96 protein-coding genes and 2 pseudogenes (1 of these 98 running past the window's edge) are annotated in these 115,343 nt (G+C 61.2%); 60 read left to right on the forward strand and 38 right to left on the reverse strand.

Annotated features, from left to right (window positions below):
• Nucleotides 1–312 precede the first annotated feature (312 nt).
• Entirely contained in the window at nucleotides 313–1,377 is a 1,065-nt protein-coding gene (gene fba, locus ABH944_RS33535; protein ID WP_404611718.1) for a class II fructose-bisphosphate aldolase, read from the forward strand.
• A gap of 401 nt (nucleotides 1,378–1,778) precedes the next feature.
• Nucleotides 1,779–2,681, forward strand: coding sequence for a phosphoribosylaminoimidazolesuccinocarboxamide synthase (locus ABH944_RS33540; RefSeq protein ID WP_404611720.1), 903 nt, complete (start codon nucleotides 1,779–1,781; stop codon nucleotides 2,679–2,681).
• A 4-nt stretch (nucleotides 2,682–2,685) separates the two neighbouring features.
• Here ABH944_RS33540 and ABH944_RS33545 read toward each other — a convergent pair whose 3' ends face one another.
• Nucleotides 2,686–2,826, reverse strand: coding sequence for a hypothetical protein (locus ABH944_RS33545; protein WP_404611722.1), 141 nt, complete (start codon nucleotides 2,824–2,826; stop codon nucleotides 2,686–2,688).
• 66 nt (nucleotides 2,827–2,892) lie between these two features.
• Between ABH944_RS33545 and purE the strand changes: the two genes are divergently transcribed.
• From purE to ABH944_RS33560, 3 genes are all read left to right on the forward strand, one after another.
• A complete protein-coding gene (gene purE / locus ABH944_RS33550) occupies nucleotides 2,893–3,420 on the forward strand; it encodes a 5-(carboxyamino)imidazole ribonucleotide mutase (protein WP_404611724.1) in 528 nt (175 codons plus the stop codon).
• A 67-nt stretch (nucleotides 3,421–3,487) separates the two neighbouring features.
• Nucleotides 3,488–4,675: a 5-(carboxyamino)imidazole ribonucleotide synthase gene (locus ABH944_RS33555; protein ID WP_404611726.1), complete on the forward strand. Its 1,188-nt coding sequence runs from the start codon at nucleotides 3,488–3,490 to the stop codon at nucleotides 4,673–4,675.
• A gap of 5 nt (nucleotides 4,676–4,680) precedes the next feature.
• Nucleotides 4,681–5,730, forward strand: a complete 1,050-nt coding sequence (locus ABH944_RS33560) for an L-threonylcarbamoyladenylate synthase (protein ID WP_404611729.1) — start codon at nucleotides 4,681–4,683, stop codon at nucleotides 5,728–5,730.
• A 203-nt stretch (nucleotides 5,731–5,933) separates the two neighbouring features.
• Here ABH944_RS33560 and ABH944_RS33565 read toward each other — a convergent pair whose 3' ends face one another.
• The 3 genes from ABH944_RS33565 to ABH944_RS33575 form a co-directional block, all read right to left on the reverse strand.
• Nucleotides 5,934–7,118 (reverse strand): SGNH/GDSL hydrolase family protein, encoded by a 1,185-nt coding sequence (locus tag ABH944_RS33565; RefSeq protein ID WP_404611731.1) that lies wholly within the window; start codon nucleotides 7,116–7,118, stop codon nucleotides 5,934–5,936.
• Nucleotides 7,119–7,365: 247 nt separating this feature from the next.
• Nucleotides 7,366–8,868 carry a D-alanyl-D-alanine carboxypeptidase/D-alanyl-D-alanine endopeptidase gene (dacB, locus tag ABH944_RS33570; RefSeq protein WP_404611897.1) on the reverse strand — a complete coding sequence of 501 codons (1,503 nt, stop codon included), beginning with the start codon at nucleotides 8,866–8,868 and terminating at the stop codon, nucleotides 7,366–7,368.
• Nucleotides 8,869–9,126: 258 nt separating this feature from the next.
• Nucleotides 9,127–10,095 (reverse strand): LysR family transcriptional regulator, encoded by a 969-nt coding sequence (locus ABH944_RS33575; RefSeq protein WP_404611733.1) that lies wholly within the window; start codon nucleotides 10,093–10,095, stop codon nucleotides 9,127–9,129.
• 145 nt (nucleotides 10,096–10,240) lie between these two features.
• Between ABH944_RS33575 and ABH944_RS33580 the strand changes: the two genes are divergently transcribed.
• Genes ABH944_RS33580 through ABH944_RS33590 form a run of 3 tightly spaced genes read left to right on the forward strand, consistent with a single transcriptional unit; the run spans nucleotide 10,241 to nucleotide 13,851 of the window.
• The gene (locus ABH944_RS33580; RefSeq protein ID WP_404611735.1) at nucleotides 10,241–11,551 is read left to right on the forward strand and encodes an MFS transporter; all 1,311 of its coding nucleotides are present in this window, start codon (nucleotides 10,241–10,243) and stop codon (nucleotides 11,549–11,551) included.
• Nucleotides 11,552–11,570: 19 nt separating this feature from the next.
• Nucleotides 11,571–12,815: a Zn-dependent hydrolase gene (locus ABH944_RS33585; RefSeq protein ID WP_404611737.1), complete on the forward strand. Its 1,245-nt coding sequence runs from the start codon at nucleotides 11,571–11,573 to the stop codon at nucleotides 12,813–12,815.
• 13 nt (nucleotides 12,816–12,828) lie between these two features.
• Nucleotides 12,829–13,851, forward strand: coding sequence for a histone deacetylase family protein (locus tag ABH944_RS33590; protein WP_404611739.1), 1,023 nt, complete (start codon nucleotides 12,829–12,831; stop codon nucleotides 13,849–13,851).
• A gap of 137 nt (nucleotides 13,852–13,988) precedes the next feature.
• Here ABH944_RS33590 and ABH944_RS33595 read toward each other — a convergent pair.
• A pseudogene (locus tag ABH944_RS33595) lies at nucleotides 13,989–14,265 on the reverse strand (response regulator transcription factor); the annotation flags it as partial.
• A 29-nt stretch (nucleotides 14,266–14,294) separates the two neighbouring features.
• Here ABH944_RS33595 and ABH944_RS33600 point away from each other — a divergent pair.
• The 7 genes and pseudogenes from ABH944_RS33600 to ABH944_RS33630 all read left to right on the forward strand — a co-directional run.
• Nucleotides 14,295–14,507 (forward strand): annotated as a pseudogene (locus ABH944_RS33600) (aldehyde dehydrogenase family protein); the annotation flags it as partial.
• A 158-nt stretch (nucleotides 14,508–14,665) separates the two neighbouring features.
• The gene (locus ABH944_RS33605; protein ID WP_165086807.1) at nucleotides 14,666–15,328 is read left to right on the forward strand and encodes a response regulator; all 663 of its coding nucleotides are present in this window, start codon (nucleotides 14,666–14,668) and stop codon (nucleotides 15,326–15,328) included.
• On the forward strand, nucleotides 15,328–16,638 hold the full coding sequence (locus ABH944_RS33610; RefSeq protein ID WP_404611741.1) for a sensor histidine kinase: 1,311 nt from the start codon (nucleotides 15,328–15,330) through the stop codon (nucleotides 16,636–16,638). Before ABH944_RS33605 ends, ABH944_RS33610 begins: the two co-directional genes overlap by 1 nt.
• An 89-nt stretch (nucleotides 16,639–16,727) precedes the next feature.
• Complete coding sequence (locus ABH944_RS33615) at nucleotides 16,728–18,263, forward strand: DegQ family serine endoprotease (protein WP_404611743.1); 1,536 nt, start codon at nucleotides 16,728–16,730, stop codon at nucleotides 18,261–18,263.
• 367 nt (nucleotides 18,264–18,630) lie between these two features.
• Entirely contained in the window at nucleotides 18,631–19,062 is a 432-nt protein-coding gene (locus ABH944_RS33620; RefSeq protein ID WP_404611900.1) for a carboxypeptidase-like regulatory domain-containing protein, read from the forward strand.
• Between the two features lie 249 nt (nucleotides 19,063–19,311).
• Nucleotides 19,312–19,674 (forward strand): DUF427 domain-containing protein, encoded by a 363-nt coding sequence (locus ABH944_RS33625; protein ID WP_404611745.1) that lies wholly within the window; start codon nucleotides 19,312–19,314, stop codon nucleotides 19,672–19,674.
• 49 nt (nucleotides 19,675–19,723) lie between these two features.
• A complete protein-coding gene (locus ABH944_RS33630; protein ID WP_404611747.1) occupies nucleotides 19,724–20,488 on the forward strand; it encodes an SRPBCC family protein in 765 nt (254 codons plus the stop codon).
• Between the two features lie 18 nt (nucleotides 20,489–20,506).
• Here ABH944_RS33630 and ABH944_RS33635 read toward each other — a convergent pair whose 3' ends face one another.
• On the reverse strand, nucleotides 20,507–21,157 hold the full coding sequence (locus ABH944_RS33635; RefSeq protein WP_404611749.1) for a TetR family transcriptional regulator: 651 nt from the start codon (nucleotides 21,155–21,157) through the stop codon (nucleotides 20,507–20,509).
• Nucleotides 21,158–21,609: 452 nt separating this feature from the next.
• Between ABH944_RS33635 and ABH944_RS33640 the strand changes: the two genes are divergently transcribed.
• From ABH944_RS33640 to ABH944_RS33650, 3 genes are read left to right on the forward strand one after another with little or no spacing between them, the layout of a single operon-like run.
• Nucleotides 21,610–22,872, forward strand: coding sequence for an efflux RND transporter periplasmic adaptor subunit (locus ABH944_RS33640; protein ID WP_404611751.1), 1,263 nt, complete (start codon nucleotides 21,610–21,612; stop codon nucleotides 22,870–22,872).
• A 28-nt stretch (nucleotides 22,873–22,900) separates the two neighbouring features.
• Nucleotides 22,901–26,080: an efflux RND transporter permease subunit gene (locus tag ABH944_RS33645; RefSeq protein ID WP_404611753.1), complete on the forward strand. Its 3,180-nt coding sequence runs from the start codon at nucleotides 22,901–22,903 to the stop codon at nucleotides 26,078–26,080.
• A 1-nt stretch (nucleotide 26,081) separates the two neighbouring features.
• A complete protein-coding gene (locus ABH944_RS33650; RefSeq protein WP_404611755.1) occupies nucleotides 26,082–27,725 on the forward strand; it encodes an efflux transporter outer membrane subunit in 1,644 nt (547 codons plus the stop codon).
• Between the two features lie 99 nt (nucleotides 27,726–27,824).
• Here ABH944_RS33650 and ABH944_RS33655 read toward each other — a convergent pair whose 3' ends face one another.
• Nucleotides 27,825–29,198 carry a nucleobase:cation symporter-2 family protein gene (locus ABH944_RS33655; RefSeq protein WP_404611758.1) on the reverse strand — a complete coding sequence of 458 codons (1,374 nt, stop codon included), beginning with the start codon at nucleotides 29,196–29,198 and terminating at the stop codon, nucleotides 27,825–27,827.
• Between the two features lie 389 nt (nucleotides 29,199–29,587).
• On the opposite strand from ABH944_RS33655, the gene ABH944_RS33660 reads away from it, so the two are divergent.
• The 4 genes from ABH944_RS33660 (at nucleotide 29,588) to fghA (ending at nucleotide 34,410) form a co-directional block, all read left to right on the forward strand.
• Nucleotides 29,588–31,009 carry a xylulokinase gene (locus tag ABH944_RS33660; protein ID WP_404611760.1) on the forward strand — a complete coding sequence of 474 codons (1,422 nt, stop codon included), beginning with the start codon at nucleotides 29,588–29,590 and terminating at the stop codon, nucleotides 31,007–31,009.
• Nucleotides 31,010–31,085: 76 nt separating this feature from the next.
• Nucleotides 31,086–32,327, forward strand: coding sequence for an AGE family epimerase/isomerase (locus ABH944_RS33665; protein WP_404611762.1), 1,242 nt, complete (start codon nucleotides 31,086–31,088; stop codon nucleotides 32,325–32,327).
• A gap of 64 nt (nucleotides 32,328–32,391) precedes the next feature.
• Nucleotides 32,392–33,498 (forward strand): S-(hydroxymethyl)glutathione dehydrogenase/class III alcohol dehydrogenase, encoded by a 1,107-nt coding sequence (locus ABH944_RS33670; RefSeq protein ID WP_404611764.1) that lies wholly within the window; start codon nucleotides 32,392–32,394, stop codon nucleotides 33,496–33,498.
• A 66-nt stretch (nucleotides 33,499–33,564) separates the two neighbouring features.
• Nucleotides 33,565–34,410: an S-formylglutathione hydrolase gene (gene fghA / locus ABH944_RS33675; RefSeq protein ID WP_404611766.1), complete on the forward strand. Its 846-nt coding sequence runs from the start codon at nucleotides 33,565–33,567 to the stop codon at nucleotides 34,408–34,410.
• Nucleotides 34,411–34,473: 63 nt separating this feature from the next.
• Here fghA and ABH944_RS33680 read toward each other — a convergent pair whose 3' ends face one another.
• Genes ABH944_RS33680 through ABH944_RS33690 form a run of 3 tightly spaced genes read right to left on the reverse strand, consistent with a single transcriptional unit; the run spans nucleotide 34,474 to nucleotide 37,112 of the window.
• Complete coding sequence (locus ABH944_RS33680) at nucleotides 34,474–35,256, reverse strand: metal ABC transporter permease (RefSeq protein WP_404611768.1); 783 nt, start codon at nucleotides 35,254–35,256, stop codon at nucleotides 34,474–34,476.
• Complete coding sequence (locus tag ABH944_RS33685; RefSeq protein ID WP_404611770.1) at nucleotides 35,249–36,172, reverse strand: ABC transporter ATP-binding protein; 924 nt, start codon at nucleotides 36,170–36,172, stop codon at nucleotides 35,249–35,251. Before ABH944_RS33685 ends, ABH944_RS33680 begins: the two co-directional genes overlap by 8 nt.
• Before the next feature lie 43 nt (nucleotides 36,173–36,215).
• Nucleotides 36,216–37,112, reverse strand: coding sequence for a metal ABC transporter solute-binding protein (locus tag ABH944_RS33690; protein WP_404611772.1), 897 nt, complete (start codon nucleotides 37,110–37,112; stop codon nucleotides 36,216–36,218).
• 385 nt (nucleotides 37,113–37,497) lie between these two features.
• Here ABH944_RS33690 and ABH944_RS33695 point away from each other — a divergent pair, with 385 nt between their 5' ends.
• The 6 genes from ABH944_RS33695 (at nucleotide 37,498) to ABH944_RS33720 (ending at nucleotide 43,637) form a co-directional block, all read left to right on the forward strand.
• The gene (locus tag ABH944_RS33695) at nucleotides 37,498–38,271 is read left to right on the forward strand and encodes an L-iditol 2-dehydrogenase (RefSeq protein ID WP_404611774.1); all 774 of its coding nucleotides are present in this window, start codon (nucleotides 37,498–37,500) and stop codon (nucleotides 38,269–38,271) included.
• A 168-nt stretch (nucleotides 38,272–38,439) separates the two neighbouring features.
• Nucleotides 38,440–39,783: an ABC transporter substrate-binding protein gene (locus ABH944_RS33700; RefSeq protein ID WP_062081166.1), complete on the forward strand. Its 1,344-nt coding sequence runs from the start codon at nucleotides 38,440–38,442 to the stop codon at nucleotides 39,781–39,783.
• A 115-nt stretch (nucleotides 39,784–39,898) separates the two neighbouring features.
• Nucleotides 39,899–40,834 carry a carbohydrate ABC transporter permease gene (locus tag ABH944_RS33705; protein WP_165086862.1) on the forward strand — a complete coding sequence of 312 codons (936 nt, stop codon included), beginning with the start codon at nucleotides 39,899–39,901 and terminating at the stop codon, nucleotides 40,832–40,834.
• On the forward strand, nucleotides 40,831–41,679 hold the full coding sequence (locus ABH944_RS33710; RefSeq protein ID WP_404611777.1) for a carbohydrate ABC transporter permease: 849 nt from the start codon (nucleotides 40,831–40,833) through the stop codon (nucleotides 41,677–41,679). Before ABH944_RS33705 ends, ABH944_RS33710 begins: the two co-directional genes overlap by 4 nt.
• Nucleotides 41,680–41,692: 13 nt before the next feature.
• Nucleotides 41,693–42,466: an HAD family hydrolase gene (locus tag ABH944_RS33715; RefSeq protein WP_404611779.1), complete on the forward strand. Its 774-nt coding sequence runs from the start codon at nucleotides 41,693–41,695 to the stop codon at nucleotides 42,464–42,466.
• 49 nt (nucleotides 42,467–42,515) lie between these two features.
• On the forward strand, nucleotides 42,516–43,637 hold the full coding sequence (locus tag ABH944_RS33720; RefSeq protein WP_404611781.1) for an ABC transporter ATP-binding protein: 1,122 nt from the start codon (nucleotides 42,516–42,518) through the stop codon (nucleotides 43,635–43,637).
• A gap of 977 nt (nucleotides 43,638–44,614) precedes the next feature.
• Here the strand turns inward: ABH944_RS33720 and ABH944_RS33725 are convergent.
• The 3 genes from ABH944_RS33725 to dalD form a co-directional block, all read right to left on the reverse strand.
• The gene (locus ABH944_RS33725; protein ID WP_404611783.1) at nucleotides 44,615–45,562 is read right to left on the reverse strand and encodes a sugar-binding transcriptional regulator; all 948 of its coding nucleotides are present in this window, start codon (nucleotides 45,560–45,562) and stop codon (nucleotides 44,615–44,617) included.
• 129 nt (nucleotides 45,563–45,691) lie between these two features.
• Nucleotides 45,692–47,173 (reverse strand): xylulokinase, encoded by a 1,482-nt coding sequence (gene xylB, locus ABH944_RS33730; protein ID WP_404611785.1) that lies wholly within the window; start codon nucleotides 47,171–47,173, stop codon nucleotides 45,692–45,694.
• Nucleotides 47,174–47,303: 130 nt separating this feature from the next.
• Complete coding sequence (gene dalD / locus ABH944_RS33735; RefSeq protein ID WP_404611787.1) at nucleotides 47,304–48,695, reverse strand: D-arabinitol 4-dehydrogenase; 1,392 nt, start codon at nucleotides 48,693–48,695, stop codon at nucleotides 47,304–47,306.
• A gap of 426 nt (nucleotides 48,696–49,121) precedes the next feature.
• Here dalD and ABH944_RS33740 point away from each other — a divergent pair, with 426 nt between their 5' ends.
• The 7 genes from ABH944_RS33740 to ABH944_RS33770 all read left to right on the forward strand — a co-directional run bounded on the left by ABH944_RS33740 (nucleotide 49,122) and on the right by ABH944_RS33770 (nucleotide 57,301).
• Nucleotides 49,122–50,126 (forward strand): AraC family transcriptional regulator, encoded by a 1,005-nt coding sequence (locus ABH944_RS33740; protein WP_404611789.1) that lies wholly within the window; start codon nucleotides 49,122–49,124, stop codon nucleotides 50,124–50,126.
• Nucleotides 50,127–50,333: 207 nt separating this feature from the next.
• Entirely contained in the window at nucleotides 50,334–51,194 is an 861-nt protein-coding gene (locus ABH944_RS33745) for a substrate-binding domain-containing protein (protein WP_231936947.1), read from the forward strand.
• A gap of 48 nt (nucleotides 51,195–51,242) precedes the next feature.
• A complete protein-coding gene (locus ABH944_RS33750) occupies nucleotides 51,243–52,769 on the forward strand; it encodes a sugar ABC transporter ATP-binding protein (RefSeq protein ID WP_404611791.1) in 1,527 nt (508 codons plus the stop codon).
• Nucleotides 52,770–52,776: 7 nt separating this feature from the next.
• Entirely contained in the window at nucleotides 52,777–53,766 is a 990-nt protein-coding gene (locus ABH944_RS33755) for an ABC transporter permease (protein ID WP_404611902.1), read from the forward strand.
• 96 nt (nucleotides 53,767–53,862) lie between these two features.
• Entirely contained in the window at nucleotides 53,863–54,948 is a 1,086-nt protein-coding gene (locus ABH944_RS33760; protein WP_404611793.1) for an alcohol dehydrogenase catalytic domain-containing protein, read from the forward strand.
• Between the two features lie 67 nt (nucleotides 54,949–55,015).
• The gene (locus tag ABH944_RS33765) at nucleotides 55,016–56,560 is read left to right on the forward strand and encodes an FGGY-family carbohydrate kinase (protein WP_404611795.1); all 1,545 of its coding nucleotides are present in this window, start codon (nucleotides 55,016–55,018) and stop codon (nucleotides 56,558–56,560) included.
• A 3-nt stretch (nucleotides 56,561–56,563) separates the two neighbouring features.
• Nucleotides 56,564–57,301 (forward strand): SDR family oxidoreductase, encoded by a 738-nt coding sequence (locus tag ABH944_RS33770; protein ID WP_404611797.1) that lies wholly within the window; start codon nucleotides 56,564–56,566, stop codon nucleotides 57,299–57,301.
• A 39-nt stretch (nucleotides 57,302–57,340) separates the two neighbouring features.
• Here ABH944_RS33770 and ABH944_RS33775 read toward each other — a convergent pair whose 3' ends face one another.
• Nucleotides 57,341–58,168 (reverse strand): EAL domain-containing protein, encoded by an 828-nt coding sequence (locus ABH944_RS33775; RefSeq protein WP_404611799.1) that lies wholly within the window; start codon nucleotides 58,166–58,168, stop codon nucleotides 57,341–57,343.
• Between the two features lie 187 nt (nucleotides 58,169–58,355).
• On the opposite strand from ABH944_RS33775, the gene ABH944_RS33780 reads away from it, so the two are divergent.
• The 5 genes from ABH944_RS33780 to fahA are packed head-to-tail and all read left to right on the forward strand — an operon-like array spanning nucleotide 58,356 to nucleotide 63,919.
• Entirely contained in the window at nucleotides 58,356–59,312 is a 957-nt protein-coding gene (locus ABH944_RS33780; RefSeq protein ID WP_404611801.1) for an MBL fold metallo-hydrolase, read from the forward strand.
• An 18-nt stretch (nucleotides 59,313–59,330) separates the two neighbouring features.
• Nucleotides 59,331–61,010: an FAD-dependent oxidoreductase gene (locus ABH944_RS33785; RefSeq protein WP_404611803.1), complete on the forward strand. Its 1,680-nt coding sequence runs from the start codon at nucleotides 59,331–59,333 to the stop codon at nucleotides 61,008–61,010.
• A gap of 11 nt (nucleotides 61,011–61,021) precedes the next feature.
• The gene (locus ABH944_RS33790; RefSeq protein ID WP_404611805.1) at nucleotides 61,022–61,231 is read left to right on the forward strand and encodes a DUF2783 domain-containing protein; all 210 of its coding nucleotides are present in this window, start codon (nucleotides 61,022–61,024) and stop codon (nucleotides 61,229–61,231) included.
• A 22-nt stretch (nucleotides 61,232–61,253) separates the two neighbouring features.
• Nucleotides 61,254–62,606, forward strand: coding sequence for a homogentisate 1,2-dioxygenase (gene hmgA / locus ABH944_RS33795; RefSeq protein ID WP_404611807.1), 1,353 nt, complete (start codon nucleotides 61,254–61,256; stop codon nucleotides 62,604–62,606).
• The gene (fahA, locus tag ABH944_RS33800) at nucleotides 62,603–63,919 is read left to right on the forward strand and encodes a fumarylacetoacetase (RefSeq protein WP_404611809.1); all 1,317 of its coding nucleotides are present in this window, start codon (nucleotides 62,603–62,605) and stop codon (nucleotides 63,917–63,919) included. Before hmgA ends, fahA begins: the two co-directional genes overlap by 4 nt.
• A 40-nt stretch (nucleotides 63,920–63,959) precedes the next feature.
• Here the strand turns inward: fahA and ABH944_RS33805 are convergent, their stop codons facing one another.
• Nucleotides 63,960–65,132, reverse strand: a complete 1,173-nt coding sequence (locus ABH944_RS33805; RefSeq protein ID WP_404611811.1) for an MFS transporter — start codon at nucleotides 65,130–65,132, stop codon at nucleotides 63,960–63,962.
• A gap of 241 nt (nucleotides 65,133–65,373) precedes the next feature.
• Here ABH944_RS33805 and ABH944_RS33810 point away from each other — a divergent pair, with 241 nt between their 5' ends.
• The gene (locus ABH944_RS33810) at nucleotides 65,374–65,826 is read left to right on the forward strand and encodes a hypothetical protein (protein WP_404611813.1); all 453 of its coding nucleotides are present in this window, start codon (nucleotides 65,374–65,376) and stop codon (nucleotides 65,824–65,826) included.
• On the opposite strand, the gene pdeM is transcribed toward ABH944_RS33810, so the two are convergent.
• The 7 genes from pdeM to ABH944_RS33845 form a co-directional block, all read right to left on the reverse strand.
• On the reverse strand, nucleotides 65,820–66,485 hold the full coding sequence (gene pdeM, locus ABH944_RS33815; RefSeq protein ID WP_404611815.1) for a ligase-associated DNA damage response endonuclease PdeM: 666 nt from the start codon (nucleotides 66,483–66,485) through the stop codon (nucleotides 65,820–65,822). The genes ABH944_RS33810 and pdeM overlap by 7 nt on opposite strands.
• On the reverse strand, nucleotides 66,482–69,103 hold the full coding sequence (locus tag ABH944_RS33820; protein ID WP_404611817.1) for a ligase-associated DNA damage response DEXH box helicase: 2,622 nt from the start codon (nucleotides 69,101–69,103) through the stop codon (nucleotides 66,482–66,484). The genes pdeM and ABH944_RS33820 overlap by 4 nt, the downstream gene beginning before the upstream one ends.
• Nucleotides 69,100–70,770 carry an ATP-dependent DNA ligase gene (locus ABH944_RS33825; RefSeq protein ID WP_404611819.1) on the reverse strand — a complete coding sequence of 557 codons (1,671 nt, stop codon included), beginning with the start codon at nucleotides 70,768–70,770 and terminating at the stop codon, nucleotides 69,100–69,102. The genes ABH944_RS33820 and ABH944_RS33825 overlap by 4 nt, the downstream gene beginning before the upstream one ends.
• Nucleotides 70,767–71,831, reverse strand: coding sequence for a ligase-associated DNA damage response exonuclease (locus ABH944_RS33830; RefSeq protein ID WP_404611821.1), 1,065 nt, complete (start codon nucleotides 71,829–71,831; stop codon nucleotides 70,767–70,769). Before ABH944_RS33830 ends, ABH944_RS33825 begins: the two co-directional genes overlap by 4 nt.
• 270 nt (nucleotides 71,832–72,101) lie before the next feature.
• On the reverse strand, nucleotides 72,102–73,094 hold the full coding sequence (locus ABH944_RS33835; RefSeq protein ID WP_404611904.1) for a 2-hydroxyacid dehydrogenase: 993 nt from the start codon (nucleotides 73,092–73,094) through the stop codon (nucleotides 72,102–72,104).
• Nucleotides 73,095–73,138: 44 nt separating this feature from the next.
• Nucleotides 73,139–73,726, reverse strand: a complete 588-nt coding sequence (locus tag ABH944_RS33840) for a substrate binding domain-containing protein (RefSeq protein WP_404611823.1) — start codon at nucleotides 73,724–73,726, stop codon at nucleotides 73,139–73,141.
• 103 nt (nucleotides 73,727–73,829) lie between these two features.
• Nucleotides 73,830–74,117: a LysR family transcriptional regulator gene (locus ABH944_RS33845; protein ID WP_404611825.1), complete on the reverse strand. Its 288-nt coding sequence runs from the start codon at nucleotides 74,115–74,117 to the stop codon at nucleotides 73,830–73,832.
• Between the two features lie 583 nt (nucleotides 74,118–74,700).
• Between ABH944_RS33845 and ABH944_RS33850 the strand changes: the two genes are divergently transcribed.
• Together ABH944_RS33850 and ABH944_RS33855 are read left to right on the forward strand one after the other, a co-directional pair.
• Nucleotides 74,701–75,531 carry an aspartate-alanine antiporter-like transporter gene (locus tag ABH944_RS33850; RefSeq protein ID WP_404611827.1) on the forward strand — a complete coding sequence of 277 codons (831 nt, stop codon included), beginning with the start codon at nucleotides 74,701–74,703 and terminating at the stop codon, nucleotides 75,529–75,531.
• Nucleotides 75,532–75,650: 119 nt separating this feature from the next.
• The gene (locus tag ABH944_RS33855; RefSeq protein WP_404611829.1) at nucleotides 75,651–76,514 is read left to right on the forward strand and encodes an aldo/keto reductase; all 864 of its coding nucleotides are present in this window, start codon (nucleotides 75,651–75,653) and stop codon (nucleotides 76,512–76,514) included.
• Between the two features lie 60 nt (nucleotides 76,515–76,574).
• Here the strand turns inward: ABH944_RS33855 and ABH944_RS33860 are convergent, their stop codons facing one another.
• The 9 genes from ABH944_RS33860 to ABH944_RS33900 all read right to left on the reverse strand — a co-directional run bounded on the left by ABH944_RS33860 (nucleotide 76,575) and on the right by ABH944_RS33900 (nucleotide 87,597).
• Nucleotides 76,575–78,647: an ABC transporter ATP-binding protein gene (locus ABH944_RS33860; RefSeq protein WP_404611831.1), complete on the reverse strand. Its 2,073-nt coding sequence runs from the start codon at nucleotides 78,645–78,647 to the stop codon at nucleotides 76,575–76,577.
• Nucleotides 78,644–79,507 carry an ABC transporter permease gene (locus ABH944_RS33865; protein WP_404611833.1) on the reverse strand — a complete coding sequence of 288 codons (864 nt, stop codon included), beginning with the start codon at nucleotides 79,505–79,507 and terminating at the stop codon, nucleotides 78,644–78,646. Before ABH944_RS33865 ends, ABH944_RS33860 begins: the two co-directional genes overlap by 4 nt.
• Nucleotides 79,504–80,538, reverse strand: coding sequence for an ABC transporter permease (locus ABH944_RS33870; RefSeq protein ID WP_404611906.1), 1,035 nt, complete (start codon nucleotides 80,536–80,538; stop codon nucleotides 79,504–79,506). The genes ABH944_RS33865 and ABH944_RS33870 overlap by 4 nt, the downstream gene beginning before the upstream one ends.
• Before the next feature lie 64 nt (nucleotides 80,539–80,602).
• Entirely contained in the window at nucleotides 80,603–82,288 is a 1,686-nt protein-coding gene (locus ABH944_RS33875) for an ABC transporter substrate-binding protein (protein WP_404611835.1), read from the reverse strand.
• 292 nt (nucleotides 82,289–82,580) lie between these two features.
• Complete coding sequence (locus ABH944_RS33880) at nucleotides 82,581–83,081, reverse strand: cupin domain-containing protein (RefSeq protein WP_404611837.1); 501 nt, start codon at nucleotides 83,079–83,081, stop codon at nucleotides 82,581–82,583.
• 146 nt (nucleotides 83,082–83,227) lie between these two features.
• The gene (fusA, locus tag ABH944_RS33885) at nucleotides 83,228–85,333 is read right to left on the reverse strand and encodes an elongation factor G (protein WP_404611839.1); all 2,106 of its coding nucleotides are present in this window, start codon (nucleotides 85,331–85,333) and stop codon (nucleotides 83,228–83,230) included.
• Nucleotides 85,334–85,693: 360 nt separating this feature from the next.
• Nucleotides 85,694–86,248: a DUF192 domain-containing protein gene (locus ABH944_RS33890; RefSeq protein WP_404611840.1), complete on the reverse strand. Its 555-nt coding sequence runs from the start codon at nucleotides 86,246–86,248 to the stop codon at nucleotides 85,694–85,696.
• 242 nt (nucleotides 86,249–86,490) lie between these two features.
• On the reverse strand, nucleotides 86,491–86,688 hold the full coding sequence (locus ABH944_RS33895) for a hypothetical protein (RefSeq protein ID WP_097261289.1): 198 nt from the start codon (nucleotides 86,686–86,688) through the stop codon (nucleotides 86,491–86,493).
• A 330-nt stretch (nucleotides 86,689–87,018) separates the two neighbouring features.
• Nucleotides 87,019–87,597, reverse strand: coding sequence for a pseudouridine synthase (locus tag ABH944_RS33900; protein ID WP_404611843.1), 579 nt, complete (start codon nucleotides 87,595–87,597; stop codon nucleotides 87,019–87,021).
• Nucleotides 87,598–87,998: 401 nt separating this feature from the next.
• Here ABH944_RS33900 and icd point away from each other — a divergent pair, with 401 nt between their 5' ends.
• Nucleotides 87,999–89,252 (forward strand): NADP-dependent isocitrate dehydrogenase, encoded by a 1,254-nt coding sequence (icd, locus tag ABH944_RS33905; RefSeq protein ID WP_062081096.1) that lies wholly within the window; start codon nucleotides 87,999–88,001, stop codon nucleotides 89,250–89,252.
• Nucleotides 89,253–89,813: 561 nt separating this feature from the next.
• On the opposite strand, the gene ABH944_RS33910 is transcribed toward icd, so the two are convergent.
• Nucleotides 89,814–90,020, reverse strand: coding sequence for a cold-shock protein (locus tag ABH944_RS33910; RefSeq protein ID WP_035497884.1), 207 nt, complete (start codon nucleotides 90,018–90,020; stop codon nucleotides 89,814–89,816).
• A 637-nt stretch (nucleotides 90,021–90,657) separates the two neighbouring features.
• On the opposite strand from ABH944_RS33910, the gene clpS reads away from it, so the two are divergent.
• The 6 genes from clpS to ABH944_RS33940 all read left to right on the forward strand — a co-directional run bounded on the left by clpS (nucleotide 90,658) and on the right by ABH944_RS33940 (nucleotide 98,020).
• Nucleotides 90,658–90,972 carry an ATP-dependent Clp protease adapter ClpS gene (gene clpS / locus ABH944_RS33915; RefSeq protein ID WP_031359828.1) on the forward strand — a complete coding sequence of 105 codons (315 nt, stop codon included), beginning with the start codon at nucleotides 90,658–90,660 and terminating at the stop codon, nucleotides 90,970–90,972.
• Nucleotides 90,969–93,269: an ATP-dependent Clp protease ATP-binding subunit ClpA gene (gene clpA, locus ABH944_RS33920; protein WP_062081092.1), complete on the forward strand. Its 2,301-nt coding sequence runs from the start codon at nucleotides 90,969–90,971 to the stop codon at nucleotides 93,267–93,269. Before clpS ends, clpA begins: the two co-directional genes overlap by 4 nt.
• A gap of 219 nt (nucleotides 93,270–93,488) precedes the next feature.
• Nucleotides 93,489–94,784, forward strand: coding sequence for an amino acid permease (locus ABH944_RS33925; RefSeq protein WP_404611908.1), 1,296 nt, complete (start codon nucleotides 93,489–93,491; stop codon nucleotides 94,782–94,784).
• 82 nt (nucleotides 94,785–94,866) lie between these two features.
• Nucleotides 94,867–95,673, forward strand: a complete 807-nt coding sequence (locus tag ABH944_RS33930) for a DeoR/GlpR family DNA-binding transcription regulator (protein WP_404611848.1) — start codon at nucleotides 94,867–94,869, stop codon at nucleotides 95,671–95,673.
• Nucleotides 95,674–95,760: 87 nt separating this feature from the next.
• On the forward strand, nucleotides 95,761–96,732 hold the full coding sequence (locus ABH944_RS33935) for a tagatose kinase (protein ID WP_404611849.1): 972 nt from the start codon (nucleotides 95,761–95,763) through the stop codon (nucleotides 96,730–96,732).
• 4 nt (nucleotides 96,733–96,736) lie between these two features.
• Nucleotides 96,737–98,020, forward strand: coding sequence for a D-tagatose-bisphosphate aldolase, class II, non-catalytic subunit (locus ABH944_RS33940; RefSeq protein ID WP_404611852.1), 1,284 nt, complete (start codon nucleotides 96,737–96,739; stop codon nucleotides 98,018–98,020).
• 21 nt (nucleotides 98,021–98,041) lie between these two features.
• Here the strand turns inward: ABH944_RS33940 and dut are convergent, their stop codons facing one another.
• From dut to ABH944_RS33970, 6 genes are all read right to left on the reverse strand, one after another.
• Entirely contained in the window at nucleotides 98,042–98,488 is a 447-nt protein-coding gene (dut, locus tag ABH944_RS33945) for a dUTP diphosphatase (protein WP_404611854.1), read from the reverse strand.
• Nucleotides 98,485–99,498: an LLM class flavin-dependent oxidoreductase gene (locus tag ABH944_RS33950; RefSeq protein ID WP_404611856.1), complete on the reverse strand. Its 1,014-nt coding sequence runs from the start codon at nucleotides 99,496–99,498 to the stop codon at nucleotides 98,485–98,487. The genes dut and ABH944_RS33950 overlap by 4 nt, the downstream gene beginning before the upstream one ends.
• Before the next feature lie 15 nt (nucleotides 99,499–99,513).
• Complete coding sequence (gene coaBC / locus ABH944_RS33955) at nucleotides 99,514–100,731, reverse strand: bifunctional phosphopantothenoylcysteine decarboxylase/phosphopantothenate--cysteine ligase CoaBC (RefSeq protein WP_404611858.1); 1,218 nt, start codon at nucleotides 100,729–100,731, stop codon at nucleotides 99,514–99,516.
• Nucleotides 100,732–100,777: 46 nt separating this feature from the next.
• Complete coding sequence (gene lspA, locus ABH944_RS33960) at nucleotides 100,778–101,284, reverse strand: signal peptidase II (RefSeq protein WP_097261317.1); 507 nt, start codon at nucleotides 101,282–101,284, stop codon at nucleotides 100,778–100,780.
• Nucleotides 101,284–104,118, reverse strand: coding sequence for an isoleucine--tRNA ligase (gene ileS / locus ABH944_RS33965; protein ID WP_404611861.1), 2,835 nt, complete (start codon nucleotides 104,116–104,118; stop codon nucleotides 101,284–101,286). Before ileS ends, lspA begins: the two co-directional genes overlap by 1 nt.
• 164 nt (nucleotides 104,119–104,282) lie before the next feature.
• On the reverse strand, nucleotides 104,283–105,272 hold the full coding sequence (locus ABH944_RS33970) for a bifunctional riboflavin kinase/FAD synthetase (protein WP_404611863.1): 990 nt from the start codon (nucleotides 105,270–105,272) through the stop codon (nucleotides 104,283–104,285).
• Between the two features lie 189 nt (nucleotides 105,273–105,461).
• Between ABH944_RS33970 and purN the strand changes: the two genes are divergently transcribed.
• The 10 genes from purN to ABH944_RS34020 form a co-directional block, all read left to right on the forward strand.
• A complete protein-coding gene (gene purN, locus ABH944_RS33975) occupies nucleotides 105,462–106,112 on the forward strand; it encodes a phosphoribosylglycinamide formyltransferase (RefSeq protein WP_404611865.1) in 651 nt (216 codons plus the stop codon).
• Nucleotides 106,109–107,410, forward strand: coding sequence for an RsmB/NOP family class I SAM-dependent RNA methyltransferase (locus ABH944_RS33980; RefSeq protein ID WP_404611867.1), 1,302 nt, complete (start codon nucleotides 106,109–106,111; stop codon nucleotides 107,408–107,410). The genes purN and ABH944_RS33980 overlap by 4 nt, the downstream gene beginning before the upstream one ends.
• A gap of 280 nt (nucleotides 107,411–107,690) precedes the next feature.
• Complete coding sequence (locus ABH944_RS33985; RefSeq protein ID WP_097261326.1) at nucleotides 107,691–108,887, forward strand: DesA family fatty acid desaturase; 1,197 nt, start codon at nucleotides 107,691–107,693, stop codon at nucleotides 108,885–108,887.
• A gap of 150 nt (nucleotides 108,888–109,037) precedes the next feature.
• Nucleotides 109,038–110,168, forward strand: coding sequence for a quinolinate synthase NadA (gene nadA, locus ABH944_RS33990; RefSeq protein ID WP_404611910.1), 1,131 nt, complete (start codon nucleotides 109,038–109,040; stop codon nucleotides 110,166–110,168).
• Nucleotides 110,168–111,052: a carboxylating nicotinate-nucleotide diphosphorylase gene (gene nadC / locus ABH944_RS33995; RefSeq protein WP_404611870.1), complete on the forward strand. Its 885-nt coding sequence runs from the start codon at nucleotides 110,168–110,170 to the stop codon at nucleotides 111,050–111,052. The genes nadA and nadC overlap by 1 nt, the downstream gene beginning before the upstream one ends.
• A 373-nt stretch (nucleotides 111,053–111,425) precedes the next feature.
• Nucleotides 111,426–112,280 carry a transporter substrate-binding domain-containing protein gene (locus ABH944_RS34000; protein ID WP_404611872.1) on the forward strand — a complete coding sequence of 285 codons (855 nt, stop codon included), beginning with the start codon at nucleotides 111,426–111,428 and terminating at the stop codon, nucleotides 112,278–112,280.
• Between the two features lie 83 nt (nucleotides 112,281–112,363).
• Nucleotides 112,364–113,086 (forward strand): ABC transporter permease, encoded by a 723-nt coding sequence (locus ABH944_RS34005; protein WP_062081058.1) that lies wholly within the window; start codon nucleotides 112,364–112,366, stop codon nucleotides 113,084–113,086.
• Nucleotides 113,087–113,119: 33 nt separating this feature from the next.
• On the forward strand, nucleotides 113,120–113,890 hold the full coding sequence (locus tag ABH944_RS34010; RefSeq protein WP_404611874.1) for an ABC transporter permease: 771 nt from the start codon (nucleotides 113,120–113,122) through the stop codon (nucleotides 113,888–113,890).
• 19 nt (nucleotides 113,891–113,909) lie between these two features.
• Nucleotides 113,910–114,701: an ABC transporter ATP-binding protein gene (locus tag ABH944_RS34015; RefSeq protein ID WP_404611876.1), complete on the forward strand. Its 792-nt coding sequence runs from the start codon at nucleotides 113,910–113,912 to the stop codon at nucleotides 114,699–114,701.
• Between the two features lie 132 nt (nucleotides 114,702–114,833).
• Nucleotides 114,834–115,343 carry the 5' end (the start) of an HAL/PAL/TAL family ammonia-lyase gene (locus ABH944_RS34020; RefSeq protein ID WP_404611911.1) on the forward strand. Its footprint extends 981 nt past the window's final position, so 510 of the gene's 1,491 nt are visible here — the first part of the coding sequence; its start codon is at nucleotides 114,834–114,836; the stop codon falls past the right edge of the window.

Raw genomic sequence — 115,343 nt, forward strand, 5'->3', positions numbered from 1 at the left:
AAGGCGGCCCTAAACCGCTTCACTATCCAGTTCGAAGACCGGATGTCGCCGCGTTAAACGAAAACCCGTTTACACAAAATCCGGGACACCCTCATTAACGCCGGCTGTTAAGCCCGATACCAGCATCCCAAGCTTTGTCCCTGCTGCATCCTCGCCCTACCCACGTCCCCAAAAAACCGCCACCGGTGCGAACGAGCACATAGGCCGCTTATCGGCCCGGCTAAAATATTACAAACCTGGCGATGCCCAAAAGAGCAAAAACACCGCAAACAGCCAATAAAAGACTTCGTTCCATCTCAAGGAGTTTTACCCATGCCTCTCGTATCAATGCGTCAACTGCTGGACCACGCGGCTGAAAACGGCTATGCGCTCCCAGCATTCAACGTCAACAACCTGGAGCAAGTACAAGCCATCATGTCCGCTGCCGACCAGGTCAATGCACCGGTCATCATGCAGGCCTCCGCCGGCGCGCGGAAATACGCAGGCGAAGCGTTCCTGCGTCACCTGATTGAAGCAGCGGTCGAGTCATATCCCCATATCCCGGTCGTGATGCACCAGGACCACGGACAGTCCCCCGCAGTCTGCATGGCCGCCATCCGCAGCGGTTTCACCAGCGTCATGATGGACGGCTCGCTTGAAGCCGACGGCAAGAGCGTCGCATCGTATGAATACAACGTCGACGTCTCACGCAAGGTGGTCGAAGCAGCCCATTCCATTGGCGTGACGGTGGAAGCCGAACTCGGCGTGCTCGGCTCGCTCGAAACCATGAAGGGCGACAAGGAAGACGGTCACGGCGCCGAAGGCACGATGACCCGCGAGCAGTTGCTCACCGACGTTGAACAAGCCGCCGACTTCGTGAAGAAAACCCAGTGCGACGCGTTAGCTATCGCTATTGGCACGTCGCATGGTGCGTACAAGTTCACCAAGAAGCCAACGGGCGATATCCTCGCCATCCAGCGCATCAAGGAAATCCACCAACGCATCCCGAACACCCATCTGGTGATGCACGGATCGTCGTCGGTGCCGCAAGACCTGCTGGCCGAAATCCGCGAATTCGGCGGCGACATGAAGGAAACCTATGGCGTGCCGGTCGAGGAAATCCAGGAAGGCATCCGTCACGGCGTTCGCAAGGTGAACATCGATACCGACCTGCGTCTGGCAATAACGGGTGCAATTCGGCGCTATTTCGGCGAAAATCCGTCGAAATTCGATCCGCGCGACTATTTGAAACCCGCCCGCGAGGCGGCGAAGAAGATTTGCCTCGAACGCTACATGCAATTCGGCTGCGAGGGCCAGGCGAGCAAGATCAAACCGGTCCCGCTCGATAAAATCGCCGAGAAGTACAAGTCCGGCGAACTGGCTCAAATCGTCCGCTAAGCAAGTCGAGACAAGCGCTTTGGCCCGGTCTGACCGGGCTTGCAGCGCCAGCCTGCCTTGGGTCAAAAGTTGATTGATAAGCCCGGGGCAGGCGTTTGAACGGCCCGCTGGACGGCCTTTTTTGAGATGGCCATCCTCGACGGCGTAGCGGGCGGTTTCGTCTGCGGCCTCGCCGTCGATGAACCAAAATCGAGTCGTCCGCCCGACCCGTTTACAATAGAGGTGAGTCGCGCTTGTCGCCCGGTTTTGCGCCGGGCATCAAACCGCAGAATGAATGCAAAGGCTGACCCCGGGCGCCTGACAGGGCCAGCCGACACGAACCGCCGTTCCCGCAATTCCGGGGAACGGCGTGTTGGTTTTTTCTCTCAGCCTGATTTGCGGCACTTTTCCGGTAGATGACGATGTCCACCCCACATTCCCCGCTGTACGAATCCACGCTGAAATCGTTGCCCCTGCTTGGCCGCGGCAAAGTCCGCGACAACTACGCAGTCGGCAAGGACAAACTCCTGATCGTGACCACCGACCGCCTCTCGGCGTTCGATGTGATCATGGGCGAGCCCATTCCGAACAAGGGCCGCGTCCTGAACCAGATGGCCGATTTCTGGTTCGCGAAGCTTTCGCACATCGTGCCGAACCACAATACGGGCATCGATCCGGCAACCGTCGTTGCCGCCGATGAAGCCGATCAGGTCAAAGGCCGCGCCGTCGTCGTGAAGCGCCTGGAGCCGATCCTCGTGGAAGCGGTCGTGCGCGGTTATCTGGCCGGTAGCGGCTGGAAGGACTATCAGGCCACGGGTTCGGTCTGCGGCGTGGCATTGCCGCCGGGCCTGAAGAACGCGGAAAAGCTGCCCGAGCCGATTTTCACGCCGGCAGCGAAGGCGGAAATGGGCCATCACGACGAAAACATCACCTACGATGAGATGGAACGCCGGATTGGCACGGAACTCTCGGCCACCATCCGCGAAATTTCGATCAAGCTGTACAAGGAAGCGGCCGAGTACGCGGCAACGCGCGGCATCATCATCGCGGATACGAAGTTCGAATTCGGGCTGGACACGCGCGGCGAACTGTTCCTGATGGACGAAGTGCTGACGGCGGATTCATCGCGTTTCTGGCCGGCGGACGGTTATCAGGTGGGCACGAACCCGCCGTCGTTCGACAAGCAATTCGTGCGCGACTGGCTCGAAACGCAAGCGTGGGGCAAGACGCCCCCGGCGCCGAAGCTGCCCGACGATGTGGTCGCGAAAACGGCCGAAAAGTATGAAGAAGCGCTGCAACGGTTGACCGGGCAGTCGCTGGCGTAAGGTTTCAGGCGGCCAGGATGGCGCTCGCTGCGGCGGGCGTTTCCTGTGGCCTGGCCGCCGTAACGGCCGGGAAAAAGCCGCGGGCGCTCAACGCACCCAAGTTTGCATCGCCGAGCCCGGAAAGCCGTTCCACGATGACCGGCAAGCTATCAATCCGCATCACCCGAAAAAGGCCGCCGAAGGCCTGTCCACCCCAAAGGAATGCAGCACGATGAGCGAAGTCCAGACCGCCGCCGCGGCCCACACGCACGACGCACCGTTGATCGGCGTGTTGATGGGTTCCAGTTCCGACTGGGACGTGATGAAAAACGCGGTCGCGATCCTGCAGGAATTCGGCGTGCCTTACGAAGCGAAGGTTGTATCGGCGCACCGCATGCCCGACGAAATGTTCGCCTACGCCGAAAGCGCGCGGGCGCGTGGCCTTGCGGCGATCATCGCGGGGGCGGGCGGCGCGGCGCATTTACCGGGCATGCTCGCCGCCAAGACCACGGTGCCGGTGCTGGGCGTGCCGGTATCGAGTAAATATTTGAAGGGCGTGGATTCGCTGCATTCGATCGTGCAGATGCCCAAGGGCGTGCCCGTGGCGACGTTTGCTATCGGCGAGGCGGGGGCGGCGAACGCGGCGTTGTTCGCGGTCTCCATACTCGCTGTCACCCAAACGGCCTACGCTGACAAGCTCGCGGCATTCCGCGCGCGCCAGAACGACGCAGCGCACGCCATGGTCCTCCCGCCGCTGTAATCGTAGCCGTTTCACGTAACACCTCCGGCAATATTTCCGGCCGAGACTGATTGACCGACCCCACAAGATGAACGCACACACCCAACCCAGTTCTCCCATCCAGCCGGGCGCATGGCTCGGCATGGTCGGCGGCGGCCAGCTTGGCCGCATGTTCTGTTTCGCCGCGCAGTCCATGGGCTATCGCGTGGCGGTCCTCGATCCGGACGAGGCGAGTCCCGCCGGTTCCGTCGCCGATAAACACCTGCGCGCGGCCTACGACGACCCCGCCGCGCTGACCGAACTCGCGCGCTTGTGTGCGGCGGTATCGACGGAATTCGAGAACGTGCCGTCCGCCAGCCTCGATTTCATCGCGAAAACCACCTTCGTGAGCCCCGCCGGCCGGTGTGTCGCCATTGCGCAGGATCGTGTGGCGGAGAAACGGTTTATCGCGAGCGCGGGCGTGCCGGTGGCGCCGCATGTGGTGATCGAGTCGCCCGAGGCGCTGGCCGCCTTGAGCGACGAACAGATCGCCGCCGTATTGCCGGGCATTCTGAAGACGGCGCGCCTGGGCTACGACGGTAAAGGCCAAACAAGCGTGCGCAATGTGGATGAAGTGCGCACGGCTTACGGGTCGCTCGCGGGCGTGCCGTGCGTGCTCGAAAAGCGCATGCCGCTGAAGTTCGAGGTGTCGGTGCTGATCGCGCGCGCGGGCGACGGGAAGTCGGCCGTCTTTCCGCTCGCGCAGAACCAGCACGTTGGCGGAATTCTGGCGAAGACCGTCGTGCCGGCGCCGGATGCGTCGCCTGCTCTCGTGGCCCAGGCGCAGGACGCCGCGCTGACTATCGCCGCGAAGCTGGATTACGTCGGCGTGCTGTGCGTGGAGTTTTTCATCCTCGAAGACGGGACGCTGATCGCGAACGAAATGGCGCCACGCCCGCACAATTCCGGCCACTACACCGTAGATGCCTGCGCGACCAGCCAGTTCGAGCAGCAAGTCCGCGCGATGACCGGCATGCCGCTCGGCGACACACGCCAGCATTCGCCGGCCGCCATGCTGAACATTCTCGGCGACATCTGGTTCGAAGGCGCGAAAGCGCGCACGCCGCCGTGGCATGACGTGATGGCGTTGCCGACTGCGCGCCTGCATCTGTACGGCAAGGAAGAGGCGCGGCCCGGCCGCAAGATGGGCCATGTGAATTTCACTGGGGCCACGCTGGAAGAAGTGCGCACAGCGGCGCGCGATTGCGCCCGCATGCTGCACATTGCGCTGGACTGACCTCGATGACTTTCGACACCCCCACCGTCGCGCAGATCCGGGAGGCGGCCACGTTGCTCGACGCCGGCCAGCTCGTCGCGTTTCCGACGGAAACCGTCTACGGACTGGGCGGCGATGCCGAGAATCCCGAGGCCATCGCGCGGATCTATGCGGCAAAGGGGCGGCCGTCGAATCATCCTGTGATCGTGCATCTCGCGCCCGGCAGCGATCCGGCGTACTGGGTCCAGACGCTTTCAGCCGACGCGCAGAAACTGATCGATGCTTTCTGGCCCGGCCCGCTCACGCTGATCCTCAAGCGCGCGGCGCACGTGCCGGCGGCGGTCAGCGGCGGGCAGGATTCCGTCGCTATCCGCTGCCCGTCACATCCGGTCGCGCAGGCGCTGCTCACCACCTTCAGCACCCTGCGCGATGGTCATGGCGGCGTGGCGGGGCCATCGGCGAACCGGTTCGGGCATGTCAGCCCGACCACGGCGCAGCATGTCCGCGACGAATTCGGCTCAAGCGTGCATGTGCTCGATGGCGGGGTGGCGAATGTGGGCATCGAATCTACAATTCTTGACTTATCACGGGGCTTTCCCGCGTTGCTCCGGCCGGGGCATGTGAGTCCGCTGGAGATTGCGGACGTGCTTGGCGTGATGCCGCGTCTGCCCGATGGCAGCGACGCCAGCGCGCCACGCGCCTCCGGCACGCTGAAGGCGCACTACGCGCCGCGCACGCCGCTCAGTTTGCTGCCGTTCGCGGCGCTGGAACGGATGCTCGCCGCGCATCCGGCGAGTGGCGGCAAGAAGCTGGCGCTGGTCGCGCGGGCATCGAGCGCGGGTAAATGGGCCCACGCGCCAAATGTCCATTTCGTTGCTGCGCCTGATGACCCGCAGAGCTATGCACGCGAACTGTACGGTCTGCTGCGCGCGCTCGATTGCGCGAATGTCGAGCGGATTTTGATCGAGACGCTGCCGGATTCGACGGAATGGAGCGCGGTGAACGACCGGTTGGGACGCGCGGCGGCGGCGTTTGAAGAGCAGGGGTTAGACGGGCGGCCGGCTGGCGCCACGTGAGGCAAGATCACCTAAAAAAGCCTTTCGAATCATGGGTCAAGGCGATTTGAATAGTTAAGATACAAATAAGTTTCTAAACCCGCCTGCGAAAATGCGGGGCAATAAATTCCCAGTCTGACGGCGACGGGAAGCGCCCCCAAAATGCAAAATGCCCGGTCAGAAGAAGACCGGGCATTTTCTATTTCACGCTCCTCCAGCCGGGATTATTTCCCCAGCCCGCTTGCAGCAATCTGCTGCTCCACGAACGTGGAGAACAGTGCGTGCAGATGCGTCGTCGGGTGGACCGTGTCGGCGTACATGTACGACTGGTCCGCGCCGGCCACCGTATAGGTTTGCGGCGAGCAGAACAGCGACGTAGCGAATGCCGACGGATCCGGCTCGCCCAGCTTGGTCGCGGCAGCGGTCATCGCGGCGAGATTGCAGGCCGTGCCCGTATTCGACACCGTGAAGCCGTTCGCCTGAAAGTTCGCCTGGATACCGTCCACCCAGCTGTAGGCGTCGACGTAGACCACCTTCGACAACAGCCCGGCCTGCTGCAGCGCGCCTTTCAACGTGCCGTTGAACAACTGCGTCACTTGCGAGAAGGTCACGCCTTGATCGGCGCTGGCCAAGCCCAGCGGCGCTCCGCCAATATCAGGAACGGTCGATACCACCACGTGCGTTGCACCGGCTTGCAGCACTCGGCCAACCACCGTCGCCAGGTCGATTGCGGCCTGGCTGATGGCGCTCGTCGCGGCAGTCTGCGCAGCGGCGCCCGCTGCCTGCGCTTGCGCCGGCGTGATGGTTCCCGCGGCAAGCTGGGCCTGGATGCCGGCGGCAGTCGCTTGCTCGACGGTCAGGTTGTAGAAGATGTCGTTGGCGCCGCCGTTCACCAGCACGAGCTGGTTGGCGTTGAACGAGCCATGCGACGTGATGAACTGGGTCACCTGGTCGTTGATCGGGATCGTCGTGGCCTGTGAGTAGTCGGCGTTCGGCGTGCCCGGCGTGGCATGGCCAACGCCCGGCTGCAGCGTCACGCGTGCGCCGCCTTGTGCATAACCCAAACCGCTGGCCGCCGAAAGCGGGATGCCGAAGCCGCCGGTATTCGCCGCGGTCAGCGTGCCGCCGTAATACTGCGCGACGTTCTGGGTCCAGACTTGGCCGGGATTGGTCGTGAAGCGGCCGCCGCCGAAGTTCGCTGCTGCGACCGGCGCATACGTGCCCACGTCCGAGAGACTGTCGCCAAACGACACCACTTGCAGCGTCACACCGCCCGGGGGCGTGCTGTTGTTATTGCTGCTGCCGCCGCAAGCGGCCAGCAATGCAAACGCGGCGCATGCCGTGGCCGTCTGGACGGCGAGCAGCCAGCGCGTTTGACGCGCAGCGGGTTTCGTCAGGGCAGGTTTCATTGACTTCATCTCCTCGGTCCTCGTTTATCTGGTCATGTGGTCTGCACGCCGTTTCGAGTTTTCTGTCGGCTGGCTTTCCGCTTGGGCGCTGGCTTCAAACGACACGCACTGCGGACAATGCGTGTCGTCGGCTTGGCGTGGCGATAGCTTACCGAATCTTTAAGAGGATTTGAGATTGTTTCCTACGAGGGTTTGCCTGTGCTTGCAGACTGGGCTTCCTCGGGTTCTAAGCGGGTCAGGAAGCGCCTCATTCAGCCGATGCCGTGCGGCGCGCGCCTTCATAAACCCACTCGAGCAGCGCGTCATGCGCCGCCCGCGCCGCTTCGGCGCGCGGATCGTTGATAAAACTCACGACCACGTAGCTCTCGCCGTTCTCCGCGCCCACATAGCCGGCGATGGCCCGCACGTCGCGCAGCGTGCCCGTCTTGATGTGGGCGTTACCGCCCGCGCCCGCGTTGGTTAGCCGGTTGCGCATGGTGCCGTCCACGCCCGCAATGGGCAACGACTCGATGAAGACCTGTGCCACCGGACTCGAATTCGCTGCCGTGAGCAGGTCGGCGAGCGATTGCGCCGTGATGTGTTCTTCGCGCGACAGGCCCGAGCCGTTATCGAGGTAGAGGCCGGTCATGGGCAGCGCGCTCCGGTGCAGGAACGCCTGGATCGCCGCCGATGACTTCTGGGTTGTTGCGGGCGGTTTGCCCATCGCGGCGCCAATGGTCAGGAACAGGTTGCGCGCCATCACGTTGTTGCTGAACTTGTTGATGTCGCGAACGATATCCGACAACACCGGGCTGCGGTGCGTGCCGACCAGCCTCGCGCTGACCGGCGTCGGGCCTTCGCGCGTGGTGCCGTTGAAGGTCCCGCCCGCCTGTTTCCACAGCGCCAGGAAGCCGCCGGCGAAGAAGGTGGAGTGGTCGAGTGCGGCGACGTTGATGGTGCGTGGGCCGCAGCGCAGCGGATAGTCGCCGATAAACGACGCCTGCACGAAACCGCCCGTGGTTTGCGCCACGCTCGGCGACGCCGCCGGCAGGGAGCCCGCGCAAGCGCCGCGCGTGACGTGCAGTTCGTTGTCGATCTGCAACTGCGCGAGTTGCGGCAGCACGTCGATCGCTACCTGGCCGTCCGGGCTCGGCGTCAGCGTGAACGACAGCGATTTGAACGCATACAGCAGCGGATCCGGGCCGACGTTGTAGGGCGCGCTTTCGTCGGCGTCGAAGGCGGGGAGGTCGCGCGTGGACGTATCGAAGTAGCGTTTGTCCAGCACCAGCGCACCATCAATGCCCGTGATGCCGTTGCGGCGGATCTGGTCCACCAAGTCGATGAGTTCTTCCGGCACGAGTTTCGGATCGCCCGTGCCCTGGATATACAGGTTGCCGTGAAGGACGCCATTTGCATCGACTTCACCGTCGGCGTAGGCGGTGGTTTTCCAGCGGTAATCCGGGCCCAGCAGCGACAAGCCCGAGTACGTGGTGACCAGCTTCATGGTGGAGGCGGGCATCATCGGCTCGTTGGCATTGATCGCGACGAGCGGCACGCCGTTGCCGCCAATCCGCTCGACCACTACGCTCATCGATGAAAGCGGCACGTGGGCGCGTGCCAGCGCCGCCATGACGGTGGCCGGCAGCGGGCCGGCCGGGACGACGACGCGCTTGTTGAACTTCGACTTCTTCGCCGCGGCGCGTTTCGCCGTTTGCTGCTGCGCTTCCGCTTTGGGACCGCCACTGCCGCGGGCCTCGACCGGCGTGTTCATCGCGAAGGTGAAAGTGGCTGCGCTTATGACCAGGGTCGCGGCTGCACGCCAACGTTTGACAAGTGGATTTTTCCTGTTCAAAAAGGGGGCTCTATACATGTGGTCGGATCGTGATGTCGTGCGGTTTTGCGGATTGCAGGGCGAGGGGCACCCGAGCGGTGCGGCTATTGTATGGGGGTTCTGCTTACGGTTTAAGGTTTGCCGGCTTTCATCCGGCGTCGGGTGCGAAGCCCTGGCGCCCCGCAGTCCACCCAGGACTCAGCGCGGGGCCAGCCGCTCGGGTAGTGAATAACGTTGCATCGTGCGCTCCATGCCATCGAGAAACGCCTGCTCCGCCGCGTTCATCTTGCGTCCGCGATGCCACAACAGATCGACGTCGACATCGACCAGACCTTCCTCCGGCGGCAAACGCCAGAGGCGCTGTTGCGTGAGGTCGTCGCGGACAATGTGCTCGGGCAGGCAACCAATGCCGTATCCCGCGAAGATCAGCCGCCGCACTTCGTCCAGGCTGGGCGATGCCGCCACGATCCGTCCCGTGAACCCGCGCTGGTCGCGAAAGACGGTCAGCGGCGACAAGCTGTCGCCAATCTGGTCGCTCGTGAACGACACGAAATTCTCCGCGAGCAGGTCTTCCATGGACAGCCCGTGCCGTCCAAACAGGCGATGGTACCGGCCGCAAAAAATGGCGTATCGCTGGCGCAGGAAACACCGCTGCTCGAGTTTATCGATAGGTGTACGGCACAGGCTGAGCCCCGCCGTCGCGGTCTTTTGCAGCAGCGACGAAATGATGTCCGACGAACGCATCACTTCGATATGCAAGTCGATGCGCGGATAAGTCCGGTGAAATTCGCCGAGAAACTCGTCGTACACGCCGGAGTCGATGCGACTCACCGTCAAGAGCCGGATCGAACCGGTGATGTCCTCGCTGCGGTCATCGAGTTCGGTCTCTAGCCGCGACATGTGGCCATAGATATCGCTTGCGATCCGGTACACCTCGTCGCCCGCGCGCGTGGGTTCAAAGTGCGGACCGCGGCGCTGGATCAGGCTGCGCCCGAGCGTGTCTTCCAGGCGCTTGAGCGCCTGGCTCACCGCCGGCTGGGTGAGATGCAGGCGCGCGGCGGCGCGGCTCACGCTGCGCTCCTGCATGATCACCAGGAAGGTCCGCAGCAGGTTCCAGTCGAGCCGGTCATTCAGGAATCGCGTGATATCCACACGCCGTTGAGTCATGAAGAGGTCCGTTGTACAGGCAGAGGTATTAGCCAAATTTATACGGTGAATAATAAATCGAAATTGGACTAATGTTTTATGGCTGGCGATAAAACAGCCTGACAACATGTTGATGTGTTGTATCCGCAGCGCTTCAGGAGCCACCGTGACCCCAGCACCCATTTCAACCCGCCAGCCCGTGCGCGCGGCGACCGCCGCTTTTATCGGCACGATGATCGAGTGGTACGACTTCTACATCTACGCCACCGCCGCCGCGCTGGTGTTCGGCGAACTGTATTTCCCGTCGCATGATCCGTTCATCAGCACCATGGCGTCGTTCGCCACCTTTGCCGTTGGTTTCTTCGCACGGCCCCTGGGCGGTCTGATCTTCGGGCACCTTGGCGACAAGATCGGCCGCAAGAAAGCGCTGATGACCACGCTGATGATGATGGGCGTGGCGACCGTATGCGTCGGTTTGCTGCCGGCTTATGCGAAGGTCGGTGTGCTCGCGCCGGTCCTGCTCGTGCTGCTGCGTGTGGTGCAGGGCATCGCGGTCGGCGGCGAATGGGGCGGAGCGGTGTTGATGGCAGCCGAACATGCACCCAAGGGGCGGCGGACATTCTTCGCGTCGTTCGCGCAATTGGGCAGCCCGGCCGGACTGATCCTTTCGCTGATCGCGTTCCGCGCGGTGACATCCATGCCGCATGAGGAGTTCATCGCGTGGGGCTGGCGTCTGCCGTTCTTGATAAGCGCGGTGTTGCTCGTGGTCGGCATCATGATTCGAATGGGTGTGAACGAGTCGCCGGAATTCGAGCGCGAGAAGTTGTCCAAGCGCACGGTTGAATTGCCGATAGCCGAAGTGTTCCGCTCATCGGGCGCGCTGGTCGCGTTCTGCATTGGCGCAAATACGATCGGCATTGCGGGCGTGTATTTCACCAACACCTTCATGATTTCGTACACCACGCAGTATGTGGGCGTGACGAAATCGCTGATCCTCGATTGCCTGTTTGCGGTTGCAATCATCCAGTTCCTCACGCAGCCGCTCGCCGCTTGGCTGGCCGAAAAGATCGGCGGTGCGCGCTTTCTCAAGCTCACGGCGCTGTGCGCGATGATCTCGCCGTATCCCATGTTCATCCTCGTACAGAGCGGCAACATGGTGTCGATGATTATCGGCATCGCGATTGCGGTGGTCTGCATGGCGAGCTTCTATTCGGTGATCGCGGGTTTTGTCAGCGGCGTGTTCCCGGTGCGTGTGCGCTACTCGGCAATCTCGATTTCTTATCAGGTCTGCGGCGCGATTGCGGGCGGTTTGACGCCGCTCGTGGGCACCTGGCTTGCACATAAATTCACCGGTCAATGGTGGCCGCTCGCGGTGTTTTATACGTGTCTCGCCGGGATTTCACTGCTCTCTATCGTCGCACTCGATGCGCTGAAACATCGCCGTGCCGACGCTCCGGAAGCACTGGCGACTCGCTGAATCTGGAGGCTACCGAATCATGTTGAAAATCGACGGTCCGCGTTTGTGGGCGACCCTGATGGAGATGGCGAAAATCGGCGCGACCTTGAAAGGCGGAGTGCGTCGCCTTGCATTGACGGAAGAAGACCGGCGCGGGCGCGAGTTGTTCGCCACGTGGTGCAGCGAAGCAGGAATGACGGTGCGTACCGATGAAGTGGGCAACTTGTTCGCGCGTCGCGAAGGCACGGACGCGAACGCGAAACCGGTCTTGATCGGCAGTCACCTGGATACACAACCGGAAGGCGGTCGCTTCGATGGCGTCTACGGTGTTCTGGCCGCGCTCGAGGTGGTGCGCACGTTGAATGATCACGATGTGGTGACCGGGAAGGCCATCGAGATCGTCTCGTGGACAAACGAAGAGGGCGCGCGTTTCACGCCGGCCATGCTCGGCTCGGCAGTGTTTGTCGGCGCGACGCCGCTGGACACTGCGCTGCAGACCAAGGACGCTGAAGGCGTGACGTTGTGCGAGGCGTTAAACGAAATCGGTTGTGCGGGAACACGCGGACTCGGTGTTCAACACGTCGATTCGTATTTCGAAGCGCATATCGAACAAGGGCCGATTCTGGAGAGTCACGGCAATCCTATCGGCGTTGTCACCGGCGGGCAGGCAATCCGCTGGCTCGATGTCGAAGTCACGGGCGTTGCCGCGCACGCCGGCACGATGCCGATGCCGTATCGGAAGGACGCGTTGTTTGCGAGTGCGGCGATGGCGCTTGAACTTGAAGCTATTGCGCAAGGTTTCGCGCCGCTTGGACTGGTCACGATCGGCCAGGTGGACGTGCCGAATTCATCGCGTAACACCATTGCGGGGCGCGTTGTGTTCACCGTCGATTTGCGTCACGCCGACGACACGAAAATCGACGCGATGGAAAACGAAGTGCGTGCGGCTTTCGGCAAAATCGCCGCGGACCGAGGGCTTGAAGCCGACATCGCAACGTACTGGAAAAGCCCCGCGACACCGTTTGATTCCACGTGCGTCGATCTCGTGGAAGACGCCGCGAAAGGCTTCGGCTACGCCTACGAGCGCATTGTCAGCGGCGCGGGTCATGACGCCATCCACCTCGCGCGGCATGTGCCCACGGCCATGGTCTTCATCCCCTGCGTGGATGGGCTGTCGCACAATGAAGCGGAGGACGCGCTTCCCGAAGACGTTACCTGCGGCGCGAACGTTTTGATCAATGCGGTACTGGCGCGTGCGGTAATTGGCGCGACGATCACCGCGTAACAAGGACCCGGCAATGCTGACTTACTTCCATCCTTTGCAACTCAAGCATCATCCGCGCACGTATCTTTCGCGTGGCCAGATGCGCACACCGCAGGAGATTCCGGAGCGCGCGTTGCGGCTGGTCGAGGCGTCGAAGGCGCTGGGTTTCGATGTCCGCGAACCCGCAGACTTTGGCGCGGCGCCGCTCGCCGCAGTGCACGGCATGAACTACTTGCGCTTCCTTGAGGAGGCGCATCGCGAGTGGAAAAAGGTGTCCGCCGAATGGGGCGACGAAGTGATGTCGAATGTGTATATCCGCGAGAACAATCCGCTGCGTGGGGTGCTCGGGCAAGCAGCGCGTTATCTCGCCGACGGCAGTTGCCCGATCGGCACCGATACTTACGAATCCGCGTACTGGTCAGCGCAAAGCGCGCTGGCGGGGGCAAACGCCATTCTTGACGGTGCGCGTGAGGCGTATGCATTGTGCCGGCCGCCGGGGCATCATGCGCGCGCTGAAGCAGCTGGCGGTTTCTGCTACCTGAACAACGCGGCCATCGCGGCGCAGGCGCTGCGTGCAAAGGTTGGCCGCGTAGCCATTCTCGATACCGACATGCACCACGGCCAGGGCGTGCAGGAGATTTTCTACGACCGCAGCGACGTGCTGTATGTCTCCATTCACGGCGACCCGACGAACTTCTATCCGGTCGTTGCCGGCTTTGACGACGAGCACGGCCACGCGGCCGGCGACGGTTACAACGTGAATTTGCCGATGCCGCATGGTTCGCCGGAGGACGTGTTCTTCGATCGTCTCGATACCGCCGCGCGTGTGCTCGAGCGCTTCCAGCCGGACGTACTGGTGCTGGCGCTTGGCTTTGATATCTACAAGGACGATCCTCAGTCGCAGGTCGCGGTAAGCACCGAGGGTTTCGGCAAGCTCGGACGTCAGGTCGGCGCGCTGAACTTGCCGACTCTGATCGTGCAGGAGGGCGGGTATCACATTGATACGCTGGAGGTGAATGCGCGCGCGTTCTTCGACGGGTTTGGCGCCGGGCGTTGACGCAACGCGAAGCCGTGATGGGCGCGGTGCAATCGTCAAGCTGCAGGGGTGAGAAATCGGTGCTCGATTTCGTGCCGCACGCACGCACGCACGCACGCACGCATGCATGCATGCACGGCGCGCGCTCGCGCCCCGACTCAACCATTTCCACTCAATGGACCGTTGCCGCGCATGCCAAGACCAAGCAACCGCTGAATCTGGCTCTTGTTGTGCATTTCCAGCTTTTTATAGGTGCAGCGCAAGTAGTGGCGCACGGTCGTCGGCGCGATTGCCCGAGCGCTGCGCAACCTCCTTGTGTGACAGCCCTTCGCCAAAGAGCCGGATAGCGATCAACTCGCGCTGACTCAGACGATCGAGCGGCGAGCGAGGCTGCGCGTCGAGCTGAAACAACCCGGGTACGGGCATACAACGGATTACTATCGACTTCCCCGCATAGGCACACCGGATTGGCTGCCAGCCTGTGGAGCAATGACCTCAAGGCGGTGATGAACCTGATCCCTCGACTGGAAGCGGGCACGGTATGGGTGAATTGCCACGTTCCGCTGGATCCGGGCATGCCGTTTGGCGGATACAAGCAGTCGGGGATAGGCCGTGAATTCGGCAAATATGCGATTGAGGGTTTCACGGAAACGAAATCGGTATGCATCGCTCATTAGCGCCGGCGGCGGGGTCTCTAAAAATAAGCGAACCCAAGGGCGTGCAGGGTGGCCGGCGACGAAAACCCGTCTTAAGGCCCTTTTAAGCCCGCCTTAACTCGGCCCGGCTAGAATGATCGTCCGGGCTGCAAAGCCAAGACAAGCCGTGACCTGAACCGATGCGAATCCTACTGGTAGAAGACGACAGAATGATTGCGGAAGGCGTCCGCAAGGCGCTGCGCAGCGACGGTTTCGCGGTGGACTGGGTGCAGGACGGTGAAGCCGCCCTGACGGCGGTAGGTGGGGAACCTTACGATCTCATGCTGCTGGACCTGGGCCTGCCGAAACGCGATGGCCTCGACGTCCTCAAAAGCCTGAGAGCAAAAGGGAACGCATTGCCCGTGCTGATCGTCACCGCCCGGGATGCCATTGCCGACCGTGTAAAAGGCCTGGACGCCGGCGCCGACGACTATCTCGTCAAACCCTTTGACCTCGACGAACTGGGCGCGCGCATGCGTGCCCTGATCCGCCGTCATGCGGGCCGCGGCGACTCGCTGATCCGCCACGGCGCACTGACGCTGGACCCGGTGGGCCACCAGGTCACACTGGAAGGCAATCCCATCGCTCTTTCGGCCCGCGAATTCGCGCTGCTCGAAGCCCTGATGGCTCGCCCGGGCGCGGTTTTATCGAAGAGCCAGCTCGAAGAAAAAATCTACGGCTGGGGTGAGGAAATCGGCAGTAACACGGTCGAGGTCTACATCCATTCGCTGCGTAAAAAGCTGGGGCCCGACCTTATCCGCAATGTCCGTGGACTTGGTTATATGGTGTCGAAGGAAGCCTGATGCATTCCATTCGCCGCCAACTGCTGGTCTGGCTGCTGGCGCTGGTGATCGTCGGCGTGGGGTTTGCGGGCTGGCTGATCTACCGTCAGGCGCTGGCCGAAGCGAACGAACTCTTCGATTACCAGTTGGAACAGATCGCGGCCGCGTTGCCGTCGGAGCCGTTTTCGTCCGTGCTGCAATCGCGCAGCGACAGCGACGAAGGCGTTGTCATTCAGATCTGGAACCGCAACGGCGTGCTCATGTATTACTCGCATCCGCGCGTGCCGCTGGCGCCGCATGCGGAACTGGGCTTTTCCACGGAAGCCACGCCCCGTGGTGTATGGCGCGTCTACAGCGCTATTGTTGGCGATAACGTCGTCCAGCTCGCGCAGCCGTTGTCCATCCGCAACCGGCTGGCGGCGGGTGTTGCGTGGCGAACCTTGTGGCCGCTGGTGGTGTTGTTACCGCTGCTCGGCATGGCGATATGGATCATCGTCGGACGGGGTTTGATGCCGTTGCAACGTGTCACGCGTGCGCTCGACACCCGTCATCCTGAAGCGCTGGAGCCTTTACCCGACAACCGCTTGCCCGAAGAAGTCGTCCCCGTCGTGCGCGCGTTGAACGCGTTGCTCGCACGTCTCGCGACCGCGCTGGATACGCAAAAGGCGTTTGTTGCCGATGCCGCGCACGAGCTTCGCACGCCGCTGGCCGCCGTGCAGATCCAGTCGCAACTGGTGGCGCGAGCGAAGGACGACGAGTCACGCAAGGAAGCGCTGGACGACTTGCAAGCGGGTATCACGCGCGCCACGCGGCTGGCCGAGCAACTGCTGGCACTCGCGCGCTCGGAACCCGACGGCAAGAGCGAGACCAAGCCGGTGGACCTGCACGCACTGCTGGACGAATGCGTGGGCGCGTCCGTGCTGGTGGCGCAACAGCGTGGTGTCGACCTGGGCATTGAAGCGAGCGAACCGGCGACCATTACCGGCGACGCCAATGCGTTGCGCGTGATGTTCAACAATCTCATCGATAACGCCACGAAATACACACCGAGCGGCGGTCGCGTGGATGTCTGCCTGCAGCTTGACGACGGCAAGCCCACCGTGGAGATCGCCGATACCGGTCCGGGTATTCCCGCCGATGAGCGCGAGCGGGTGTTCGACCGGTTTTATCGCGTGGGACCGGGCTCCAGCCGGGCGCGCACGGACGTGGCGGGCAGCGGGCTGGGCCTTGCAATCGTGCGCCGGATCGCGATGCAGCACGACGCGAAAGTTTCGCTCGCCGAATCGAAAAACGGCGGTTTGCTGGTCTCGATTCAATTCAGATCGGCTTGAAGCGGCCTAAGTCGCCGGCTTTAAGTGCCCTTTAAGCGGGGCCTCTTACTCTTCGTTTCATCCTGAAGCGCATTCCCGAGGAGCACACGATGAAAGCGAAGATCATTTCCCGCAGCGCCGTTGCGGTTGCAGTTGCCGTTGCCTTGTCGGCGGGTTATGTGGCCGGAAACCGGAACGTCCCGGCACCGCAGGTCATCACGCCGGCACAAGCCGCGATGATGCCGGCCGAAGCCGCCGCGAAGACCGGTATTCCCGATTTCTCCGGGCTGGTCGAAACCTACGGCCCGGCGGTCGTCAACATCAGCGCGAAACACGTGGTGAAGACCGCGTCGCGCCGCAATGGCATGAATGGCGGCATGAATGGGGGCAACCCGCAATTGCCGATCGATCCGAGCGATCCGTTCTACCAGTTCTTCAAGCACTTCTACGGTAATGGCGTCCCGGGCATGGGCGGCAACGACGGCCAGAATGCCGCCGATACCCCCAGCGAAAGCCTGGGTTCGGGTTTCATCGTGAGCAGCGACGGCTACATCCTGACCAATGCCCATGTGGTCGATGGCGCGAACGTGGTCACGGTCAAGACCACCGACAAGCGTGAGTACCGCGCGAAGGTGATCGGTTCGGACAAGCAGTCGGATGTCGCCGTGCTGAAGATCGATGCGAAGAACCTTCCGACCGTCAAGATTGGCGATCCGAACGGCAGCAAGGTCGGCCAGTGGGTGGTTGCGATCGGCTCACCTTACGGTTTCGACAACACCGTGACGTCCGGCATCATCAGCGCGAAATCGCGCTCGTTGCCTAACGAGAATTACACCCCGTTTATCCAGACCGACGTGCCGGTGAATCCGGGTAACTCGGGCGGCCCGCTCTTCAACCTGCAAGGCGAAGTGATCGGCATCAACTCGATGATCTATTCGCAGACCGGCGGCTTCCAGGGACTGTCGTTCGCAATCCCGATCAATGAAGCCATGAAGGTGAAAGATGCGCTGGTGAAGACCGGGCATGTGGATCGCGGCCGTCTTGGCGTGACCGTGCAGGGTATGGACCAGACGCTCGCGAAGTCGTTCGGCCTGCAAAGTCCGAATGGCGCACTGGTGAGTTCGGTTGAAGCGGGTGGTCCGGCGGCGAAGGCGGGTCTCCAGCCCGGCGACGTGATCCTCTCGGTCGATGGCCAGCCGGTTGCGGACTCGAACGCGTTGCCGTCGCAGGTGGCGGCGCTCGCGCCGGGAACCACGGCGAAGGTGCAGGTCTGGCGCGACAAGGCCACGAAGGACCTGACGGTGACCGTGGGCACGTTGTCCGATACCAAGACCGCCAGCACGGGCCAGGGTGCGGACAAGGGCGATTCGGCATCGCAGGATGCCCGCCTGGGCGTCGCCGTTCGGCCGCTGACGCCTGAAGAGAAGCAGAGCGCGTCGCTGTCTCGCGGTTTGCTGGTGCAACAGTCGGGTGGCGCCGCGGAAAGCGCCGGGATCCAGGCCGGCGACGTGATCCTGGCGGTCAACGGCCAGCCCGTCACGACCGTGCAGCAATTGAAGACGATGGTGGCTCACGCTGGCGACAGCATCGCGTTGCTGATCCAGCGCGACGATGCCCAGATCTTCGTGCCGGTGGATCTGGGTTGATTGCCGGGGGATGCATCAGGTCATGTGTCAGATGATGTAAGCGCCGGCTGAACTCCATCCGATGCGGGAACAGGGCGGCACGTGCCGCGTGCCGCCCTGGAAAATGGGGTGGGATGCAGGCACGAAGCGTGCTGATAGCTTCTCTCCCGAACCGCTTGGCCCGATTGCCCAAAATGTTGCGTGCTGGACACGGCGGGGGAAAAGCGGAACGCCGATAAAGGCGTCTGAAGTCCATAAGGAGCAGATCACGATGACCAAGACGACTAAAACAGCGATTGAAGCAAATACCGAAGCAAACGCTGCTGCATTGACTAAACACAACCGGCCCGCCGTGACGAAAGCGTCCATTGCGGTGCTCGCGGCCGTGATGACGTTCGGTATGGCTGGAGGCGCGTTCGCCCAGACCGTGGGCGGGGGAACGAGCGACATGAGCAGCGCCGGCAACACGAATGGCGGTGGCTTGCCGCAGATCCAGACGCAGGGTGATGTGTCGTTCACTTCCGGCGGCGTAGGGCTCGACGAATCGCACGCGCTGATTCGCGCGCAGGCGCATTGGCCGCTGTCGCTGCGCTTCACGGGGCCGACGTCGGACTATCTGGCTGACGTCCACGTGCGTATTGCCGATGCAAAGAATACCGAGGTGCTGAAGGCCGACGCCCAAGGCCCGTACATGCTGGTGAAGTTGCCGCCGGGCCATTACACGGTTTACGCCCGCTACAAGGATTCGGAAAAGAAGCAGGGTGTGACGGTGGCCGGCGATGGCAAGGCGAAGGCCGATTTCCACTGGTCCATGCAGTAAGTCTTCGAGCGCCAACAGAACCAGCATGCGCCGTGATGGACCACCGTACGTAAAACCGCATATGAAACAAAGGATTGCGGCGGAGCGTCAAGTGTGGCGCAGGTACCAAAAGACGTTCGCGGAGCTTGTACAAGCACCCTGAACTTGTCTCATAATGAAAGCCACGGGTCCCGGAAACCCGTGGCTTTTTTATGTCGTTGCTGCAAACCGCGCGGCGGCCGTTTCGTTTCCTGGTACCGGGAGCGTGCCATGAGTACCGACACCCATCACATCGAAATCTCGCTGAATACGCGGCGCCATCGCGTGATTCACCAAGGCGTAACGTTTGCGGACACCCATGCAGCCCTGACGCTGAGCGAAACGGGCCACGATCCGGTGCATTATTTCCCGCGTGCCGATGTCAACATGGCGCGCCTCTCGAAATCCACGCATACCTCATATTGCCCTTTCAAGGGCGATGCTACGTACTACCATCTGCTGACTGAGGACGGCCCGATCGAGAACGCCGTCTGGAGCTACGAGCAGCCGAAAGAAGGCGTCGCACAAATTAAAAGCTATCTGGCGTTTTATCCGTCGCGAGTCGATCGTATCGACGAGACGGCCGGTACCTGAAACGCCGGGTCAATATCATTGCAGTGGGCGCCATGCTTGGGAGAGTCTGATGGAAGTCGCCGATGCCTTACGCATCCCGCTCGAGCCTGCTCAGGTGCGCGAGGCCTTGGGAGATCTTGCGCTGGTGCGCGCGAGTATCGATAACTGCGAATCCCTGGTGCGCCTCGCCGGCGGCGAATACACGTTGAGATTGACGGTGCCGCTCGGCGCGCTGCGGGCGCACTACGCGATCCGGGCGCACGTCGCCGACGCCACCCGTTTGCCACGCCATGACGGCCGGCCCGGCGAGGTCGAGGCGCAAACCCTCAGTTTCAAGGCGCGCGGCGAAGGCGTGGGATCGTTGCGCGGACAAATCGCGGTGGCACTGATTCCGGACGAGGACGGGGCATCCACATGGATCGAATACACGGTCTGGGCAACGCTCACCGGGCCGCTGGCAGGTTTGCCCGCGCGCCAGATCGAAAACTCGCTGCGCGAAGTCGCCGACGATTTTTTTATCGAATTCTGCGAAGTCGTGCGGGCGAAGCATGGCCACCCACCGGCGATCACGCCCGAACCGGGGGTCTCGCGACGCCATGTGTTCTTGCGGCCGATCAGCATGTCGGCGGCGTTCGCCCGTCACGGTGCCCCTGCGACGCAAAAATCCCGCGCGGCGGCGACGGCTGATGCCCTTGGCGGCGTCTTGCGCCACCGGCTGCCCGGTCACGCGCCTCGCCATTCGCATCCGCACAGCCTGCCCGCCTGGGCGTGGGCCGCGATGCTCTGCTGTGTCGCCATCTTCCTGTTTCTCGCGCAGCGCTACGGTCTGCGATAGCACCGCAGGCAGACCCGGCTACAAGGATTCGCCGGGACGCAGCAGCATGCTGGGGCTATAGCGCATGACGTCGAAACAGGAATCGATCATGCGTTCGGCATCATTCTTGAGATCGATGCTCTCGGGCCACATCAGTGAGTCGTAGAGAATGCCAGTGAAGAGCGCGTGCAGGATGGTGGTGGCGTGGCGCGTGTCGAGCAAGGCCGGCAACTGGCCCTTATCAACCGCATTGCGCAGTCCGCGCTCGATCTTCTCCTTCCCCTCGCGCATGTTCGTCTGATGCCGTTCGCGCACCGGCCCCATGTCTTCCACGAACTCACATTTCAGAAACAGGATGTCGAATACGCGGCGGCGCTGCTCGTCGAGCGCGATATTGCGCATGCACCAGATGAAGATGTCGCGGATCCGGCCAAGCGGGTCCGCCTCTTTGGTGTCGAGCGTTGCTTCGACGAGTTCGTCCAGCGGTAACAGGCTGCGGTCGAACATGGCGGTGAACAGGTCGCCCTTGTTCGCAAAGTGCCAATAGATTGCGCCGCGCGTAACACCGGCTTCCAGCGCGATGTCGGCCAGCGTGGTGCGTGAAACGCCTTTCTCGAAAAAAACCCGTTCTGCCGCGTCGAGAATACTATTGCGCGTTTCTGCCGCTTCTTCCTTGGTTCGTCTGACCATTATTTCGTGGGTTCCAGCTTACTTGCCCGGCGCCAAACATTAACACCGCCTTACATTGCATTGCAGCGACGTCATGCATTTGTTTATCGCTCATCAGCCCTTCGAGACGATTCCCCTCGCACTGCTCTTGTTCACATATGATCGTCACTTTTACGTTCATTCGTGAATGTATATACAATACCATCCGTCCAACGATAGCCCAAGTAGCACTGACCGGTTAATATCCGACACAGCTTTCAATCCGCCGTCCATCCGCGTGGCCCATCCCAAGGTCGTTGTCAGCGGCAGCCGTAAACATTGACGGCTTCCGGCGCGGAGGACGACTGCTGGTCGGGGCACTGGTTTTTGCGCCCACTGGCTACTGGTAAGCGTCTCCAGACGCTCGTAGCGGCCCGCCCGTAGAAGGCGGCCGCGCACTTATTTCAATCTCAGTCTTTGACAGAGGTCGCTCCATGCGCGTCGAACGGGTTCCATTCCGCTTAATCAGTGCCGCGACGGCTGCCGTGATTCTTGCAGCCTGCGGACAAAAACCAGCAGCACCGCCGCCCCAGACACCCGAAGTCGGGGTCATTACCGTTCAACCCACCACCGTTCCTGTCGTAAGCGAACTGCCGGGCCGCACGAGCGCATTTCTCGTCGCCCAGGTTCGCGCGCGGGTCGACGGCATCGTGCTGCGTCGTGAATTCACGGAAGGCGCAGACGTGAAGGCAGGCGAGCGGCTTTACAAGATCGATCCGGCACCGTATATCGCGGCCCTGAATACCGCCAAGGCAACGCTCGCCAAGGCGCAGGCCAACGTGGTCACGCAGAACGCCCTGGCGGCACGCTACAAGATCCTCGTCGCGGCAAACGCGGTCAGCAAGCAGGACTACGACAACGCCGTGGCAACCCAGGGCCAGGCTGTGGCCGACGTGGCGTCGGGCAAGGCGGCTGTCGACACCGCGCAGATCAACCTTGGTTATACGGACGTCGTGTCGCCTATCACGGGCCGTACGGGCTTGTCGCAGGTCACGCCGGGCGCTTACGTGCAGGCTAGCGCCGCTACGCTGCTCACCACGGTTCAACAACTCGATCCGGTCTATGTCGACCTGACGCAATCGAGCGTGGACGGCTTGAAGCTTCGCCGCGATATCCAGGAAGGCCGGCTGCAGACCAGCGGCGCCAACGCCGCCAAGGTCACGCTGATCCTGGAAGACGGCCGCCAGTATCAGGAGGCGGGCAAGTTGCAGTTCTCCGACGTGAGCGTGGACCAGGGCACCGGTTCGGTCACGGTGCGCGCGATTTTCCCGAACAAGGACCGCGTGCTGCTGCCGGGCATGTTCGTGCGTGCGCGTATTGACGAAGGTGTGAACGACAAGGCGCTGGTGGTCCCGCAAGTCGGCGTGACGCATGACCAGAAGGGCCAGCCAACGGCTCTGGTGGTCGGTCCGGACAATAAGGTGGCGTTGCGCCAACTGGTGACGTCGGGTACGTACGGCGACCAGTGGGTCGTGGAAAGCGGCCTGAACCCGGGCGATCGCGTGATCGTGCAGGGGACGGAAAAAGCGCGGCCAGGTTCGACCGTGAAGGCTGTCGACGCACAGCTTCCGGCCCAGGCGGCTCAACCGGCATCGGGTGCCGCTCCGGGCGCGGCTCCGGCGGCGGCGGGCGCCGGCGCGAGCGGCGTGGCGGCTTCGAGCAATCCGGCACCCGCATCCGCGGCATCAGGCGCGTAATCAGGCGCAATAAAAGGGAGCCTGTTTCATGGCAAAGTTCTTTATCGATCGCCCGATTTTTGCGTGGGTGATCGCCATTATTCTGATGCTGGCGGGGATCGCTTCGATCTTCACCTTGCCGGTCGCGCAGTATCCGACCATCGCGCCGCCGGCCATTCAGATCAGTGCGACGTATCCGGGTGCGTCCGCCAGCACGGTGGAAAACACGGTAACGCAGGTGATCGAGCAGCAGATGAGCGGTCTCGATCACTTGCTGTACCTGTCTTCCACCAGTGACGACTCCGGTACGGCCACCATTACGCTGACGTTCGCTGCCGGCACGAATCCGGACATCGCGCAGGTGCAGGTGCAGAACAAGCTGCAACTTGCCACGCCGCTCTTGCCGCAAGCCGTTCAGCAGCTTGGCTCCAAGGTGACGAAGTCGAGCAGCAGCTTCTTGATGGTGATGGCGTTCGTCTCCACAGACGGCTCCATGGGCCGTTACGACCTCGCCAACTACGTGGCCTCGAAGGTGGAAGATCCGGTCAGCCGTATCGACGGGGTGGGGACGGTGACGTTGTTCGGCTCGCAATTCGCCATGCGGATCTGGCTTGATGCAACCAAGCTGAACAACTATGCGTTGACGCCGCTCGATGTGACGAACGCCGTCGCTGCGCAGAACGTGCAGGTGGCGGGTGGCGGCCTGGGCGGTACGCCGGCAGTGCCGGGCCAGATGCTGCAGGCAACCATTACGGAAGCCACGTTGCTGCAAACGCCTGAGCAGTTCGGCAACATCCTGCTGAAGGTGAATCAGGATGGTTCGCAAGTGCGGCTGAAGGACGTGTCGCGCATCGAACTGGGCGGTGAGAACTACAACTTCGACACGAAGTACAACGGTCAGCCGACCGCTGGTTTCGGTATCCAGCTTGCCACGGGCGCCAACGCGCTGAATACGGCGAAGGCGGTGCGCGCGAAGATCGACGACCTGTCGAAGTACTTCCCGCCGGGTCTCGTCGTGAAGTATCCGTACGACACCACACCGTTCGTGAAGCTGTCTATTGAAGAAGTGGTCAAGACGCTGATCGAAGGGATCGTGCTGGTGTTCCTGGTGATGTACCTGTTCCTGCAGAACCTGCGGGCCACGCTGATCCCGACCATCGCCGTGCCGGTCGTGCTCTTGGGTACCTTCGCGGTCATGGGGCTGGTGGGTTTCTCCATCAATACGCTCTCCATGTTCGGGCTGGTGCTCGCCATCGGCTTGCTGGTGGACGATGCGATCGTGGTGGTGGAAAACGTCGAGCGGGTGATGGCCGAGGAGGGACTCTCTCCAAGGGATGCCACCCGCAAGGCAATGGACCAGATTACCGGCGCGCTGGTCGGCGTGGCGCTCGTGCTGTCGGCCGTGTTCGTGCCGGTGGCGTTCTCGGGCGGTTCGGTGGGCGCGATCTACCGGCAGTTTTCGCTGACGATTGTCGCGGCCATGATCTTGTCCGTGCTGACTGCGTTGATCTTGACGCCGGCATTGTGTGCGACCCTCCTGAAGCCAATCGAGAAGGGTCATCACGAGGAGAAGAAGGGCTTCTTCGGCTGGTTCAACCGCACTTTCGCCAAGAGCCAGGACAAGTATCACAGCGGTGTGGAGCACGTGATCAAGCGCTCGGGCCGCTGGCTGATCATCTATCTGGTGGTGATCGTCGCGGTGGGCTTCCTGTTTGTCCGCTTGCCGAAGTCGTTCTTGCCTGACGAAGACCAGGGCACGATGTTCGTGCTCGTCCAGGCGCCGGCAGGTTCGACGCAGGAGCGCACGGCCAAGGTGCTTGCCGACGTAACCAACTGGCTGCTGACGGACCAGAAAGACATCGTTGAAGCGGTCTTTACGGTGAACGGCTTCAGCTTCGCGGGCCGCGGCCAGAACTCGGGCCTCGTGTTCGTGCGGATGAAGGACTACGGGCTGCGGCAGCGGGCGGACCAGAAGGTGGGTGCGCTGGTCGGACGCATGTTCGGGCACTTCGCCGGCTATAAGGACGCGATGATCTTCCCGGTCAATCCACCGTCCATTCCGGAACTGGGCACGGCGTCAGGCTTCGACTTCGAGTTGCAGGATCGCTCGGGTCTCGGTCACGCGAAGCTGATGGAAGCGCGCAACATGCTGCTCGGCATGGCCGCGAAGGACCCGACGCTCGCACAGGTTCGTCCTAACGGCCTGAACGACACGCCGCAGTTCAAGGTGAACGTGGATCGCGAGAAGGCGAATGCGCTGGGCCTGTCGCCTGCGACCATCGACCAGGTGTTCTCGATCGCTTGGGCTTCGTCGTACGTGAACAACTTCCTGGACGTCGATAACCGGATCAAGAAGGTCTATGTACAGGGCGACGCGCAGTTCCGCATGAACCCGGAAGACCTGAACAAGTGGTACGTGCGCAATAGCGCCGGCGCGATGGTTCCGTTCGGCGCATTCGGTACTGGCGAATGGATCTACGGTTCGCCGAAGCTGGAACGCTACAACGGTATTTCCGCGGTGGAAATCCAGGGTGCGGCAGCGCCGGGCAAGTCGACGGGGCAGGCCATGCAAGCTATCGAGGCGATCGCGGCGAAGTTGCCGGCGGGTATCGGCTACGAGTGGACGGGCTTGTCGCTGCAGGAACGCCAGTCGGGTTCGCAGGCGCCAATCTTGTACGGCATCTCGATTCTCGTCGTGTTCTTGTGTCTCGCGGCACTGTATGAAAGCTGGTCGATTCCGTTCTCGGTGATCATGGTCGTGCCGCTCGGGATCTTGGGCGCGTTGCTCGCGGCTACTTTGCGCGGCCTCGAAAACGACGTGTTCTTCCAGGTCGGCTTGCTGACCACGGTGGGTCTGTCGGCGAAGAACGCAATTCTGATCGTGGAATTCGCACGCGATCTGCGCACTCAGGGCAGGACTACGGTGGAAGCGGCAATGGAAGCGGCGCGTCAGCGGTTGCGCCCGATCCTGATGACGTCGCTGGCGTTCATTCTTGGCGTGTTGCCGCTCGCAGTCAGTAACGGCGCGGGTTCAGCCAGCCAGCACGCCATTGGTACGGGCGTGATCGGCGGGATGTTGACCGCAACCTTCCTGGCCATTTTCATGATCCCGATGTTCTTCGTCGTGATCAGCAAGATCAGCCACGACAAGGGTACGCCGGTACATAACCACGACGGCGACAATGGTGGCCAAGGCGGCACGTCTGCTCCGGCCAAGGAAGGACATTGAGATGCTAAAACACTCCTTGATAGCAGCAGCGGTCGCGCTTTTTGCGGCTGGCTGCACGATGGCGCCGAAGTATGAGCGCCCGGCGGCGCCCGTCGACCAGACGTTCCCGACGGGCGGCATTTATGACCGGCAGCCGGACGCAGCGTCGCCGGCTTCGGCAGGCGCTTCGGCGCAGGCAAAGCCGGCGGTGGACATCGGCTGGCGCGATTTCTTCGCCGACGCGCGCTTGCAGCAGATCGTTGCAATCGCGCTGAAGAACAACCGCGACCTGCGCGTGTCCATGCTCAACGTGGCAGCGGCGCGTGCGCAGTATCAGATCACGCGTGCCGAGTTGATGCCCACGCTCGACGCGGTCGGGTCGCAGACGAAGCAGCGCACGCCGGCGAATCTGACGTCGACCGGGCAGACCCTCTCGACCACCTATTCGGTCGGGGTGAATGCCTCCTGGGAAATCGACTTCTTCGGGCGGATCCAGAGCTTGAAGGACCAGGCGCTCGAGCAGTATTTCGCGCTCGCGGAAACACGCAAGGCGGCGGAAATCTCGCTGGTGTCGCAGGTCGCGGACCAGTACCTGACCATGCTGTCTGACGACGACCAGCTCACCGTCACGCGCAATACGCTGAAGACCGCGGACGAGTCGTACCGGATCACGAAGCTGCAGTTCGATAACGGCGTGGGCACCGAACTCGACGTGCGTCAGGCGCAGGGCATTCAGCAACAAGCCGCCGCCAACCTGCAGTCGCAATTGCGTCTGCGGGCGCAGGCCGAGAATGCGCTGGTGTTGTTGATTGGTGAGCCGTTGCCGGCAGATTTGCCGACGGGCCTGCCGCTTGACAGCCAGAACCTGCTCACCGATATCCCCGCCGGGCTGCCTTCGGACCTGCTTGCGCGGCGTCCGGATATTGCGTCGGCGGAGCATTCGCTGCTCGCGGCGAACGCGAACATCGGTGCGGCGCGTGCTGCGTTTTTCCCGAAGATTTCGCTGACGGGTAGCTTCGGGACCTTGTCGCCGACGCTTGGCTCGTTGTTCAAGCCGGGTTCGGCAGCGTGGTCGTTCGCACCGCAGATCTCGATTCCGATTTTCGAAGGCGGGACGAATCTGGCCAACCTCGATCTGGCTCAGATCCAGAAGCGCATCGAGATCGCGAACTACGAGAAAGCGATCCAGACGGCGTTCCGCGAAGTGGCGGACGGGCTGGCCGCGCGCGGGACTTACGACGAGCAGATCAAGTCGCTCGAGTTGTATGTGAAGTCACAGGCGCGCAGCCTGGAGCTGTCGGATATGCGGTACCGCAACGGTGTGGACAGCTATCTGGCCGTGCTGACGGCCCAGACGAACCTGTACACCGCGCAGCAGTTGCTGATCACCGCGCGGCTGAACCGGGCGACGAATCTCGTCGATTTGTATCGTGAGCTGGGTGGCGGCTGGATCGAGCATGCTGGCGATCAACAGCGTCCTTCGGATGCCATGCCGAATTATCGCGATATCGGCACGCCGACGGCGGCTGTTGCGCCTGCGGCGTCCGCTACGACGGTCAGCTCGGCTTCAACGGGTCCCGCGAAGCTGGTGCCGGTGCAGCGTCTGGTGCCGGCGGCAAAGCCCCAGGTTGATGCCGAGGGGAAAGCAGCGGGATCGGCTGGATAAAATTACAGGTGGTTCAGATGTTAAAAAACCGCAGCCCTTTGGGGCTGCGGTTTTTTTATAGTCTCTCAGGTCTGCACCAACCGCGTTTTGACGTTCCCCTCAGTGCTTCACTTTCGCCGTCCCGTCAAAATCCCTTCCGGCGCGATGGATCGCACACGTCGCCTCGCGTTCCTTCCTCACCCCGTTGAACACAATGTTCAGCAGCACCGCCGACACCGCCGCCAGCAGGATCCCACTATGCAGAATCGGTTCCAGCGCATGCGGTAACTGCGAGAAGAACTTCGGCGCGACCACCGGCACGAGTCCCAGTCCGATACTCACCGCGACGATAAACAGGTTGTGGTGATTCTTGACGAAATCGACCTTCGACAGCACCTTGATCCCGTTCGCCGCGACCATGCCGAACATGACAATGCCCGCTCCGCCGAGCACGAACGGCGGCACGGAAGCCACCACCTGCGCCATCTTCGGAAACAGCCCGAGCGCCACGAGGATCACGCCGCCCGTCGCGCAGACGAACCGGCTCTTCACGCCCGTGACGCCGATCAACCCGACGTTCTGCGAAAACGATGTATGCGGAAACGAGTTGAAGATGCCGCCAATCAGTGTCCCCAATCCATCAACTCTCAATCCGCGCACCAGCGCATCCTGATCGACGGGACGCTCGACCATGTCGCCGACGGCCAGGAACATGCCCGTCGATTCAATGAACGTGACGAACATGACGATGACCATGGTTGCAATGGACAGCGGGTCGAAGTGCGGCAGGCCGAAGTGAAAAGGCAGCACGATGCCCACCCAAGGCGCGCTCGTCACGCCGTTGAGATCAACACGCCCAAGCGCCGCCGCAATCCCGAACCCCGCCACGATCCCCAGGAGTACCGAAATATTCGCGATAAACCCGCGTGCGAACTTGTTGATCATCAGGATCAGCGTGAGCACGACAAGCGCCAGCAGCAGATAAACCGGATTGCCATACTCGGGGTTCCCGACACCCCCGGCCGCCCAGTTGATGCCCACGCCCATCAGCGACAAACCGATCACCGCGATCACGGTGCCGACCACCACGGGCGGGAAAAAACGCAGCAACTTTCCGATCATTGGCGCGAGGAAAATTCCCACCACGCCCGCCGCGATCGTCGCGCCGAACACATCGAGAAGGCCGAGCCCCGGATTCGTGCCGATGGCAACCATCGGGCCGACGGCGGCAAACGTGCAGCCCATGATGACCGGCAAGCGGATGCCGAAAATCCAAAGGCCTAGCGTCTGGATAAGCGTTGCGACGCCGCACGAGAACAGATCGGCGCTGATGAGGAACGCGATCTGGTCTTTCGGCAGTTTGAGCGCGGCGCCAAGAATCAGCGGGACCGCGACGGCGCCCGCATACATGACGAGTACATGCTGAATGCCTAGCGTAAGCAACTGGGCGGCGGGTAACCGTTCGTCGCACGGATGAACCGGGGTCGATGCCATGTTGTCTCTGTCTCCGTTGTGTCGTGTCGACAGGAGTTGGCGCGTTAGCGCTTACTCCTGTCCCATGAAATTTGTTTGCTCTTCAAGCGTGTCGAATTAGCGGTTCAAGGTAAGCGGCGCAAAAAGCGAGAACAAGTCGACGTTGGCGTATGGCCCCCTTAGCCGGGCTGATATGCCGCGAGTGCCTTAATATCGCGTCTGGCGTAGTGAAGCCACGGCTGGCGGGCGAAGGACGATTTGCGTCGCGCCTGACAGGGCATCCGGATACCAGGCGTGGTTATGATGGTTATCTGCCGCGTCGCATAGTCGGTTTTCCGGAGGCTCGGTGCAGGCAGCGGGTAAACCCGTCGCAACCCGTTTTTACCGCTTATTTTTTTCTACGAATCTCCATGCGATTTCTTGGCATCGATCTGGGCACGGCATCGCTGAAACTCGCTATCGTCGATGAAGACGGTCACGAACGCGCCTTCGCGAGCGTCGCGTACGCAGTCACGACGCCGTTTCCCGGCTGGGCGGAAACGCCCGTGGAATCCTGGTGGAATGCGCTGCGCGATGCAGCCGCGCGTTTGCCCGCGCGTGAGCGCGAGCAGGTGAATGCGATTGGTTTCTCGGGGCAGATGCATGGCGTTGTTGTCACCGATGAGAACAACCACGCGCTGCGTCCCGCGATGTTATGGCCGGATACCCGCGCGCTTGATTTGCTCGACGCGTGGCCGGCACCGCAACCGAATCCCGTCGCACCCGGCATGGCGGGGCCGTTGCTGCGCTGGCTTGCGGTGAACGAGCCCGCAGTGATGAACAAGACACGCTGGGCCTTGCAGCCGAAAGACTGGTTGCGCACGGCGCTGGGCGGCGAAGTCTGCACCGATCCTTCGGACGCTTGCGCCACCGCGCTTGCCGCGCCTTCGGGCGTATGGGACGACGCGTTGATTGCGGAAATCGGGCTGCGACGCGAATGGTTTGCGCCGCTTGCGCCATCGTACGCAGCGGCCGGTACGTTGAATGCTGAAGGCGCGAAATTGCTCGGCCTGCGCGCGGGCATTGCGCTGGCCGTGGGCGCCGGTGACACCGCCTGTGCCGCGCTCGGCAGCGGTCTTTTTGCTGATGGCGATGCGTTGCTGACCACCGGCAGCGGCGGCCAGATCGTGGTGGTGTCTGCCGATGCGCCCGCTTCCGTCGCCGGCCTGCACGCGTATCGCGCGGCGACTGACCAGTGGTATCGAATGGCTGCGATGCAGAACGTGGGTGTGGCGCTCGAAGCGGTGCGGGGCTGGCTCGGCTACACGGACTGGCCGAGCGCTTATGAAGACGCGTTCAGTGCGCCGGCGTCTACGCACCTGACGTTCTTGCCTTATGTCAGCGGTGAGCGTTCGCCGTGGATGAACCCGGCGGCGAGGGGCGGGTGGCTCGGCCTCGGTCTGGGCGACACACGCGCCACGATGATGCGTGCGGCCTTCGAGGGTGTAGCGTTCGCCCTGCGCGCCGGCCTCGATGCCATTCGTCTGAACAGCGGACCTTCTGCCGTGGTACGAACCCTGCGGCTTGCTGGCGGCGGCTCAATCGATTCGCGCTGGCGCCAGCTTCTGGCCGACGCGCTCGACGCCGACCTGCAAGCCGTCGATTGCCCGAATGCGGCCACGCGCGGTGCGGCAATGCTGGGCGGTATCGCGCTCGGGTCCTGGCACGCGGCTGATCTGGCGGTGCTGGCGCCATCGGCGACGCTCGTGGCATCGCCGGGTGACGACGAGGATCTGGCGCTCCGTCATACGCGTTTCATCGATTTATACCAGCGTAACGCGAGCTGGTTTTAACGCATGTTTTCGACCTCCGCTTAAACTAACGCCGGCAGCGAATCCAAGAGACAGTACGACAAGCCCGATACGACATATGTCCGATACAACCACGTCCCCGATTTCAGATCCCGACCACCCCGACCATCCGGACTTTCGCTCGCGGGAGTTCCTGCTTGATCACGCGTTGCGGACGATGACCTTTTATCATCCGCACTGCATGGATCCGGCGGGCGGCTTTTATCATTTCTACCAGGACGACGGCACTATTTATGACCGCAAGTCGCGGCATCTGGTGTCGAGCACGCGCTTCGTCTTCAACTACGCCATGGCGTACAAGCACTTCGGGCTCGATGAGTACCGCGGCGGTGTCCTGCATGGCATTGAGTACTTGCGCGAGTTTCATCGCAATCCGCAGACCGGCGGTTATGCGTGGACGCTCAACGGTCGCGACGTCACCGACGCCACCAATCATTGCTACGGCCTCGCGTTCGTCGTGCTGGCTTATGCGAAGGCGCTGGAAGCGGGCTTCGAAGAAGCGCGCGAGTACCTGGAAGAAACCTGGAACCTGATGGAGACGCACTTCTGGGACGCGGCCCACGGACTGTACAAGGACGAGGCGAGTGCGGACTGGGTGGTGTCGGACTATCGCGGACAAAACGCCAACATGCATGCCTGCGAAGCGATGCTCGCTGCGTTCGAAGCATCGCAGGACATGCGTTATCTGGACCGCGCCGCGCTGCTCGCCGACAACGTGGTGAACCGCCAGGCCGCGCTTGCCGGCGGGCTGGTCTGGGAACACTACAAGCCGGACTGGTCGGTCGACTGGGAATACAACAAGGGCGACAAGAGCAACATCTTCCGGCCGTGGGGATTCCAGCCGGGCCATCAGACCGAATGGGCGAAGCTGCTGCTGATTCTCGACCGGCATCGTCCGGACCCTTGGCACGTCACGCGCGCACGGGAACTGTTTGACCGTGCGCTGGAATTTTCTTGGGACCACGAGCACGGCGGGATGGTGTACGGCTTCGATATCAAGGGTGAGTTCTACGACGAGGACAAGTATTTCTGGGTCCAGGCAGAGTCCCTGGCCGCCGCCGCGTTGCTCGCCGACCAAGCCGCGCAGGTCGGTGACACGGCTACGACGGCGCGTTACTGGAACGATTACGATCGACTGTGGGTCTATAGCTGGGACCACTTCGTCGATCACAAATGGGGCGCGTGGTACCGGATACTCGCTCGCGACAACACGAAATACAGCAACGAAAAAAGCCCGGCCGGCAAGGTCGACTATCACACCATGGGCGCATGCTACGACGTACTAAACGTCGTGTCCTGACACAGCGCGACGTGCTGCCCGCCAGCCCACTCTGAATCAACGATCAAGGAAAGGAGTCGAACACATGAAGACGAAAGCCGCCATTGCGTGGGAAGCCGGAAAACCGCTCACCATCGAGGAGGTGGATCTCGAAGGGCCGCGCGCCGGTGAAGTGCTGATTGAAGTGAAGGCGACGGGCATCTGCCACACCGACTACTACACGCTCTCGGGCGCTGATCCGGAAGGTATCTTCCCGGCAATTCTTGGGCATGAAGGCGCTGGCGTGATCGTCGACGTCGGTCCGGGCGTGGGCACGTTGAGGAAGGGCGATCACGTCATTCCGCTGTACACGCCCGAATGCCGGCAATGCAAGTTCTGCCTGTCGCGCAAGACCAACCTGTGCCAGGCGATTCGTTCGACGCAAGGCCGCGGTCTGATGCCGGATGCCACGTCGCGTTTCTCCATCGACGGAAAGCCGCTGTTTCATTACATGGGCACGTCCACGTTTTCGAACTACATCGTCGTGCCGGAGATCGCGGTCGCGAAGGTTCGTGAAGATGCGCCTTTCGACAAGATCTGCTACATCGGCTGCGGCGTAACCACGGGCGTGGGCGCGGTCGTGTATTCGGCGAAGGTCGAGGCCGGCGCGAACGTGGTGGTGTTTGGGTTGGGCGGTATCGGCTTGAACGTGATTCAAGGCGCGAAGATGGTTGGGGCCGACAAGATCATTGGCGTTGACCTGAACCCGGGTCGTGTCGAGCTTGCGAAGAAATTCGGCATGACTCACTTCATCAACCCGAACGAAGTGCCCAACGTGGTAGATCACATCGTGCAACTGACCGATGGCGGCGCGGACTATTCATTCGAATGTATCGGCAACACGAAGGTGATGCGCCAGGCGCTTGAGTGCACGCATAAGGGCTGGGGCCAGTCGTTCATCATCGGCGTGGCGGCGGCGGGCGAGGAGATCAGCACGCGGCCGTTCCAGTTGGTGACGGGACGTCAGTGGAAGGGTTCCGCGTTCGGCGGTGCACGCGGACGCACCGACGTACCGAAGATCGTCGACTGGTACATGGAAGGCAAGATCAATATCGACGACCTGATCACGCACACGCTGCCGCTCGAGCGTATCAACGAAGGCTTCGACCTGATGAAGAGGGGCGAATCGATCCGCTCGGTGGTGTTGTATTAAGCGCATTAAGCGAAGCACGAGCCGGCGCGGCGCGCTGCCTCGGCAAAATAGCGAAGGGATGAAGCAATGCTAGAACTTGTGGAAGAACATAAGTGCTGCGGCGGCGTGCAGCGAACCTATAAACACGACTCGGAATCTATCGGCTTGCCCATGCGCTTCTCGGTGTTTTTGCCGGACGAGGCATCCAGGGGAAAAGTGCCGGCATTGTTTTATCTGGCAGGTCTCACTTGCACCGAAGAGACCTTTCCGATCAAAGCCGGCGCGCAGCGTTATGCGGCCGAGCATGGCATTGCGTTAATCGCACCGGATACGAGTCCTCGCGGTGCGGGTGTACCGAACGAAAGTGCTGCGTGGGATTTCGGCGTGGGGGCGGGGTTTTACGTCGATGCCACGCAGGAACCGTGGGCGCGCAACTACCGGATGTACTCGTATGTCACGCAGGATCTGCTCGCGACAGCGCTTGCTGAACTGCCGCTGCGTGAGGATCGGCTGGGTATTTTCGGGCACTCGATGGGCGGCCACGGTGCGCTGGTTCTCGCGCTGAAGAATCCGGGCATTTACAAGTCGGTATCGGCATTCGCGCCGATCGCCGCGCCTTCGCAAAGCCCTTGGGGTGTGAAGGCGTTTTCAGGCTATCTCGGCGAGGATCGGGAAACGTGGAAGCAGTATGACGCGAGCGAACTGGTGAAGACGGCGGGGTCGAAATTTGAAGCGGGCATCCTGATAGACCAGGGTCTCGCCGATAACTTCCTCGCGGCGCAGTTGCATCCGGAGCTATTCGAGGCGGCGGCTAAGGCGACAGGGCAGGCGGTGACCGTGCGCAGGCATGAAGGGTATGACCACGGGTACTACTTCATCTCGACGTTTATCGGTGAGCATATTGCGTTTCACGCACGGACGTTGTGTGCTTGAGAGTGGGTCAAGTGGAAGCGCGTGGTGCGCTTTCGCTTTCGATTCCGTCGCCCATGTCTAACTTCATCTTCGTCCCAACAAACTCAACCCATACACCCCCGCCGCCAGGATCGTGATCCAGAAGCTTGTCGGCCAGTCGGTGTAATACGCCAGCGTCAATCCCAACCATGCCTGTGCGAGCGCGAAAACCGCCGCCAGCAGCACGCCGGTGGACAGCCGCGGTGCTACGTTCTGGGCCGCCGCGGCCGGTCCCACCATCAACGCGAAGACCAGCAAGACGCCCACTATCTGCGTCGATGCCGCCACCGCCAGCGCCGTGATCGCCAGGAACAGGATGGACACGAGGCGCAGCGACACCCCTTTGGCTTCGGCCAGTTCCGGTTGCAGCGAAGCGAACAACAACGGCCGCATGATGATCGCGAGCGCGCCAAGGCTGACCACCGCGAGCCCGAGGAGCACCACCAGCGTTTCATGGCTCACACCGAGCACGTTGCCGAACAGCAGCGCGGTCGCCTGGCTGGCGTACGCGGTGAAGAAGTGCAGGAACAGCAAGCCGAAGCCCAGCGACAACGTCAGGATCACGCCGATAGCGACATCGCGTCCGGTCAGTTTCTCGCCGAGCGCGCCCATGCCGATACCCGCCGCGAGCGTGAAGCCGATCATGCCCCAGAGCGGCGACATGCCGACCAGCACCGCGCCGGTAGCACCGGTGAAGCCCACGTGCGATAACGCGTGACCCGCGAAGGTCTGGCCGCGCAACACAAGGAAGTAGCCGACCACGCCCGCCAGCACCGCGACAATCCCCGACGCCACGAAGGCGTTTTGCATGAACTCGTATTCAAACATCGTGGGAATGCGTTCCAGTGTGGTGATGAGCGTGACCGTGCGTGTGGCCGTGGTCGTGATCGTGGGAATGAGAATGGCCTTCGGGACCGTCTTCGTGCGCGTGATCGAGCTTGTCGACTTCCACGTCGCCCGCCATCACGAAGATGCGGCCGTTCACGCGCATCACGTCGATGGGCGATCCATATAGCTGCGATAAAACCGGCTTCGTGATGACTTCATCGATCGTACCGAGCGCCGCACTTCCATTGCCGAGATACAGCACACGGTCGATAGAGTTGAGCAGCGGATTGAGTTCGTGCGCGGAGAACAGCACGGTAATGCCGAGTTCGCGCTGCACGCTGCGCACGAGATCGACTACGCCGGTTTGATGACGCGGATCGAGACTGATCAGGGGTTCGTCGAGGAGCAGGAGCTTTGGGTCACCCAGCAGACATTGTGCAAGCAGCAAACGCTGCCGTTCGCCGCCCGACAACTCGGACAACGGCCGCATGGCGAGCGTCCGGGCGCCGACCAGATCGAGCACACGGTCGACATCAGCCCGTGCCGCGGCGTTCGCAAGCGGCAGGCCCCAGCGGTGCCCATTAGCGGCCATTGCGACAAAGTCGCGGCCGCGCACATGCCGGCCGGCAAGACCGGTGCGTGTTTGCGGCATGTAGCCAATCGACGGATTGCCGCGTACAACCGGCGCTCCGTTCACGCGAATCGCGCCCTTCGATAACGGCAACAGCCCCAGCATTGCGCGCATCAGCGTGGTCTTGCCGGCGCCGTTCGGACCCAGCACGCCGATAAACTCGCCCGCCGCGACGGTAAAGCTGGCGTCCTTCAGGATCGGCCGTCCGCCGAGTTCGAGCGCAACGTGTTCGACTTCCAGCGCGCCCGCCTTACCTCGCACTGAACCCGTGTCCGGAGCCGTCATTGCAACGCGCCCGAAAGCGCGATTCCGTTACTGCCACATCGCGTCATTGTGTTTTTCCCTGCAGCGCAACCGACAACGCGTCGAGCTGCGACGTCATCCATGTCTGGAAGGTCTTGCCGGCGGGCAGCGTCTCGGTGACGCTGATGCTCGGCACGTGTGAATCGTGGGCCACTTTCAACATGCGCTTCGTGAGTGCTTCCGTAGCCTGGCTGTTATAGATCAGCACGTGCACGCGGCGCTCGCGCAGATCTTTTTCGAACGCGGCAATATCCGTCGCGCTCGGTTCCGTGTCGTTCATCGCGGCGAGCTGGAAGCTGTTGTTACGCATGTCGAGGCCGATCGCATCCGACATATAACCGAACACCGGCTCCGTCGCCGTCACGGGTACGCCCTTGTAATGGCTCTTGAGCGCGGCGACCTTGTCGTCGATAGGTTTCACCGACGCCAGGAACGTCGCGAGGCGCGCATCGTAGTCAGCCTTGTGCGCCGGGTCCGCCTGGACCAGATACTGGCTCACTGCTTTCGCCACCGTCGGCATGGTCGCCGGGTCATACCAGAGATGCGGATTATCGCCGGATTTCTTGCCCATCAGTTGTGCCGCGACGATAGTCGTGCGCCCCTTGCCCTTCGATGCCGACAGCAGCTTGTCCATCCACGGATCGTAATCGGCGCCGTTATACACGACAAGCACCGCATTCTGCAACGCGCGAGCGGTCTTCGGGCTGGCTTCGAACAGATGCGGATCTTCGTCGGGGTTGCTCAGGATGCTCGTCACCTGGACATGATTGCCGCCGAGCTGGCGCACGACATCGCCGTAGAAATTCTCGGCCGCGACCACCGGCACCACACCCGCGGTCGCCGTCTGCGCCGTGGCTGTGCCGCAAAAGCTGGCAGATAAGAGGGCGGCACAGGTCAGGATGGCGGCGGCAAGTTTGCTCATTGGTGTTTCCTGGAATGAGGGTGGAAAGAGGCCGACGGATGGGTAGTGTTCGCGTTTCGCGTGCACGGCTACGACCGTCCGAATCGATCGCGATGATATAACGTATCACTTCATTTTGCATCCACAGGCACATGACGAAAGCCTTTCCGGGTCTCGTCCGATAACCCGCAAACCCACGCTGGTTGGGGTTTTCCCGCAGTTTTGAGGTGCTTTGCGCGTCGCAGCATCGAAACATGGCGGCGTGCCTTGACACCGCCTCACGTGTCACCGATCATTCGACCACGCAGAGAGCAATTGATCGCGCAAAGAGCGTTCGCTCACCATGCCGCGTTTCAACCGAGCGTTTTTTTCAGCAAGTCGAATCAGGGACGAACCGGAGACAGCCGTGAGATTGCAGGACAAAGTAGCTATCGTTACGGGTGCGGCCAGCGGGATTGGCGAAGCGGTAACGAAACGATTTCTGGACGAGGGCGCGAAAGTCGTCGTCGTCGATCTGAAAGATGAAACCGAGTTGGCGCAGCGTTTCCCGGAAAGCGCCGGGCGCGTGCTGGCTTTGAAGGCCGACGTCACGAAACGCGAAGACCTGGAGCGCATTGTCTCGATCACCGTCGAGAAGTTTGGCGGCATCGACATCCTGTTCAATAACGCGGCGCTCTTCGACATGCGCCCGATCCTCGACGAATCCTGGGATATCTTCGACCGCCTCTTCTCGGTCAACGTGAAGGGCATGTTCTTCCTGATGCAACTCGTCGCGCAACGCATGGTGGAGCAGGGCCGTGGCGGCAAGATCGTGAACATGTCGTCGCAGGCCGGACGTCGCGGCGAGGCGCTAGTTTCCCACTATTGCGCGACCAAAGCCGCCGTGATCAGCTATACGCAATCAGCTGCACTGGGACTCGCCAAGCATGGCATCAACGTGAACAGCATTGCACCGGGCGTGGTCGACACCCCCATGTGGGAGACGGTCGACGCGCTCTTCGCGAAATACGAAAACCGCCCGCTCGGAGAGAAGAAACGGCTGGTTGGCGAGGCTGTGCCCCTCGGCCGCATGGGCCTGCCGAACGACCTGACGGGCGCGGCACTGTTCCTCGTTTCAGCGGATTCGGACTACATCACGGCACAGACACTGAACGTGGACGGCGGCAACTGGATGAGCTGACGGCTCGCCTTGCATACGTGCAAACGCACGAAAGCATCCCAAGCCGCCGCAGTGAAGATCATTCGCGAAGTTAGTTAAAGCAGCACCTGTATTACCCGAGTATCGACTGCTTCAAGCAACGCAACGCAAGACCAGCGCCCGTGCTAACGATAAAGGAGACGAAACAACATGAAACGCGCCAACTTCACCCTCAAGACCCTGCCGATACGCTCGCTCGCATTCGCTGCATTCGCTCTTGCAGCAATTGCGCCAATCGCCGCCAAGGCCGCGACCGTGACAATTGCCACGCTCAACAACCCGGACATGATCGAGTTGAAGAAGCTGTCGCCGGCATTCGAAAAAGCGAACCCGGACATTCAGCTGAAGTGGGTCATTCTTGAAGAAAACGTGCTGCGTCAGCGTGCCACCACCGACATCACCACGAACAGCGGCCAGTTCGACGTGATGGCAATCGGCACGTATGAAGCGCCGCAGTGGGGCAAGCGCGGCTGGCTCGCACCCATGACCAACCTGCCGGCCAGCTACGATCTCGACGACGTGGTGAAGACGGCGCGCGACGGCCTCTCGTATAACGGCCAGTTGTATGCGTTGCCGTTCTATGTTGAAAGCTCGATGACGTTTTACCGCAAGGACCTGTTCGATGCCGCCGGCCTGAAGATGCCCGATCAGCCGACCTACGACCAGATCAGGCAGTTCGCCGACAAGCTCACCGACAAATCCAAGGAACAGTACGGCATTTGCCTGCGCGGCAAAGCGGGTTGGGGCGAGAACATGGCGTTCTTCTCGACGGTCGTGAATACGTTCGGCGGCCGCTGGTTCGACGAGAAGTGGCAGGCCCAACTCGATACCCCGGAATGGCACAAGGCTCTCACGTTCTACTCGGACCTGCTGAAGAAAGACGGGCCGCCGGGAGCCAGCTCGAATGGCTTCAACGAGAACCTGACGCTGATGTCCTCGGGCAAGTGCGCGATGTGGATCGACGCCACGGTCGCGGCCGGCATGTTGTACAACAAGGCTCAGTCGCAAGTGGCTGACAAGATTGGCTTCGCGGCAGCGCCGGTCGAGGTTACGCCGAAGGGCTCGCACTGGTTGTGGTCGTGGTCGCTCGCGATTCCGAAGACCTCGAAGTCGCAAGATGCTGCGAAGAAGTTCGCAATGTGGGCTACATCGAAGGAGTACATCGAACTGGCTGCCAAGGACGAAGGCTGGGCCTCGGTTCCCCCGGGCACGCGCAAGTCGACCTACGCCAATCCGGAATACAAGAAAGCGGCGCCGTTCGGCGACTTCGTGCTGAGCGCAATCGAATCGGCAAGCCCGACCGATGCAACGCTGAAAAAGGTGCCGTACACCGGTGTCCAGTTCGTCGGGATTCCTGAATTCCAGTCGTTCGGTACCGTGGTTGGCCAGTCGATTGCCGGTGTGGTCGCCGGACAGACGACTGTTGATGCCGCATTGACCGCGGGCAACGCCGCAGCCAATCGTGCCGTGAAGCAGGCCGGGTACCAGAAGTAAGGACCCGAAGCAGCAGTAACTTGTTGCGCCTAATGTAGGACAGCGGGCCGCGCCGCTTCTGTGAAGAAGCCCCAAGCGCGCGGTCTGCGCATCATCATCGAGAGGTGACACGATCATGAGTCAACTTAATCCCCCCCTCACAGACGGTTACGCGGAATCCGCCGCAGCGCGCGACAAGAAACGCGCGAAGTCGGTCCGCTGGCTCATCATGCCGTCGACCGCCGTATTGTTCCTGTGGATGGCCATCCCGCTTGCGATGACCATCTGGTATTCGTTTTCCCGATACAACTTGCTCAACCCCGATGTCAAAGGGTTTGCCGGCATCGATAACTATGAATTCCTGGCCACCGATCCGGCCTTCCTGCCGTCGATTGTTCACACGCTGACCCTGATCGGATCGGTGTTGCTGATTACCGTGATCGGCGGCGTGCTGCTTGCGGTGCTGTTCGACCGCAAGTTCTACGGCCAGGGTATTGCGCGGCTGCTGGTGATCGCGCCGTTCTTCGTCATGCCTACAGTCAGCGCGCTGATCTGGAAGAACATGATCCTGCATCCGGTGTATGGGCTGATAGCGCAGTTGATGCGAGCGTTGGGGCTCCAGCCGATTGACTGGTTCGGCAACTATCCGCTCTTCGCGGTGATCGTGATCGTTGCGTGGCAGTGGCTGCCGTTCGCATTCCTGATTCTCTTCACGGCAATCCAGTCGCTGGACCAGGAGCAGAAGGAAGCGGCGCGTATTGACGGCGCGGGGGCGATTTCCATGTTCTTCTACATCACGCTGCCGCACTTGAAGCGCGCGATTGCCGTGGTGGTGATGATGGAAACGATTTTCCTGCTCTCCATCTTCGCTGAAATCTATACGACAACCGGTGGCGGCCCAGGCACCGCGACCACCATCCTGTCGTACTTGATCTACGCGCTTGGCCTGCAGCAATTCGACGTCGGCCTGGCTTCTGCCGGCGGCATTCTGGCGGTCGTGCTGGCGAACGTCGTTGCGTTCTTCCTGGTGCGCATGCTCGCGAAGAACCTGAAAGGGGAGTACGAATCATGAGCCATCCCGTTACCGCAACAACGTCCGTGCCGATCCTCGACACGCTCAAGCGTGGCGTGCTGGGTGTGATCGCGTGGCTGTTCGCGCTGCTGCTGTTTTTCCCGATCTTCTGGATGACCATCACGGCGTTCAAGACCGAGCAGCAGGCGTATTCGTCGTCACTGATCTTTACACCCACGCTCGACAGTTTCCGCGAGGTGTTCGCGCGCAGTAACTACTTTGCGTTCGCGTGGAACTCCATCCTGATCTCGGTCGGCGTCACGGTGATCTGCTTGTTGTTCGCCGTGCCGTGCGCCTATGCAATGGCGTTCTTCCCGACCAAGAAGACGCAGAAAGTGCTGCTGTGGATGCTCTCGACGAAGATGATGCCGTCGGTGGGTGTGCTCGTGCCTATCTATCTGCTGTGGAAAAACACCGGCATGCTCGACACGGTGTGGGGTTTGATCATTGTCTACACGCTGATCAACTTGCCGATCGCCGTCTGGATGTCCTACACGTACTTCAACGAAATCCCGCGCGACATCCTGGAAGCGGGGCGTATTGACGGCGCGGCGACGTGGCAGGAAATCATCTACCTGCTCATGCCGATGTCGCTGCCCGGACTCGCCTCCACCGCGTTGCTGCTCGTGATCCTGTCGTGGAACGAGGCGTTCTGGAGCATCAACCTCTCGAGTTCGAACGCGGCGCCGCTGACGGTGTTCATTGCGTCGTATTCGAGCCCGGAGGGCCTGTTCTGGGCGAAGCTTTCGGCAGCTTCACTGCTGGCCGTGGCGCCGATCCTGATTGTCGGCTGGTTGTCGCAGAAGCAGCTGGTGCGCGGCCTGACCTTCGGCGCGGTGAAATGAGCTGTAACCCGACATGGAACCCGAGGTGGAACGCGAGGCCGATCCAGTGAACCTGAACTTGTCCCAAGCCGGCGTACCGGACGTGCTTGCTCCAGCCAATGCCTTCGACGGGCGTCTGCTGATCTGCGACTGCGACGGCGTATTGATCGACAGCGAAGCGATCGCGGGACGCGTGCTCGTGCAGGAAATGGAGGCACTTTGGCCTGGCGTGGATGCCGAGCCGATCGTCACGCCGCTGCTCGGGCTGCGGATCGAAACGGTGCTGCAGCGCACGGCTGAAGTGCTCGGCCGGACGCTGGATGCAGCCCAGATCGATGCAATTCGGGTGGTCGTTGAAGCCGCGGCCGTGGAAGGGCCGGCGGTCGACGGAATCGAGGCCGCGCTGGCTGCGATTCCGTTGCGCAAGGCCTGCGCGAGCAACAGCTTTACGTCGTATGTGCAAACCGTGCTGGACCGCACGGGCCTCGTGCGGTTTTTCGGCGAGCGTCTGTTTTGCGCCGATAAAGTGCCGAACCCGAAACCCGCGCCCGACGTGTACCTCGCGGCGGCGCGGACCATGCGGGTTGCACCCGAACGCTGCGTGGTGGTCGAAGACAGCGTGACCGGCGTCACCGCGGCGGCGGCGGCGGGCATGACCGTGCTCGGTTTCCTGGGCGGCGGTCATGCAACTGAAGGACAGATTGATGCGCTGAAACGTGCTGGCGCAAGTGTCGTGTTCGACGAGATGGGGCATCTGCCCACGCTCGTCGGGCAGTGGCTGCAAAACGCAAGCTTCGAACTGCCGTGAGCCTCTTGCTCGCAGAAAACGAAGCCAAGTTAAAGACGGAGACTCCATCATGGCAAGCCTGAATCTGCGCAACATCAACAAGCGCTACGAAGAAACCGAAGTGATTCGCAGCGTGAACCTCGATATCGCCGACGGCGAGTTCGTCGTGTTCGTGGGCCCAAGCGGTTGCGGCAAATCCACGCTGATGCGAATGATCGCCGGTCTGGAAGATATCACCGGCGGCGACCTGACCATTGACGGCGTGCGCGTGAACGACGTGCAGCCGGCCAAGCGCGGGATTGCGATGGTATTCCAGTCGTACGCGTTGTATCCGCACATGACGCTGTACGACAACATGGCTTTTGGCCTGAAGCTGGCCGGTACGAAAAAGCCGGAAATCGATGCAGCCGTCAAGCAGGCTGCGAAGATCCTGCACATCGATCATTTGCTCGACAGGAAACCTAAGCAATTGTCGGGGGGGCAGCGTCAACGCGTGGCGATCGGCCGTGCGATTACGCGCAAGCCGAAGGTGTTCCTCTTCGACGAACCGTTGTCCAACCTCGACGCCGCGTTGCGCGTGAAGATGCGCCTGGAGTTCGCGCGGTTGCACGACGAGCTCAAGACCACGATGATTTACGTGACGCACGATCAGGTGGAGGCCATGACGCTGGCGGACAAGATTGTGGTGTTGTCGGCGGGGAATGTGGAGCAGGTCGGTTCGCCGAATCAGCTTTATCATGCGCCGCAGAACAAGTTCGTGGCGGGTTTTATCGGATCGCCGAAGATGAATTTCCTGAACGGCGAGGTGACGCAGGTTTTGAGCGACGGGATCCTGGTGAAGTACGCGACGGGTGAGACGCAACTCGCCGCTGTCGAACCGGGCAACGCCAAGGTGGGCGATGCGGTAACGGTCGGGATTCGCCCGGAGCATTTGCATGCGGGCACGGCGGCAACGCTTGAGCACGGCGTTTCATCGAAGACGATGGCCGTGGAGTCGCTCGGCGATGCCGCTTATCTGTACGCGGAGTCTTCCGTGGCGCCGGAGGGGATAATTGCGCGCATCCCGCCGCTGGAGCGCCATTCACGCGGCGAAGTGCTGAAGCTCGGCGCGAAACCTGAACATTGCCATTTGTTCAACGCAGACGGGATTGCGTATCAGCGGAAGATTGTCGAGGTGCTGTCGGCAGCCTGAAGGGGATGTTCGCTCGCGCCGGTGGACGGGTTTTCGGCTCTGGCGCGGGTTTCCGGATGGCGATTGGGGTTGAGGCCGGGTTGGGCTTTCCTGGGTTGGCGGGCGAGGTCAGTGGTGGGTTGCCAGGTTCTGGCGTTAGCGGTCGGGGTCTATGCCGGGTTGGTGCTTTCGGCGTTAGTGGTCTGCAAGAGTCGGATTTTCTCTTTATCACTATTAGCCACTGCGCGTGGCGGCACGCGTCATTTCTTTGTTCAAAGCGACAAAGAAACGAAGCAAAGAAAACGCTTTCAAACCGCTCTACCCTAAGTGTCCACAGCGTGCAGTTTCTATTCATAGGTGCCCCAAAAGCACGGTGCTCGCCAGAGCGAAGGATGTTTGAACCCCTCTTTCTCGCGAATCCTGACATGAACACGCTTCGCCACTAGTGCTCTCGGGCAAGCACCAGCACCCCACGGTCAGCACGGCCTCACACGTTTTGGGGACCTTGTTTCTCCGTGGGTTGGCTGCGTGGTTCGACGTGCGTACAAATTCGGTGGAAGGTTGTTCGCGGATAGCGCGGGGTGAACCTTGGGCAGGTTCAATCACTGGTGGCGAAGCGTGTGGGTATCCGTGTTCGGAGAAGGAGGGTTTCACACGTCCTTCGCTCTGGCGAGCACCGTGCTTTTGGGGCACCTATGAATGAAAACTGCACGCTGTGGACACTTAGGGTAGCGTGGTTTGAAAGCGTTTTCTTTGCTTCGTTTTTTTGTCGCTTGGACAAAGAAATGACGTGCCGCCACGCACAGTGGCTAATAGTGATAAAGAGAAAATCCGACTCTTGCAGACCGGTAACGCCGAAAGCAGCAACCCGGCACTGACCCCGACCACTAACCCCAGAACCTGGCGACTCAACCCCAACCCCAACCGCTCACCCCCAGCCCGCCAAAACCCAAAAACCCGTCCACCGGCGCGAGCGAACATCCCCATCCAAAATGCCCTCAGGCGTCCAGCGCCGCCTGCGCGCACAGCTCATCGGTCACCAGCCCCGACAGCCATTTACCCTGCAACGCGGCAATCACCGCTTCACGTTTTCTCAAGCCGCCCGCGAACCCGATAGTCGGCCGTTTCGGCGGCGCATCCAGCCGCAAGCTGGTCACACGCTCACCGGTCGCTGACCGCACCCGCGCGCCTTGCGCGTCAATGGGCAAGCCGAGCAGCTCAGCCACAGCACCGGCCTGCATCATCTCTTCCACTTCGGCAGTCGTGATAAAGCCGTCCTCATGCAGCGGGCAATTGATCCCGATATTTCCGATCCCGATAAACGCGACATCGGCGTTTGCAGACAGCGCATCGACAATCCGGTACAGCCGGTGATTGCACCATTGCTCGCGCTCAGCCCGGCTGTCGGCCATCAACGGCGCAGGCAACATGAAATGCTTGCCGCCGGTCTTCTCGGAGAGGTGCTGTGCGACGTCGTAGCGGTTCGAGGAGCCGTCCTGGGCAATAGCCCCTACCATCGACACCAAGCGGTGCTGCGGACGCTCCAGTTGCCCGATTTGCGCGACCACGGCTTTCAGGGTCCGGCCGGTGCTGATGGAAATCACCAGCGGCTTTTCATCGGTGAGATAGCGTTCCATCACCTGCGCGCCCGCGACCGCCAGCTTGCGGTCCACTTGCTCGGGAGAATCACCGTCGACCGGGACGACTTCGCACATCGACAAGCCGTATCGCTTCGATAACTTCGCAGCCAGTGCGAGGCAATCGGCAATCCGGTGATCCACGCGCACGCGGATCAGGTTCTTTTCGACCGCGAACGCGACCAGCCGCTGCGCGACGGGCCGCGAGATTTGCAGCTTCTCCGCAATTTCATTCTGCGTGTTGCCCGCGACGTAGTACAGCCACGCGGCGCGGGTGGCGAGATCGAGTTTTTCGTTGGACTTGGGCACGGTGGCTCGATGTCTGGGTCGTTCGTGTCGAATACAAAGAGAATCGCGCGCCGTAGAGGCACGCGAAAGATCGACATTGTGCACGCTCGGTGCCTGCGGACAAAAACTCCCCCGGTGTCTTTTAAACCATCACGCGAGCCGTGGACGCGCCGGATCGAACAACGGCCGCACGTGCTGATACAACTCGCGAAAACCCTTCAGCCGTTGCCGCAGGATGGCGTGACGTTCCGCGTCGGGGATGAACTCGTCCTTCACCGGCGGTTTGGCCAGCACCACGGCCGGATCACCGCCCGCAGCCAGCCAGCCGAGCCGTGCCGCGCCAAGCGCCGCGCCGGTCTCGCCGCCGCCATGCGTGCGCGTGCGCGTATTGAGGGCGTCGGCTAATAACTGACCCCAGTATTTGCTGCGCGCACCGCCGCCCAGGAGCGACAGCGCATGCACTTCGGTGCCGGCGGCCTGCAACGCATCGAGGCCATCGGTCAGCGCAAGCGTCACGCCTTCGAGCACCGCGTAACCGAGCAATGCGCGGTCCGTTGCGTGGGTCATGCCGAAGAACACGCCTTGCGCGTACGGGTCGTTATGCGGCGTACGTTCGCCGCTGAGATACGGCAGGAAGAGCGGCGCGATCTCTAGCGCGGCAGGATCAAGCGCGGCGATTTCAGCGAGTAGCGTGGGTTCGTCGGTGGAAGTGAGCTTGCAGACCCAGCGCAGGCAGCTCGCAGCCGATAACACCACGCTCATCTGATGCCAGCGGTCGGGAATGGCGTGACAGAACGCATGCACTGCCGACGATGGATTCGGCCGGAAGCGGTCGCCGACCACGCACAGCACACCCGATGTCCCGAGCGAGAGGAAACCATCGCCCGGTTCCGTTGCGCCGATACCCACCGCACTGGCCGCGTTGTCGCCGCCGCCGGCCGCGACGACCACGCCATCGCGCAATCCGAGTTCGCGGGCGAGCGCGGGCAGCAGCGTGCCCGACGGCTCGCTGCCTTCGGCCAGCGCCGGCATCTGGGCACGTGTCATGTTGCAGGCGGCAAGCAGTTCATCCGACCAGTCGCGGCGCGCGACGTCGAGCCACAAGGTACCGGCGGCGTCCGACGGATCGGATACTTTCGTGCCGGTCAGATGCAGCCGGAGATAGTCCTTCGGCAGCAACACGCACGCGGTCCGGTTGAAAATCTCCGGCTCGTTGTGTTGCACCCATAGCAGCTTCGGTGCGGTGAAACCGGGCATCGCGAGATTGCCGGCGATCTCGTGCAACCCCGACGCGCGCGCGGTCAGCTCGTCACATTCCTTGTCGCTGCGCATGTCGTTCCAGAGGATCGCCGGCCGCAGCACTTGATCCTCGGAATCGAGCAGCACCGCGCCGTGCATCTGTCCCGACAAACCGATACCGCGCACCTGTGCGAATTCCCGCGGGAATTTATCGCGTAAAGCGAACAGCGCGGCGCGTGTGCCGTTCCACCAGTCGAGCGGATTTTGCTCGGACCAGCGGGGTTTGGGACGCGAAACGGTGAAGGGGGTGCCCGCCGTGCCGACGACGCTGCCGTCGCTCGCGAGTAGGAGAACTTTGACTTCGGAGGTGCCGAGATCGATGCCTAAATACATGGACGAACCCTTGATGAAGGCTGAAAGCCGCGAGAAACCGGAGACGCTAATGTAGCGCCGCTGCCGGTGTTACGCCATTGGCAATAACACCGGACGGGCACGAAGAGGGGTGAAACGAAGCGTGAGATGCTCAGGCCCGCTTGGCGAGCCACGCATCGACACGGCCAAGCGCCGCGCGCAGCACACGTTCGAGATCGGCGCTTTGCGCGAGGCTGCCCCAGAGCAGTTTATCGGCGACGAAAGCCTTCACCGGGTCGTCCGCTTCGAAGAAAGCGTGCGCGGTGGCGGGGTCCATCACGCCGTCCTGGTACGCGTACGGCAGCTTGTCTTCATGCCAGCGTTCGAGGAAGCGGAAGAACAGGGCGGGCAACATCGCGGTGGCGTTCGGATCGACGTGGCGCGCAAAACATTCACGCAAAGTCGGCGCGATAAAGCCAGGGATCTTCGAGAAGCCATCGGCGGCCACGCGTTGATTCGTGTCCTGGATATATGGATTGACGAAGCGGTCGAGCACCACGTCACGGTATTTCGCGAGGTCGATCGGACTCGGCGACAGGCACGGAATCACGTCTTCGGTGACGTAGGCCTCGGCGAGCGCGCGGACATCGGCGTCTTGCGTACCTTCGTGAATGTATTGATGGCCGAGGAGCGTCCCCGCCCAGGCAATACAGCTATGCGTCGCGTTGAGAATGCGGATCTTGGCTTCTTCGTAGGGCAGCACCGAGTGGACCATTTCCGCACCGACGTTCTCCCATGCCGGCCGCCCTGCAATGAATTCGTCCTCGATCACCCACTGAATAAACGCTTCGCCCATGACGGGGGCTTTATCGTCGAAACCGGTTGCAGCCAGCACGCGCTCGCGGACATCGGGCGTGGGCCGCGGCGTGATGCGGTCGACCATCGCGTTCGGGCATGACGTATTCGCGATCATCCAGTCACGCAACGCAGTCTCGCCGCGCAATTGCAGGAATTCGAGCATGCCGGCTTTGAAGCGATCGCCATTGCTGCGCAGGTTGTCACAGTTTTGCAGCGTCACCTTGCCCGCGTTCTGCTTCACCCGGGCGTCGAGAATAGCGGCCAGCGCGCCATAGATCGTCGTGCGGGCGCCTTTCAGGTCGGCGGCCAGATCCGGATTCGCCGTATCCAGCTTATGGTGTTCATCGAGGTAATAACCGCCTTCGGTCACCGTGAACGATACGATCTTGCACTCCGGCGCCGACCCCGCCGCGACCAACGCGTTCAGGTCCGCTGCCCACGGCACGACCTTCGTGATTGAGCGAATGGTTTCGTACGCGCGCTCGCCGTGCGGCGTGACGGTTTCCAGCGTATACGTGCCGTTCTGTGCGGCCAGCGCTTCCAGCACCGCATTCATGTCGCCGCGAATATTGCCGACCGTCAGCGACCAGCGCGTGTCGCCGGATTCAATCAGCTTGTGCAGGTACCACGCCTGATGCGCACGATGAAAAGAACCCGCGCCGATGTGCAGGATCACGTCGGCGGCTGCCTGGCTTTCGGTAGTCATGTCGTCCTTCCTCTGATCTGGATGCGCCTCATGCGGTGCGGGCGCTGTGCTGTGTCTCGTTGTCGTCGAACGCAGACTGGGCGCCAAGGCCAAATTCGCGTTGCGTCGATCATTTGCTCGTTCTGTGAGCGAATGATCGTATTCGATTCGATGAAAGTCAAGGCACTGCGCAGCATTTCCGGTTGTGTTTTTGCGTGATTTCCTGGGGCGGCGGTGAGGATGCTTCGCGCGCACTCGCGCGCTATTGCGTTGCACAAAATTTGTCGGTCGAGCCCCTACGGACTAACCCCAATGCAAAAAAGTATCGGCGGGCCGTGTCATTTTCAGTGGTGAATTAATCGTGACAGGGATAATTTTCAGTCATGGCAGGCGCGAACCGTTTTTATCCGCGGCGCCGAAAACAAAAGCGGATCAGGAGGAAGACAGATGCACGCAATACCGAGTGCCCCCTCGTGCCGGTGCGGAACGTGCGGTTATTGCCGCGCAGCGCGCACGGACGCCCGCCGCGCCAACATTTTCCAGCCAGATCTCGAGGTAGTCGCGGTGGCGCGCGACGAATCGTTCAAGGTCTGGTCGCACGGTTATCCGTACCGCACCGTGCGCTGGCATTTCCATCCCGAGTATGAAATCCAGCTCATCACCACGACGAGCGGCAAATACTTTGTGGGCGACTACATCGGCAATTTCGTGCCCGGCAATCTCGTGATGATGGGATCGAACCTGCCGCACAACTGGGTCAGCGACGTGCCGTCGGGCGAGCATGTCGACGAACGCTGCCTGATCCTGCAATTCGATGCGGAATTCGTGGCGCGTGCCATCGACGTATTCCCGGAACTGAAGCGCGTTGAAGCTTTACTCGATGCGTCGTGCTGGGGTCTTCTGTTCACGCCGGAAACGGGCGCGGCAGCCGAGCCGATCATGCGCGAGATGCTTGGCGCGCAGGGTATGCGGCGCATCACGTTGTTCCTCGCGCTGCTCGACTTGCTCGTGCAGAGCGCCGACCTGGTGAAGCTGGCGAGCGCGGCGTATCGTGCGGACCCGGCGAAGTATGCCGAGACGCGCATCAATCATGTGCTGTCTTATATCGGCAAGAACCTCTCGCAGGAACTGCGCGAATCCGAACTCGCGGCGCTCGCGGGACAAAGTGTCAGCGCGTTCTCGCGATATTTCCGCCGTCACACAGGACTGCCTTTCGTGCAGTACGTGAACCGGCTGCGTATTAATCTCGCGTGCCAGTTGCTGATGTCGGGCGAACTCAATATTACCGATATCTGTTATCAGGTCGGCTTTAATAACTTGTCGAATTTCAACCGACAATTCCTGTTGCTCAAAGACATGTCGCCGTCGCGGTGGCGTGCGTACCAGCAGCTCAATGCTGCAAGCGCGACCGAACCGCGCGACGTTGCACAGGCCCTGGAAGCGTCCGTCTAGCGCCTTTTTCCGTAACCGCAGACCGCAATACGCGGTGCTTGCAAAAGCACCGCGCGGGACGAGCTCGTCCTCGCGGTTCCAGCTTTGCCATGAAGTGCATCAAGTCAAACCCAGTCCAATCAATAACAGATGGAGACAGCCATGAACGCTTTCCTTTTCCCGAAGAAACTCGCCTTCGCCACGTTAGGTCTTGCTACGGCGCTTGCAATGTCCGCCGCTCACGCCGCTGAGCCGCTGAAGATCGGCATGACGTTCCAGGAGCTGAATAATCCGTATTTCGTCTCCATGCAAAAAGCGTTGAACGAAGCGGCGGCATCGATCGGCGCGCAAGTGTTCGTGACCGACGCCCATCACGACGTCAGCAAGCAGGTCAGCGATGTTGAAGACATGCTGCAGAAGAAGATCGACATCCTGCTCGTGAACCCAACCGATTCCACCGGCATTGTCTCCGCAGTGAACTCGGCGAAAAAGGCCGGCGTGGTGGTTGTGGCTGTCGATGCGAACGCGAACGGCCCGGTGGACTCGTTCGTGGGATCGAAGAATTACGACGCGGGCGTGATGTCGTGCGAATACCTGGGCAAGGCGATTGGCAGCACGGGAGAGGTGGCCATCCTCGACGGCATTCCGGTCGTGCCTATTCTGGAGCGCGTACGCGGCTGCAAGGCGGCACTCGCCAAGTTCCCGAATATCAAGCTTGTTGATACGCAGAACGGCAAGCAGGAACGCGCGACTGCGCTGAGCGTGACCGAGAACATGATCCAGGCACATCCGAATCTCAAGGGCGTATTCAGCGTGAATGACGGCGGATCGATGGGCGCGCTTGCAGCGATTGACGCATCGGGTAAGGACATCAAGCTGACGAGCGTCGACGGTGCGCCGGAAGCTATCACGGCCATGCAAAAACCCGACTCGAAGTTCATCGAAACGTCGGCGCAGTTTCCGCGCGACCAGGTGCGTATTGCGATTGGGATCGCACTCGCGAAGAAGTGGGGCGCCAACGTGCCGAAGGTGATTCCTATTGACGTGAAGCTGATCGACAAGAGCAATGCCAAGGGCTTCAGCTGGTAAGCGATTTTCATATCACGCTCTTAATGCACGGTCCGGCAGGTGCCCAAGATGAACTCCATTCTCAGACTCGACAACATCACGAAAAGCTTCCCCGGCGTGAAGGCGTTGCAGGGCATTCATCTCGACGTTGCCGCCGGTGAAGTGCACGCGCTGCTCGGTGAAAACGGCGCGGGAAAGTCCACGCTGATGAAAATCCTCAGCGGTATTTATCAGCCGGACGAAGGCACGATCACGCTCAACGGCACCACCCGTACCTTCGCGGATTATCACGATGCGGTGGCGGCCGGCATTGGCATCGTGTTCCAGGAATTCAGCCTGATTCCGTTCCTCAACGCGGTCGAGAATATCTTTCTCGGGCGTGAACTGAGGAAAGGTTTCTTGCTGGATCGAGCGGCCATGCGGCGGTCTGCGGCGGCAATTTTTGCGCGGCTGAAAGTGGATATTGATTTGTCGGTGCCTATCCGGGAGTTGTCGGTCGCGCAGCAGCAGTTCGTCGAGATCGGCAAGGCGTTGTCTCTTGAAGCGCGCATCCTGATCCTCGATGAACCCACCGCCACGCTCACGCCTTCCGAAGCGGAACATCTCTTCGACATCATGCGTGAGCTGAAGACGCAGGGTGTCGCGATGATCTTCATCTCGCATCACCTCGATGAGATTTTTGAGGTTTGCGATCGCATCACGGTGCTGCGCGACGGCCAGTATGTCGGCGACACAGCCGTCGCCGATACCGACGTCAGCCGCCTCGTGGAGATGATGGTCGGCCGCAAGATCGAGAACAGCTTTCCGCCGAAACCCCCGCCACGTGCCAATGCAAAAGCCGTGCTCGAAGTCGAGGCATTGCAGATCGACAAGGACGGGCCCGTCAACGCGTTCGTGTTGCGTGAAGGCGAGATCCTTGGCTTCGCGGGCCTGGTGGGATCGGGTCGTACCGAAACCGCGCTCGCGGTGATCGGCGCCGATCCCGCCCATGTGAAGAAGGTGAAGATCAACGGCCGGGACATGAAGCTGGCGGACCCGGCTGCATCACTTGATGCGGGTATCGGCATCCTGCCGGAAAGCCGCAAGACTGAAGGGCTGATCACCGACTTCTCGATCAAGCAGAACATCTCGATCAACAACTTCGGCAAGTACCGTCAGGCGCGATTTTTCATCGATCAACGCAACGAAGCGCGTACGACCGCCGCGATCATGAAGCGTGTGGGTGTGAAGGCGCCGACCATGAACACGCAGGTGTCCACGCTCTCCGGCGGCAATCAGCAGAAGGTGGTGATTGCGCGCTGGTTGAATCATCACGCGAACATCCTGATCTTCGACGAACCCACGCGCGGAATTGACGTGGGGGCGAAAGCCGAGATCTACTTGTTGATGCGCGAGCTGACCGGGCGGGGCTACGCAATCATCATGATCTCGTCGGAGTTGCCGGAGATCGTGGGCATGAGCGATCGCGTGGCCGTGTTCCGGCAGGGCCGCATAGAAGCCATTCTTGAAGGTGAGCAGATCACATCGAATGCAGTCATGACGCACGCGACGACGGCCAGTGCCGCGTCGCTCGAGCAGGGAGTCAGCCATGAGTAAATTAACGATGGAACCCAAGACCGCCACAGTCGATTCCGCATCGCCCGGCGCACCCGTGCGATTGACGTGGGCCGGTCTTAAACGATCAACCATCTTTTATCCGTTCGTCGGACTGGTGGTCGTGTGCCTGGTGATGGTGTTCGCGAGCAACAGTTTCCTGTCGGCGGCGAATATAGAGAACATCGCGCGGCAGGTGTCCATCAACGCCATCATCGCAGTGGGCATGACGTGCGTGATATTGACCGGAGGCGTTGATCTGTCGGTGGGGTCGGTCATGGCGCTGTCCGGCACGTTGGCGGCCGGCTTGATGGTATCGGGCATGAACGCGGTGGCGGCGCTCGTGGTCGGCATTGCCGTAGGACTTGGCTTTGGTGTGGCGAACGGCATCTTCGTCGCCTTCGCCGGCATGCCGCCGATCATCGTCACGCTGGCGACCATGGGCATCGCTCGCGGGCTGGCGCTGATCTACACCGGCGGTTATCCGATCGATGGCCTGCCTGACTGGGTTGCCTTTTTTGGCAACGGCAAGGTGCTGGGCGTCCAGATGCCCGTGGTCATCATGCTCGTGGTCTACCTGCTTGCGTGGGTGTTGCTCGAGCGCATGCCGTTCGGGCGATACGTCTACGCAATCGGTGGCAATGAAGACGCCACGAGGTTGTCCGGCGTGCGCGTGGCACGCGTAAAGCTGATTGTGTACGGACTGGCGGGGCTGACATCGGCACTGGCGGCCATCGTGCTCACCGCGCGTTTGATGAGCGGGCAGCCGAATGCAGGCGTTGGTTTTGAGCTCGATGCGATCGCGGCCGTGGTAATGGGCGGGACTTCCATTTCGGGTGGCCGCGGATCGATTGTCGGCACGTTGATTGGTGCGTTGCTGCTGGGCGTGCTGAACAACGGTTTGAACATGGTTGGTGTGAACCCTTATGTCCAGAATGTGATCAAGGGCGGAATCATCTTGCTGGCGATCTACATCAGCCGCGACCGACGTCGTAAGTGATTAAAGAAGCGGTCATGACCAGAGACGGAAAACCCCTTGTTCAAAGGTGTTGGCCGGGAAGAACCACGAACCTATGCAGAACGGGACGAGAGCACTATGAGCACATCAAACGAAGCAACCCGGATGACCGCAATTGTTTGCCACGCGCCCAAGGACTACCGGGTCGAGTCGGTACGGCGGCCCACCGCCGGGCGCAATGAACTGGTCATTCGCATTGCCGCTTGCGGGATATGCGCGAGCGATTGCAAATGCCACTCGGGCGCCAAGATGTTCTGGGGCGGCCCCAGCCCCTGGGTCAAGGCGCCGGTCATTCCGGGGCACGAGTTCTTTGGGTACGTCGAAGAACTGGGGGAAGGCGCGGCAGACCATTTCGGCGTGGACCTGGGCGAACGTGTGATCGCCGAGCAGATCGTGCCTTGCGGAAAATGCCGCTATTGCAAGTCGGGGCAGTACTGGATGTGCGAGGTGCACAACATCTTCGGCTTCCAGCGCGAAGTGGCGGATGGCGGCATGGCCGAATACATGCGTATCCCGCCGACTGCCATCGTCCATAAGATTCCGGACGGTATTTCGCTGGAGGACGCCGCGATCATCGAGCCGCTGGCGTGTGCGATCCACACGGTGAATCGTGGTGACATCCAGCTGGATGACGTGGTCGTGATTGCGGGCGCGGGACCGCTCGGGCTGATGATGACGCAGGTCGCCCATCTGAAGACACCGAAGAAACTCGTGGTGATCGACCTGGTGGAGGAACGCCTGGCGCTGGCGCGTGAATACGGCGCGGACATCACGATCAACCCGAAGAATGAAGATGCATTGGCGATCATCAAGTCGATCACGGATCAATACGGTTGCGACGTCTATATAGAAACGACGGGTGCACCCATAGGCGTGTCGCAAGGCCTGGACATGATCCGAAAGCTGGGGCGTTTTGTTGAGTTCTCGGTGTTCGGCAGTGATACGACGGTTGACTGGTCGATCATCGGCGACCGGAAGGAACTGGACGTGCGGGGTGCGCATCTTGGACCGTACTGCTACCCCATCGCGATTGATCTGTTGGCGCGTGGCCTGGTTACATCGAAGGGTATTGTGACGCATGGTTTTTCGCTTGAGGAATGGAACGAAGCGATCAAGGTCGCCGATTCACTGGATTCCATCAAGGTCTTGCTAAAGCCGCGATAATATAAAGAACCAGAAAAGCCCTGCAAACCAAGCGGGGCTGAAAAGATCGAGACATGGAGCAAGCGCAATGGCTTATGTAATAGGCGTTGATATTGGCACTCAGAGCACGAAGGCATTGTTGGTCGACGTGGAAGGAAGGATCGTCGCCCAGCATTCGAGTGCTTACCATCCCGACACGCCGCGACCGTTGTGGGCGGAGCAATGGCCTTCGGTCTGGCTGGATGCGGTCAAGGCGACCATCAAGGCCTGCGCGGAAAAAGCCGCCGCGAAGGGGGTAACCCGCGAAGATATCAAGGCTATCTGCATAAGCAGCTTGTACGGCGGTTCCGGGATTCCTGTCGATCAAGAAAAACGCGCGTTATATCCGTGCCTGATCTGGATGGACCGCCGGGCGACGCAGGAAGTGGAGTGGGTCGGGAAGAACATCGATACCGCACGCCTCAGGCAGATCACGGGCAATGGCATAGACAGTTACTACGGCTATACGAAGATGCTTTGGCTGAAGAACAACCAGCCCGAGGTATGGAGCAAGACCCAATATTTTCTGCCGCCGAACGCGTACATCATTCGTGAGTTAACGGGAGCGTTGGCGGTGGACCATAGCTCGGCGGGGAATATCGGCGGGGTGTACGACATGGAGAAACGCGGGTGGTCGGAAGAAGCACTGACCATGCTCGGCATTCCAGTGGAGATGATGCCGCCGCGGTTAGTGGATTCGTCGGAGATAGTGGGTGGATTGTTACCTCAATGGGCCGCTGAACTTGGATTGAAAGAGGGCACGCCCGTGATTGCGGGCGGAGTGGATGCAGCGGTTGCTACGTTCGCAGCAGGCGTGACGCGGGCAGGGCATCACGTTGCGATGATCGGCACGAGCATGTGCTGGGGGTATATCAATCAGAGCGTCGATGCGAGTCATGGCCTGATCAGCATGCCGCACGTCTACAACTCGCAAAAGGACATATACATTTTTGGCGGCGCTATTACCGCGGGTGCTTCTGTCACGTGGTATCGCGAGCAGTTTTGTCATGCAGAGACAGAAGCCGCGAAAGCGACGCCTCATGGCGATCCGCATCGGCTGCTGGAAGAATCTGCGGCGAACATAAAAGCGGGCTCCGATGGTGTGGTCTTCCTGCCCTACCTGATGGGTGAGCGCAGCCCCGTGTGGGATGCAAAAGCCAGTGGCACATTTGTTGGCTTGAGCCTCTACCACACACGTGCCACGCTGTATCGCGCGGTTCTGGAAGGCGTGGCATTCGCGCTAAGGCACAACATGGAGGCGGGCCGCCGTGGCGCGCAATCGCTTGACGACAAACTTATCGTGGTCGGCGGTGCGGCGCATTCGGACTTGTGGATGCAGATCATCGCGGATGTCACGGGGTTTCCGGTCTGGTCGATCGAAGAGGACGTGGAAGCCGCGATGGGCGCCGCGTTGCTTGCGGCATTAGGCACGAACCTGATCACGCGGGAGACCGCTGAGGGCGGCTGGGTCACGCTGGTCGAACGTGCGAAGCCTGACGCGGAGCGGCAGAAGTTATACGCTGAGCGCTTTGCTGTTTATGTCGATTTATACCCGGCGTTGAAGCCGATCATGCATCGCTTGCAGGCATCCTGAATCATGCAGACACACTTCGATTTCAATGGGCGGTCGGTGCTGGTTACGGGGGCATCGAGTGGTATTGGACGGACGACGGTCGTTCATTTGCGTGCCGCGGGTGCGCGGGTGGTGGCGGCGGCGCGTAACCTGGACGCCCTGCAAACGCTTGCAGATGAAACTGGCTGCGAGCCGTTGGTTCTTGATGTATCCGATCCGGCGCAGATAGCGCTCGCGTTGAAAGACCTCGATGCTTTCGATGGTCTCGTCAATTGTTCGGGCACGACGGCGCTGGACAAGGGCATTGATTTTTCTGCTGCGGATTTCGATCAGATCATGGCGGTGAATGCTCGGGGTGCTGCGCTCGTAGCGCAACAGGTCGCGCGGGGGATGATCGCTGCGGGCAAGCACGGCAGCATTGTGAATGTATCGAGTCAGGCGGCGCTGGTGGGGATTGAAGATCACCTCGCGTATTGCGCATCGAAGTCCGCACTCGATGCTATTACGCGCGTGTTATGTCTAGAGCTCGGGCCGCATGGGATTCGCGTGAACAGCGTCAATCCGACAGTCACGCTTACGCCGATGGCAATCAAGGCGTGGAGCGAACCCGCTAAACGCGATCCCGCGTTGAAGGGGATTCCGCTGGGGCGTTTTGTTGAGCCGGACGAAGTGGCCGCGCCCATTTTGTTTTTGTTGAGTGACGCTGCCGCGATGATCTCAGGCATCGTCATGCCGATTGATGGCGGGTTTACCGCGAGGTGATTTTTTCTTCTCGATGGTGGAGACGGAGGAAGCCCAACCCTACCGTCCCCCCGGCCCAATCGCATGCGCCTCGAACGCGGGCCCTTGTACAAAACTGACATCGAATTGCTGAAGCGCTTCGAACTGCGCTTCGTCGTCGACATGGTTGAATATCAGCGGAATCTTCAGCCGGTGCGCATAGCCCACCAACGGCTTCACCACTGAATCCCGCAATGCCAGACCCGCATCCATCTTGATGAAATCCAGCCGCGCCATGTCCGACACGGACATGATCTGTCCGGCATTGGGCAAATTCCCGGCGACCTTGAACCCATACTTCTGATAACTCTTCACGAGATATCCGAGGAAGGTCTTATGCGCGACCGCGGCCGGCGGCAACTCAATGACGATCCTTGCCGGGTTCAAGCCAAACTCGATCAGCACGGAAGAAAAGTGCTTGCCGTGATCATATTTCACGCTCTTCAGCAGACGCTCGTGCACCCTCAGGAACAACAACCCCGGCCGCTGCGCACCAAAGAAATTGAACGCGTGCAATGCGCGCGAGAGCCGGTCGAGTTCGACGAGCTTCGGGTCGTCGTCGAGTTGCGCGAACGGATCGAACGACGCGCCGTCGCCGGTGAGCGTCATCGCCTGGAAGCCGAGTTCATCGCCGAATCGCTCGGCACTTTCCACCGACGCCGTCAGCGATTGCGGCAGCCCGCGCGTGGTGACATCGAAGATAGGTTCGTAGGCGCTCGCGAGGCAAAACCCTTCGTAGAACGCGATGGCCGTGCCCGCGCTCGCCCCTTCGCCCATGACAATGCGCGCGCCGGGAAACGGATAGTCCGCGGCACGCGAGACGAGTTGCTGGACGGTTGGCGCGATCATGAAGACGAGTATGTAAGGGGTATAGCGTCGATGGTAGCAGTGCCACGGGTGGTGCCTTGCACAAAATCCACATATTGATATGACCCGAAACCAACTCGGCGCATATGACTAGGGTTAACATTAATTTCACTTAACGTAATTAGTTTTACCATGCGTAATTGAAACGGCAAACTATCGGGAGACTCGCATGGCAGTTGAGAAGAAATTTGCGTCACAGGCGGACTTGGCGGAAAAGAAAGTGACGTTCGAACGATTGTCCGAGCACGCCTATGCGTACACGGCGGAGGGCGATCCGAATACGGGCATTGTGATTGGGGACGACGCGGTGCTCGTCGCCGACACGCAAGCCACGCCGGTCATGGCGCAAGACGTGATTCGCCGGATCCGCGAAGTGACCGACAAACCCATCAAATATGTGCTGCTCACGCACTACCACGCGGTGCGGGTGCTCGGCGCGTCGGCGTACGGCGCGCAGGAGATCATCGCGAGCGAGGACACGTACGACCTGATCGTCGAGCGCGGCGAGCAGGACATGAAGAGCGAGATCGAGCGGTTTCCGCGCCTGTTCAACGCGGTGGAATCGGTGCCGGGGCTCACGTGGCCAACGCTCACCTTCCAGGGCGAGATGACGCTGTGGCTCGGTAAGCTGGAAGTGAAGATCATGCAACTCGGCCGGGGTCACACCAAAGGCGACACGGTGCTGTGGCTGCCGCAGGACAAGGTGATGTTGTCGGGCGACCTGGTCGAATACGGTGCGACGCCTTATTGTGGCGATGCCTATTACCAGGACTGGCCCGCAACGCTCGACGCGCTTGCGGCCTTCAATCCCGAGAAGCTTGTACCGGGTCGAGGTGCGGCGCTGAAGACGCCGCAGCAAGTGGCAGAGGGTATTGCGGGAACACGGGCTTTCGTAAGCGAACTGTTCAACCAGGTGAAGCTGGGCGCAGCAGCGGGCAAGGACCTGAACGAGATCTACAAGCTTACGTATGCCGCGCTCAAGCCGAAATTCGGCGACTGGGTCATCTTCGATCACTGCATGCCGTTCGACGTCACGCGCGCTTTCGACGAAGCCACGCAATATCGCGATCCGCGTATCTGGACGGCGCAGCGCGACAAGGAAATGTGGGAAACGCTCGAAAGCTGAGTGGCGACGACAACGATCATGGCTATCGACTTTCAGGCGCTCACATTCGAGTACCGCCGCTCATCCGATCAGGACGGTCTTCAGGACGCCCCCTCGCCGCTGCATCCGGTTGTCGTGATCGGCGCGGGGCCGGTGGGTCTCGCGGCCGCGATCGATCTCGCGCAGCAGGGCACCCCCGTCGTGCTGCTCGACGATGACCACACGTTGTCGTCGGGATCGCGCGCTATTTGCTTTGCGAAACGCACGCTCGAGATCTTCGATCGGCTCGGCTGCGGCGAACCGATGGTCGCGAAGGGCGTGAGCTGGAACGTGGGCAAGGTGTTCCTGCGAAACGAACTGCTCTACGCATTCGATTTGTTGCCCGAAGCGGATCATGCGCGGCCCGCGTTCATCAATCTGCAGCAGTATTACGTCGAAGGGTATCTGGCTGAGCGGGCGCGTGAGTTGCCCTTGCTCGATGCCCGCTGGCACAACAAGGTCACGGGCATCACGCAGTCGGATGACTGTGTCTTGCTGCAGATCGAGACGCCTGACGGTCCGTACACGTTGCGCGCGCGTTATGTAGTCGCCGCTGACGGCGCGCGTAGCCCGGTTCGCGCGCTCATGCATCTCGATACCCACGGCCGCACCTTCAAGGACCGCTTCCTGATCGCCGATGTGCGGATGAAAGCCGACTTCCCGACCGAGCGCTGGTTCTGGTTTGATCCGCCGTTTCATCCGAATCAATCGGTGCTGCTGCATCGGCAGCCGGACAACGTGTGGCGCATCGATTTCCAGCTGGGCTGGGACGCCGACCCCGTCGCGGAGAAAGCGCCCGAGCGCGTGATTCCACGTGTGCGCGCGTTGCTCGGACCTGACGTTGAATTTGAACTGGAATGGGTGAGCGTCTATACGTTCCGATGCCAGCGCATGGACAAGTTTCGTCACGGCCGCGTGCTGTTCGCGGGCGATTCGGCGCACGGTGTGTCGCCATTCGGCGCGCGCGGCGCGAACAGCGGCGTGCAGGACGCGGACAATCTTGGCTGGAAGTTGAAACTCGTGATCGACGGTGATGCGCCCGATGCTTTGCTCGACACCTATGCCAGCGAGCGTGAAGCCGCCGCCGATGAAAACATCCGCCACTCTACGCGTTCAACCGATTTCATCACGCCGAAGAGCGACGTATCGCGCGTGTTCCGCGACGCTGCTTTGCGGCTTGCGAAAGATTGTGCGTTTGCGCGGCGGATTGTGAATAGCGGGCGGTTATCCACGGCTTCGGTGCTGCATGACTCGCCGTTGAACACGCCGGATTGCGATACCTTCAATTGCGCGCTCGTGCCGGGTGCAGTGGCGGCGGATGCGCCTGTGTTTTTTACCGGCCGGAACGGATGGTTCTTGCAGCGCATGGGGTCGTCGTTCGCGGGTGTACTGTTTGGTGAATCTGCCGATGCTTTAGCCGCGCTGCAAGATCTGTGTCCGCACATGAAGCTTGTCTTGATCGTGCCGCCAGGTTCTGACGCCAAAGTGCGCGAAGACATTGAAGTACTGGAAGACGTGAAGGGTCTCCTGGCCCAGCGTTTCGATGCGCATCCCGGCACGTTCTATCTCCTGCGCCCGGACCAGCACATCGCAATGCGCGCCCGTCGCCTCGATCCTCGCGCCGTGCGCGAAGCACTCGCCCGCGCGACTTGCTCCCTGAACGAAACCCAGCCCGCATGATGAGGTCAGCCATGCTCGATACCACCCTGCGTCTCGCCGATCCCGATGCCTTCTATGAAGCGCTGATCGACATGCATCGCGATCTTGGCAACGACGAAAGCCAACTCGTGAACGCGAAATTGATCCTGCTGCTGTCGAACCAGATCGGCGATATGGACGTGCTGCGCGAAGCGATGTCGATGGCGCGAAGCGGCGTTGCGGCCTCAACCGCCGGCGTATGAAATTGTAGAAAAGGACAAGCCCATGAAACCAGAATCGCCTGGCGCATTCACGAGTCACACTGAAACGAGCCGCCACTATCAATCGGGCTTTGCCGCCGACTTCGCGACCGAGGCGTTGCCCGGCGCGCTGCCGCTCGGCCGCAATTCACCGCAGCGCGTGAACTATGGGCTGTATGCCGAGCAGCTTTCGGGCACCGCCTTCACCGCGCCGCGCGGGCACAACCGGCGCTCGTGGTTGTACCGGATACGGCCGGCGGCGGTGCATCAACCGTTCACTCAAATGGAAGGCGATGACCTGCGCGCCAAACTCGTCGCGAACTTCACCGAGGTGCCGCCCACGCCGCCGAATCAACTGCGCTGGGACCCGTTGCCAATGCCCCACGTGCCCACGGATTTCATCGACGGCTGGGTGACAATGGCCGGCAATGGCGCGGCTGAATCCATGTCCGGTTGCGCGATCCATCTCTACGCTGCGAACCGTTCGATGCAGGACCGCTTCTTCTATAGCGCCGACGGCGAACTGCTGATCGTGCCGCAGGAAGGGCGGTTATCCATTGCGACTGAACTCGGCCGGCTCGATATAGAACCCTTCGAAATAGCGGTCATTCCGCGCGGTGTGCGCTTTTCCGTCTCGCTTCCCGATACCACCGCGCGCGGCTACATCTGCGAGAACTTCGGCGCGTTATTGAGGCTGCCTGACCTCGGACCTGTCGGCTCGAATGGTCTTGCGAATCCGCGAGACTTCCTCACGCCGCACGCGGCCTACGAGGACCGCGAAGGCGCGTTCGAACTCGTCGCGAAGATGAACGGCGTGTTGTGGCGCGCGGATATCGGCCATTCGCCGCTCGACGTGGTCGCGTGGCACGGCAACTATGCGCCGTACAAATACGATCTGCGCCTGTTCAACACCATTGGGTCGATCAGCTTCGATCACCCCGATCCGTCGATCTTCCTCGTGCTGCAATCGCAGACGGATACGCCGGGTGTGGATGCCATCGACTTCGTGATTTTCCCGCCGCGCTGGCTCGCGAATGAGGATACCTTCAGGCCGCCCTGGTTTCATCGGAACGTCGCGAGTGAGTTCATGGGCCTGGTGCACGGTGTTTATGACGCGAAAGCCGAAGGGTTCATGCCGGGCGGGTCGAGCCTGCATAACTGCATGTCGGGACACGGGCCGGACGCGCAGACCTTCGAGAAGGCATCGAACGCGGATACATCGACGCCCGTGAAAGTAGGCGACACGATGGCGTTCATGTTCGAAACGCGCACGCTGATCAAGCCGACCCGCTTCGCGCTGGAAACCGCGCAGCTTCAGGCGCATTACTACGAGTGCTGGCAGGGACTGACCAAACATTTCAACCCGGAGCAACGATGAGTTTTTCAGCCGGCCCGGCTCATCAAGCGCTTGAAGCGACACGCGATCCAGCGCTTAAAAGCTGGATAGAATCCGCGAACGATCCGGCAAGCGACTTCCCCGTCCAGAACCTGCCGTTCGGCATTTTCTCCGATGAAATCAATCCGCTGCCGCGCGCAGGCGTGGCGATCGGCGACTGGATTCTCGACCTCGCCGTCGTGCATCGCGCGGGGTTGATCGAAGGTGAACCCGTGTTCGCACAGCCCACGCTGAATGCGTTTATCGCATTGGGACGCGAAGCGTGGCGAAGCGTTCGTGTCCAGGTGAGTGCGCTGCTCGCCACCGATTGCGACACGCTTAAAAACGATCCGGCGTTACGTTCGCGAGCGCTTGTGCCCAGGGCGAGCGCAACGCTGCATCTGCCCATAGACATCCCCGGTTACACGGATTTTTATTCATCAAGGGAACACGCGACCAACGTCGGCTCCATGTTCCGCGATCCGAAGAACGCGCTGCTGCCGAACTGGTCCGAGATGCCGATTGGGTACAACGGGCGCGCTTCATCGGTGATCGTGAGCGGCACACCGGTGCGCCGCCCGAGCGGCCAGATCAAGCTGCCCGATGCGGAGCGGCCCGTGTTCAGCGCGTGCCGCAAGCTGGATATTGAACTGGAGACGGGGTTTGTCATCGGCGCGGGAAATGCGCTGGGTGAACCCATTGGCTGTGAAGAGGCCGAGTCGCATATCTTCGGCATGGTGCTGCTTAACGACTGGAGCGCCCGCGATATCCAGCAATGGGAATACGTGCCGCTCGGGCCGTTCAACTCGAAGGGTTTCGCAACCACCATCTCGCCGTGGATCGTCACGCTCGATGCGCTCGAACCGTTCCGTACCGCCACGCCGAAGCAGGAGCCCGAACCGCTTCCCTATTTGCGCCATACCGGCAATCACGCATTCGATATCGAACTCGAAGTGCATCTTCGACCGGCGTTGGCTGAGTCAGCAACCAAGCTCTCGCGAACCAATTTCAAGCTGATGTACTGGTCGATGGCGCAGCAACTCGCGCATCACACGGTGGCGGGATGCAACACGCGCGTGGGAGACCTGATGGGTTCCGGCACGATCAGCGGTCCGACGCCGGATTCATGCGGAAGCCTGCTTGAAATGACGTGGAACGGTCAGCGCCCGATCACGCTGGAAGAGGGCGGCGAGCGCAGGTTCATTGAAGACGGCGATGAATTGACGCTCACCGGATGGTGTCAGGGCGAAGGGTATCGCGTGGGATTCGGCGAATGCAAAGGTGGGATTTTGCCCGCGCGTAGCGTGGCGGACTAGAGCGCAGAGCCTCGGCGCTGCGCATCTCAGGAGCCTGAACCTAAACCGCCTGGCCGATACTCGCGCGCCGTGCCTTGCGATCCAGCGACGCCGACAGCAGCGTCAATCCGAACGCGCCGCAGGCCATCAGTACGCCTACCCACGGCAGCGCAGTAAGCGCCGCCCCCGCGCCAATTGTCATGCCGCCGAGCCACGCGCCTGTCGCGTTGCCGAGATTGAATGCGCCTTGATTCAACGTAGACGCGAGATTGGGCGCATCGCTCGCGCGGTTCACGATCAACATCTGCAAGGGCGGAACGATCGCGAAAGCGAGCACGCCCCAGACGAAGATGGTGATCATCGCGGGAATGGCCGCGTGCATCGTAACGGCGAAAATGGCCTGGATCACGATGATCGATACAAGGAACGTCAGCAGCGAGCGCAATAGCTTCCAGTCCGCGAGCTTGCCGCCGAGCGTGCTTCCTACCGTCAGCCCAAGCCCGAACAACAGCAGCACCAGCGTGACCGCATGAGGCGAAAAGCCGGTGACGTCTTCGAGGATCGGCGTGATGTAGGTGAACACCGAAAACAGACTCGCCGATGCCAGCACGCTGATGCCCAGCACCATCAGCACTTGCGGATTCTTGAGCACGTTGAATTCGCGCAGGATGCTGGATTCGCGCATCTCGATGTGCTTCGGCAGGCACACGGCGAGCGCGCCGGCCGCGCCCAGCCCGATCAGCGTCACGACCCAGAACGTGGCACGCCAGCCGGCCGCCTGACCGAGTGCCGTGCCAAGCGGCACGCCGAGCACATTCGCCAGCGTAAGGCCCGTGAACATCAGCGCAATGGCCTGCGCGCGGCGGTTGGGCGCGACCAGATCCGCGGCGACCACCGAACCGATGCCGAAGAAGGCGCCATGACAGAACGCGGTCAGAATGCGCGCCACCATCAGCATCCAGTAACCCGGCGCGATCGCGCACAGCAAGTTGCCGACTATGAATACGCCCATCAGGCTCATCAGCGCTTTCTTGCGCGGCATTTTCGCGGTGACGATCGCGAGAATGGGGGCGCCGATGGTCACGCCCAGCGCATAACCCGACACAAGCATGCCGGCCGCGGGGATGGATACCCCGAGATCCCGCGCGACGTTGGGCAGCAAGCCCATGATGACGAATTCGGTCGTGCCGATACCGAACGCGGCAATGGCGAGGGCAAGAAGGGGCAGAGGCATGGAGTAAGCGGTGACTGTGTGCTGGCCGGTCGCGCGTTATCGGGGTGAAGGACGCAGGCTCGGGCGAGCTGAAGGAATCAAATTGTACCGAACGTTGCTGGTTTTCTTAGTGAAAACCCTGAGATTTGTGCAGTTGATTCAAGCAGTTGGGCTTTCGGCCTTACGCCTTTGGCGATCCGTGTTGCTTTTTGTCATCGCGCGGACTAGGTTGCGGATTCCTGCTTTTCCAACAAGGACCTTGATGACTGCGCTCCGGCAATTTTTTCCGTTGATTGTTGCCGCGCTGCTGGCGTTCGCGGTCGCGCCGGGGGCATTGGCTCAGGAAGCCAACGTGAGCGCCGGGCCGATCCGCACCACGGGCGGCAGCGTGATGTTCGTTCAGCAAGGAGACAGTATGGAAGCTCAGATCGATGGCAAACGCTTCGATCGACTGAACGCCCGCCGCATTGCGCATTTCGACGAACCGTCGGGCGCGCGGATGATTGTCGAAGCGTTCGATACCGGGGCACCCGAACTCGTTCTCTACGATTTCAGCAGGCGTCCGCCCACGGTCGAGCGTTTGACAAGACGCATGAAACTCACCGGCGTGTTCTGGCAGCGCGATGAAGTGGTGCTGAAAAGCGCCGATGGCTGGTACAGGTTCCAGCGCGGGACGCTCACGAAACTGACGTCATCGAAGATGATTTATCACTGAGTCCGCACCGCCATTACCCGTTCCCCGGCGACCACGAAGACCCGCTCGCCGCGCGCGCTCTCGTTCACCTCGAAGCCGCCGGTAAACGCGCCGAATGCGGGCAGCACGCCGGCCTCTGCACCGAAACGAAAACACGGCAATCTCGCGCTATCGAGCCGGGTCGCGACCCGGTACACCGGATGTTCGTGCCCCGCCAACGCATACGCGCCCGCCACGCGCTGCGGGTAATGACACAGCGCCCAAGGCCCGAGTCTGTACGGCTCCGCAACCACCTCGGCTGACAGCGCATCCGGCGGGCCGCCCGCGTGCCGATCGTGATTGCCCTCCACAAGGATCAGCCGCAAGCCGGCATGCCGCCCGCGCCATTCGGCCAACGCGCCAAGCGTACTCAACGCATGCGACTCACGTGCGTGCAGCAGGTCGCCGAGGAACACGATCGTCACCGGCCGATGCGTCAGGATCAGGCCGTGCAGGCGCGCAAGCGTTTCCGCCGTCGAGCCCTCCGGGACAGGAATACCGCGAGCGCGAAACACGGCGTCCTTGCCAATATGCGCATCGGCGATGAACAAGGTTTGCCGCACCGGATCGAATGCCGCCCGCTCCGCCGACAACACCAGCGCATGGCCGCCAACATCCACCGTCAACGCCTCGAGCATCATGCGCGTGCCGCCTTTTCCAGATCGGCGAGCATACGCGCGACGCGATCGGACAGCTTCTCGGTGCTCACCTTCTCCCGCAACCGCGCGATGATCAGCGGAAACGCAAAGGGCGTTGGTTTCTTCGGGCGAGTCAGTGCCAGCCGGCTCGCGCTCATGCTCCCGAGCGCCGTGCGAATCCTCTCCACGTCGAGTTCCTGCAACATGACCTCTTCCTCGGCCTGCGCAAGCAGCAGGTTGCCGCTGTCGTGCCGGCGAAAAACTTCATAGAAAAGTCCACTCGATGCCTGCAATTGGCGCGCGCTTTTTTGTTGCCCGGGGTGACCTTGGAAGACCAGCCCGGACACCCGCGCGATCTCGCGAAAACGCCGTGCTGCAAGCTCCGACGAATTGAGGCTCGCGAGGATGTCGTGTTCGAGATTATCGGGCGAAAAAAGTCCGTCCCGTATGAGCGTTTCCCAGTCGAACGGTTGCGCGGACAGCAACTCGAAGCCGTAGTCGTTCATCGATATGGAGAACGTGCTCGGCTGGTCGCGCGCCACGCGCCAGCCGATCAGCGACCCAAGCCCGACATGCGCCATTCGTCCTGCAAACGGATAACAGAACAGGTGATGCCCCTCGCGCGAACGAATCAGCTCGACCAGCAGCACACCCGGCTCGGGCAGCGCCGACCACTTCGCCTGCAGTTCGAGCAGCGGCCGCACAGCCTGCATCTCGGGCTCGTTGTAGACGCCGCTCACGGCGCGGGCCAGCATCATCAGCGTGGCATCGGCGAGTTCGGATGACAGCGGCATCTTGCTGCCGGCCCATTGAGGCATCGCGCCGCGCGAGGACGTTGCGCGTTTCACATACGCGGTCATCTCGCGCACGCGCACGAGCTCCAGTGCGCGGCCGCCGAATGTGAACACGTCGCCTGGCTTCAGGCGCGAGATGAATGACTCTTCCATTGCGCCAATCCGGCCACCTGTCATATACGCGATGTTGATGGTCGCGTTCGCGACAATCGTGCCGACGTTGTTGCGGTGGCGCCTGACCAGATCTTCACGCGGCACGCGATACACACCGTCGGCATCGCGCGTCACGCGATGAAAGTCGGGATACGCCGCCAGCGAAGCGCCACCGCGTTCGACAAACGCCAGCGCCCAGTCGAACTCCTGCTGCGTCAGGTTGCGATACGCGTACGTCGTGCGTACTTCATCGAAGAGATCGGGTGCCTTGAAACCACCGCCTATCGCAATGGTCACCAGATGCTGGACTAGTACATCGAGCGGCTTGTCGGGCATCTCCCGGCCTTCTATGCGGCGTTCCTCGACGGCCCAGCGCGCGGCAGCCGCTTCCACGAGTTCGAGCGCGTGGGTGGGCACGATCGTCACCCGCGACGTTCGCCCTGGCGCGTGGCCCGAGCGTCCCGCGCGCTGCATCAGACGCGCGACGCCTTTCGGCGAGCCGATCTGGAACACGCGGTCGACCGGCAGGAAGTCGACGCCCAGATCAAGGCTCGACGTGCAAACCACCGCTTTCAACTGGCCGTTTTTAAGCCCGAGTTCAACCCACTGGCGGACTTCCTGATCGAGGGAACCGTGATGCAGTGCGATCAGACCCGCCCAGTCGGGACGAGATTCAAGCAGCGCCTGATACCAGACCTCGGCCTGTGAGCGCGTGTTGGTAAAAACAAGCGAGCTGCGTGCATGGTCGATCTCGGCGGCGACCGGTCCAACCTGACGCGTGCCGAGGTGGCCGCCCCACGGAAAACGCTCGATGGTCTCAGGAATCAGCGTATCGACGATCAGCGTTTTCGGCTGCGCGCCCCGCACTACGACGCGCGGCGTTTTCACCGGCGCGAGCAACGCGTCGTGGGCGAGATCAAGATTGCCGAGCGTCGCCGATAACCCCCACACTTGCAGCTTGGGCCGCCAGTGCGCAAGACGAGCGAGGGCGAGCTGCGTTTGCGTGCCGCGCTTATTGCCGAGCAGCTCGTGCCATTCATCGACAACAATCAGCCGCACGTGCTTCATCTCGTCTTTGGCATTTGCGCGCGTGAGCATCAGCGTGAGACTTTCGGGCGTGGTGACCAGCGCACTCGGCATGCGCTTGTTTTGCCGGGCGCGTTCCGCGGAAGGGGTATCGCCGGTGCGCAAACCGATGCTCCACGGCACCGCGAGTTCTGTCACGGCAGTCTGCAATGCGCGGGCGGTATCGGCGGCGAGGGCACGCATGGGTGTGATCCACAACACGGTCAGCGGCGCGGGCAGCGTGGTGCGTCTCGTGTCCTCGGGAATGTATGCCGCCAACGCGCCCAGCCATACCGCCCACGTCTTGCCGGCGCCGGTGGTCGCGTGGAGCAGGCCGCTCGCGCCGCCCGGAATCCCGGTCCACACTTCGCGTTGAAACGGAAACGGTTGCCAACCGCGCCGTTCGAACCATGCGGCCAGACGTGCCTGGAACGGCAGGTTCGCCACGTCCGGGTCGATGGTTATCGGCGCGGGCCGAAACAACTCTGCCACTGCATCGGCCTTCGCCTGTGCAGCGCGTGTTTTCGGTACCCGGCGCGCACGCGGTGCACGGCGCTTTGTTTGGGTATCCTGATCATTGCGTTCATCCTCATCGGCCGGTGCGCTCATGGTCCTGCCCCGTCGAGGAAACCCTTGAGCATGCCGAGCGTATCGGCGTCGTCAATATGTTTGTCCGTGCGCCATCTCAACATGCGCGGAAATCGCACGGCAATCCCGGACTTGTGGCGCGGACTCGCCTGGATCCCTTCGAAGCCGATCTCGAACACGAGCGTCGGCGTGACACTGCGCACCGGTCCGAACTTTTCGATGGTCGTCTTGCGCACGACCGCATCGACCTTGCGCATCTCTTCATCCGTCAAGCCCGAATACGCCTTGGCGAACGGCACGAGGGTGCGCACGCCATCGGCTTCGTCCCACACGGCGAAGGTGAAGTCGGTGTACAAACTCGCGCGCCGGCCATGGCCGCGTTGCGCATAAACCAGGACCGCGTCAATGGCGTAAGGATCGATCTTCCATTTCCACCAGGTCCCCGACGCCTTCGTTCGCCCTACGCCATACATCGACTCGCGTCCCTTCAGCATCAGGCCTTCAACACCCCGGCTACGGCTTTCGTCGCGCAACGCGGCGAGGGTTTCCCAATCGGGCGCATGGACCATGGGCGAGACCCGCAGCAAGTCCACCGCCAATGTTTCGCCCAACGCGGCGGCCAATGCGTCGAGTTGCGCGCGGCGTTCGATCAGCGGCGCGACGCGCAGATCGCGGCCACCGGCTTCCAACAGGTCGTAGGCGAGAAACGTGGCGGGCGAGTCGGCAAGCACTTTCTTCGACAAGGTCTTGCGCGTGATCCGCGGTTGCAGCCGCGCAAACGGCAACGGCGTGTCGCCGCCGGGTTCCCACGCGAGGATTTCACCGTCGATGACGGTGCCGTCGGCCAGCGCTGCACCCAGCGACGCGAGTTCGGGAAAGCGGTCGGTGATGAGATCTTCGCCGCGCGACCACAGCCACACCCGGCCGCCGCGCTTCACGAGTTGCGCGCGAATGCCGTCCCATTTCCATTCGATAACCCAATCCGACGGCATCCCGAGCGTCGCCGGATCGGCTTGCAAGGGATGTGCGAGGAAAAACGGATAGGGCAAACCGAGATCGCTTTCGTGCGGCGTGGCGGTGTTTTCTTCGGCCGTGATTTCCGGTCCGATGAGCCGCAGATAACGCGCCGCGCCCGGCGCTTGCTGCGAGTCGGTCCAGCCGACCATGCGCTGCGCAATGCGCTTGTGATCCACCCCCGCGACTTCGGCGAGCGCGCGCACGACGAGCTGCCGCGCGACGCCCACCCGAAAGCCACCGCCTATCAGCTTGGTCAGCAGGAAACGTTCGCTCCAGTCGAGTTCGTCCCAGTAGCCGAGCAAGCGGGTTCGAAGTTCAGCGGGCTCCAGACCGCGCAAGGTCAGCACGCGTCCCTCGATCCATTGCGCGAGGCCGAGTTCGGATGTGCGCTGTGCGGGTGGCAGGATGTGCGCGATGGTTTCGGCCAGATCGCCGACCGCTTGGTATGACTCGTCGAAGAGCCATTCCGGCAAGCCGGCGCGCTCGCGGGCGAACTCGGTGAGAAGACGGGTTGGTACCGACTGGCGAGGTTTGCCGCCGCTCAGAAAATACGACGCCCATGCGGCGTCCTCGGGTTCAGCCGCCGAAAAATACGCGATCAGCGCCTCGAGCTTTTCTTTCGTCGACGTGGTCGTGTCCAGGGCGGCGTAGAGCGCGGCGAAGCGTTTCATTGTGAGTCGGCCCTAGGCGAAGGAGCGGGGTCGGCGGCGCTCTCCGCTGCGTCGGCTTCTATGGCGTCGTCGCCGAATTCGGTCTTGAACGCGCTCGCCTCCAGGCCCTGTTCGCGCAGCCATCGGACCATCGGCTCGATTTGTCCGTGCGTGACAATCACGCGTTGCGCGTCCGTTGCATCGATCGCGGTTTGCAACCCAGGCCAGTCGGCGTGATCGGAGAGCACGAAACCGCGGTCCACGCCGCGCCGCCGCCGCGTGCCACGCAGCCGCATCCAGCCCGACGCAAACGCGTCGCTATAGTCGCCGAAGCGGCGCATCCATGCGCTGCCCTGCGCCGATGGCGGCGCGATAATCAGCGCGTCCTTGAACGCGGTCTTGTCTTTGGCAGCGATGCCGCTGACGGGCCGCGTGGATGGCAAATGGACGCCTGCTTGCTCGTACGCCCGGTTCAGCGGTTCCACGGCGCCGTGGCAAAAGATCGGGCCAATGGCCGGATCGACTCCGCCAAGAATTCGCTGCGCCTTGCCGAACGCATAGCAGAACAGCACGGACGCCCGGCCTTCGGCTGCGTTATGCCGCCACCACGAATTAATGCCCTCGAAGACCGTGCGGGACGGTTCCCATCGATAAATCGGCAAGCCGAACGTGGATTCCGTGATGAAGGTGTCGCAGCGAACCGGTTCGAACGGCGCGCAAGTGGGATCGGGTTCGACCTTGTAGTCGCCGGAGGCGACCCAGACGCGCCCCGCATGTTCCACGCGCACTTGAGCGGAGCCGAGCACGTGTCCGGCCGGATGCAGAGACACGGCGACCCCGTTGACGACAAGGCGCTCGCCGTACGGAACACCTTGCAATGAAATACCCGGCAGCCGGGACAGCAACACGCCGACCCCCGGTTCAGCCGCCAGATAACTCGCATGCCCGAAGCGGGCGTGATCGGCATGGGCGTGAGTAATGATTGCCCGCTCGACGGGGCGCCACGGGTCGATATGGAAATCGCCCGGCGGGCAATAGAGGCCTTCCGGCCTCGCGACAATCAAGTCTTGCGATGCGTCCAACCGGTCCCCACTCGCGAATAAATCGATAACGCCAGACTAAGACCGGCCCGGAAACGGGGCGACCCTGAACGGCTGACGCAGATACCCCAGCCGTCTAAATGGCACTGAATCACAGCAAATGGCGTGCCGCTTGTGCAATAAAATCGCAATGCTTATGCAAGGACAATAGTATGAAGAATAAGCGGATTATCGGGAGACCTGATTTATCAGACGGAAACCATAAAAATATCCCGTCGATAACGCCGCATTCGAATCACGTAATTGAATTGCTCAGGGAAATACCTGATAGCGCGGGGAGCCGTCGAACCAGGCTTTTACATTCCCAAGCGTGGTATTGGCAATCTCGCCGAGGGCTTCGCGTGTGAAGAAAGCCTGATGCGAGGTAACGATGACATTCGGAAACGACAATAACCGCGCGAGGACGTCGTCCTGCAGCATGTGATTGGAATGGTCTTCGAAAAACAGCCCGCCTTCTTCCTCATAGACATCGAGTCCGAGATGGCCCAACTGCCCACTTTTCAAGGCGCCAATGAGCGCCTGGCTGTCGATCAAACCGCCGCGGCCCGTGTTAATCAGCATTGCACCGTGTTTCATGCGGGCGAGCGCGGCGGCGTCGATCAGATGATAAGTGGAAGGTAAAAGCGGGCAATGCAGGCTGACAATGTCCGACTCCGCCAGCAGCGTATCCAGCGGCACATAATGCGCCCCGGCTTGCAGAAGATCGGCTGCTGGCGCGCCAGGATCAAACGCCAGCAGCTTCATTCCAAACCCTGCCATGATGCGTCCGAATACTCGCCCGATCACGCCGGTGCCAATAATCCCAAGCGTTTTGCCGTGCAGGTCGAAACCCAGCAGGCCGTTAAGCGAAAAATCGCCATCGCGAGTCCGGGCATACGCGCGATGCAGTTTGCGATTCAACGTCAGGATCAGCCCGGCGGCATGCTCGGCCACCGCATGCGGTGAATAGGCCGGCACCCGTACCACGCCAATTCCGAGCCGGATTGCCGCTGCCAGATCGACGTGATTAAAGCCTGCCGAGCGTAGCGCCACGAGTTGCGTGCCGCCTTCGTGAAGCGTTTCCAGGGTGGCTTCGTCCAGGATGTCGTTCACGAACGGGCATACCACTGCGTAACCGTGAGCAAGCACGGCGGTTTGCGCGTCGAGCTGTGATTCCTGGAACTGCAGTGAGTAACCAAACGCCGCATTTGCTGCGGTGAAGACGTCCCGGTCATATTGCCGGCTGCTGAAGACGATCATGTGAATCGGCATCGAACGGCCTCCCCGCCAGCCTGGAAAATCTGCGTCAGTTAATTAACCACCGCGCTTGCCGGCGGCACCATCGAAAGCCGTGAGAGAACGGTTTCAGGCTGCGGCAATCCGACTTCTCCGCCCGGGCCCATGTGTTCGAGCGTGTAGTCAATGAATGCGCGCGTCTTGGCTGGCAGATACTGGCGTCCCGGATAAACGATCGACACCTTCACATCCGGATCATCGATTGCATAATCGCCCAGCACGCGTACCAGCGAACCATCCTCCAGATCTGCCGCGACAATTCCTTCAGGAATGGTGGAAATGCCCATGTGCGCAAGCGTTCCGAGCTGCACCATCAACGCGCTGTTGACAGTATAGACAGGCGCGAGCGTGACTTGATCCGCGCTGCCGTTGTTGCGATGCCGGAAGTGCCAGGTCGCGCTGCGCATTTCGCTGGGCAGTGCGACGAACGAGTGATGCAGCAAGTCGCCGGGGGTGCTGGGTGAGCCGTGTTCTTCAAGATAAGCCGGCGTCGCGACTGGAATCAGCGTGTTGGTGGCGACCGGGCGTTCGACCAATGCCGTGCTCGAGACCATGAATGCCGTGACAATACCAACGTCAAATCCGTCTTCCACCAAATCCACATGACGCTCGGCAAGGTGAGCCGTACGTTCACCTTTGGATAGACCTGCCGGAAACCGTCTATCAGCGGTGTCAACGCCATTAGCGAAAGGGATCCGGAAGCCACTACCCGCAATGTGCCGCTGGGTCGCCCTCGGTATGCGCCACCATCGATTCGAGATGATCGAGTTCTTCGAGCAATGCGCGGCAGCCTTCAAGATAACGCGTGCCGGCTTCTGTCAGTGAGAGGTTACGCGTAGTGCGATTGATTAACCGGGTGCGTAAATGCGCTTCCAGCATTGCAATTGCGCGAGTAACTAGCGCGTTTGATACATCGAGTTGTGGTGCCGCGCGCCGAAAACTCTCGGTTTCCAACACTCGTACGAACACACGCATGGCATGAATTTGATTCATCGTCTCTTACCTCTCAGTGTCCAACTCAGCGTGGGACCGTATTGCGCATGACCGCGCATACGGCATTTTTTGATCGCCGCCAAAAATGCGCATTGACATCTGTGCGGAATCGCAATATTTCCTTCGTTTCTTGTACGCATTCCGCATTAACCGCAAGACTTTCATATTTGTTTATTCATTGCAATAAAAATTTACACTTGCGCGATTTTTGGAATGGATCGTCTGATTTATTCAAATTCTTGTTTCAAGAGCTGTGTTACGTCATTCTGCTTTTTGAGGCACTGATAAAACCTCTTGTCTTATTGAATACAAACAGGCAATCCGCCTTGCCGAACCGGGAGACGCTCTGCAGGGCTTAGTCAAACAGCTGTTTTATTGAGTCAAAGGCACGTTGGCAGCGTGTCAAAAATGAAGGAGGAAGTTAAATTCATATCGCCCCGGCTTGACGGCTGGCAAACTGACATCCAAGAGGTGCACTATTCATCGATTTCAGAATCCGGATCATAATTAATCGAATCCTTAATTTAGTCATTCCAAGCCGCTTGATCGTTACGTTTAAATAATCAATAGAGGCGATAATTTCATGATCTGGAACTTGTTGGCGAGTCAACCGGAAATTGCATTGTTCGCAAGCCTGGCAATCGGTTTTTTTATTGGCTCTTTCAAGTTTGGACCCATACAGCTCGGCGGCGCATGCGGCACCTTGATTGTGGCGCTGATTCTCGGACAAAGCGGTGCGCGCCTTTCACCAGATTTGAAGAATATTGCATTTGCGCTGTTTATTTTCGCGCTGGGTTTCACCGGCGGACCACAATTCTTTGCGAACATCGGCCGGGGCTGGCGTTACGGGCTCCTTTCCGTTGTCGAGCTGGTGGTGGTGCTCGGGCTCGTGCTTGGCGCGGTCGCGCTATTCGAGCTGGATCGCGGCACCGCGGCCGGTCTGCTCGCCGGCGCCGCGACGGAATCCGCTGTGGTCGGCACGGCATCCGAGGCCATTGGCAAGCTCGCGCTTCCTGCTGCCGAGATTGCCCGGCTGCAGGCCAACATTGTCACTGCCTACAGCGTGAGTTACCTGTTCGGGCTCGCGGCGTTCGTCGCGGCGGTTGGCCTGAACTCCGGGTTGGCGGCCGTGGTGACGGTGAAGAACAGCGGCCTCACGATCTTTTTGCTGGGCGCCGTCGTCACTATCTTGCCGCTCGTTCTCACCATGCTGTTCGGCCGATACGTGCTGCGATACACAAACGCAGCGCTTCTGGCAGGTGCCCTGACCGGATCGCGTAGCGCGAATCCCGCGTTTGGCGGTGTGCTGGACAAGGCGGAAAGCGCGGTGCCTACGGTGCCGTTCGCGATCACCTATGCGTTGGCGAATGTATTGCTGACGCTGCTGGGACCGCTGGTGGTGGGTTTAGTCTGATAAAGGGTTGAGTGCATGTGACAGTGCGAACTCATGCACACGCATGTGCACTCAAAAAAATTTGAACCGGGGGCCATGGCGTGAGCCCAACAACATCAAGCATAAAAGGGGAAGTGCCCATGACTTCGCAGCAGAAAATCGTTCTTCTTCCGGCAGCAAGCATGCATGGGACCGGAGAGCAACTTCCGGCGTTGGGCCAGGGGACCTGGGAAATGGGTGATAACGCCAGAACCCGCAACGCGGAAATCGCAGCGCTCAACGCCGGCGTGGACCTGGGGCTGACCGTGATCGATACAGCGGAAATGTACGGCGAAGGCGAGAGCGAAAAACTGATCGCCGAAGCATTGAAAGATCGTCGTGACGCGCTTTTTATCGTCAGCAAGGTCTATCCGCATAACGGTAGCGAAGCCGGTGTGAAGGCCGCGTGCGAACGAAGCCTCAAGCGGCTGCAGACTGACCGCATCGATTTATACCTGCTGCACTGGCGTGGCGGCGAGGATCTTGAAGGGGTGATCGGTGGCTTTGAGACCTTGAAAACGCAGGGCAAGATCCGCCACTGGGGCGTGAGCAATTTCGACACTGAAGACATGGTCGAGCTCTTCGCGCTGGAAAACGGCAACCGGTGCGCGACCAACCAGATCTTGTACAACGTCGCACGGCGCGGTCCCGAATTCGATCTCCTGCCGTGGCTGCGCGAACGCAATATGCCGGCAATGGCCTACAGCCCCGTCGATCACGCACGCTTGCCGAAACAAAGCGTTCTGAATGACATTGCGAAGGCCCGCGGTTTGTCTGCGATGCAAATCGCGCTCGCCTGGGTCCTGCAACAACCGCAGGTCATGGCGATCCCGAAAGCGGGGAGTGTCGCCCACGTGATCGAGAATGCGGCGGCGCGAGAGGTGAATTTGTCGGTGGAAGAACTGAGTCTCATCGACACCCAGTTTAAACCGCCGAAATCAAAACGCCCGCTGGAAACGCTTTAAACCTTCAGGCCGCTGACATGCTGACATGCCGGCGTGATGCGCATGCACGGACCCAAGCGCTCACTCAGGCTTTTGCAAGCGCCTCAGGTCGGCCACGGGAATGTGACATCGAATCCTGTGCTCATCGGTGGCGTGCGCGTACGGTGGTTCCTGGTGCTCGCAAATCGCACCGATCTTGCGCGGACAGCGCGTATGAAACACGCAGCCGGAGGGTGGATTCGCCGCGCTCGGCAGCTCGCCCGAAAGCCGGATGCGTTCGCGCACCTGCGATTCATCGCCGATCGCCGGAATCGATGACAACAACGCCTCGGTATAGGGATGATGCGGTCCGTCGAACACGTCCGTCGCCCGGCCGATCTCCATCAGCCGGCCGAGATACAGCACGGCGATACGATCGGACAAATAACGCACCACATGCAGGTCGTGCGAGATAAACACGTAACTCACACCGCGTTCGCGCTGCAAGTCGACGAGCAGGTTCAGGATGGCCGCTTGCACGGAGACGTCGAGAGCGGACGTGGGCTCGTCGCAGACCACGACTCTCGGATCGCCGGCAAACGCGCGCGCAATCGCCACACGCTGCTTCAACCCACCCGACAATTGCCGCGTTCGCGAACTCAGATAACGTTCGGGCAAACGCACGGCGGCAGTCAGCGATTGCAGCCGCGCTTCCTTCGCCGCGCCGCGCAACGCGCCGAGTTTCGACAACGACCGTGCGATCAGCCGACGCACCGAATGCGCCCGGTTCAACGCGGAATCCGGATTCTGGAACACGATCTGCAGCGACTTGACCTGCTCGTCATTGCGGCTTGTCACGCGCGCGGGCAGGGCGGCGCCATCGAGTTCTATGGACCCGCCCGCGTCCGGCGAGAGCAGGCCCAGCAGCAGCTTCGCGAGGGTCGTCTTGCCGCTGCCGGATTCACCGACAAGCCCAAGCGTTTCGCCCAGCGCGAGTTCAAGCGATACATCGTGCACCGCTCGCAGCGATTCCCCGCCGACATGAAACGTCTTCGATAAATTCTCCGCGCGCAACGCAACCGGTGAATCCGTCCGATCGATAGCGGCGCCAAGGACCTCCGGCGTCGCACGCGGCAAGTCGGCCGCGCGTTCGTGATAGTGGCAGCGCGCCATCTGGTCGCCATGCGCGGCCTTGACCCGGTACGGCGGCGGCGCGTCACGATGACAACGGTCATCGGCGAGCTTGCAGCGCTGCGCATAGATACACCCCTGCGTCACCGATCCCGGCAGCGGCAGCGACCCGGGGATGGTGTCGAGCCGCCCTGTGTCCTTGCTGCGTCCCGTGGTCGGCAGGCAGCGCAGCAGGCCCAACGTGTACGGATGCCGCGGCCGCGCCAATACATCGCGTGTCGTGCCTTCCTCGACCAGTTTGCCGGCATACAACACGCCGATGCGATCACACATCCGTCCGATCACCGCCAGGTTGTGGCTGATAAAAAGCACCGCCGTACTCAGCTCTTTGCGCAGTTGCGCGATCAGGTCTAGCACCTCGGCTTCCACCGTGGCGTCGAGCCCGGTAGTGGGTTCGTCGAGGATCAGCAACTCGGGATTGCACGCGAGCGCCATGGCAATCACCACGCGTTGCTGCATGCCGCCCGATAATTGATGCGGATAACACTCCATCACGCGCTCGGGCGACGCGATCCGCACGCGCCGCAAGATCTCGATGGTGTGTTCCAGCGCTTCATTCGCCGACGCGCCCGCGAGTTCGAACGCTTCAGATACCTGCCGCGCGATGGTCAGCGACGGATTCAACGCGCGGCCCGGGTCCTGATAAACCATCGATACCGCGTTGGCGCGCATGTGCCGCAAGACGTCGGCGTCCATCGCCGCGATGTCGCGGCCGGCGATCGAAATCTTCCCCGACTTCACGCGGCCGCTGCGTGGCAGATAACGCACTATCGCGAGCGCGGCGGTGGACTTGCCACAGCCGGATTCGCCGACCAGCCCGTACGCCTCGCCACGTTTTACCCGCAGCGAGATGTCCTGCAAGACTTCGCGGTCGCGGCCGCGCGAGCGGTACGCAACCGTCAGGCCGACAATGGTCAGTGCGTCGGTTTCGGCGCTCTTCGAGCCATCGAAGATGGGGAAGGCAGAGGGCGGCGGTCCGTTCATCGATCGAGAACTCCCTGGATGCCGTCGGCGACGAGGTTCACGCCGACAACCAGCGAGGCGATCGCCGCGGCGTCGAACACGACCGTCCACCACGCGCCGCCCGCCATCAGCGTGTAGCACTCCGAGAGTGCGAGGCCCCAGTCCGCGGACGGCGGTTGAATGCCGAAGCCGAGAAACGACAGCGTGGCGACCGCGAAAATGGCATAACCCAGCCGCACGGTGGCTTCCACGATGATCGGCTGCAGCACGTTCGGCAGGATCTCCGCGAACATGATGTAGAACGCGTTTTCGCCGCGCAATTGCGCGGCCAGCACGTAGTCGAGATTGCGTTCGGCGAACACGGCAGCACGCACGGTGCGCGCAGTGATTGGCGTGAAGGTGATGCCGATCACCAGGATCACGGTGAGGTTGCTCGCTCCAACGGCCGCGAGGGCGAGCAATGCAACGATCACCAGCGGCAACGCGAGCACCGCGTCTATCAGGCGGCCGGCAACGTTGTCCACCCATCCATCGAAATAACCGACGATCAAGCCAACCGCCGTCCCCGCCACCGTGCCAAGCAGCGTGGCCAATGGCGCGATGGTGAGAATGTCGCGCGCGCCGACGATCACGCGGGCAAACACATCGCGGCCGAGCTGATCCGTGCCGAACCAGTGCGTGGCGTCGGGCGGCGTGAGCGAGTTCAACGGATCGGACGCGTACGGGTCTTGCGGCACGACCCAATGTCCTATCAGGGCGCACGCGACCCAGAACAACAGGATCAGCGCGCCGATCACGAACGTGGGCGAGCGCAGCAGAGCCTTGCTGCGTTCAAAACGCGGTGCCTTGCGCGGCGCGGGGGCGACGGTTGCGGTGCTCATTGTGCGTTCCCCACCCGCAAGCGCGGATTCAACACAACATACAACGCATCCGCGATCAGGTTCGCCGCCGTGTAGATCACGCCCACAGTCAGCACGCCCGCTTCGAGCATGGGGAAGTCCTTGCCCTTGGCTGCGTTATAAATGAGCGAGCCAATGCCCTGGTAGTGAAACAGCGTCTCCACCACCACCAGGCCGCCGATCATGTAGCCGAGTTGTGTGGCTGCGACGGTGACGGTCGGCAGCAGCGCATTGCGCAGCACGTGCCGCATTATCACTACGCGGCGCGGCAGGCCCTTGAGGATCGCGGTGCGGGTGTAGTCGGCATCGAGCGCTTCAACGGTACCTGCACGTGCCATTCGCGCGATGTAGCCGAAGAACACCAGCACCAGCGGCAACACCGGCAGGATCAGATGCTGCAACTGGACGAAACCGTTCGACCCTGGCGGATACGTCGCTTCAATCGGCAGCCATTGCAGCCAGATGCCAAAGATCAGGATCAGCACGATGGACGAGACGAACTCCGGCACCACCGTCGCCGATAACCCCGCAATGCTGATGGTCCGGTCAATCCATCGCCCCTCGTGCAGCGCGGCGTAGACACCGCCGGCAATGCCCAGCGGTACGACCACGATAAACGCCAACGCGCCGAGCTTGGCCGAATTCAGCAGCGCCTGGCCTATGAAGGGGGCCACCGGCGCGCGATACGAATACGACTCGCCCATGTCGCCGCGCAGGAAGTGGGTGATCCAGCCGGCATATTGCGTGAACAAGGGCCGGTCGACACCCAGTTGATGATTGAGTGCGGCGACCGCGCGGGCGTCGGCTAGCGGACCGAGGATGGCGCGGCCGACATCGCCGGGAAGCAACTGGCCGCCGGCGAATACGATCACCGACAACAGCCACAACGTGATGATCGCGAGCAGCAGCCGCACGCCCACGAACCGTGCAATGCGCGTGGCGCTTCCGGCGTTGCTGCGTGAGCTTGCTTTCGACGCGCCCGGCGCGGCGGGAGGAGAGACCGTGTTCATTATCGGAGCGTCCTCGGGTCAGGCTTCATTCAGCAGGCTTCAATGAGCGCGAGACTCAAAGAACCGGCTACGCGCCGATGGTCGCGCGTTGGAAGTACAACTGCGAAATGGCATTGAAGCGCACGCCGCTCACGTTCGCCCGCGTGACGATCAACTGATCGTAGAAATAGGGAATCACAAGCGGCGTTTCATCGAGCAGGAGGGCCTGGATCTGGCCCGACAGTTTCTTCTGCGATGCCACGTCGAGCGCCGCCACGAAATCCGCCACCAGCTTGTCGTATTGCGGATTCTTGAAATGCGCGGCGTTCCAGGTGCCCCCGCTGGTCAATGGTGCGTTGAGAAACACGTTCGGCACGCCACGATGCCCGTAGTCCGTAATGCCAAGCGGCGAGTCGAGCCAGTCCGACTTGCCGTACGTGCCGGCGCCGTAGTACAGCTCCTGGCTTTCCACCTTCAGCGTGATGCGGATGCCGACCGCCTTCGCGGCGTTCTGGATCACGACCGCGAGATCGGGAATCTCCATGTACTTCTCGGTCGTGAGCGTGACGTCGAAACCGTTCGGCACGCCTGCCGCCGCGAGCAGCTGTTTTGCCTTCGCGACATCGAGCTTGCGTTGCGGCACGGACAGGTCGCTGGACGGAAACACCGGGGAGAACGGGCTATCATTGCCCAACGCCGCGCGGCCCTTGAACAGTCCCTTCACCAACACGTCGCGATTCACCGCCAGCGCCAGCGCCTGACGCACGCGCTTGTCCTTGAACGGACCGGTGTCGGTACGCATATGCATTTGCCTGTGCGCGCTCGACTTCACACCCAGCACCTTGAACTCGGGGTTCGTCATCATGCTGAGCCCGCCCTGCACGGTGAAGTCCCCCATCACGTCGGCTTGCCGGCCTTGCAGCGCGAGCAGTTCCGATTGTTCGTCGGCGTAGAACGCGAACGTCACCCGGTCCGGCAGCGCTTTGTCGCCCCAGTAGCCGGGATTGCGCACGAACGCCGCGCCCACTTTGGGCGTGTACGACTCGAACTTGAATGGCCCCGTGCCCGGGAACGACTTCTCGTATGTGCCGCTGAAATTCGCCGGCAGGATCACGGCGTTGTACGTATCCGACGACACGTAGTACGGGAAATTGCCGTTTGGCGCGTCGAGATGGAACTCGACCGTCATGTCGTCGATAACCTTCACCGACCCCTTCGACAACACTCCCTTCAGCACCGACAGCGCGGCTGACCCGCTGGCCGGATCGGCGAGGCGGTTGAAGGTGGCGGCCACGTCCTTGGCGGTCATCGGTTGACCGTCGTGGAACTTGACGTTCGGACGCAGCTTGAAGGTCCAGACATCGCCTTGATCGTTTGGCTTCCAGGAGAGCGCGAGGGAAGGGCGGAGCTTGAGCTCCTGACCGTCGTCGTCGATAAGAAATTCGCCGGTCTGGTTGATCAACGCGAGGCCGGCAGGGTCGGTGACGGTGAGCGGATCGACCTGGCCCGATGGCGTCAGATGCGCGACGCGGATCGTGCCGCCGGGTTTTCCCGCGGGCGTCTGTGCGCGTGCGTGCGGCATGCCGATCAGGCCGCCGGCGGCCAGCGACAAACCCAGCAAGCTTGCGTGCCGCAGCAACTCGCGCCGCGAAAGCCGGCCGGCCTTGAATTCATCGATCGCATGGTTGCCGAGTTCTCCCGCCGATCCCCTCGACTGTTCCAGCTCTGCATGGAAGGGAAAACGTGAAGTCAGATCGGGTACGGTCTTTTTCATCGGGCTGTCCGGTTCAGGAGGCGGTTGTTGTTTTGACTCGACGAGACTGCGTTGGCCGAACCGGGTATTCGGGTATCCGGTCATGGGGGCGGCAGTGACGGAATCGGATGCGCTTTCAGTTTAGCGGAGCAACGACTGTTCCGATTCCCGTCGCGCGCTTCGCGGACCAATTAATTGCGCGGCTGTCGGACGAGCGCGACGTTACGGAAAAGCTTGCTGAAAGTGGGCGGACACGGCGTCAGGAGGGCGGTAGGAAATTCCGCGCCGTGGGGCTTGCGTCACGCTGTTGCTCTCAATGCTGATGCGGATGTTTATGAATCGGATCGACCCAAAACACTTCCTCTGGCTCCTCCACCGCATCGATATTCAGATTCACCACCACCGCCTCGTTGTCGCTGCGCACGAGTACGCATTCCAGCGGTTCGTCGGTGCGCGCGTTGATCTCCTGATGCGGCACATACGGCGGCACGAAGATGAAATCACCCGGTCCGGCTTCAGCGGTAAATTCCAGATGATTGCCCCACTTCATGCGCGCCTGTCCGCGCACGACGTAGATCACGCTTTCCAGCGCGCCGTGATGATGTGCACCGGTCTTTGCGTTCGGATGGATCGTGACCGTGCCTGCCCAGATCTTCTGCGCGCCGACGCGCGCCGCGTTGATCGCCGCTGCGCGATTCATGCCCGGCGTCTGCGCGGTGTTGGTATCGAGTTGATCGCCCTTGATCACCTTGACGCCGTTCTCGCGCCAGTCGGTGTGCTCATGGCCGTGCTCGTGCTGAGGTTCGTCGCTCATTGTCTTTGTCTCCGCCTATTCATGGAAAAGCTGCAGTCAATCTACGCCACAATTGCGCGCGCAAAAAGCAAAAAGTCCGTTGCCGCCGGGAGGCAACAACGGACTTGATTCAATCGTTCAACCTCGCTTGGCGAGCCGGACAGCGTCTACTTGACCTTCGAATTCACGATGGCTTCCGCGACGTTGTTCGGCGTCTCTGCGTAGTGCTTGAACTCCATCGTGTACGTGGCGCGGCCCTGGGTGAGCGAGCGCAACGTGGTCGAGTAGCCGAACATTTCAGCCAGCGGCACCTCGGCGCGCACGATCTTGCCGCCGCCGCCCGCGATGTCCTCCATACCCTGCACGATCCCGCGGCGTGAGGACAAATCGCCCATCACGTTGCCCATGAAATCCTCAGGCGTTTCCACTTCCACGGCCATCATCGGTTCGAGCAGCACCGGCTTGGCTTTCCTCATGCCGTCCTTGAACGCCATGGATCCAGCCATGCGGAACGCGTTTTCGTTCGAGTCCACGTCGTGGTACGAACCGAAGGTCAGCGTCACCTTCACGTCCACCACCGGATACCCTGCCAGCACACCGGCCTTCAGCGTTTCCTGAATACCCTTGTCGACTGCCGGAATGTACTCGCGCGGCACGACACCGCCCTTGATGGCATCGACGAATTCGTAACCGCCGCCCGGCTTCTGCGGTTCCAGTTTCAGCACCACGTGACCGTATTGACCACGCCCGCCCGACTGCTTGACGAACTTGCCTTCAATATCCTCGACCGGAATACGGATCGTCTCGCGATACGCCACCTGCGGTTTGCCGACCGTCGCTTCGACGCCGAATTCACGCCGCATGCGGTCCACCAGAATTTCCAGGTGCAACTCGCCCATGCCGGAAATAATCGTCTGGCCGGATTCCTCGTCGGTCTGCACGCGGAACGACGGGTCCTCCTGCGCCAGCCGGTTCAACGCGATACCCATCTTTTCCTGGTCGGGTTTCGTCTTCGGCTCGACGGCCTGGGAGATCACCGGCTCCGGGAAGATCATGCGTTCGAGGATGATCGGATGAGCCGGATCGCAGAGCGTGTCACCGGTGGTCGCTTCCTTCAGACCCACGGCCGCGGCAATATCGCCGGCGCGCACTTCCTTGATTTCCTGACGCTCGTTCGCGTGCATCTGGAGAATCCGGCCGAGCCGTTCCTTCTTTTCCTTGATCGCGTTGTAGACCGTATCGCCGGAATTGACCACGCCCGAATACACCCGGAAGAAGATCAACTGGCCGACAAACGGGTCCGTCATGATCTTGAAGGCGAGCGCGGAGAACGGGTCTTCGTCGGTCGGATGACGTTCCGCGTGTTTGTCGTACTCGTCCACGCCCATGATCGCGGGCACGTCGGCCGGCGACGGCAGGTAGTCGATCACCGCGTCCAGCATGGCCTGCACGCCCTTGTTCTTGAACGCGCTGCCGCAGAACATGGGGACGATCTCGCTCCTGAGCGTGCGCGCCCGGATGGCTTCCTTGATTTCGTCTTCGCTGATCGTTTCACCGCCGATGTACTTGTCCATCAGCGCTTCGTTCGCGTCCGCTGCCGCCTCGATCATCTTCTCGCGCCATTCTTCGGCAGTGGCGAGCAGGTTCGCGGGGATTTCCTGGTATTCAAACAGCACGCCCTGGCTGGCTTCGTCCCAGATGATTGCTTTCATCTTGACCAGGTCGATCACGCCCTGGAAGTGCTCTTCGGCCCCCACGGGAATCTGCATGGGCACGGCGACGCCCTTCAGGCGCTCGCCAATCTGGCGTTGCACGCGGAAAAAGTCTGCACCCACGCGGTCCATCTTGTTGACGAACGCAATGCGCGGCACCTTGTATTTGTTGGCCTGGCGCCAGACCGTTTCGGATTGCGGCTGAACGCCGCCTACCGAGTCATAGACCATGCAGGCACCGTCGAGCACGCGCATGGAGCGTTCCACTTCGATGGTGAAGTCGACGTGTCCCGGGGTATCGATGATGTTGATCCGGTGTTCCGGGTAATTCCCGGCCATGCCTTTCCAGAAGGCCGTGGTGGCGGCGGAGGTAATCGTGATGCCGCGCTCCTGCTCCTGCTCCATCCAGTCCATCGTGGCCGCGCCGTTGTGAACCTCACCAATTTTGTGATTCACACCGGTGTAGAAAAGAATGCGTTCGGTGGTGGTGGTCTTGCCGGCATCGATATGAGCGCTGATACCAATATTCCGATAGCGGTCGATGGGAGTCTTGCGGGGCACTTGAACCTCCTGTTGATTGGTTGGAGCCTGGTAGCCCGAACCGGGCGCAATGGCCCGGCCGGCAGCTCCGGAGCGAAGCTTTCTCGTGCTTGGTGGCCGCTTCGCTGGTTTATTAGGATAGCGCGTCGACAGGGTCTTTGCAGGATTCTTGCCAGCTCGCCGCAAAAGATGAATCTTTGATGACGCCTGGACCGTATTCAGGGCGCTGTCCCGCGTTGTGTCCTGTGCAGCGTATAAGCGGGAACCAAGCAAAAAGCCGGCGCGCGCAAAAAGCGGGCGGCCGGCTTCGGGCACGAATGGAACGGCTGGCGCCGGTTGAACGGGGGCGTGAGACGCTAACTGCCCCGCTCGGGGCACACGTTATTGCGGTGCAGGCAGCCCCTTGATCTGCATGCCCGGCTGAATCCCTTTCGACGCAAACCAGCCCTTGCTCATTTCCAGCGCGTACACGCCATTGTTGCGCGGGCAGTGGTTGTTTTCCGTCTCAGCCTGCATTTCGTCGATATCCGTGACCGTTCCGTCCGCGCGCATGAACGCGATCGACAGCGGGATCAGGGTGTTTTTCATCCAGAAACAATGCACGGCCGTCTCATTGAAGACGAACAGCATGCCTTCGTTAGGCTCGAGTTTCGTGCGATACATCAGGCCTTGTTCGCGATCGGCGTCGTTCGCTGCAACGGCGGCGTCGATCACATACATGCCCGCGGTGAGTTTGGTGTGCGGGAAGTCGGCGGGTTTTTTTGCACCCGGCGGCATTTGTCCGGGTTCTGCGGCGAGCGGTTGGGCGTGAACTGCAAGCGGCGCGACTGCAATGAACGAGACGAGCGGAACGGCGAGAGCAACAAGTGCGCGGCGCACCAGGCGACCAAGATCAAACGATGAAACCGAACGGCGCGAGAGTCCTGAAAGACGCACGGCGAAACTCCTGATGAGATGAAGCCGGTTAGCTGAAGAATCGGTGAAGAACTGGCGCATGTTACTTGAGCGCGCGCACGCCGACAAAAAGCGCGTGGCGGATGCACCCTGCGCAAATATCCCGACTCATCCAGAGACCCAAAGAAAAAGGCAGAAACCGTTGCGGGTGTCTGCCTTTCAATGCCGCTTTCGCGGCAGCACTGCTTGGTTGTAGCGTCGCGTTACCGCGATCTATTACCAACTTACTCCGACGCGGCCGAAGCGGCAGCAGCCGAAGCTGCCTTCTTGTGCGTAGCCTTCTTATGCGTCGTCGACTTCTTGTGCGACGCCTTGTGAGCGGTCGAAGCAGCTGCAGGAGCCGATGCTTCCGGGGCCGAAGCTTGTGCGAATGCAGCCGTTGCGAACAGGCCAGCGACGAGAGCAGCGATCAGTTTGTTCATGTTGTGAATCCTCAGCTTTAGTTTGATTAACCTTGTGACCCGGTCGATGGAGTCATGTCGGTAAACGAGCCATCCACCTTTTGGTTGACAGGGGGTTCGAACAAAACTTCGATCCCGCTGCGAGCGCTTGAACCTTACATAACGCCTTCGCATGCAAGCAGTGTGCTGAGGTTCTTCGCTAATGCCGGATGGCGGGTTTAAGGCATCTGCTGCGAATAACGCCGCACGCGGGAAGTCCGTTGACGTGTTTTTTCGCGATCGTGCAACGGCGATTGTTTGGAAAACGAAATTAATTTGTAATGTTTGGATGCCAGAGCGAATTGGCGCGTTTCAGACGATGCCGTTCCATGGCGCGCGTGGCGCCAGATTGATCGATGCACCGGGCTCTAATCCGAGCGCGAAGATATCCAGTGCGCCGATACCCACGCGCACCAGTCGCAGCGTTGGGTACCCGACTGCTGCGGTCATTCGACGCACCTGCCGATTACGACCCTCGGTGATCGACAGTTCGATCCAGGTGGTCGGGATAGCGGCGCGGTATCGGATGGGCGGGTTGCGCGGCCACAGTTGCTCGACCTGTTCCATCGGTTCCACCCGTTTGACGCCGCACGGCCGCGTCACGAAATCCCCGAGGTCGACGCCCGCGGCCAGACGCTCGAGAGCGGCCGCATCGGGCGCACCATCCACTTGTGCCCAATACCGTTTGACCAGCTTGTGACACGGCTCGGCTATACGCGCCTGAAGCGCGCCATCGTCAGTGAGGAGCAGCAGGCCTTCGCTGTCCGTGTCCAGGCGGCCGGCCGGATAAACGCCGGGCGTCTTCACCCAAACGCCGAGCGAAGGGTGCTTTTCATGCGGCGAAAATTGACAGATCGTGCCGAACGGTTTGTTGAGGGCAAGCAACGGCATGGTGGGAAATCGATAGGAAAATGAGGTAGCGTCCAGGAGCCGCGCGGGAATCAGGCTATGGCGAATGGCGCGATATTAATGCATAATCCAAAACATCAAACCCCAGGTCTTATATAAGACATAAGACATGAATCCGGCGAGTGCTGATCGCAGCCACGGCGCCAGCAGGCCATGTCCGGACCGCGCCCACAGGCATCGCTTTGCTGCAATGCAACGAAACGGGGCCCGGGCAGGGTCTCCACCCGGTGGGCTAGAATAGCCGTCTGGTTGCCTTGGGCGCCGCGCCGGTATTGGCACTGGCGGCCCCGGCCACCGTTCGCTCGTCCGCCTTTTCGCCGAATTTCCGAACGCATTCTGCGCATTTCTGTAGTTAGCTAGCCCAGCCATCTTTGGAGTCGACCATGCCGTATCAGCACATCAAGGTTCCGACGGGCGGTGACAAGATCACCGTTAATGCGGATTACTCGCTCAACGTTTCCGACCAGCCGATCATCCCTTTTATCGAAGGTGACGGGACAGGTGTGGACATCACGCCGGTGATGATCAAGGTCGTCGACGCAGCGGTGGAAAAAGCCTACGCAGGCAAGAAGAAGATCCACTGGATGGAAATCTTCGCGGGCGAGAAGGCCACCAAGGTCTATGGCCCGGACGTGTGGCTGCCGGATGAAACGCTGGACGTGCTGAAGGAATATGTCGTTTCTATCAAAGGACCGCTCACCACGCCGGTTGGCGGCGGCATCCGTTCGCTGAACGTCGCGCTGCGCCAGCAACTCGACCTCTACGTCTGCCTGCGCCCGGTGCAGTATTTCAAGGGCGTGCCTTCACCGGTGCGCGAGCCGGAAAAGGTCAACATGGTTATCTTCCGCGAGAACTCGGAAGACATCTACGCCGGCATCGAATGGGCGGCCGAGTCGGAAGAGGCGAAGAAGGTCATCAAGTTCCTGCGCGAAGAAATGGGCGTGACGAAGATCCGTTTTCCGGACACGTCGGGTATCGGTATCAAGCCGGTGTCGCGTGAAGGCACGGAGCGCCTGGTTCGCAAGGCGATCCAGTACGCCATCGACCACAATCGCAATACCGTCACGCTCGTGCACAAGGGCAACATCATGAAATACACGGAAGGTGCGTTCCGTGATTTCGGCTATGCGCTGGCGCAGAAGGAGTTCGGGGCGGAACTCATCGACGGCGGCCCGTGGATGAAGATCAAGAGCCCGAAGGGCGGCGACATTGTGCTGAAGGACGTTATCGCAGATGCGTTCCTCCAGCAGATCCTGCTGCGCCCGGCTGAGTACGACGTGATCGCGACGCTGAACCTGAACGGCGACTATGTGTCGGACGCACTCGCGGCTCAGGTTGGCGGTATTGGCATTGCGCCGGGCGCGAACATGTCGGATTCGGTGGCCATGTTCGAAGCCACGCACGGCACCGCGCCGAAATATGCGGGCAAGGACTACGTGAATCCGGGTTCGGAAATCCTGTCGGCGGAAATGATGCTGCGCCACCTCGGCTGGACTGAGGCGGCCGACGTCATCATCAAGGCGATGGAAGCGTCGATTCTGAAAAAGCGCGTGACGTATGACTTCGCGCGTTTGATGGAAGGCGCGACGCAGGTTTCGTGCTCGGGTTTCGGGCAGGTGCTGATCGAAAACATGTAAGTTCGTATCACGCAATATCAGGAAGGCTTTGGAACCCCGGTTGAGTTTGACTTGCCGGGGTTTTTTCTGTGCGTCCTGCTGAAGCAGTTGCCGAGCCGCGCCGGTTCGGTCAAGTCGGACGCGAAGGCCGCGTCGTCCCGGGTGGCCGCCCGCGCAAGGTTCGACCGGAACACGAGCACGTGTAACCGGTCCTCTCGGGGCCACCTTCAATTGTTTTCTGCTTTTGATTTTAGGCAGACGGCATTGGGAGAATTGACGCCTCACCAACAAATGACGCATTCGATCCGCGCAAACGCCGGCAATCACCCACCCTTCAGCCCAGCCCGCTTTCAGCAGACATTTTCTTTCGATAAGTAAGCCGCACTCCTCGGCAGGGTCGCCGATGTGTTTCCCGCGCGGCGCTAAACAGCTTCAGCCGCGCATCAATGAAAAACGGCCCGAGCGCGGTGCGTTCGGACCGTTGAATCCCGCCGTTCCATTCAACCGTCGGATAACCAAAACACTTATCTGAACAGTTTTACGGCACGCGGCCGGGTTCGAGGACAGTGAGCTATCGAACGGTCAGGCAGATTCCTGGATGTTCGATGCCTGTTTGCCCTTAGGTCCCTGGACAATCTCGAAGCTGACCTTCTGGCCTTCCTTGAGTGTCTTGAAACCATTCATCTGTATCGCCGAGAAATGTGCAAACAGATCCTCGCCGCCTTCATCGGGCGTGATGAATCCGTAGCCTTTCGCGTCGTTGAACCATTTGACCGTACCAGTTGACATCACTTCCCCTCTTACTCTCGTCGCTACCACGAGCACGCTCGAAAAGCTTGGCGACCCACAATGTGAAACCGCCCCCTCCTCACAAGCTCACCGCGGCCTTTCTTCACCTGAACCACGTCGGAAAAAAGTGCCAAATTGATTGTTTAATCTCTTAAATCAAGTGTCAAGAAAATTTTGAGATGGTGCTGAAGGCGTTGTAAAGAACTCATTTCAAGGGTTTTTCCCGCTTTGCGCGTATCCCGCCGCACAAGCACTCCATCTTGAAAAGTCGCATAATCGACGCACATGAGCAGTACAGGCAACAGGCGGCTGTCACCCATAGCCGCAGAGGGTTGCAGGAGTAAGTCGCACGAGTGATTCGAACAACCGGGTTAGTCAGCTAGAGAATCAGCCGCAGCGGCAGAGCGCCCGGTTTGGCGCCCAAGGCCGGCCGCGTCCGCATCGAGAATTCGTTTTTTTGAGAGCTGTGCGATACTGGATTCAACGATGTTTCAAGAGGGCTGGCCTGTGTCACAAAGGCTGGCGGAATTCAGCAAGCGACAGGTTGCGCGAAGCGTGCGGCGGCCCCGTTCGGTTCTCACGGCGAACGGAGTTTTGGCGAGATGGCGAGCCTGTCCGAGTTGTTTAGAATGGGCGTATGGCGATCAATCCCAACAAGCAGGATGGCACCGTACTGGAGCGGCAGGAGCAAAAGCTGAAACAGCCGTCCATGTACAAAGTGGTGCTGCTGAATGACGACTTCACGCCGATGGAATTCGTCGTGTTCGTCGTGCAGGAACATTTCAATAAAGATCGTGAGACTGCGACGCAAATCATGCTGAAGGTTCATCGCGAAGGCAGGGGAGTTTGTGGGGTCTATACGCGGGACATCGCGTCGACCAAAGTTGAGCAAGTCGTTAGCCACGCGAGGCAAGCGGGTCATCCGCTGCAGTGTGTGATGGAGGAAGCATGATTGCCCAGGAACTGGAAGTCAGTCTGCACATGGCGTTTATGGAAGCACGTCAGGCGCGGCACGAGTTCATTACGGTCGAGCATCTTTTACTGGCCTTGTTGGACAACCCGACCGCGGCTGAAGTGTTGCGCGCATGCGCAGCAAACATTGAAGATTTGCGGCAAAACCTGCGCAATTTCATTCACGACAACACCCCGACCGTGCCCGGCACGGACGACGTCGATACCCAGCCGACGCTTGGTTTTCAGCGCGTGATTCAGCGCGCGATCATGCACGTGCAATCGACATCGAACGGAAAGAAGGAAGTGACTGGCGCGAACGTGCTTGTCGCTATCTTCGGTGAAAAGGATTCACATGCCGTCTACTACCTGCAACAGCAGGGAGTGACCCGCCTGGACGTGGTCAATTTCATCTCGCATGGCATCGCGAAGACGAATACGGGCGACGCCGCGAAGGCCAGCAGCGACGCGAATCCCGAAGCGGAAGACGCGGCTGCGCAAAAGGAAACGCCGCTTGCGCAGTTCACGCAGAACCTGAACCAGCTCGCGAAGGACGGCAAGATCGATCCGCTGATTGGCCGCGAACTGGAAGTCGAGCGTGTGGTGCAGGTGCTGTGCCGTCGCAGAAAGAATAATCCGCTGCTGGTTGGTGAGGCCGGCGTTGGTAAAACCGCTATCGCGGAAGGGCTCGCTTGGCGCATTACGCGCGGCGAAGTGCCGGATATCCTTGCGGACGCCCAGGTGTATTCGCTGGATATGGGCGCATTGCTGGCCGGTACTAAATACCGTGGCGATTTCGAGCAACGCCTCAAGACGGTGCTGAAGGAGTTGAAGGAACGCCCGCACGCGGTGTTGTTCATCGACGAAATTCACACGCTGATTGGCGCGGGCGCAGCGTCCGGCGGCACGCTGGATGCATCGAATCTGCTGAAGCCGGCGCTGTCGTCGGGTCAGTTGAAGTGCATCGGTGCGACCACGTTCACGGAATATCGCGGGATCTTTGAAAAAGACGCAGCGTTGTCGCGTCGTTTCCAGAAGGTCGACGTTGCCGAGCCGACCGTTGAGCAGACCATCGCGATCCTGCGCGGTCTCAAGTCGCGTTTCGAAGAACACCACGGCGTGAAGTATTCGTCGGGTGCGCTGTCCGCGGCGGCTGAGTTGTCGGCGCGCTTTATCACGGATCGGCATCTGCCCGACAAGGCTATCGACGTGATCGACGAAGCGGGCGCGGCGCAACGCATCCTGCCGAAGTCGAAGCAGAAGAAGACCATTGGCAAGAACGAGATCGAAGAGATCATCTCGAAGATCGCGCGCGTGCCGGCGCAAAGCGTGTCCGTGGACGATCGCAGCAAGCTGCAGACGCTCGATCGCGACCTGAAGAGCGTCGTGTTTGGTCAGGATCAGGCTATTGATGCACTTGCCGCCGCTATCAAGATGGCGCGGGCGGGTCTCGGCAAGACGGACAAGCCAATTGGCGCGTTCCTGTTCTCGGGCCCGACGGGTGTCGGCAAGACGGAAGTGGCCAAGCAACTGGCGTTCACGCTGGGTATCGAATTGCTGCGCTTCGACATGTCCGAGTACATGGAGCGTCACGCGGTCAGCCGGCTGATTGGGGCGCCGCCGGGATATGTTGGATTCGATCAAGGCGGTTTGCTGACAGAAGCCGTCACGAAGAAGCCGCATTGCGTGCTGTTGCTCGACGAAATCGAAAAAGCGCATCCGGATATCTACAACGTGCTGCTGCAGGTGATGGACCACGGCACGCTGACCGACAACAACGGCCGCAAGGCGGATTTCCGCAACGTCATCATTATCATGACGACGAATGCGGGCGCCGAAGCCATGCAGAAGTCGGTGATTGGTTTCACGAATCGTCGGGAAACCGGCGACGAAATGGCCGATATCAAGCGGATGTTCACGCCTGAGTTCCGCAATCGTCTGGACCAGATCATCAGCTTCCGCTCGCTGGACGAAGAAATCATCATGCGGGTGGTCGACAAGTTCCTGATGCAACTGGAAGATCAGTTGCATGAGAAGAAGGTCGACGCGGTCTTCACCGACAGCTTGCGCGCACATCTGGCAAAGCACGGTTTCGACCCGCTCATGGGCGCACGTCCCATGCAGCGCCTGATCCAGGACACGATCCGTCGTGCTCTGGCGGACGAACTGCTGTTCGGCAAGCTGATGTCGGGCGGTCGCGTGACGGTGGACGTGGACGAGAACGACAAGGTGGCGCTCACGTTCGATGAAAGTCCGGTGCCGCGCAATCCGAATCCGGAAGCGGTCGAGGTCGAGTGACAGGGTAGTAGCAACGACTGAAGTCAGGTGACACACGCTTGAGGTGTGTCATCATCGGCGAGGCGGCGCGGGGAAGTTTCCCGCGCCGCCTCGCTTTTTTGCGTCCGCGTTCGGTGCGGATAATGACTTCAAGAGGTTGATTTGAGCTTTAAATGTGGGTCGTTCGAGGCCATCGTCGAACGGGAAAAGGGGCTGCACCGGAGTTTGACCGCCGGACAGATGTCGATGATCGCTATCGGCGGGGCGATTGGAACGGGGCTTTTTTTAGGTAGCGGTTTTGCAATCGGTTTCGCCGGACCGAGCGTGCTCGTGAGTTATGCGATCGGCGCGCTGATCGCGTTGTTGCTGATGGGCGCGCTGGCGGAAATGACCGTCGCGCATCCGACCTCCGGGTCGTTCGGTGCGTACGCGGAGTTTTACATCGGGCCGCTGGCGGGATTCCTCGTCCGCTACGCGTACTGGTCGGCCGTCGTATTCGCGGTCGGTACCGAGGTCAGCGCAGTCGCGGTGTTCATGAAGTACTGGTTCGCGAACGTGCCGGGCTGGTATTGGATCGTTGGTTTTTCCGCCGCGCTGATTGGCGTGAATGCCGCGAGCGTCAAGGTGTATGGCGTGATCGAATACGCGTTTTCGATGCTGAAAATCGTGGCGATCGTTGCGTTTATCCTGCTTGGCGCGGCGTTCGTGTATGGCGCGCCGGTGTCGTCCGGTGTCGGGCTGAACAACTTCACGGCGCACGGCGGGTTCTTTCCCCACGGCGTGAAGGGCATGTGGTTCGCGGTCATTGTTTCCATCTTCAGTTACCTGAACATCGAGACGATCGCAGTCGCGGCCGGCGAAGCGCGTGACCCGCAACGTGCCGTGGCGCGAGCGTTTCGCTCGACCGTGTTCCGGCTGGTGCTCTTCTATCTGCTCACGCTGGCGTTGATGCTCGCAATCGTCCCCTGGACGCAGGCCAGCACCGACGAAAGTCCGTTCGTCAAGGTAATGGCCGCGACGCATGTGCCGTTTGCTGCGGGCGTGATCAACTTCGTGGTGCTGGTCGCGGCGCTTTCCGCGATGAACAGCCAGCTCTACATCACCACGCGCATGATGTTCAGCCTGTCGCGGGCCGGCTACGCGCCGGCGCGCTTCGGACGCCTGAGCGCGAATGGCGTGCCCACCGCCGCGCTGTCCTTGTCGAGCGGCGGCATTGCCTTGGCCACGATCCTCACCGCGTTCTGGCCGGAGATGGCGTTCGGCTTGATGATGTCGATCGCCATCTTCGGTGCGATGTTCGCGTGGCTGATGATCTTCGTCACGCACCTCTTTTTCCGCGCTCGCTATGACGGACCGGCGCCGTCTTTCCGGATGGTGCTGCATCCGTTTGGAAGCCTGGTTGGGGCGGGTTTGATGGCGGCAATCATGATCACCACCGCCTTCACGAACGAATTCCGCATGACGCTGGTCTACGGTCTCGCATTCATGATCGTCCTCGTCTCCGCGTACGCGCTCTGGTATAGAAAGCGCGGGTAAACACCGACCAGAAACTCCTTTGCGTGTCTTTCGCTTCGAAACTAAAATCTTTCGAAACGAAAGTGCAAAGGTGGTACTGCCTGTGTTGGCCAACAAGAACTCGCTTCATCGGCGTTTGCGTATTGTCGAACTTGTCCGCAAGCGCGGGGAGGTGTCGGTCGACGAACTCGCTACGGCGTTCGACGTCTCCAGCGTCACGATCCGCTCGGACCTGAACTACCTGGAGCAGCAGCGCTACCTGATCCGGGCGTTTGGCAAGGCGCGGTACCTCGCCCAGCGGCCCGGCGAGAACCCGCTGGCGGGAGAGCCTTCGGGCGCGATGCGGCAGGCTGCGGACATGGCGATTGCGCGGATGGCCGCGGATTTCATCGATGACCATGCGTCGGCCTTCATTGGCGCGGGCCTGATCACGCATAAGCTGCTGCCGCTGCTTGCCGACCGCGCGAACCTCGCGCTGACGCTCAACGACTTGTCGATGGTGCCCACCGTCCAGCGTTTCATGCGCTGCGAATTGCGTCTCACGGGTGGTTCGCTGGACGATAATTCCACCGTGCTGCTTGGACCGGACGCCGAGCGTTCACTCTCCGCGCTCTCGTTGGACCTGGCAGTGCTGGAGGCCGGCGGGATCGATCGTGAAGGCAATTTGCTGTGCGCCGATCCGCGTCTGGCAGGCGTATACAAAGCCGCATTGAAGAACGCAAAGCGCAGCGTGGTCGTGGCCTACCAGCCCGCGTTGCAAGGCGATGGCGAGGCCTTCTGCCACGTCAGTCGCCTGGGCGGACTGGTGCTCGATGACGCCATTGACCCGCCGACACTCGACCTGATTCTGAAGGCCGGGCTGGACGTGCATCGGCGGGAAGAAGGGATTCTTGAGTTTCGGAGTCAGTGATCTTCATTTCGGTTTTCTATCAACTCATCGTGAAAGGCATCGTGATCCTGGTCGCGGTGTGTATCGATGTTCAAACGAAGAAACGTCATGCCTAATCCAAACGCTGTTACCTCCAGGCCCGGCACCATCGTCGCGATGGGCGAGATCCTGGTCGAGATCATGGCCACGCGCGTAGGCCAGAGCTTTCGCGAACCCGGCACGCTCATTGGCCCGTTTGCGAGTGGCGCGCCGGCCATTTTCATCGATCAGGTGGCCAAGCTCGGCAGCCCCTGCGCGATGATCGGTTGCGTGGGCGATGACGATTTTGGCGTGCTCAACGTCGAGCGCTTGCGTCGCGACGGCGTGGATGTGTCGGGCATTGCGGTGCTGAAAGACGCGACCACGGGCAGCGCGTTCGTCACGTATCGCGAGGATGGTGACCGTGACTTCATCTACAACATTACGAACAGTGCGTCGGCGCAATTGTCGGTGGCGAACCTGCGTGAAGACTTGCTCGCGAAGTGCGGCAACTTCCATGTGATGGGGTCGTCGCTGTTCTCGTTCAGGATCATCGAAGCGATGAAGCAGGCCATTGAAACGGTGAAGACGCACGGCGGCACGGTGAGCTTCGATCCGAACATCCGCAAGGAAATGCTGCGGATTCCGGAGATGCGCGACGCGCTCGACTTTATCCTCGACTACACCGATGTCTTCCTGCCAAGCGGTCACGAAGTGACTTTGCTCGCCAGCGCGAAGTCGGAGCGTGGAGCAATTGACGAACTGCTGAAGCGCGGTGTGAAGGAAGTGATCGTGAAGCGTGGCGCGCAAGGTTGCAGTTACTTCGATGCCAACGGCGAGACGCATCGGCCCGCCTTCAAGGTTCAGGAGCTCGATCCCACTGGCGCGGGCGATTGCTTCGGCGCAACGTATATCAGTTGCCGTGCGCAGGGCAAGGACGTGGAGACGGCGTTGAAATATGCCTGCGCAAGCGGCGCGCGCGCGGTCGGCGTGAAAGGCCCGATGGAAGGCACGGCAACGTTCGCCGAGCTCGATACGTTCCTGCAATCAGCCACGGAGTGACGCCATGAACTCTATCGTCTCGCGTTTGAGCAATGCACACCCGGCGTCTGCATGGCTTGCCGGGATCTATTCGATCTGCTCCGCGCACCCCTGGGTGCTGGAAGCGGCCATGCGGCAGGCGCTGGAAGACCAGACGCCATTGTTGATCGAATCGACGTCGAATCAAGTCGATCAGTACGGCGGTTATACCGGCATGAAGCCCGCTGATTTTGTGGACTTCGTGCGAGGGATTGCTGAACGCGTCGGTTTCCCGCACGAGCATCTGATTCTCGGCGGCGACCACCTCGGGCCAAACGCGTGGCGCCATCTTCCCGCTGATGAAGCCATGCAACGTGCGGACGCGTTGATCGACGCATATGCATCGGCGGGATTCACGAAGATTCACCTCGATACCAGCATGTCATGCGCCGATGATCCCGAGCGTTTGTCGGATGCGGTGGTTGCTGCGAGAGCTGCGCGCTTGTGCGCGGTGGCGGAGGCCGCGGTGAAGCGTGCGGGTCTCGGCGTGAGTCCTGTGTACGTGATCGGCACCGAAGTACCCGTGCCGGGCGGGGCGGCGGAAGAGCTGGATATCGTCGAGCCGACATCGCGTGAAGCGGCGATTGAAACGGCTTTGGTCCACAGACAAGCGTGGCAGGAACATGGCGTACAGGACACGTGGTCGCGTGTGATTGCGCTTGTTGTGCAACCCGGCGTGGAGTTCGATCACACGAAGGTGATCGACTATGCGCCGGCACGCGCCGAGTCGTTGAAGAGCGCACTGGATGACCTGCATGGCATGGTCTTCGAAGCGCATTCCACCGATTACCAGACGCCCGAAGCGCTAAGCGCTTTAGTCCACGATGGCTTTCGCATTCTCAAGGTTGGTCCGGGCGTGACGTTCGCATTGCGCGAGGCGTTGTACGCTTTGGCGGATATCGAAACGCAATTGGCCGGTGCACATACACGATCGAACCTGCGCGATGTAGTCGAACGCGTGATGCTGAGCAAACCCGGCTACTGGGAGAAGTATTATCACGGCGATGCAGAACAGCAACGCGTGTTACGCACCTACAGCTATAGCGACCGCGTGCGTTATTACTGGGCCGATCCGGAGATTGGCGCGGCGGCGCAAACGCTGCTGGACAACCTGAGCGCCTTGAAGATTCCGGAGAACCTGCTCAGCCAGTACTTGCCCGAGCAGTACTGGGCGGTGCGGCGCGGACAGTTGAAAAACGAGCCGCTCGCGCTGGTGCAGGATCGCGTGCGGCAGGTTATTCGAACGTACGCGGCGGCGTGCCGCGCATAAGGCTTTTAGCGGCCCAAACGCTCAGTGCTTGCCCGTGCTGCCGAAACCACCGGCGCCGCGCTCGCTCTGGGCGAAGTCATCGACAATATTGAACGTTGCCTGCACCACCGGCACGATCACCATTTGCGCGAGGCGTTCAAGCGGGTTCAGCGTGAACGCGGTCGCGCCGCGATTCCACGTCGAGATCATCAACTGGCCCTGGTAATCCGAGTCGATCAACCCGACCAGATTCCCCAGCACCACGCCATGCTTATGGCCCAAGCCTGAGCGCGGAAGAATCACCGCTGCATAACCCGGATCTTCGATATGAATCGCCAGGCCCGTGGGCACCAGCACGGTCTGGCCGGGTTCGAGCGTAATCGCTTCGTCCAGGCACGCACGCAGGTCGAGTCCGGCGCTGCCGGGCGTGGCGTAGGCGGGCAGATAGTCGCGCATGCGCGCATCGAGGATCTTGATGTCGAGTTTCATGGGGTCTGTTTGTTGAGTTCGAATGCTTCGGCCAGCAGTTCATACGAGCGCATGCGCGCCGGGTAACTTCCCGCAACGGTCAGCACGATCAGTTCGTCGGCGTCGAAACGTTGCTGGAGTTCATGTAATTGTTCGGTCACGCGTTCCGGCGTGCCAATGATGCTGCGGCTTTTTTCCCGGGCAATAACGCTCAGTTCGCGTTCGCCGAATGCTTGCCCGGCGCCTTGCGCAATCGATGGAATCGGCATGTTCAGCCCGTACGCCATCTGCACGCGACGCAAGTCGACCGCGCGTTCCAGCGCGGCGGCTTCCGCTTCGGTATCGGCACAAATCACGAACACGGCGGCTGCCAGATAGGGCGTCGATCCATTGCGCGACACAAACCGCTCGCGATACGCCTCCGCCACCCGATGCCCGTACTGCGCGTTGATGAAATGCGCGAACGCGAAACGAATCCCGAGCTGCGCGGCGAGCAGGCCGCCGAAGTCGCTGGAACCGAGCATCCACAACTCGGGTCGCGTGGCAATTTCCGGTTGCAGCAACACGCCATGCGCGAGGTGATCCTCGGGGAGCGTGCCGTCGAACAGGCCGACAAGTTCACCCACCTGCTGCGGGAAAATATCGCCGCGATTGTAGTCGCCTGCCGCCACCGCTTGCGCGGTACGCATGTCGCCGCCGGGTGCACGCCCAACGCCCAGATCCACGCGATTCGGAAACAGCGCTTCGAGCATCAGGAACTGTTCCGCAACCTTGAACGAGCTGTAGTAGGGCAGCATGACGCCGCCCGAGCCGATCCGGATTCGCTGCGTCATGCTGCCGATTCGCGCGAGCATGACTTCAGGGCATGGATTCGATACCCCGCGCAAACCGTGATGCTCGGCGCACCAGTAACGCGTGTAGCCGAGGTCATCGGCAAGCCGCGCGAGATCCAGCGTGGCCGCGATTGCGTCGGCGGTGCTGTGACCGTGAATGACCGGTGTTTGATCGAGTACGGAGAGTTTCGTCGTCATGGTCCGGACAATGGGCTAAGACAGCAAGGAGCCGCCACGCGGCGCCCGTTTTGCAATCTCGGCAATCAGCAACTTCGCGAGCAGCTTTTTATCGGCACGTGGCAGGCGCGTGATGCCGGAAGCTTCGAACAGCACGACTTCGTTGTCGTCGAGACCGAAGGTCAGTGGTCCGAGATTGCCGATCAGCAGCGGCACATTCTTGCGTGCGCGCTTCTCCTCGCCATGCACTTCGAGATCGCCGCTTTCCGCCGCGAAACCAACGCAATACGGCGGGTTCGGCAGACGTGCGACGGTCGCGAGGATGTCCGGGTTTTCGACGAACGTGAAGGTGGGCATCGGCTGATTGGCGGTCTTCTTGATCTTGTGTTCGCTCAGGTGATCGACGCGCCAATCCGCGACTGCCGCCACCGCGATAAAGATGTCCGAGTCCGGTGTGGCGTGCAGCACCGCGTCGTGCATTTGCTGCGCGGTCTGCACGTCTTGGCGAACCACCCCCCACGGCGTATCCAGCGCAACCGGGCCGGCTATGAGATGCACGTCGGCACCGGCCTGCGCCGCCGCGCACGCGAGCGCGAAGCCCATCTTGCCGGACGAGCGGTTGGTAATGCCGCGTACCGGATCGAGCGGTTCGAAGGTCGGACCGGCCGTAATCAACACGCGATGCCCTTGCAGGATCTTCGGCTGGAAGAACGCGCAGATGGCTTCGTAGGTTGCGGAAGGTTCCAGCATCCGGCCGTCGCCCACTTCACCGCACGCTTGCGCGCCGGAGTCGGGGCCCAGCACTTGCACGCCATCGGCACGCAGTTGCGCGACGTTGCGTTGCGTTGCCGGGTTCTGCCACATCTGGCGGTTCATTGCGGGGACGACGAGCAGCGGACAATCGCGCGCCACGCATAGCGTGGAAAGCAGGTCGTCGCAATTGCCATGCGCGAGCTTGGCGATGAAGTCGGTGGAAGCGGGCGCGATCACGATTGCATCGGCTTCACGCGACAAATCGATATGCGCCATGTTGTTCGCAATCCGCGCGTCCCATTGCGACGTGTATACGGGACGGCCGGACAACGCCTGCATGGTGACAGGCGTGATGAATTGCGTGGCGGCGTCGGTCATCACGATCTGCACGGTCGCGCCGGCTTTCACCAGCAGACGCGTGAGTTCGGCGATCTTGTAGCACGCGATACCGCCCGACAGCCCAAGTACGAGATGCTTTCCTGCGAGTTCTGCGTTGTCCAAACCTGGCCTCCGTACTCATGACGGCTTACATGCCGAATAACGCCGCCTACTTTGCTCCGCGCACGCGCCGCAACTCATCGAAAACGAGCAGTACCGCGCCGATGGTGATCGCGCTGTCGGCGAGGTTGAACGCCGGCCAGTGCCACGTGTTGACGTGGAAGTCCAAAAAGTCGATCACATGGCCGTACACAATCCGGTCGATCACGTTGCCGATGGCACCGCCCATGATCAGCGCGAGCGCCGTGCAGAACAGCCGTTGCGTGCCGTGGCGTTTCAGCAGGTAGCAGATCACGATAGCCGCGACCACGCCAAGCGCTGTGAAGCCCCAACGCTGCCAGCCGCCGGCGCTGGCGAGAAAGCTGAACGCCGCGCCACGGTTGTAGATCAGGAACAGGTTGAAGAACGGTGTGAGCGCGTGCGGTTCGCCATAAGTGAACACGCGGCTGACGGCGATCTTCGACAACTGGTCGAAGAGAATCACGATCAGCGCCACGCCCAGCCACGGCGCGAGTGAACCGCTGCTTTGAGTTTGTTTCGACATCGTTCTTGCCATTATGCTGCGCTCCGCGTTTCGCCGTTGCCGAAGAGATTGGTGATGCAGCGGCCGCACAATCCAGGATGTTCCGCCGATGCCCCCACGTCGTCGCGATAGTGCCAGCAGCGCTCGCATTTCAGGTACGTCGATGCAAGCACGTCGACGCCTTCTTCCGCTTCGCTCGCCACCTTCACCACCCGCGCCGCCGATGTGATCAGCACGAACCGGAGGTCATCGCCGAGACTGGTCAGCGCGTCATACCGCGCGCCGCTCGCCCGTACATCCACTTCGGCCTGCAGTGACGAACCGATCAGATTGGCTGTCCGCGCTTCTTCCAGCGCCTTCGTGACGTCGCTGCGCGCCGAGCGGATCAGCGTCCACTTGTCGAGCAGTTCGCCGGCCTCGGGCACTGGCGGATAGGTGTGATACACCTCGGTGAAAATGGTGTCGCGGCCAGGTTGCAGCACCTTGTACGCCTCTTCCGCCGTGAAGGACAGATACGGTGCGATCAGCCGCAGCAAACCATGCGCGATGTGATGCAGCACCGTCTGCGCGGCGCGCCGCTCGTGCGAATCGGGCTTCATGGTGTAGAGCCGATCCTTCAGCACGTCCAGATAGAAACCGCCGAGGTCTTCCGAGCAGAACGTAGCGAGCTTCGATACAACCGGGTGGAACTCGAATTTCTCGTAGTGCGCGAGCACGTCGTCTTGCAGGTTCTGCGCGAGGGCGACGGCGTATTTATCCATCTCGAGCCAGTCTTCCACCGGACGCGCATGCTGCCCGAAGTCGAAATCGGAGAGGTTGGACAGCAGGAAGCGCAACGTATTGCGAATCCGCCGATACGTCTCCGTCACGCGCTTCAGGATCTCTTCGGAGATCGCGAGTTCGCCCGAATAATCCGTCGATGCAATCCACAGGCGGATGATTTCCGCGCCCAGCCGGTTCGACACTTCATGCGGATCGACGCCGTTACCCAGCGACTTCGACATCTTGCGGCCTTCGCCATCAACCGTGAAGCCGTGCGTGAGCAGCGCGTTGTACGGCGGGCGGCCATCGAGCATGGAGGCGGTGAGCAGCGACGAATGGAACCATCCGCGATGCTGGTCCGAGCCTTCCAGATACAGGTCCGCCGGGAATTGCAGCGAATCCTTGTGCGAGCCGCGCAGCACGTGCCAATGCGTCGTGCCGGAATCGAACCACACGTCGAGCGTGTCGCGATTCTTCTCGTACATGTTGGCTTCGTTGCCCAGCAGTTCTGCCGGATCGAGCGTCTGCCAGGCTTCAATGCCGCTCACTTCCACGCGCTTGGCCACTTCCTCGAGCAATTCCAGCGTACGCGGATGCAGTTCGCCGGTTTCCTTGTGGACGAAGAACGCCATGGGCACGCCCCACTGGCGTTGCCGTGACAGCGTCCAGTCCGGCCGGTTCGCGATCATGCTGTACAGGCGCTGCTTGCCCCACGACGGGAAGAACGCGGTGTTCTCGATCCCTTCCAGCGCGGTTTCGCGCAGCGTGCGCGAGGTATCGTTGGGCTTCACGTCCATGCCGGCAAACCACTGCGATGTCGCGCGGTAGATGATCGGCGTCTTGTGGCGCCAGCAGTGCATGTAGCTGTGCTTGTAGTGCTCGGTTTTCAGCAGGGACTTGGCGCCGCGCAGCGCTTCCACGATCTGGTCGTTCGCTTCCCAGATCGAGAGTCCGCCGAACAACGGCAGCGACTCGATATAACGCCCATCGCCCATGACCGGATTGATGATGTCCGAGTCCGTCATGCCATGCGCCTTGCACGACAAGAAGTCTTCCACGCCATACGCCGGCGATGAATGCACGATCCCCGTGCCGCTTTCAGTCGTCACGTAATCACCCAGATACACGGGCGCGGTGCGTTTATAGCCGGGGTGGGCCGCGCTCAACGGATGATGAAAGCGCAGGCCGCTCAACTTCGCGCCCGTCGTGGTCGCGACGGTCGAACCCGTCAGCTTGTACTGCTTCAGGCATTCTTCAACGCGATCTTCGGCCAGGATCAGCAGGCCTTTTTCCGTATCGACGAGGCTATAGACAATCTCCGGATGCACATTGAGCGCCTGGTTCGCGGGAATGGTCCACGGGGTCGTCGTCCAGATCACGATGCCGCCTTCCTGCTTCGGCAGGGCGTTCAAGCCGAACGCCTGCGCGGTCTTTTCCGGTTCGGCGAACGCGAACAGCACGTCGATGGTCGGATCAACCTTGTCCTGATACTCGACTTCGGCTTCGGCCAGCGCCGAACCGCAGTCGAAACACCAGTTCACCGGCTTCAGCCCGCGATACACATAACCCTTCTCGAGGATCTTTCCCAACGCGCGGATTTCGCCTGCTTCGTTGACGAAATTCATCGTCTTGTACGGATTGTCCCAGTCGCCGAGCACACCGAGGCGCCGGAAGCCGAGCTTCTGCTTTTCGATCTGCGCGCTCGCGTAGGTGCGCGCTTTTTCCATCACTTCGCGTGCCGGCAGCGACTTGCCGAACTGCTTCTCGATCTGGATTTCGATGGGCATGCCGTGGCAATCCCAGCCGGGGACATAGACCGCGTCGAAGCCCGCCAGATTGCGCGCTTTCACGATCATGTCCTTCAGGATCTTGTTCACCGCGTGGCCGAGGTGGATGTCGCCATTCGCATACGGAGGGCCGTCGTGCAGGATGAACTTCTTGCGGCCCTTGGCTGCGGCGCGGATTTTTTCGTAGATCTTGTTGTCCTGCCATTCCTTCACCCATTGCGGCTCGCGCTTGGGCAAGTCACCCCGCATGGGAAACGGCGTATCCAGCAGATTGACCGGATATTTCGACTGGGGCTTGGCTTCTTTCTTGTTGCTCATGGATGACTCGATATTTGTTCGGTGAAGCGGCGGTGAGACGGCGGTTCCAAGCGGGCAAGCTCGGGAACGGGCTCGAAGGTGCGTGTCTGGCGAGGCAGCGGGCAGCGCGTCGGGAGCTTGATTGGAAACCTTATCGGAATCTTCAGGCACCCGGCGCCACGCGCTCACCTAATTCGGTCGGTGGCCGAGGTGGCGAAACCGCTGTCGCGGCCACTTGAGTTCACGTCCGCAGCGAAATAGGCGCGGGCGTTGGTCACGTCGCGCGCTATGGCCGCCGTTAATGTTTCGAGGTCCACGAACTTTTCCTCGTCGCGCAGCTTTTTCAGGAATTCGATACGCACGAGCTTGCCGTACGCGTCGCCATGCCAGTCGAGCACGAAGGTTTCAAGCAGCACGCGGCCGGAATCGTCCACGGTCGGACGCAGTCCGAGGCTCGCCACGCCCGGCAGCGGCGCAGGTCCGAGCCCATGCACACGCACGACGAAGATGCCCGCGAGCGCCGGCCGCTTGTGGGCGATCGGTATGTTGAGCGTGGGAAAACCCAGATCGCGACCCAGTTTTTGCCCGTGGACGACGTGGCCGCTGATGACATAGGGGCGACCGAGTGCGAGACGGGCGGCGTCGAGATCGCCCGCTACCAGCGACGCCCGCACGCCCGAACTCGAAATGCGTGCGCCGTTCAGGTCCGCGACCGTTGCCATTTGCTCGACTTCGAAGCCGTGCTTGCGTCCGGCTTCTTGCAGCGATTCGAAATCCCCGGCACGTTTTGCGCCGTAGCGGAAGTCGTCGCCAATCATCACCCAGCGCGCGTGCAGGCCGTTCACGATCACGTTTTCGACGAACGTATCGGGCGGCTGGCTGGCGAAGGTGCGATTGAAATGTTCGACCACGACGCGATCCACCCCGTTCGTGCGCAGCGCTTCAAGCTTGTCGCGCAGCATGGCGATGCGTGGCGGCGCGCCGGCGGGATTGAAGAATTCGCGGGGATGCGGCTCGAAGGTCATCACGCAGACCGGCAGCCCGCGGGCGTCCGCGGCGGCGCGCACGTGGGCGAGCAGCGCCTGATGGCCACGGTGGACACCGTCGAAATTGCCGATGGTCAGCGCACAGGGCGCGCGGCTTTCGGCATTGGGTAGGCCGCGAAAGACTCTCACGATATCGGTTGGGTCGGCGGTTGGCGGTTAAATGGGCGAATGCGGTAACGCAGGGCTGAAGCCGCGCGAGGCTGGCAAAGCCGCAAAGCGTTCGATTATAAACGTTCACGGCACAGGACGGAGGCCGGGCCCACTGCGCGCCCGGCCGATTCGCCGGGTTTTGATGGCATCGAATGATAAAATCCACGGATGAAAAAAATCGTCATCCTGATTTCCGGGCGGGGAACCAATATGGAAGCGGTCGTGCGGGCTTGCGCGCGCGAAGGCTGGCAGGCGGCGGTGGCCGCTGTCATATCGAATCGCCCGGACGCCGCCGGGCTTGCTTTCGCGGCGGCAAACGGCATTCCGGCAGCTGTCATAGATCACCGTGATTTCACCACTCGCGAAGCCTTCGATCAGGCGCTTGCAGGCATTATCGACGGCTTCGAGCCGGACCTCGTCATGCTTGCGGGCTTCATGCGCGTACTGACCGACGCTTTCGTCGAACACTACGCGGGCCGCATGATCAATATTCATCCGTCGCTGCTGCCGTGCTTTCCGGGGCTCAAGACCCACCAGCAAGCGCTCGACGCGGGCGTGCGCGTGCACGGCGCCAGCGTCCATTTTGTCACGCCGACGCTGGATCATGGTCCCATTGTCGCGCAGGCGGCGGTGCCAATCATGGCTGGCGACGACGCCGCAGCGCTCGCTTCGCGGGTGCTGGCGGTCGAACACATTATTTACCCACGCGCGGTGCGCTGGTTCGTCGAAGGGCGTCTTGCCATCGACGGCGAGCGTGTCGTGCTCACGCCACCGGAGCCGCAATGGCTCTTTGCCGACATTGCCGGGGAGGGCGTATGAGGCTTCATGGATTTTTGATAGGACAGACAGAGACGTTGCTGGCCGACGTTTTACGCTTCAGCGGTCCCGCCGACGCTGCCACCAGCCGCTTTTTCCGCGCGCATCCGAAGCTTGGTCACAACGAGCGCGGTGTGATTGCCGAAGCGGTGTTCGCCGTCCTGCGCCGCAAGATGGAGTTTTCCCATCTCGCCGAAAGCGGCAGCGGCAACCTCGCACGGCGTCTCGCCTTGCTGGGCCTGATGCAGACGGCGGGGTTATCGGCGGTCAAGCCGTTCATTTCCGCCGATGAATACCAGTGGCTCAACCAGGTGTCGAAGATCGATCCGGCCAGCTTGCCGGTGCGTGTGCGGACCAATTTGCCGCAGTGGATCTACGACGCCATGACCAAGCGCTTCGATACCGAAGAGCTCGCCTTGCTGGCCGCCGCGCTGAATTACCCGGCGCCGCTCGACCTGCGCGCGAACCCGATCAAGGCCACGCGCGATGTGGTCATCAAGACGCTGACGGAAGCCGGAATCGATGCGGGCGAAATGCCGTTTGCACCGTTTGGCGTGCGCGTGGACGGCAAGCCGGCGTTGACGCGCCTGCAGCCGTTCCAGGACGGCTGGATTGAGGTGCAGGACGAAGGCAGCCAGCTCTTGTGTTCGCTGGTCGCGCCCCGGCGCGGCGAGATGATCGTCGATTTCTGCGCGGGCGCGGGCGGCAAGACGCTGGCGCTCGGCGCAATGATGCGCTCCTCGGGCCGCCTCTACGCCTTCGACGTGTCGGACCGCCGGCTCGCCAAACTCAAGCCGCGCCTGGCTCGCAGTGGTTTGTCGAATGTGAATCCGGTGCTGATCGACAGCGAGCATGACGCCAAGATCAAGCGCCTGGCCGGCAAGATCGACCGTGTTCTCGTCGACGCTCCCTGTTCCGGCCTCGGCACGCTGCGCCGCAATCCGGACCTGAAATGGCGCCAGTCACCGGAATCGGTGGCGGAACTGACGCCGAAGCAGTTGTCCATCCTGACCAGCGCGGCGCGGCTGGTGAAAGTGGGCGGCCGTCTCGTCTACGCAACATGCAGCATGCTGGAAGCGGAAAACGAGGGTGTGGTCACTCAGTTCCTGGCTACGCATCCGGGGTTCAAGCTGGTTCCGGCGCGCGAGGTGCTGGCTGAACAACGCATTGACCTCGACACGGGCGACTATCTGCAACTCTGGCCGCACAAGCACGGCACCGACGGTTTCTTCGCCGCCGTACTTGAACGGCTGCCGGTTGCCGCGAAGGAAGCCGTGGTTGAGGACGCAGTTGAGGAATAAGTAAATTACGCTCGCTTTGGTCGGCGGAACCGCGTTCAATCTCCGGCCAAAGCTTTCAAAAGCGGGAAATTCGTGTTTACCGCACTAAACAAAGTCCCGATTTAGCGGTCAAATTTCCTGCTGGCCCTGCGCGAAATCAAAATTTTCCCTAATCGACACAAAGACTTGGAACGCATGAAGTAAAATGCCGTCGAACCACGTGCATGTTCCTTTCATGTGCCCAACAGCCGTCGATCCTGTTTTCGTTCGGCTATTTTTTCCGCCTTTCAGGTAAATTGCCTTGCTGAATTCATCGCTTGAATTTCTCGCCAACGGATTGCTCGACCTCTCGTGGTGGCAGATTTTGCTGTTCACTCTCGTGATGACGCACATCACGATCATCGGCGTGACCGTCTATCTGCATCGTTGCCAGGCGCATCGTGCGCTGGAACTGCATCCGGTCGTCAGCCACTTTTTCCGTTTCTGGCTCTGGATGACCACGGGCATGCTGACCGGCCAATGGGCCGCGATTCACCGTAAGCATCACGCCAAGTGCGAGACCGAAGAAGATCCGCACAGCCCGCAAACGCGCGGCATCTGGAAAGTCCTGCTCGAAGGCGCCGAACTCTACCGTTCGGAAGCCAAGAACGAGGAAACCATGCGCAAGTTCAGTCACGGCACGCCGAACGACTGGATGGAACGCAACGTGTACACGCGCTACCCCATTCTCGGCATCAGCATCATGATGGTGATCGACGTTGCGCTGTTCGGCCTTGTCGGGCTGTCGGTGTGGGCCGTGCAAATGATCTGGATCCCGTTCTGGGCAGCCGGTGTGGTCAACGGACTGGCTCACTGGTGGGGTTACCGGAACTTTAATTCCGCTGACGCCAGCACGAACATTTTCCCGCTCGGTATCCTGATCGGCGGTGAAGAGCTGCACAACAATCACCACACGTATGCCACGTCGGCGAAGCTGTCGAACAAGTGGTATGAATTCGATATTGGCTGGATGTATATCCGCATCATGTCGGCGTTCAAGCTGGCCAAGGTCAAGAAGATTGCACCTACGCCGCGTCTGTCGGCATCCAAGCCGGTCCTGGATCACGACACGTTGCAAGCCGTGCTGTCGAACCGCTATGAAGTGATGGCGCGTTACGGCAAGACGCTCAAGCGCGCGTACCGGCAGGAACTGTCGAAGCTGAAAGAAGGTGGTTCCGCGGACAAGTATCAACTGATGCGCGGTGCCCGCAAGTGGGCGCATAAGGAAGAGGCGGGTCTGGACGAGCCGCAACGCCAGCAGTTGCCGGCGCTTTTCTCGGACAACCACAAGCTGCGCACGTATATTGAATTGCGTCAGGACTTGTCGGCCATGTGGGACCGCTCCAACGCGTCGCGCGAACAACTGCTCGCGCAACTGCAGGACTGGTGTCATCGGGCGGAGCAAAGCGGCATCAAGGCGCTGCAGGACTTCGCGTTACGCCTGCGACGCTACGCCTGACAGTAGTCAGGCCGCCGACCTTCGTCATCGATATCCGTTAAAATTTGATGACGTCACAAGACCCCGCTCTGGCGGGGTTTTTTCGTTTAGGACGCAGTCATGCCACGGCGTGATCACGACGTATTCACGAGCAATGGAGACGAGGAAGCGATGGACCAGGCGATTAAAAGCGTCGAGTACGACCGGCCGCAGGGACTGACGTGCGGTATCGGCCAGGCGTGGGCGAAGGTGCCCGGCACCCTTTCGCGTGAGGAAAAGCGCGAGTTGAAGGAACGCATCCGCGCGTTGCTCGTGCGCGAGAAGGCGGTGTTGGTTGCGCACTATTATGTCGATGCCGAGTTGCAGGAACTCGCCGACGAGACGGGCGGTTGCGTGGCGGATTCACTTGAAATGGCGCGTTTCGGGCGCGATCATGCGGCGCAGACGCTGATTGTGGCCGGCGTGCGTTTCATGGGCGAGACCGCGAAAATCCTCAGCCCCGAAAAGCGCGTGCTGATGCCCGATCTCGATGCGACCTGTTCGCTTGACCTGGGTTGTCCCGCCGACGAGTTTTCCGCTTTCTGTGACGCTCATCCCGACCGGACTGTCGTGGTGTACGCAAACACCAGCGCTGCTGTGAAAGCGCGGGCGGACTGGATGGTGACATCGTCGATCGGGTTGGAGATTGTTGCGGACCTGCACGCGCGCGGCGAAAAGATCCTCTGGGCGCCTGACCGGCATCTGGGCGGCTACATCCAGAAGAAAACCGGCGCCGACATGCTGTCGTGGCAAGGCTCGTGTCTTGTCCACGATGAGTTCAAGGGCATCGAACTCGATCTGCTGCGCGCCGAGTATCCCGACGCGAAGATCCTCGTTCATCCGGAGTCGCCGGAAGCGGTGGTCGCGCTTGCCGACGTGGTCGGCTCCACGACGCAATTGATCGATGCCGCGGTGCGGCTCGAGGCGAAGCGGTTTATTGTCGCGACGGATCTCGGGATCCTGCACAAGATGCGGCTTGCCGCGCCGGACAAGGAGTTCATTGAAGCGCCGACGGCCGGTAACAGCGCAACCTGCAAGAGCTGCGCGCATTGCCCGTGGATGGCGATGAACGGGCTGGCGAACCTGGCGGCCGTGCTTGAGCGCGGCCACAACGAGATTTTCGTCGATACCCGGATCGCGGCGCGTGCACGGTTGCCGATCGACCGCATGCTCGACTTCGCTGCCCGTCACAAGAAGCGCGTCCAGGCGAGCGGGGACCTCGCGAAGGACGTTTCGTTATTTTCAAACGTAGGAGCGGCGTGATGGTGGCAAGTCAGTTGGTTTCTCCCTTACTCGAAGAAATCCGGGTCTTGTATGGCGAGGCATTCGATCAGGCGCTTCAGCGCAACGTCGCTGACGCGCTGGCCGAAGATATCGGCGACGGCGACCGGACCGGGCTGCTCGTGCCTGCCAACGCGCAGCGGACGGCGCGCGTGACGGTTCGCGAAGAGGCGGTGTTGTGCGGCGTTCCATGGTTCGAGGCGGTGATGCGCCGGGTGGATGAATCGATTCGCGTGGAATGGCTGTATCGCGAAGGGGCGCGGATGATCGCCAATACGCCCGTGGTTTTGCTGCGTGGGCCTGCGCGCGCGCTGCTGACCGCGGAGCGCAACGGGCTGAATTTCTTGCAGATGTTGTCGGGGGTGGCGACCGCTACGCGCCGTTATGTGGATGCCATTGAAGGGACTCGGGCGCGGATTCTCGATACACGCAAGACCTTGCCGGGTTTGCGTCTCGCGCAGAAGTACGCGGTGCGGGTGGGCGGCGGCGCGAACCAGCGGCTGGCGCTTTACGACGGCATCCTGATCAAGGAAAACCATATTGCCGCGGCGGGTGGTGTGGGCGCGGCCATGGACGCGGCGCTTGCATTGAATGTCGGCGCGCCGATTCAGATTGAAGTGGAGACGCTCGAACAGCTTGAAACGGCGCTGGCTCATCGGGCGGAATCGATCCTGCTCGATAATTTTGCCTTCGATGCCATGCGCGACGCGGTGCGGCTGACTGCCGGCCGAGCGGTGCTGGAAGTGTCCGGCGGCGTGAACTTCGATACCGTCAGGACGATTGCCGAGACGGGTGTGGACCGGATTTCCATCGGTGCACTGACGAAGGACGTGCGGGCCACGGATTATTCAATGCGGCTCGAGTAGGGAAGCAGGGAGCTCACGCCCGGTTGCTGCTTTCAGGCTTGATGGTTTGCCTGAAAGCAGTATTCAACCCGTTGCCCGGAGCACCGCTGACCGAGCAGCGGCACTCGGTACTTTCTGCTCGTCGTGTCTAGACAACTTAAATAAAAATTAAAAAAAGTCGAACGAGCGCTCACCAAGTTCCCCGCATCATTCGTAGTAAAGCCCCCGTAAGCCTTGCCCACAAAGAAAGTCGGTATTTTCCCTAGCTTCTCCCGTTAGGCGCAAAAAAACGTTGCCAGTCATTTTTGTTAACCTCATTCTTGTATATACAAGTTGGCGTTCGCCGCTTGGTCCAACAACTTCGTGGAAGAGTGGCTTAACAATGACAGGCATAATGAAATTGCTCGCCCGGCTGGCTGCATCGGTAGCCGTCGGTGTAATCGCTCTCGGCGCTGTCAGCGCCCAGGCAAAAGACTGGAAATCCGTCACGATCGCCACTGAAGGCGCGTACGAACCGTGGAACCTGACGCTCCCCGGCGGCAAGCTCGGCGGTTTTGAGCCGGAACTGATCGAGAGCGTCTGCGTCCGCATCAAGATCCAGTGCAACCTGGTCACGCAAGACTGGGACGGCATGATCGCCGGCCTGCAAGCAGGCAAGTTCGACGTGCTGATGGACGCCATTTCGGTCACGCCGGAACGCGAAAAAATCATCGCTTTCTCGACCCCGTACGCAGCCACGCCGGCCGCTTTCGTGTCCGCCGACCAAAGCGCGGCCTCGCTCGCGAAGCAACCCGGCGCAGGCCAGACCGTCAAGCTGACCGGCGACGCGGCGCATGACAAAGCTACTGTCGATGCACTGCGCGTCGCGCTGAAGGGCAAGACCATCGGCATCCAGTCGGGCACGGTCTACACCAAGTTCATCGATACGAACTTCAAGGACGTCGCGACCATCCGCGAATACAAGACCGCGCCGGAGCATGACCTCGATCTGGTCGCCGGCCGCATCGACGTCGCTTTCGACGACAGCACCTATTGGGCTTCGGCATTCACCAAGCCGGAAAACAAGGGCCTTGCGTTCACCGGTCCGAAGATCGCCGGATCGATCTGGGGCCCGGGCGAAGCGCTGGCGTTCCGTCAGTCTGACAAGGACCTGAAGGCGAAATTCGACCAGGGCATCCAGGCGGCACTCGCCGACGGCACGGTCAAGCGCCTCTCGCTGAAGTGGCTGAAGGTAGACGCCACGCCTTGATGCGTAGCTGATTCAACAAGCTCTGGCGAGCGCGTTTCTGTAAGCGGGCGCGCTCGACGATGTGTCACCGTTGGAGATAAAAGATGAGTCTGGTTCAACTACTCGGCTTCGGCGAGCAAGGGTGGGGCGCCACCTTGCTGCTCGCACTGCTCATGACCGTGGTGCTGACGATCGCCGCGCTTGCAGTCGGCGCAGTGTTCGGTGCAATGGTCGCCGCCGCGAAGCTGTCGCGCAGCCGCACGCTGAGAATTATCGGCGATGCCTACACCACGCTCTTTCGCGGCATTCCCGAGCTGCTGATCATCTATCTCTTCTACTTCGGCGGCTCGTCGGTGATGACCGCCGTCGGCCATTTTTTCGGCGCTGACGGATTCATCGGCGTGCCGCCTTTCGTGGTTGGCGCACTCGCCATTGGCCTGATTTCCGGATCGTATCAAGCCGAGGTGTATCGCTCGGCGGTGCTGGCGGTGTCGCGTGGCGAGATCGAGGCGGCGCGGGCTATCGGCATGCCGACGGCAACGTTATGGCGGCGCGTGCTGATTCCGCAAGTCATCCGTTTTGCGTTGCCTGGTATTGGCAACGTGTGGCAATTGAGCCTCAAGGATTCAGCGTTGATCGCAGTGACAGGGCTCGCAGAACTGATGCGTACCAGCCAGGTCGCCGCCGGATCGACGCATCAATATTTCACGTTTTATATGGTCGGCGGTGCGCTGTACCTGATCCTCACGAGCCTGTCGAACCGGGTCTTCGAGCGTGCCGAAGCACGTATCGGCCGATCATTTCGCGGCACGCTCGCGCGGCACTGAGCCACTAAATACGTTCCCCTGGTGAATCCGACCATGAATATCGATTTCGAATTTCTCGGCGATACGTTGTCGAAACTATTAGCCGCCGTTCCCACCACGCTCGGGCTGTTCTTCGCCTCGCTGATCGCGGGCGGTTTGCTTTCTCTTGTGATTGTCGCGATGCGGGTGAGCCCGAACTGGGCGCTCAACCGCTTTGCTCGTGGCTACATCCTGGTGTTTCGCGGCTCGCCGCTGCTGATCCAGATGTTCCTTGTTTATTACGGCCTGGGCCAGTTCCCGGCCGTGCGCGAGAGTTTCCTCTGGCCGCTTCTGCGCGTGCCGTACGTGTGCGCGATCGTTTCGCTTGCGTTGTGCACGGCCGGATATACCGCCGAGATCATTCGCGGCGGCCTGCAGTCGGTACCGCACGGGCAGATTGAAGCGGCGCTTGCGTGCGGCATGTCGCGATGGACGGTGTTGCGCCGGATCATCGCCCCGATCACGCTGCGTTACGCGTTGCCGGCGTACTCGACTGAAGCCGTGCTGCTCGTCAAGTCGACGGCGCTGGCCAGTCTTGTCACGGTGTGGGACGTGACGGGCGTCGCGCAGCAGATCATCCAGCGGACCTACCGCACGATGGAGGTTTTCATCTGCGCGGCCGCTATCTACCTCGTGCTGAATTTCATCATCGTGCGGGCGCTCGGTATGCTCGAAAAGAAGCTCTCGCCGCATCTGCGCGATCGTAACGCCACCGCGCCGAAGAAGCGTCCACAGGCCACGCTCAAAGCGGTGACCGTCCCCGACAGCCAGCACGTCGATTCCTGAATCCAAGGGAGAAAACCTCATGAACACAAGCAGCTCCATTGCGCTGTCCGCGACCAACATCCACAAGTCCTTCGGCGACGCGCACGTGCTCAAGGGCATTTCCCTCGACGCGCACGAAGGCGATGTGATCTCCATTCTCGGCGCGAGCGGGTCCGGCAAAAGCACCTTCCTGCGCTGCATCAACATGCTGGAAACACCCGACGACGGCGAAGTGAAACTCGCGGGCGAAGCGATCGAAATGAAGCGTGGCCGTGATGGACGCCTGCAACCGGGTAACCGCAAGCAAGTTGACCGCATTCGCTCGCAGCTCGGCATGGTGTTCCAGAGTTTCAATCTCTGGTCGCACATGACAGTGATGCAGAACGTGATTGAAGGGCCGTTGCGCGTTCAGAAACGCACGCGTGCGGAGTGCCTTGAAGAAGCGGAGCAGTTGCTGACGAAGGTCGGTCTTTACGAGAAGCGCGATGCCTACCCCGCGCATCTGTCGGGCGGTCAGCAGCAGCGCGTAGCGATTGCCCGCGCGTTGGCCATGCACCCCAAGGTCATGCTCTTCGATGAACCCACGTCCGCACTCGATCCGGAACTGGTCGGCGAAGTATTGCGCGTGATGCGCGCGCTTGCCGAGGAAGGCCGGACCATGCTGGTCGTCACGCATGAGATGGGTTTCGCGCGGCATGTGTCGAATCGCGTGATGTTCCTGCACCAGGGACAGGTCGATGCCGAAGGCGCACCCGACGACCTGTTCAACGGCCGCTGCTCGGAACGTTTCCAGCAGTTCGTGTCGAGTCATCATTCCCGTACTGCTAACTAAATCAACGAGGTTGACGTGCTTGCCAGTTCAGTTTTACCGACGCCATCGATTGATCCGATTCATTCGATTAATCCTGCCGTCATCGGTGCGGACTTGAGTGACTGTTGTGGCGAGGAGCGCTCGCCGGCTGCGGTGTCTTCGGTGTGTCTCGACAAGCCGCTCGACTGGCGTGGGGTCGCGCAGATCGCGAACGGCGCCAGGCTGGTTTTGTCGCCGTCGGCGCGTTCGCGGATCGACCATGCGCGTGCGCTGGTCGAGCAGATCGTCGAACGCAGGATTCGCGCGTATGGGGTGAACACGGGGGTGGGTGCGCTGTGCGACGTGGTCGTGTCTCCGTCGGAGCAGCGCGCGTTGTCGCGCAACATCCTGATGAGTCATTCGGTCGGCGTGGGCGAGCCGCTGCGGCGGGAAGAGACCCGCGCCATCATCGCGGCTGCCGTGAACAACTTCGCGCACGGGCATTCCGGCGTTCGGCTCGAACTGGTGGAACTGCTCGTCACGTTGCTCGACAGCGGGTTGATACCCGAAGTGCCGGCGTTCGGCTCGGTCGGGTACCTAAGCCATATGGCGCACATCGCGCTGGTGCTGATCGGGGAAGGGTTTGTCCGCGACGACACCGGCCGTATGAGCGCCGCCGGCGCG

It is taken from the genome of Caballeronia udeis (assembly GCF_044909315.1).
In the GTDB taxonomy this organism is placed as follows: domain Bacteria; phylum Pseudomonadota; class Gammaproteobacteria; order Burkholderiales; family Burkholderiaceae; genus Caballeronia; species Caballeronia udeis_A.

Excerpts from the sequence above, each read along its gene's own strand:
- ABH944_RS33980 (WP_404611867.1), top strand. The coding sequence starts at position 106,109 with ATGAGGCTTCATGGATTTTTGATAGGACAGACAGAGACGTTGCTGGCC.
- ABH944_RS34015 (WP_404611876.1), top strand. The coding sequence starts at position 113,910 with ATGAACACAAGCAGCTCCATTGCGCTGTCCGCGACCAACATCCACAAG.
- ABH944_RS33765 (WP_404611795.1), top strand. The coding sequence starts at position 55,016 with ATGGCTTATGTAATAGGCGTTGATATTGGCACTCAGAGCACGAAGGCA.
- ABH944_RS33820 (WP_404611817.1), bottom strand. The coding sequence starts at position 69,103 with ATGAGCGCACCGGCCGATGAGGATGAACGCAATGATCAGGATACCCAA.
- ABH944_RS33555 (WP_404611726.1), top strand. The coding sequence starts at position 3,488 with ATGAACGCACACACCCAACCCAGTTCTCCCATCCAGCCGGGCGCATGG.
- ABH944_RS33895 (WP_097261289.1), bottom strand. The coding sequence starts at position 86,688 with ATGAACAAACTGATCGCTGCTCTCGTCGCTGGCCTGTTCGCAACGGCT.
- ABH944_RS33880 (WP_404611837.1), bottom strand. The coding sequence starts at position 83,081 with ATGAGCGACGAACCTCAGCACGAGCACGGCCATGAGCACACCGACTGG.
- fahA (WP_404611809.1), top strand. The coding sequence starts at position 62,603 with ATGAGTTTTTCAGCCGGCCCGGCTCATCAAGCGCTTGAAGCGACACGC.
- ABH944_RS33780 (WP_404611801.1), top strand. The coding sequence starts at position 58,356 with ATGGCAGTTGAGAAGAAATTTGCGTCACAGGCGGACTTGGCGGAAAAG.
- ABH944_RS33670 (WP_404611764.1), top strand. The coding sequence starts at position 32,392 with ATGAAGACGAAAGCCGCCATTGCGTGGGAAGCCGGAAAACCGCTCACC.
- ABH944_RS33605 (WP_165086807.1), top strand. The coding sequence starts at position 14,666 with ATGCGAATCCTACTGGTAGAAGACGACAGAATGATTGCGGAAGGCGTC.
- ABH944_RS34005 (WP_062081058.1), top strand. The coding sequence starts at position 112,364 with ATGAGTCTGGTTCAACTACTCGGCTTCGGCGAGCAAGGGTGGGGCGCC.
- ABH944_RS33805 (WP_404611811.1), bottom strand. The coding sequence starts at position 65,132 with ATGCCTCTGCCCCTTCTTGCCCTCGCCATTGCCGCGTTCGGTATCGGC.
- ABH944_RS33860 (WP_404611831.1), bottom strand. The coding sequence starts at position 78,647 with ATGAACGGACCGCCGCCCTCTGCCTTCCCCATCTTCGATGGCTCGAAG.
- dacB (WP_404611897.1), bottom strand. The coding sequence starts at position 8,868 with ATGAACACGCCGGTCGAGGCCCGCGGCAGTGGCGGTCCCAAAGCGGAA.
- ABH944_RS33680 (WP_404611768.1), bottom strand. The coding sequence starts at position 35,256 with ATGTTTGAATACGAGTTCATGCAAAACGCCTTCGTGGCGTCGGGGATT.
- ABH944_RS33585 (WP_404611737.1), top strand. The coding sequence starts at position 11,571 with ATGTTGAAAATCGACGGTCCGCGTTTGTGGGCGACCCTGATGGAGATG.
- lspA (WP_097261317.1), bottom strand. The coding sequence starts at position 101,284 with ATGGCAAGAACGATGTCGAAACAAACTCAAAGCAGCGGTTCACTCGCG.
- ABH944_RS33620 (WP_404611900.1), top strand. The coding sequence starts at position 18,631 with ATGACGTTCGGTATGGCTGGAGGCGCGTTCGCCCAGACCGTGGGCGGG.
- purN (WP_404611865.1), top strand. The coding sequence starts at position 105,462 with ATGAAAAAAATCGTCATCCTGATTTCCGGGCGGGGAACCAATATGGAA.
- ABH944_RS33565 (WP_404611731.1), bottom strand. The coding sequence starts at position 7,118 with ATGAAACCTGCCCTGACGAAACCCGCTGCGCGTCAAACGCGCTGGCTG.
- ABH944_RS33575 (WP_404611733.1), bottom strand. The coding sequence starts at position 10,095 with ATGACTCAACGGCGTGTGGATATCACGCGATTCCTGAATGACCGGCTC.
- pdeM (WP_404611815.1), bottom strand. The coding sequence starts at position 66,485 with ATGATGCTCGAGGCGTTGACGGTGGATGTTGGCGGCCATGCGCTGGTG.
- ABH944_RS33650 (WP_404611755.1), top strand. The coding sequence starts at position 26,082 with ATGCTAAAACACTCCTTGATAGCAGCAGCGGTCGCGCTTTTTGCGGCT.
- ABH944_RS33720 (WP_404611781.1), top strand. The coding sequence starts at position 42,516 with ATGGCAAGCCTGAATCTGCGCAACATCAACAAGCGCTACGAAGAAACC.
- ABH944_RS33560 (WP_404611729.1), top strand. The coding sequence starts at position 4,681 with ATGACTTTCGACACCCCCACCGTCGCGCAGATCCGGGAGGCGGCCACG.
- ABH944_RS33665 (WP_404611762.1), top strand. The coding sequence starts at position 31,086 with ATGTCCGATACAACCACGTCCCCGATTTCAGATCCCGACCACCCCGAC.
- dut (WP_404611854.1), bottom strand. The coding sequence starts at position 98,488 with ATGAAACTCGACATCAAGATCCTCGATGCGCGCATGCGCGACTATCTG.
- ABH944_RS33850 (WP_404611827.1), top strand. The coding sequence starts at position 74,701 with ATGATCTGGAACTTGTTGGCGAGTCAACCGGAAATTGCATTGTTCGCA.
- icd (WP_062081096.1), top strand. The coding sequence starts at position 87,999 with ATGCCGTATCAGCACATCAAGGTTCCGACGGGCGGTGACAAGATCACC.
- ABH944_RS33590 (WP_404611739.1), top strand. The coding sequence starts at position 12,829 with ATGCTGACTTACTTCCATCCTTTGCAACTCAAGCATCATCCGCGCACG.
- fba (WP_404611718.1), top strand. The coding sequence starts at position 313 with ATGCCTCTCGTATCAATGCGTCAACTGCTGGACCACGCGGCTGAAAAC.
- ABH944_RS33950 (WP_404611856.1), bottom strand. The coding sequence starts at position 99,498 with ATGACGACGAAACTCTCCGTACTCGATCAAACACCGGTCATTCACGGT.
- ABH944_RS33770 (WP_404611797.1), top strand. The coding sequence starts at position 56,564 with ATGCAGACACACTTCGATTTCAATGGGCGGTCGGTGCTGGTTACGGGG.
- ABH944_RS33865 (WP_404611833.1), bottom strand. The coding sequence starts at position 79,507 with ATGAGCACCGCAACCGTCGCCCCCGCGCCGCGCAAGGCACCGCGTTTT.
- ABH944_RS33845 (WP_404611825.1), bottom strand. The coding sequence starts at position 74,117 with ATGAATCAAATTCATGCCATGCGTGTGTTCGTACGAGTGTTGGAAACC.
- clpA (WP_062081092.1), top strand. The coding sequence starts at position 90,969 with ATGATTGCCCAGGAACTGGAAGTCAGTCTGCACATGGCGTTTATGGAA.
- hmgA (WP_404611807.1), top strand. The coding sequence starts at position 61,254 with ATGAAACCAGAATCGCCTGGCGCATTCACGAGTCACACTGAAACGAGC.
- xylB (WP_404611785.1), bottom strand. The coding sequence starts at position 47,173 with ATGTATTTAGGCATCGATCTCGGCACCTCCGAAGTCAAAGTTCTCCTA.
- ABH944_RS33640 (WP_404611751.1), top strand. The coding sequence starts at position 21,610 with ATGCGCGTCGAACGGGTTCCATTCCGCTTAATCAGTGCCGCGACGGCT.
- ABH944_RS33615 (WP_404611743.1), top strand. The coding sequence starts at position 16,728 with ATGAAAGCGAAGATCATTTCCCGCAGCGCCGTTGCGGTTGCAGTTGCC.
- ABH944_RS33825 (WP_404611819.1), bottom strand. The coding sequence starts at position 70,770 with ATGAAACGCTTCGCCGCGCTCTACGCCGCCCTGGACACGACCACGTCG.
- dalD (WP_404611787.1), bottom strand. The coding sequence starts at position 48,695 with ATGACTACCGAAAGCCAGGCAGCCGCCGACGTGATCCTGCACATCGGC.
- ileS (WP_404611861.1), bottom strand. The coding sequence starts at position 104,118 with ATGAGCAACAAGAAAGAAGCCAAGCCCCAGTCGAAATATCCGGTCAAT.
- ABH944_RS33775 (WP_404611799.1), bottom strand. The coding sequence starts at position 58,168 with ATGATCGCGCCAACCGTCCAGCAACTCGTCTCGCGTGCCGCGGACTAT.
- ABH944_RS33660 (WP_404611760.1), top strand. The coding sequence starts at position 29,588 with ATGCGATTTCTTGGCATCGATCTGGGCACGGCATCGCTGAAACTCGCT.
- ABH944_RS33940 (WP_404611852.1), top strand. The coding sequence starts at position 96,737 with ATGAACTCTATCGTCTCGCGTTTGAGCAATGCACACCCGGCGTCTGCA.
- ABH944_RS33900 (WP_404611843.1), bottom strand. The coding sequence starts at position 87,597 with ATGCCGTTGCTTGCCCTCAACAAACCGTTCGGCACGATCTGTCAATTT.
- ABH944_RS33750 (WP_404611791.1), top strand. The coding sequence starts at position 51,243 with ATGAACTCCATTCTCAGACTCGACAACATCACGAAAAGCTTCCCCGGC.
- ABH944_RS33635 (WP_404611749.1), bottom strand. The coding sequence starts at position 21,157 with ATGGTCAGACGAACCAAGGAAGAAGCGGCAGAAACGCGCAATAGTATT.
- ABH944_RS34000 (WP_404611872.1), top strand. The coding sequence starts at position 111,426 with ATGAAATTGCTCGCCCGGCTGGCTGCATCGGTAGCCGTCGGTGTAATC.
- ABH944_RS33705 (WP_165086862.1), top strand. The coding sequence starts at position 39,899 with ATGAGTCAACTTAATCCCCCCCTCACAGACGGTTACGCGGAATCCGCC.
- ABH944_RS33935 (WP_404611849.1), top strand. The coding sequence starts at position 95,761 with ATGCCTAATCCAAACGCTGTTACCTCCAGGCCCGGCACCATCGTCGCG.
- ABH944_RS33810 (WP_404611813.1), top strand. The coding sequence starts at position 65,374 with ATGACTGCGCTCCGGCAATTTTTTCCGTTGATTGTTGCCGCGCTGCTG.
- ABH944_RS33740 (WP_404611789.1), top strand. The coding sequence starts at position 49,122 with ATGCACGCAATACCGAGTGCCCCCTCGTGCCGGTGCGGAACGTGCGGT.
- ABH944_RS33715 (WP_404611779.1), top strand. The coding sequence starts at position 41,693 with ATGGAACCCGAGGTGGAACGCGAGGCCGATCCAGTGAACCTGAACTTG.
- ABH944_RS33630 (WP_404611747.1), top strand. The coding sequence starts at position 19,724 with ATGGAAGTCGCCGATGCCTTACGCATCCCGCTCGAGCCTGCTCAGGTG.
- ABH944_RS33910 (WP_035497884.1), bottom strand. The coding sequence starts at position 90,020 with ATGTCAACTGGTACGGTCAAATGGTTCAACGACGCGAAAGGCTACGGA.
- ABH944_RS33785 (WP_404611803.1), top strand. The coding sequence starts at position 59,331 with ATGGCTATCGACTTTCAGGCGCTCACATTCGAGTACCGCCGCTCATCC.
- ABH944_RS33925 (WP_404611908.1), top strand. The coding sequence starts at position 93,489 with ATGTCGATGATCGCTATCGGCGGGGCGATTGGAACGGGGCTTTTTTTA.
- ABH944_RS33855 (WP_404611829.1), top strand. The coding sequence starts at position 75,651 with ATGACTTCGCAGCAGAAAATCGTTCTTCTTCCGGCAGCAAGCATGCAT.
- purE (WP_404611724.1), top strand. The coding sequence starts at position 2,893 with ATGAGCGAAGTCCAGACCGCCGCCGCGGCCCACACGCACGACGCACCG.
- ABH944_RS33755 (WP_404611902.1), top strand. The coding sequence starts at position 52,777 with ATGGAACCCAAGACCGCCACAGTCGATTCCGCATCGCCCGGCGCACCC.
- fghA (WP_404611766.1), top strand. The coding sequence starts at position 33,565 with ATGCTAGAACTTGTGGAAGAACATAAGTGCTGCGGCGGCGTGCAGCGA.
- clpS (WP_031359828.1), top strand. The coding sequence starts at position 90,658 with ATGGCGATCAATCCCAACAAGCAGGATGGCACCGTACTGGAGCGGCAG.
- ABH944_RS33790 (WP_404611805.1), top strand. The coding sequence starts at position 61,022 with ATGCTCGATACCACCCTGCGTCTCGCCGATCCCGATGCCTTCTATGAA.
- nadC (WP_404611870.1), top strand. The coding sequence starts at position 110,168 with ATGGTGGCAAGTCAGTTGGTTTCTCCCTTACTCGAAGAAATCCGGGTC.
- ABH944_RS33710 (WP_404611777.1), top strand. The coding sequence starts at position 40,831 with ATGAGCCATCCCGTTACCGCAACAACGTCCGTGCCGATCCTCGACACG.
- ABH944_RS33685 (WP_404611770.1), bottom strand. The coding sequence starts at position 36,172 with ATGACGGCTCCGGACACGGGTTCAGTGCGAGGTAAGGCGGGCGCGCTG.
- ABH944_RS34010 (WP_404611874.1), top strand. The coding sequence starts at position 113,120 with ATGAATATCGATTTCGAATTTCTCGGCGATACGTTGTCGAAACTATTA.
- ABH944_RS33875 (WP_404611835.1), bottom strand. The coding sequence starts at position 82,288 with ATGAAAAAGACCGTACCCGATCTGACTTCACGTTTTCCCTTCCATGCA.
- ABH944_RS33700 (WP_062081166.1), top strand. The coding sequence starts at position 38,440 with ATGAAACGCGCCAACTTCACCCTCAAGACCCTGCCGATACGCTCGCTC.
- ABH944_RS33645 (WP_404611753.1), top strand. The coding sequence starts at position 22,901 with ATGGCAAAGTTCTTTATCGATCGCCCGATTTTTGCGTGGGTGATCGCC.
- ABH944_RS33690 (WP_404611772.1), bottom strand. The coding sequence starts at position 37,112 with ATGAGCAAACTTGCCGCCGCCATCCTGACCTGTGCCGCCCTCTTATCT.
- nadA (WP_404611910.1), top strand. The coding sequence starts at position 109,038 with ATGGACCAGGCGATTAAAAGCGTCGAGTACGACCGGCCGCAGGGACTG.
- ABH944_RS33655 (WP_404611758.1), bottom strand. The coding sequence starts at position 29,198 with ATGGCATCGACCCCGGTTCATCCGTGCGACGAACGGTTACCCGCCGCC.
- ABH944_RS33610 (WP_404611741.1), top strand. The coding sequence starts at position 15,328 with ATGCATTCCATTCGCCGCCAACTGCTGGTCTGGCTGCTGGCGCTGGTG.
- ABH944_RS33760 (WP_404611793.1), top strand. The coding sequence starts at position 53,863 with ATGAGCACATCAAACGAAGCAACCCGGATGACCGCAATTGTTTGCCAC.
- ABH944_RS33625 (WP_404611745.1), top strand. The coding sequence starts at position 19,312 with ATGAGTACCGACACCCATCACATCGAAATCTCGCTGAATACGCGGCGC.
- ABH944_RS33745 (WP_231936947.1), top strand. The coding sequence starts at position 50,334 with ATGTCCGCCGCTCACGCCGCTGAGCCGCTGAAGATCGGCATGACGTTC.
- ABH944_RS33540 (WP_404611720.1), top strand. The coding sequence starts at position 1,779 with ATGTCCACCCCACATTCCCCGCTGTACGAATCCACGCTGAAATCGTTG.